This is a genomic window from Nocardia sp. NBC_01388, from assembly GCF_045040085.1.
Taxonomy (GTDB): domain Bacteria; phylum Actinomycetota; class Actinomycetes; order Mycobacteriales; family Mycobacteriaceae; genus Nocardia.
This window is the reverse complement of record NZ_CP109553.1, coordinates 7890910-8006252: the sequence shown is the minus strand read 5'-3', so window position 1 is coordinate 8006252 and position 115343 is coordinate 7890910. Positions and strand designations below refer to the sequence as shown.

General features: G+C 67.4%; 100 protein-coding genes and 1 riboswitch (2 of these 101 only partly in view). Of the genes, 52 read left to right on the top strand and 48 right to left on the bottom strand.

The features are described from left to right. Both OG716_RS37815 and OG716_RS37810 read left to right on the top strand, forming a co-directional pair. On the top strand, nucleotides 1-365 hold the 3' portion of the coding sequence (locus OG716_RS37815) for an MDR family MFS transporter (RefSeq protein ID WP_405140212.1). The gene continues 1264 nt to the left of window position 1, outside the view; 365 of the gene's 1629 nt are visible here — the last part of the coding sequence; its start codon lies off the left edge, out of view; its stop codon occupies nucleotides 363-365. A 160-nt stretch (nucleotides 366-525) separates the two neighbouring features. Further along, nucleotides 526-846, top strand: a complete 321-nt coding sequence (locus tag OG716_RS37810) for a hypothetical protein (protein ID WP_405135026.1) — start codon at nucleotides 526-528, stop codon at nucleotides 844-846. A 22-nt stretch (nucleotides 847-868) separates the two neighbouring features. Here OG716_RS37810 and OG716_RS37805 read toward each other — a convergent pair whose 3' ends face one another. Continuing rightward, entirely contained in the window at nucleotides 869-1645 is a 777-nt protein-coding gene (locus OG716_RS37805; RefSeq protein WP_405140210.1) for an SOS response-associated peptidase, read from the bottom strand. 147 nt (nucleotides 1646-1792) lie between these two features. On the opposite strand from OG716_RS37805, the gene OG716_RS37800 reads away from it, so the two are divergent. Further along, entirely contained in the window at nucleotides 1793-3301 is a 1509-nt protein-coding gene (locus OG716_RS37800; RefSeq protein ID WP_405135025.1) for an aldehyde dehydrogenase family protein, read from the top strand. A gap of 178 nt (nucleotides 3302-3479) precedes the next feature. Here OG716_RS37800 and OG716_RS37795 read toward each other — a convergent pair whose 3' ends face one another. Beyond that, nucleotides 3480-3779, bottom strand: a complete 300-nt coding sequence (locus OG716_RS37795; protein ID WP_405135024.1) for a hypothetical protein — start codon at nucleotides 3777-3779, stop codon at nucleotides 3480-3482. A 162-nt stretch (nucleotides 3780-3941) separates the two neighbouring features. Between OG716_RS37795 and aroA the strand changes: the two genes are divergently transcribed. From aroA to OG716_RS37775, 4 genes are all read left to right on the top strand, one after another. Continuing rightward, on the top strand, nucleotides 3942-5225 hold the full coding sequence (gene aroA, locus OG716_RS37790) for a 3-phosphoshikimate 1-carboxyvinyltransferase (protein ID WP_405135023.1): 1284 nt from the start codon (nucleotides 3942-3944) through the stop codon (nucleotides 5223-5225). Beyond that, on the top strand, nucleotides 5186-6235 hold the full coding sequence (rsgA, locus tag OG716_RS37785; protein ID WP_405135022.1) for a ribosome small subunit-dependent GTPase A: 1050 nt from the start codon (nucleotides 5186-5188) through the stop codon (nucleotides 6233-6235). Before aroA ends, rsgA begins: the two co-directional genes overlap by 40 nt. A 75-nt stretch (nucleotides 6236-6310) precedes the next feature. After that, entirely contained in the window at nucleotides 6311-6772 is a 462-nt protein-coding gene (locus tag OG716_RS37780) for a YbaB/EbfC family nucleoid-associated protein (protein WP_405135021.1), read from the top strand. Nucleotides 6773-6774: 2 nt separating this feature from the next. Then, a complete protein-coding gene (locus tag OG716_RS37775; protein WP_405135020.1) occupies nucleotides 6775-7308 on the top strand; it encodes a nitroreductase family deazaflavin-dependent oxidoreductase in 534 nt (177 codons plus the stop codon). A gap of 379 nt (nucleotides 7309-7687) precedes the next feature. Here the strand turns inward: OG716_RS37775 and OG716_RS37770 are convergent, their stop codons facing one another. Next, the gene (locus OG716_RS37770; protein WP_405135019.1) at nucleotides 7688-10342 is read right to left on the bottom strand and encodes an AAA family ATPase; all 2655 of its coding nucleotides are present in this window, start codon (nucleotides 10340-10342) and stop codon (nucleotides 7688-7690) included. A 466-nt stretch (nucleotides 10343-10808) separates the two neighbouring features. On the opposite strand from OG716_RS37770, the gene OG716_RS37765 reads away from it, so the two are divergent. Then, nucleotides 10809-11033 carry a hypothetical protein gene (locus OG716_RS37765; protein WP_405135018.1) on the top strand — a complete coding sequence of 75 codons (225 nt, stop codon included), beginning with the start codon at nucleotides 10809-10811 and terminating at the stop codon, nucleotides 11031-11033. 262 nt (nucleotides 11034-11295) lie between these two features. On the opposite strand, the gene secA is transcribed toward OG716_RS37765, so the two are convergent. Then, nucleotides 11296-14121, bottom strand: coding sequence for a preprotein translocase subunit SecA (gene secA, locus OG716_RS37760; protein WP_405135017.1), 2826 nt, complete (start codon nucleotides 14119-14121; stop codon nucleotides 11296-11298). 433 nt (nucleotides 14122-14554) lie between these two features. On the opposite strand from secA, the gene OG716_RS37755 reads away from it, so the two are divergent. The 6 genes from OG716_RS37755 (at nucleotide 14555) to bluB (ending at nucleotide 21878) form a co-directional block, all read left to right on the top strand. Then, nucleotides 14555-15970 (top strand): WS/DGAT/MGAT family O-acyltransferase, encoded by a 1416-nt coding sequence (locus OG716_RS37755; RefSeq protein ID WP_405135016.1) that lies wholly within the window; start codon nucleotides 14555-14557, stop codon nucleotides 15968-15970. A gap of 22 nt (nucleotides 15971-15992) precedes the next feature. After that, nucleotides 15993-16541, top strand: a complete 549-nt coding sequence (locus OG716_RS37750; protein WP_405140208.1) for a DUF6912 family protein — start codon at nucleotides 15993-15995, stop codon at nucleotides 16539-16541. Between the two features lie 235 nt (nucleotides 16542-16776). Beyond that, a complete protein-coding gene (locus OG716_RS37745; protein WP_405135015.1) occupies nucleotides 16777-17955 on the top strand; it encodes a ferredoxin reductase in 1179 nt (392 codons plus the stop codon). Between the two features lie 208 nt (nucleotides 17956-18163). Further along, the gene (locus tag OG716_RS37740) at nucleotides 18164-19573 is read left to right on the top strand and encodes a fatty acid desaturase family protein (protein WP_405135014.1); all 1410 of its coding nucleotides are present in this window, start codon (nucleotides 18164-18166) and stop codon (nucleotides 19571-19573) included. A gap of 95 nt (nucleotides 19574-19668) precedes the next feature. Next, nucleotides 19669-20916, top strand: a complete 1248-nt coding sequence (locus OG716_RS37735) for an acyl-CoA desaturase (protein WP_355118934.1) — start codon at nucleotides 19669-19671, stop codon at nucleotides 20914-20916. 335 nt (nucleotides 20917-21251) lie between these two features. Beyond that, nucleotides 21252-21878, top strand: a complete 627-nt coding sequence (bluB, locus tag OG716_RS37730; RefSeq protein WP_405140206.1) for a 5,6-dimethylbenzimidazole synthase — start codon at nucleotides 21252-21254, stop codon at nucleotides 21876-21878. Between the two features lie 79 nt (nucleotides 21879-21957). Here the strand turns inward: bluB and OG716_RS37725 are convergent, their stop codons facing one another. The 8 genes from OG716_RS37725 to OG716_RS37690 form a co-directional block, all read right to left on the bottom strand. Then, on the bottom strand, nucleotides 21958-22161 hold the full coding sequence (locus tag OG716_RS37725) for a hypothetical protein (RefSeq protein WP_405135013.1): 204 nt from the start codon (nucleotides 22159-22161) through the stop codon (nucleotides 21958-21960). A gap of 127 nt (nucleotides 22162-22288) precedes the next feature. Continuing rightward, nucleotides 22289-23581, bottom strand: a complete 1293-nt coding sequence (locus tag OG716_RS37720; protein WP_405135012.1) for an acetyl-CoA C-acyltransferase — start codon at nucleotides 23579-23581, stop codon at nucleotides 22289-22291. Between the two features lie 244 nt (nucleotides 23582-23825). Continuing rightward, the gene (hpf, locus tag OG716_RS37715; protein WP_405140204.1) at nucleotides 23826-24506 is read right to left on the bottom strand and encodes a ribosome hibernation-promoting factor, HPF/YfiA family; all 681 of its coding nucleotides are present in this window, start codon (nucleotides 24504-24506) and stop codon (nucleotides 23826-23828) included. Nucleotides 24507-24738: 232 nt separating this feature from the next. Next, complete coding sequence (locus tag OG716_RS37710) at nucleotides 24739-25383, bottom strand: ComF family protein (protein ID WP_405135011.1); 645 nt, start codon at nucleotides 25381-25383, stop codon at nucleotides 24739-24741. Nucleotides 25384-25398: 15 nt separating this feature from the next. Further along, nucleotides 25399-27309, bottom strand: coding sequence for an MtrAB system accessory lipoprotein LpqB (gene lpqB / locus OG716_RS37705; protein ID WP_405135010.1), 1911 nt, complete (start codon nucleotides 27307-27309; stop codon nucleotides 25399-25401). A gap of 425 nt (nucleotides 27310-27734) precedes the next feature. Further along, complete coding sequence (gene mtrB, locus OG716_RS37700) at nucleotides 27735-29699, bottom strand: MtrAB system histidine kinase MtrB (protein ID WP_405135009.1); 1965 nt, start codon at nucleotides 29697-29699, stop codon at nucleotides 27735-27737. Between the two features lie 41 nt (nucleotides 29700-29740). Further along, nucleotides 29741-30418: an MtrAB system response regulator MtrA gene (gene mtrA, locus OG716_RS37695; RefSeq protein WP_029931579.1), complete on the bottom strand. Its 678-nt coding sequence runs from the start codon at nucleotides 30416-30418 to the stop codon at nucleotides 29741-29743. A gap of 77 nt (nucleotides 30419-30495) precedes the next feature. Continuing rightward, entirely contained in the window at nucleotides 30496-31143 is a 648-nt protein-coding gene (locus OG716_RS37690; RefSeq protein ID WP_405135008.1) for a dTMP kinase, read from the bottom strand. A 107-nt stretch (nucleotides 31144-31250) separates the two neighbouring features. Between OG716_RS37690 and OG716_RS37685 the strand changes: the two genes are divergently transcribed. The 3 genes from OG716_RS37685 to OG716_RS37675 all read left to right on the top strand — a co-directional run bounded on the left by OG716_RS37685 (nucleotide 31251) and on the right by OG716_RS37675 (nucleotide 33235). Next, complete coding sequence (locus OG716_RS37685; RefSeq protein WP_405135007.1) at nucleotides 31251-32354, top strand: glycerophosphodiester phosphodiesterase; 1104 nt, start codon at nucleotides 31251-31253, stop codon at nucleotides 32352-32354. A gap of 71 nt (nucleotides 32355-32425) precedes the next feature. Then, nucleotides 32426-32695 (top strand): hypothetical protein, encoded by a 270-nt coding sequence (locus OG716_RS37680; protein WP_405135006.1) that lies wholly within the window; start codon nucleotides 32426-32428, stop codon nucleotides 32693-32695. Between the two features lie 210 nt (nucleotides 32696-32905). Beyond that, entirely contained in the window at nucleotides 32906-33235 is a 330-nt protein-coding gene (locus tag OG716_RS37675) for a hypothetical protein (protein ID WP_405135005.1), read from the top strand. Between the two features lie 112 nt (nucleotides 33236-33347). On the opposite strand, the gene ahcY is transcribed toward OG716_RS37675, so the two are convergent. The 4 genes from ahcY to OG716_RS37655 form a co-directional block, all read right to left on the bottom strand. Continuing rightward, nucleotides 33348-34823 carry an adenosylhomocysteinase gene (ahcY, locus tag OG716_RS37670; RefSeq protein WP_327141837.1) on the bottom strand — a complete coding sequence of 492 codons (1476 nt, stop codon included), beginning with the start codon at nucleotides 34821-34823 and terminating at the stop codon, nucleotides 33348-33350. Nucleotides 34824-34946: 123 nt separating this feature from the next. Then, nucleotides 34947-36041: an alkane 1-monooxygenase gene (locus tag OG716_RS37665; RefSeq protein ID WP_405135004.1), complete on the bottom strand. Its 1095-nt coding sequence runs from the start codon at nucleotides 36039-36041 to the stop codon at nucleotides 34947-34949. 260 nt (nucleotides 36042-36301) lie between these two features. Next, entirely contained in the window at nucleotides 36302-36994 is a 693-nt protein-coding gene (locus OG716_RS37660) for a response regulator (protein ID WP_405135003.1), read from the bottom strand. 6 nt (nucleotides 36995-37000) lie between these two features. Continuing rightward, on the bottom strand, nucleotides 37001-38626 hold the full coding sequence (locus tag OG716_RS37655) for an ATP-binding protein (RefSeq protein WP_405135002.1): 1626 nt from the start codon (nucleotides 38624-38626) through the stop codon (nucleotides 37001-37003). Between the two features lie 210 nt (nucleotides 38627-38836). Here OG716_RS37655 and OG716_RS37650 point away from each other — a divergent pair, with 210 nt between their 5' ends. Next, the gene (locus OG716_RS37650) at nucleotides 38837-40237 is read left to right on the top strand and encodes a cation:dicarboxylate symporter family transporter (RefSeq protein WP_405135001.1); all 1401 of its coding nucleotides are present in this window, start codon (nucleotides 38837-38839) and stop codon (nucleotides 40235-40237) included. Between the two features lie 87 nt (nucleotides 40238-40324). Here OG716_RS37650 and OG716_RS37645 read toward each other — a convergent pair whose 3' ends face one another. The 4 genes from OG716_RS37645 to cofD all read right to left on the bottom strand — a co-directional run bounded on the left by OG716_RS37645 (nucleotide 40325) and on the right by cofD (nucleotide 44114). Beyond that, complete coding sequence (locus OG716_RS37645; protein ID WP_405135000.1) at nucleotides 40325-40780, bottom strand: 6,7-dimethyl-8-ribityllumazine synthase; 456 nt, start codon at nucleotides 40778-40780, stop codon at nucleotides 40325-40327. Between the two features lie 79 nt (nucleotides 40781-40859). After that, nucleotides 40860-41024, bottom strand: a riboswitch (FMN riboswitch). Nucleotides 41025-41102: 78 nt separating this feature from the next. Then, nucleotides 41103-41621, bottom strand: coding sequence for an NUDIX hydrolase (locus tag OG716_RS37640; RefSeq protein ID WP_405134999.1), 519 nt, complete (start codon nucleotides 41619-41621; stop codon nucleotides 41103-41105). Between the two features lie 133 nt (nucleotides 41622-41754). Beyond that, nucleotides 41755-43113 (bottom strand): coenzyme F420-0:L-glutamate ligase, encoded by a 1359-nt coding sequence (locus OG716_RS37635; RefSeq protein ID WP_405140202.1) that lies wholly within the window; start codon nucleotides 43111-43113, stop codon nucleotides 41755-41757. Nucleotides 43114-43154: 41 nt separating this feature from the next. Continuing rightward, a complete protein-coding gene (gene cofD, locus OG716_RS37630; protein ID WP_405140200.1) occupies nucleotides 43155-44114 on the bottom strand; it encodes a 2-phospho-L-lactate transferase in 960 nt (319 codons plus the stop codon). A gap of 632 nt (nucleotides 44115-44746) precedes the next feature. Between cofD and OG716_RS37625 the strand changes: the two genes are divergently transcribed. Next, nucleotides 44747-44974 carry a WhiB family transcriptional regulator gene (locus OG716_RS37625; RefSeq protein ID WP_297616836.1) on the top strand — a complete coding sequence of 76 codons (228 nt, stop codon included), beginning with the start codon at nucleotides 44747-44749 and terminating at the stop codon, nucleotides 44972-44974. A 146-nt stretch (nucleotides 44975-45120) separates the two neighbouring features. Here the strand turns inward: OG716_RS37625 and OG716_RS37620 are convergent, their stop codons facing one another. Beyond that, on the bottom strand, nucleotides 45121-45603 hold the full coding sequence (locus OG716_RS37620) for a metallopeptidase family protein (protein WP_297616778.1): 483 nt from the start codon (nucleotides 45601-45603) through the stop codon (nucleotides 45121-45123). 153 nt (nucleotides 45604-45756) lie between these two features. Here OG716_RS37620 and OG716_RS37615 point away from each other — a divergent pair, with 153 nt between their 5' ends. The 5 genes from OG716_RS37615 to OG716_RS37595 all read left to right on the top strand — a co-directional run bounded on the left by OG716_RS37615 (nucleotide 45757) and on the right by OG716_RS37595 (nucleotide 51203). Continuing rightward, entirely contained in the window at nucleotides 45757-46137 is a 381-nt protein-coding gene (locus tag OG716_RS37615) for a DUF3499 domain-containing protein (protein ID WP_405140198.1), read from the top strand. 211 nt (nucleotides 46138-46348) lie between these two features. Further along, nucleotides 46349-47725, top strand: coding sequence for a phosphomannomutase/phosphoglucomutase (locus OG716_RS37610; RefSeq protein WP_405134998.1), 1377 nt, complete (start codon nucleotides 46349-46351; stop codon nucleotides 47723-47725). A 73-nt stretch (nucleotides 47726-47798) separates the two neighbouring features. Then, nucleotides 47799-48974 carry a tobH protein gene (locus OG716_RS37605; protein ID WP_405134997.1) on the top strand — a complete coding sequence of 392 codons (1176 nt, stop codon included), beginning with the start codon at nucleotides 47799-47801 and terminating at the stop codon, nucleotides 48972-48974. Next, complete coding sequence (gene manA / locus OG716_RS37600; protein WP_405134996.1) at nucleotides 48974-50209, top strand: mannose-6-phosphate isomerase, class I; 1236 nt, start codon at nucleotides 48974-48976, stop codon at nucleotides 50207-50209. Before OG716_RS37605 ends, manA begins: the two co-directional genes overlap by 1 nt. Before the next feature lie 73 nt (nucleotides 50210-50282). Next, a complete protein-coding gene (locus OG716_RS37595) occupies nucleotides 50283-51203 on the top strand; it encodes a cation diffusion facilitator family transporter (protein ID WP_355118978.1) in 921 nt (306 codons plus the stop codon). A gap of 15 nt (nucleotides 51204-51218) precedes the next feature. Here the strand turns inward: OG716_RS37595 and OG716_RS37590 are convergent, their stop codons facing one another. The 4 genes from OG716_RS37590 to OG716_RS37575 all read right to left on the bottom strand — a co-directional run bounded on the left by OG716_RS37590 (nucleotide 51219) and on the right by OG716_RS37575 (nucleotide 53983). Continuing rightward, the gene (locus OG716_RS37590) at nucleotides 51219-51602 is read right to left on the bottom strand and encodes a type II toxin-antitoxin system VapC family toxin (protein ID WP_405134995.1); all 384 of its coding nucleotides are present in this window, start codon (nucleotides 51600-51602) and stop codon (nucleotides 51219-51221) included. Continuing rightward, nucleotides 51589-51834 (bottom strand): type II toxin-antitoxin system Phd/YefM family antitoxin, encoded by a 246-nt coding sequence (locus tag OG716_RS37585; protein WP_297616757.1) that lies wholly within the window; start codon nucleotides 51832-51834, stop codon nucleotides 51589-51591. Before OG716_RS37585 ends, OG716_RS37590 begins: the two co-directional genes overlap by 14 nt. A 23-nt stretch (nucleotides 51835-51857) precedes the next feature. After that, nucleotides 51858-53333: a phytoene desaturase family protein gene (locus tag OG716_RS37580; RefSeq protein ID WP_405134994.1), complete on the bottom strand. Its 1476-nt coding sequence runs from the start codon at nucleotides 53331-53333 to the stop codon at nucleotides 51858-51860. 77 nt (nucleotides 53334-53410) lie between these two features. Then, complete coding sequence (locus OG716_RS37575; protein WP_405134993.1) at nucleotides 53411-53983, bottom strand: TetR/AcrR family transcriptional regulator; 573 nt, start codon at nucleotides 53981-53983, stop codon at nucleotides 53411-53413. A gap of 91 nt (nucleotides 53984-54074) precedes the next feature. Between OG716_RS37575 and OG716_RS37570 the strand changes: the two genes are divergently transcribed. Together OG716_RS37570 and OG716_RS37565 are read left to right on the top strand one after the other, a co-directional pair. Further along, entirely contained in the window at nucleotides 54075-54503 is a 429-nt protein-coding gene (locus OG716_RS37570; protein WP_405134992.1) for a DUF4267 domain-containing protein, read from the top strand. Nucleotides 54504-54559: 56 nt separating this feature from the next. Beyond that, nucleotides 54560-54775 (top strand): DUF4287 domain-containing protein, encoded by a 216-nt coding sequence (locus OG716_RS37565; RefSeq protein ID WP_405134991.1) that lies wholly within the window; start codon nucleotides 54560-54562, stop codon nucleotides 54773-54775. A gap of 4 nt (nucleotides 54776-54779) precedes the next feature. Here the strand turns inward: OG716_RS37565 and OG716_RS37560 are convergent, their stop codons facing one another. From OG716_RS37560 to rfbD, 4 genes are all read right to left on the bottom strand, one after another. Beyond that, complete coding sequence (locus OG716_RS37560; protein WP_405134990.1) at nucleotides 54780-55721, bottom strand: alpha/beta hydrolase; 942 nt, start codon at nucleotides 55719-55721, stop codon at nucleotides 54780-54782. 348 nt (nucleotides 55722-56069) lie between these two features. Then, nucleotides 56070-57161, bottom strand: a complete 1092-nt coding sequence (locus OG716_RS37555; protein ID WP_355118992.1) for an NDP-sugar synthase — start codon at nucleotides 57159-57161, stop codon at nucleotides 56070-56072. Nucleotides 57162-57183: 22 nt separating this feature from the next. Continuing rightward, nucleotides 57184-58101, bottom strand: a complete 918-nt coding sequence (locus OG716_RS37550) for a glycosyltransferase family 2 protein (RefSeq protein ID WP_405134989.1) — start codon at nucleotides 58099-58101, stop codon at nucleotides 57184-57186. 11 nt (nucleotides 58102-58112) lie between these two features. Further along, nucleotides 58113-59030, bottom strand: coding sequence for a dTDP-4-dehydrorhamnose reductase (gene rfbD, locus OG716_RS37545; protein WP_405140196.1), 918 nt, complete (start codon nucleotides 59028-59030; stop codon nucleotides 58113-58115). A gap of 341 nt (nucleotides 59031-59371) precedes the next feature. Between rfbD and OG716_RS37540 the strand changes: the two genes are divergently transcribed. The 3 genes from OG716_RS37540 to OG716_RS37530 all read left to right on the top strand — a co-directional run bounded on the left by OG716_RS37540 (nucleotide 59372) and on the right by OG716_RS37530 (nucleotide 62840). Then, nucleotides 59372-60739, top strand: a complete 1368-nt coding sequence (locus tag OG716_RS37540; RefSeq protein WP_405140194.1) for an LCP family protein — start codon at nucleotides 59372-59374, stop codon at nucleotides 60737-60739. Further along, complete coding sequence (locus OG716_RS37535) at nucleotides 60727-61443, top strand: TIGR03089 family protein (protein ID WP_405134988.1); 717 nt, start codon at nucleotides 60727-60729, stop codon at nucleotides 61441-61443. The genes OG716_RS37540 and OG716_RS37535 overlap by 13 nt, the downstream gene beginning before the upstream one ends. Before the next feature lie 101 nt (nucleotides 61444-61544). Further along, nucleotides 61545-62840: a cytochrome P450 gene (locus OG716_RS37530; RefSeq protein ID WP_405140192.1), complete on the top strand. Its 1296-nt coding sequence runs from the start codon at nucleotides 61545-61547 to the stop codon at nucleotides 62838-62840. A gap of 106 nt (nucleotides 62841-62946) precedes the next feature. On the opposite strand, the gene OG716_RS37525 is transcribed toward OG716_RS37530, so the two are convergent. Next, nucleotides 62947-64506: a carboxylesterase/lipase family protein gene (locus OG716_RS37525; RefSeq protein WP_405134987.1), complete on the bottom strand. Its 1560-nt coding sequence runs from the start codon at nucleotides 64504-64506 to the stop codon at nucleotides 62947-62949. Between the two features lie 116 nt (nucleotides 64507-64622). On the opposite strand from OG716_RS37525, the gene OG716_RS37520 reads away from it, so the two are divergent. After that, nucleotides 64623-64850 carry a zinc ribbon domain-containing protein gene (locus OG716_RS37520; protein WP_405134986.1) on the top strand — a complete coding sequence of 76 codons (228 nt, stop codon included), beginning with the start codon at nucleotides 64623-64625 and terminating at the stop codon, nucleotides 64848-64850. Between the two features lie 25 nt (nucleotides 64851-64875). Here OG716_RS37520 and OG716_RS37515 read toward each other — a convergent pair whose 3' ends face one another. Further along, nucleotides 64876-65184 carry a SelT/SelW/SelH family protein gene (locus OG716_RS37515; protein WP_405134985.1) on the bottom strand — a complete coding sequence of 103 codons (309 nt, stop codon included), beginning with the start codon at nucleotides 65182-65184 and terminating at the stop codon, nucleotides 64876-64878. Between the two features lie 200 nt (nucleotides 65185-65384). On the opposite strand from OG716_RS37515, the gene OG716_RS37510 reads away from it, so the two are divergent. From OG716_RS37510 to OG716_RS37480, 7 genes are all read left to right on the top strand, one after another. Continuing rightward, complete coding sequence (locus tag OG716_RS37510; RefSeq protein ID WP_405134984.1) at nucleotides 65385-68531, top strand: SWIM zinc finger family protein; 3147 nt, start codon at nucleotides 65385-65387, stop codon at nucleotides 68529-68531. Beyond that, entirely contained in the window at nucleotides 68528-69625 is a 1098-nt protein-coding gene (locus OG716_RS37505; RefSeq protein WP_405134983.1) for an AAA family ATPase, read from the top strand. The genes OG716_RS37510 and OG716_RS37505 overlap by 4 nt, the downstream gene beginning before the upstream one ends. Beyond that, a complete protein-coding gene (locus tag OG716_RS37500) occupies nucleotides 69625-71823 on the top strand; it encodes a DUF5682 family protein (protein ID WP_405134982.1) in 2199 nt (732 codons plus the stop codon). The genes OG716_RS37505 and OG716_RS37500 overlap by 1 nt, the downstream gene beginning before the upstream one ends. Nucleotides 71824-72031: 208 nt before the next feature. Beyond that, nucleotides 72032-73216 (top strand): VWA domain-containing protein, encoded by a 1185-nt coding sequence (locus tag OG716_RS37495; protein WP_405134981.1) that lies wholly within the window; start codon nucleotides 72032-72034, stop codon nucleotides 73214-73216. A 556-nt stretch (nucleotides 73217-73772) separates the two neighbouring features. After that, a complete protein-coding gene (locus OG716_RS37490) occupies nucleotides 73773-74444 on the top strand; it encodes a helix-turn-helix domain-containing protein (RefSeq protein ID WP_405134980.1) in 672 nt (223 codons plus the stop codon). 127 nt (nucleotides 74445-74571) lie between these two features. Further along, the gene (locus OG716_RS37485; RefSeq protein ID WP_405134979.1) at nucleotides 74572-75243 is read left to right on the top strand and encodes a hypothetical protein; all 672 of its coding nucleotides are present in this window, start codon (nucleotides 74572-74574) and stop codon (nucleotides 75241-75243) included. 274 nt (nucleotides 75244-75517) lie between these two features. Continuing rightward, entirely contained in the window at nucleotides 75518-76786 is a 1269-nt protein-coding gene (locus OG716_RS37480) for a protein kinase domain-containing protein (RefSeq protein ID WP_405134978.1), read from the top strand. Nucleotides 76787-76866: 80 nt separating this feature from the next. Here OG716_RS37480 and OG716_RS37475 read toward each other — a convergent pair whose 3' ends face one another. From OG716_RS37475 to OG716_RS37460, 4 genes are all read right to left on the bottom strand, one after another. After that, on the bottom strand, nucleotides 76867-79392 hold the full coding sequence (locus tag OG716_RS37475; RefSeq protein ID WP_405134977.1) for an ABC transporter permease: 2526 nt from the start codon (nucleotides 79390-79392) through the stop codon (nucleotides 76867-76869). Continuing rightward, entirely contained in the window at nucleotides 79392-80165 is a 774-nt protein-coding gene (locus OG716_RS37470) for an ABC transporter ATP-binding protein (protein WP_355119017.1), read from the bottom strand. The genes OG716_RS37475 and OG716_RS37470 overlap by 1 nt, the downstream gene beginning before the upstream one ends. Nucleotides 80166-80263: 98 nt before the next feature. After that, on the bottom strand, nucleotides 80264-81799 hold the full coding sequence (locus tag OG716_RS37465; protein ID WP_405134976.1) for a protein kinase domain-containing protein: 1536 nt from the start codon (nucleotides 81797-81799) through the stop codon (nucleotides 80264-80266). Nucleotides 81800-81985: 186 nt separating this feature from the next. Further along, complete coding sequence (locus OG716_RS37460; RefSeq protein ID WP_405134975.1) at nucleotides 81986-83926, bottom strand: protein kinase domain-containing protein; 1941 nt, start codon at nucleotides 83924-83926, stop codon at nucleotides 81986-81988. A gap of 205 nt (nucleotides 83927-84131) precedes the next feature. On the opposite strand from OG716_RS37460, the gene OG716_RS37455 reads away from it, so the two are divergent. From OG716_RS37455 to OG716_RS37440, 4 genes are all read left to right on the top strand, one after another. Next, entirely contained in the window at nucleotides 84132-84902 is a 771-nt protein-coding gene (locus OG716_RS37455) for a deoxyribonuclease IV (protein WP_405134974.1), read from the top strand. Between the two features lie 141 nt (nucleotides 84903-85043). Then, nucleotides 85044-85976, top strand: a complete 933-nt coding sequence (locus OG716_RS37450) for a TauD/TfdA dioxygenase family protein (RefSeq protein WP_405134973.1) — start codon at nucleotides 85044-85046, stop codon at nucleotides 85974-85976. A 155-nt stretch (nucleotides 85977-86131) separates the two neighbouring features. Beyond that, entirely contained in the window at nucleotides 86132-87343 is a 1212-nt protein-coding gene (locus tag OG716_RS37445) for a CaiB/BaiF CoA transferase family protein (protein ID WP_405134972.1), read from the top strand. A gap of 175 nt (nucleotides 87344-87518) precedes the next feature. Continuing rightward, a complete protein-coding gene (locus OG716_RS37440) occupies nucleotides 87519-88451 on the top strand; it encodes a hydroxymethylglutaryl-CoA lyase (RefSeq protein ID WP_405134971.1) in 933 nt (310 codons plus the stop codon). A 3-nt stretch (nucleotides 88452-88454) separates the two neighbouring features. Here the strand turns inward: OG716_RS37440 and OG716_RS37435 are convergent, their stop codons facing one another. Next, nucleotides 88455-88709 (bottom strand): hypothetical protein, encoded by a 255-nt coding sequence (locus OG716_RS37435; RefSeq protein WP_405134970.1) that lies wholly within the window; start codon nucleotides 88707-88709, stop codon nucleotides 88455-88457. Nucleotides 88710-89010: 301 nt separating this feature from the next. Between OG716_RS37435 and OG716_RS37430 the strand changes: the two genes are divergently transcribed. Beyond that, nucleotides 89011-89529 carry a hypothetical protein gene (locus tag OG716_RS37430; RefSeq protein ID WP_405134969.1) on the top strand — a complete coding sequence of 173 codons (519 nt, stop codon included), beginning with the start codon at nucleotides 89011-89013 and terminating at the stop codon, nucleotides 89527-89529. A gap of 297 nt (nucleotides 89530-89826) precedes the next feature. Here the strand turns inward: OG716_RS37430 and OG716_RS37425 are convergent, their stop codons facing one another. Together OG716_RS37425 and OG716_RS37420 are read right to left on the bottom strand one after the other, a co-directional pair. Continuing rightward, nucleotides 89827-90954 (bottom strand): acyl-CoA dehydrogenase family protein, encoded by a 1128-nt coding sequence (locus tag OG716_RS37425; RefSeq protein ID WP_405134968.1) that lies wholly within the window; start codon nucleotides 90952-90954, stop codon nucleotides 89827-89829. A gap of 9 nt (nucleotides 90955-90963) precedes the next feature. Then, nucleotides 90964-92133, bottom strand: coding sequence for an acyl-CoA dehydrogenase family protein (locus tag OG716_RS37420; protein ID WP_355119036.1), 1170 nt, complete (start codon nucleotides 92131-92133; stop codon nucleotides 90964-90966). Nucleotides 92134-92353: 220 nt separating this feature from the next. On the opposite strand from OG716_RS37420, the gene OG716_RS37415 reads away from it, so the two are divergent. Continuing rightward, nucleotides 92354-93211 (top strand): hypothetical protein, encoded by an 858-nt coding sequence (locus OG716_RS37415; RefSeq protein ID WP_405134967.1) that lies wholly within the window; start codon nucleotides 92354-92356, stop codon nucleotides 93209-93211. Nucleotides 93212-93363: 152 nt separating this feature from the next. Here the strand turns inward: OG716_RS37415 and OG716_RS37410 are convergent, their stop codons facing one another. Next, on the bottom strand, nucleotides 93364-95175 hold the full coding sequence (locus tag OG716_RS37410; protein WP_355119040.1) for a DEAD/DEAH box helicase: 1812 nt from the start codon (nucleotides 95173-95175) through the stop codon (nucleotides 93364-93366). A gap of 254 nt (nucleotides 95176-95429) precedes the next feature. On the opposite strand from OG716_RS37410, the gene OG716_RS37405 reads away from it, so the two are divergent. Both OG716_RS37405 and OG716_RS37400 read left to right on the top strand, forming a co-directional pair. Next, on the top strand, nucleotides 95430-96248 hold the full coding sequence (locus OG716_RS37405; protein WP_405140190.1) for a carbon-nitrogen hydrolase family protein: 819 nt from the start codon (nucleotides 95430-95432) through the stop codon (nucleotides 96246-96248). Nucleotides 96249-96590: 342 nt separating this feature from the next. Further along, nucleotides 96591-97232, top strand: coding sequence for a phosphoribosyltransferase (locus tag OG716_RS37400; RefSeq protein WP_405134966.1), 642 nt, complete (start codon nucleotides 96591-96593; stop codon nucleotides 97230-97232). An 83-nt stretch (nucleotides 97233-97315) separates the two neighbouring features. Here OG716_RS37400 and OG716_RS37395 read toward each other — a convergent pair whose 3' ends face one another. Further along, nucleotides 97316-97843 carry a gamma carbonic anhydrase family protein gene (locus OG716_RS37395; protein ID WP_405134965.1) on the bottom strand — a complete coding sequence of 176 codons (528 nt, stop codon included), beginning with the start codon at nucleotides 97841-97843 and terminating at the stop codon, nucleotides 97316-97318. Between the two features lie 40 nt (nucleotides 97844-97883). Continuing rightward, complete coding sequence (locus OG716_RS37390) at nucleotides 97884-98681, bottom strand: alpha/beta hydrolase (RefSeq protein WP_405134964.1); 798 nt, start codon at nucleotides 98679-98681, stop codon at nucleotides 97884-97886. 508 nt (nucleotides 98682-99189) lie between these two features. On the opposite strand from OG716_RS37390, the gene OG716_RS37385 reads away from it, so the two are divergent. Continuing rightward, nucleotides 99190-102591 carry an AAA domain-containing protein gene (locus OG716_RS37385; protein WP_405134963.1) on the top strand — a complete coding sequence of 1134 codons (3402 nt, stop codon included), beginning with the start codon at nucleotides 99190-99192 and terminating at the stop codon, nucleotides 102589-102591. A 26-nt stretch (nucleotides 102592-102617) separates the two neighbouring features. Here OG716_RS37385 and OG716_RS37380 read toward each other — a convergent pair whose 3' ends face one another. Beyond that, nucleotides 102618-103793, bottom strand: coding sequence for an amino acid deaminase/aldolase (locus tag OG716_RS37380; protein WP_405134962.1), 1176 nt, complete (start codon nucleotides 103791-103793; stop codon nucleotides 102618-102620). Nucleotides 103794-103884: 91 nt separating this feature from the next. Next, complete coding sequence (locus OG716_RS37375; protein ID WP_355119051.1) at nucleotides 103885-104367, bottom strand: TetR family transcriptional regulator; 483 nt, start codon at nucleotides 104365-104367, stop codon at nucleotides 103885-103887. Nucleotides 104368-104798: 431 nt separating this feature from the next. On the opposite strand from OG716_RS37375, the gene OG716_RS37370 reads away from it, so the two are divergent. After that, the gene (locus OG716_RS37370) at nucleotides 104799-105533 is read left to right on the top strand and encodes a tyrosine-protein phosphatase (protein WP_405134961.1); all 735 of its coding nucleotides are present in this window, start codon (nucleotides 104799-104801) and stop codon (nucleotides 105531-105533) included. 131 nt (nucleotides 105534-105664) lie between these two features. Here OG716_RS37370 and OG716_RS37365 read toward each other — a convergent pair whose 3' ends face one another. After that, nucleotides 105665-106903 carry a class I adenylate-forming enzyme family protein gene (locus OG716_RS37365; protein WP_405134960.1) on the bottom strand — a complete coding sequence of 413 codons (1239 nt, stop codon included), beginning with the start codon at nucleotides 106901-106903 and terminating at the stop codon, nucleotides 105665-105667. Between the two features lie 133 nt (nucleotides 106904-107036). Next, the gene (locus tag OG716_RS37360; RefSeq protein ID WP_405134959.1) at nucleotides 107037-107831 is read right to left on the bottom strand and encodes an enoyl-CoA hydratase/isomerase family protein; all 795 of its coding nucleotides are present in this window, start codon (nucleotides 107829-107831) and stop codon (nucleotides 107037-107039) included. 105 nt (nucleotides 107832-107936) lie between these two features. Here OG716_RS37360 and OG716_RS37355 point away from each other — a divergent pair, with 105 nt between their 5' ends. Continuing rightward, the gene (locus OG716_RS37355; protein WP_405134958.1) at nucleotides 107937-108962 is read left to right on the top strand and encodes a glutathione S-transferase family protein; all 1026 of its coding nucleotides are present in this window, start codon (nucleotides 107937-107939) and stop codon (nucleotides 108960-108962) included. Nucleotides 108963-109146: 184 nt separating this feature from the next. On the opposite strand, the gene OG716_RS37350 is transcribed toward OG716_RS37355, so the two are convergent. Both OG716_RS37350 and OG716_RS37345 read right to left on the bottom strand, forming a co-directional pair. Beyond that, nucleotides 109147-109566, bottom strand: coding sequence for a VOC family protein (locus tag OG716_RS37350; RefSeq protein WP_405134957.1), 420 nt, complete (start codon nucleotides 109564-109566; stop codon nucleotides 109147-109149). A gap of 12 nt (nucleotides 109567-109578) precedes the next feature. After that, complete coding sequence (locus OG716_RS37345; protein ID WP_405134956.1) at nucleotides 109579-110409, bottom strand: helix-turn-helix domain-containing protein; 831 nt, start codon at nucleotides 110407-110409, stop codon at nucleotides 109579-109581. A 225-nt stretch (nucleotides 110410-110634) separates the two neighbouring features. On the opposite strand from OG716_RS37345, the gene OG716_RS37340 reads away from it, so the two are divergent. The 3 genes from OG716_RS37340 to OG716_RS37330 all read left to right on the top strand — a co-directional run bounded on the left by OG716_RS37340 (nucleotide 110635) and on the right by OG716_RS37330 (nucleotide 113394). Further along, a complete protein-coding gene (locus OG716_RS37340; protein ID WP_405134955.1) occupies nucleotides 110635-111354 on the top strand; it encodes a hypothetical protein in 720 nt (239 codons plus the stop codon). Continuing rightward, nucleotides 111351-112295, top strand: coding sequence for an ABC transporter ATP-binding protein (locus OG716_RS37335; protein ID WP_405134954.1), 945 nt, complete (start codon nucleotides 111351-111353; stop codon nucleotides 112293-112295). The genes OG716_RS37340 and OG716_RS37335 overlap by 4 nt, the downstream gene beginning before the upstream one ends. Nucleotides 112296-112599: 304 nt before the next feature. Beyond that, the gene (locus OG716_RS37330) at nucleotides 112600-113394 is read left to right on the top strand and encodes an ABC transporter permease subunit (RefSeq protein WP_405134953.1); all 795 of its coding nucleotides are present in this window, start codon (nucleotides 112600-112602) and stop codon (nucleotides 113392-113394) included. A 119-nt stretch (nucleotides 113395-113513) separates the two neighbouring features. On the opposite strand, the gene OG716_RS37325 is transcribed toward OG716_RS37330, so the two are convergent. Next, nucleotides 113514-114053 carry a VOC family protein gene (locus OG716_RS37325; protein WP_355119071.1) on the bottom strand — a complete coding sequence of 180 codons (540 nt, stop codon included), beginning with the start codon at nucleotides 114051-114053 and terminating at the stop codon, nucleotides 113514-113516. A gap of 162 nt (nucleotides 114054-114215) precedes the next feature. On the opposite strand from OG716_RS37325, the gene OG716_RS37320 reads away from it, so the two are divergent. After that, nucleotides 114216-115343 carry the beginning of an ABC transporter ATP-binding protein gene (locus OG716_RS37320; protein WP_405134952.1) on the top strand. 2868 nt of this gene lie beyond the right edge of the window, so 1128 of the gene's 3996 nt are visible here — the first part of the coding sequence; the start codon lies at nucleotides 114216-114218; its stop codon lies off the right edge, out of view.

Here is a 115343-nt window from a genome sequence, read left to right as displayed (position 1 = left end):
TCAGCACCGAATTGCAGTCCGCCGCAACCACATCGTCGTACCAGCAGGCGATCGTGGAGGGCATGCAGAGCAGCAATCCGGCCGATCAGGCGCTGGCCAACGGTCTGGCCCATCACGATTCGGCCGCCGCGGCGAAGGTGCTCGACGACAGCTCGATCATCCAGAAGGTGAATCCGACGCTGGCGCATCCGCTCAAGGTCGGCTTCGCCAATGCCATGGACACCGTGTTCCTGGTGGCGGCCGCAGTCGCACTCATCGCGCTGATCCTGGTGATGTTCTGGAAGGAAGTGCCGCTGCGCACCTCCGGCGGTATCCAGGCCCGGCAGGAGAACATCGAAGAGGCCGCCGCAGCAGCGATCGGCTAGCAATATGGGCATCTGACCAGTGCTCTTGACACGCACAGGGTGGGCCGCGATCCCCGGATCGCGGCCCATTCTGTGCGTTACTTGTTCCAGTAGGTTTTGTCTTGTTTGTACGTTTCCCCCTCTCGCCAGGTTCGCCCGACCCGAGGATGTGATGCGTTTTATGTCTCCCCATCAGCGAATTCGAACCAGCGTCGTAGCCGTTTCCGGCGTACTGCTCGTAGCGCTGGCATCCGGCCCGCTGACCGCGGCCACCGCGACGGCCGCCCCCATCGTCGTCGCGCCGCAGAATCCGAACTACCCGCTCGGGCCCGATCCGGCGGCGCCCGGGGCGCCTGGGCAGCAGGCGCCGCAGAAGGACGAGAAGCCCGAGAAGGCCGGCAAACTCGGCGGCACCATGACGACGAAGATCATCGATCTGGCCACCGGCGCGTTCAAGTGCGGGCTGAATATCGCCCTGCCGTCGGTGAAATGCGATCTCTGACAGAGTGATTCGTGTGAGCCGGTCAGATCAGGCTGATCTGACCGGCTTGTTCGTCCACGGTGTCCAAAAGCTCCGGGCCGTTGTTGCGGACGCTGTTGACCAGTAGGGGCACCGGGCGGATCAGGATGTCCGAAACATCCTCGGGGCGCGGGGTTTCCAGCAGTTCCTCCGGGGCCGGATGGTCCGGGTCGAGCCAGGCGTCCCAGTGCGCGCGGGGCATGGGTAGCGGCATGCGGTCGTGCACCTTCGTCAGATCACCGACCGCATCGGTGGTCAGAATGGTGCAGGACAGCAGCGGTTTCGCCTCGTCGCCCAGGCTGCGGTCGCGCCAGACCGACCAGAGGCCGGCCATGTACAGGCGCTCACCGTCAGCCCTGGACATGAAGAACGGCTGTTTGACGGCCTTGCCGGAGCCGCCCGGTTCGGTCACCCACTCGTACCAGCCGTCCATCGGGACCAGGCAGCGGCGCTTCTTCACCGCATCGCGGAAGGACGCGGTGGTGGCGGCCTTGTCGGCGCGGGCATTGAACAGCGGTTTGCCCTTGGCCGGGATGCCGGGTTCGGCGGCCTTGCTCCAGGGCGGGATCAGACCCCAGCGCATGGCCCGGATACGCAGGGTCGCCGGGTCCTGCGGGTGGTCGCGGCCGTGCCGCTCCACCACCGTGAGCACCTGATTCGTGGGCGCCACGTTGTAGTTGGGGTCGAAGCCCTTGCCGGTGCCGGCACTCGTCTCGTCGAGAGCGTCGAGTTCGACGGCCAGCGTGGCGGGATTCGTCGTTGTCGCGTACCTACCGCACATGTGGACCATGCTGCCACCGGACACCGACGGATTCGAGTCTTCCCACACCTTTGAAACAGTCGCGAGTAAAGTGAGGGCAATTGACTTCACTTGGAACGTATGAGACGTTCGTCGCATCACACTCTCGTAAAGGGATCGCTGCCAATCATGTCTGTTACCGACACCGCCCCGATCGATCAGGACGCCGTGCTGACCTCCGTCAACCCCGCCACCGGCGAGGTCCTCGCCACTTACAAGATCGATGACGAGGCCGCGGTGCACGCCGCCGTCGCCAAGGCCCGTACCGCCGCCGCCACCTGGGGTGCGCTGAGCTACGCCGAGCGCAAGCGGCATCTGCTGCGCTGGAACAGCACGCTGGTCGCCAAATCCGACGAACTCTGCGCGCTCATCCACGCCGAGAACGGCAAGCCGCTCGACGACGCCTACCTCGAGCTCATGCTGGTGCTCGAGCACATCAAGTGGGCGGCCTCCAATGCCGAGAAGGTGCTCAAGCCCAAGAAGGTCGCACCGGGCGCGCTCATGTCGAACTTCTCCGCGCATGTGGAGCAGCGCCCGCTGGGCGTGGTCGGCATCATCGGCCCGTGGAACTACCCGATCTATACCCCCAACGGGTCCATTGCCTATGCGCTGGCCGCCGGTAATACGGTCGTGTTCAAGCCGAGCGAATTCTCCACGGGCATCGGCAATTTCGTCGCCGCCGCCTTCGCCGAGGCGAATCCGGACCTGCCGGACGGGGTCTTCGTCGCCATCAACGGCTTCGGCGCCACCGGTGCGGCGCTGGTGCGCGCGGGCGTGAACAAGCTGGCCTTCACCGGGTCCACCGCGACCGGTAAGAAGATCATGGCCTCCGCGGCCGATTCGCTCACCCCGGTACTGCTGGAGTGCGGCGGCAAGGATGCGGTGATCGTGGCCGCCGATGCCGATATCAAGGCCGCGGCCGACGCGGTCGCGTGGGGCGCCACCTCCAATTCCGGCCAGACCTGCGCCGGAGTGGAGCGGGTGTACGTCGACAAGTCGATCGCCGAACCGTTCATCGCCGAGGTCAAGCGGATCCTCACCGATATCAAGCCGGGCTCGGGCGACAAGGCCTCCTACGGGCCGATGACCATGCCCAGCCAGATCGATATCGTGCGGCGGCATATCGAGGATGCGCTGAAGAACGGCGGCAAGGCCGTGCTCGGCGGGCCCGAATCCATCAAGGGTCCGTTCATCGAGCCGGTCATCCTGGTCGACACCGACGAATCCTCGGATGCGGTGTGCGAGGAGACCTTCGGGCCGACGGTCACCATTCGCACCGTCAACGGCATCGACGAAGCGGTGGAGCTGACCAATAAGAGCAAGTACGGACTGGGGTCGGCGGTGTACTCGGCCAAGCACGGGCTGGAGATCGCGCGCCGCCTGAATGTCGGCTGCACCTCGGTGAATTCGGTGCTCAGCTACGCCGCCATCTCCGGACTGCCGTTCGGCGGCGTCGGCGATTCCGGCATCGGGCGCATCCACGGTGCGCCGGGGCTGCTGGAATTCTCGCGGCCGCATTCGATCGCGGTGCAGCGCTTCACGATTCCGGGTATGGCATTGCTGTCGTACTCGCGGACCGACAGCACCATGAAGCTGCTGCGCAAGATCGTGCCGTTCCTGCACGGGCGCAATAAGTAGAGAGTTCCCACTCCGGAGGGCGGAAGGTGTTTCAGGGGCTCCGCCCCTGAAAACCCCGAACCGCAGCGCGGCGACACTCGGTGCCCTCGCCCCTGAAACCCTGAATCGCAGTACGGCTTCGCGCTCGAAACGGCTTCCCAATGCTGGTTTCCCTTGTGGGGAACCGGCATTCGGCGTTTCAAGGAGTCGGCGGCAGGGCCGGGGGGACGAAGAATTCTTCGAGAGGGGTGGGGCCGGTGTAGCGGCGGCAGTTGCAGTTCGCCCACTCCTTGAGGCCGTGGCCGTTCTTGCGGAAGGTTTCGCCGTGGCAGCGGTTGCTCTCGCGATCGTGCACGGCGAGGTCGTGGCCGCAGCCGCAGAGGGCGGTGGCCGCTGCGAGTTGTTTGGGCTGCTTGCCGGAGCGGGAACCGAACCGGCCGAGCACCCAGCCGCCGCCGACCAGTGCGGCGCCGAGCGTGAGGCTGATGGGATCGATCACCCCACCAGTATACGTACTCATATACGTATATGGCTAGTCTGACGGGCAATCCAGGGTCCGGAACCACCGGTACGACGGGAAAATCGCGGAAATCCCGGGCCCGCACCGGACGAAAGGGGCGGGGAGCCCCGCAGGACGTCGATCGTTTGGGAAGATGGACCTGTGACTTTCTGGCCCGCGCCCCATGTCCGAACTCCCGTGCACGCGACCGTGACCCTGCCCGGGTCCAAATCCATTACCAACCGGGCGCTGATCCTCGCCGCACTGGCGGATCGGCCATCCACCCTCACCGGTGCGCTGCGCAGCCGCGACACCAACCTCATGATCGACGCGCTGCGGGCCATGGGCGTAGGCATCGAGGGTGATGCCGACACTCTCACCGTCACCCCGCCCGAGGAGTTCACCAGCGCCATGGTGGACTGCGGGCTCGCGGGCACCATCATGCGCTTCCTGCCGTCGGTTGCCGCCCTGGCCACCGGTGACGTCGCCTTCGACGGCGACGAACAGGCGCGGGTGCGGCCGCTGAACACCATTCTGGACGCACTGCGCGGCCTCGGCGTCGATATCGACGGTGACGCACTGCCTTTCGTGGTGCACGGGACTGGCAAACTGCGCGGCGGGCCGGTCACCATCGACGCCTCCGGATCGTCACAGTTCGTGTCCGGGCTGCTGCTGTCGGCGGCGCGGTTCGAACAGGGCATCACCGTGAATCACGATGGGGCGCGGCTGCCTTCGATGCCGCACATCGAGATGACCGTGCAGATGCTGCGCCAGGCCGATGTGCAGGTGGAGGCCCCCGCCGATCCGCGCAAGGCGCAGACCTGGACGGTATCGCCCGGGCCGATCCGCGCCGTGGACTGGGAGGTGGAGCCGGATCTGTCCAATGCCACACCGTTCCTGGCGGCGGCGGCCGTCACCGGCGGCACCGTGACCATTCCGCACTGGCCGCGCTACACCACGCAGCCGGGCGATGTGATCCGCGAGATCCTGGTGCGCATGGGCGCGGAATGCCGCAGCTTCGAGAATGTGCTCACCGTGCACGGACCGCAGCGCCTGGCCGGCATCGATATCGACCTGCACGATGTGGGTGAACTGACCCCGACCGTCGCGGCCCTTGCGGCCCTTGCGGATTCGCCGTCCCGGCTGCGCGGTATCGCACACCTGCGCGGGCACGAAACCGATCGGCTCGCCGCGCTGGCCGCCGAGATCAACCGGCTCGGCGGCAATGTCACCGAGACCGAGGACGGCCTGATCATCACGCCGGCGCCGCTGTCGGGCGGGCAGTGGCACTCCTACGCCGATCACCGAATGGCCACCGCCGGAGCGATTATCGGTCTCGTGGTGCCCGGCGTGGAGATCGAGGACATCGGCACCACCGCCAAGACGCTCCCGAATTTCGTTGGGCTGTGGGAAGACATGCTCAGCGAATCGGAGGCAGGGAACTGAAGCGCCGCGAGTACGACGAGTCCGACGTCCGGATCCGTCCGGGCAAGACCTCGCGTCCCCGCACCAAAACCCGTCCGCAGCATCTGGATGCGGAAGCCGCCATGGTCGTCTCGGTCGACCGGGGCCGGTGGGGTTGTGTTCTCGACGACGATCCGGAACACCGGATCGTCGCCATGCGCGCCCGCGAATTGGGCCGCACCCCCATTGTGGTCGGCGATCAGGTGGATCTGGTCGGCGATCTGTCCGGGAAGCCGGACAGCCTGGCGCGCATCGTGCGGGTCGCGGAACGGCGAACGGTCCTGCGCCGCACTGCCGATGACACCGATCCGTTCGAGCGCATCGTCGTCGCCAATGCCGGGCAGCTGTTCATCGTGGTCGCCCTGGCCGATCCGCCGCCGCGCACCGGTTTCGTGGAGCGCGCCATGGTAGCCGCGTATGTCGGTGGGCTGCAACCGATTCTGTGCCTGACCAAACATGACCTCGCCGCGGAATCCGAATTCGCCGCCACCTTCGAGGATTTGGACCTCACCATTGTGTACGGCGGCGTCGACGATCCGCTCGAACCGGTGCTGGAACTGTTGAACGGCCGCCTCACCGCCCTCATCGGACACTCCGGTGTGGGCAAGTCGACTTTGGTGAATCGCCTTGTCCCCGACGCAGATCGGGCCGTCGGCGTGGTATCCGGGGTGGGCAAGGGGCGGCACACCTCCACCCAGTCCGTGGCCCTGCCCCTGGTGGAGGGCGGCTGGGTGGTGGACACCCCCGGCGTCCGCTCCTTCGGGCTGGCGCACATCACGCCCGACGATGTCATCGGCGCCTTCTCCGATCTGGCCGACGCCATCGAGGACTGCCCACGCGGCTGCACCCATCTCGGCCCGCCCGCGGATCCCGAATGCGCACTTGACAATCTGCCGGGTAAGGAAGCCCGGGTGGCGGCGATCCGATTGCTACTCAATGCCCTCAATACCAACGACCCGTGGTTCAAGGGCGGCCAGACCACCACCATCTGAGTTCAGCCGCAACCCACATCTCTCAGCCCACATCTCTCGCAGCCCACTGAAATTCCCCACCCCCTAGGGAGTTCCATGATCTCGAGCAATGCCGATATCGCACTGACAGAACTGATGCTGCACGCCGCGCATATCGGGCAGCAGGTGACCCGGATCAGAGGACAGGGTGCGGCGGCGCAGGGACAGGTGCGCGCCGAGGTCGATGCCGACGGCACCCTCACCGGGCTGTCCATCGATGATGCGCTGCAGGGCACGGCGATGCAGGAGCTCGCACGCCTGGTGGTGGAGGCGCAGCGGGCCGCATGCGCTCAGGCGAGCGAAAGTGCCGCCGAGCTGCGGCGCACCTTCACCGACAATCCCTATGCCGCTTCGCTGCTGCACCAGGGCGCGGCGGCGGGCATGCGCGCCGCACAGTCGAAAACCCCACGTGCGCAACGTCCCTGTGCGTCCGAGTCCTATGACGAACCGCTGCCACCGGGCACGGTCGGACCCAGTGACTGGCTGGACGACTGGGATCTCCCGCAGCGGGCCTGGTGATCATGCGACAGCGTCGAAGGTCACGGCCGGTCCGGCGGGGCGGCGAGCACGCACGCTGGAATCCGCTGCCCGCACTCGGGCGGGCCATTGCCGCACGCCCGATCGTCATGCGCATGTCACCGGCGATCCTCGCGCTCGACCGGACCGTCCGCCGAATCACCCGCGGGCGCAAGGGCGTTCTCGATATCGCCGGACTGCCCTCCCTGGAGCTGACCGTGGTCGGCCGCCGCACCGGCCTGCCGCGCACCGTATCCCTGCTGTACGTCCCCTACCCGGACGACCGGAAACGGTTCCTGCTCATCGGATCCAATTGGGGACGGCCGGAACACCCCGCGTGGTCGGCGAACCTGAAGGCCGCCGAGCACGCCGAACTGCACGTCGACGGTGAACGTTTCACCGTGGCGGTGCGGTGGCTCACCGGAGCCGACCGGGAAAACGCCTGGGACCGCGCCGTCACGTTCTGGCGCGGCTACGCCATGGAGCAGCGCCTGGCCGGGGACCGGAAGTTCCGGCTGTTCGAACTGACCAGAATCTGAGCGGCATCCGGCCGTAGGGAGTGCTGGGGTGTGCGGGCGTGGTTCAGCCTGCCGAAGTGGAAGACCATGAGCGGAGCGAGTACTCGCCGCTCCTCGATGAGGATTTGGGGCCGGGTGCGCCGGTGACACCCGAGGTGCGGATCGGCCGCAATGACGACAGCCGGGAGTTGCCCGGATGCGTGCGCTGTGGGAAGCCCGCCGCCCTGTTTCTGCGCGCGGTGCGGCTTTCGGCGCGCGCCGTGCTCGGCGGTGGCATCGATGTCGACAAGCTCATTCGGGTGGACTCGTGCGGAAGCTGCGCCGGAAGCCGTGGCGGGGATGATCCTCGTCAACTCGGATCCACGCTACTGGGGCGAATCGATGCGGCTGGACTGACGGCTCAGTGCTGCCGGCTGATGCGCAGGCCGTTGTCGAAGTCGATATCGGCGAGTTCGGCTCTGCCGCCGAGGCCGAGCTTGCCGAAGGTCCGGGACAGGTGATGCCCGACGGTGCGCGGGCTGACGAACAGTTCGACGCCGATCTCGCGATTGGTCAGGCCCTGAGCGGCCAGGCGGGCGACGCGCAACTCCTGCGCCGTCAGCACCGAACCGGGCCCCGTCCCGGGTGTCAGCGTGGGCGCACGGCCGGTGAGATCGAGCTCCTGCTGCGCGCTCACGATCCACGGCACCGCGCCCATGCGTTCGAAAGACTCCAGGGCGGTACGCAATTGCTCGGCGGCATCACCGCGCCGCCGGGCCCGGCGCAACCACTTGCCGTAGAGCAGCCGGGTGCGGGCGTGGTTCAGATCGTGCCGCGTGCGGCGCACCGCCAGCGCACGGCGGAAATAGTGGTCGGCCCGCTCGTCCTCGCTCAGCAGCGCCCGGCAGGTGTAGGCCGCGGACATCGCCCAGTCGGCGCGGGAACGAATGGCCCAGGCGCGGATCGTCTCGTAATACTCCGCCGCTTCGCCGACCCGGCCGATCCGGCAGGCGGCCTCGACCATATCGGGGGCGGCGAGCCGGGCATAGGTCGGATGCCGGGCATCGTGCCCGGGCTGCGCCAGCGCCCGCAGCCGCAGATAGGCCGTCTCCGGATCACCGTTGCTCAGGGCATCGAAGCCGAGATGCCAATAGGACGAGGCGATGAGCGCATGCGCCCGATGCGGGCGAGCGAGCGCCAGCGCGCGCTCGATGCTGTCCCCGACAATATCGGAATCACCGCGCAGCGCAGCGATTTTCGCATTGAGGTTCCAGCAGTGCGCGAGCACATTGTCGGTGCCGACAGATCGGGCCAGCTCGAACGCATCGGCCAGCGTCGCCTCCGCGGCGGGCAGGCGGCCGTTCGCGAACTGCACGATCGCCAATTGCGGCAGCATGAAAACCGCGGCCGCGCGGGCGCCGGCATTCCGCAGCCGCGTGGTCGCCCGGGTGAAGGGCTCGAGCGCCCTATCCGCCAGCCCCCAGAGCAGAACCAGTGGCGCGGGCGGCAATTGACAGATGCTCAGCGACGGACCGGGCCCGAAATCGGCCGTATCGAAATGCATCGGCATCGGCACGGCGTCATCGTGACCGGCGGCCCAGCGCGCCTGCGCGGCCAGCGCCCGCAACTCGGCGGCGGTCCGGTCATCGACCACCGCGGCATCGTGCAGCAGCATCACATTGGCCCGATCCGGTTCGCCCGCGACAAATTCCAGGAGTCCGGCCAGTCCCCCGCCGGCAATGGCGGCCCGCTCCGTACCGATCCGCTCGACGGCCCGATCCAGCAGCCGGCGCGCCGACTCGATATCCCCGCCCGCCCAGGCCAATCGGGCGGCGGCCGCCATGCGCGCACCGGCATCGAGGGGATCGGGCGTGATCGCGGCGGCCCGGCGCAGCATGGCGGCGGCCGCGAGCGATCCGTCGCGGGTGTGCTCGGCGCGCTCGGTCAGGATCGCCGCCAGCTGTTCGTCCGCCGGATCCGTCGCGGCCGCCCGGTGCCAGGCACGCTGATCGATATCCTCGGGTCCGGTCAGCACCGCCGCCAGAGCCAGATGCGCCGACCGGCGCTGCGCCGGGGTCGCGGCGTCGTACACGGCCATGCACAGCAGGCGATTACGCATTTCGACCCGGCCGTCGCCGACCACCAGCAGTCCCACCGATTCCACCTGCTCCCAGGCGCTCGCCAGCTGCGCACCGCCGAGGTGCGCACCGCCGGTATGCCAGAGCGTGGCCGCCGCGGCCAGCACCACGCGGAGCACGCCGCGGTCCTCCGCCGCCACCAACCGCAGCAGCGTCCGCACCGCATCGGGCAGTGCGGCGATCCGATCGTGATAGGCGGCGGCCAGTCGCGGCCCCAGCGTCACGGGCCCGGCCGCGATACCGGCGAATTCCTCCGCCTGGACCGGCAATTCACGCAGGGCCAGCGGATTGCCGCCCGCCACCCGCAGCACCCGCGCCGTCCGCAATGCTCCGAGCACACCCCAGCGCTGTTCGAGCAGCCGGCGGGCGGCGGCATCGGACAGTCCGCCGACGCGCAACGTGGGCAGCCGGTCCCAGCCGGACTGCGCGGGATCGCCGGACAGGGCGCACAGCAGCACCACCGGTGTGGTGATCAGCCGCCGCATCGCGAACCGCAGGGCCCGGGTGGTCGCGGCATCCACCAGATGCGCGTCACCGACAACGAGCAGGACCGGCTGTTCCCCGGCCAGCGCCGCGAACAATGTGACCAGTGCGGCGCCGACAAGGAATCCGTCGACGGGATCGCTGCGGCTCTCGAACGCCTGCGCCAGCGCCTCGGCCTGCGGGGCCGGCAATGCGGTCAGGCGATCGGACAGCGGCAGCAGCAGTTCGTGCAGCGCCGCGAAATTCAGCTCTGATTCGGCGGGGTCGCCCTCACAGCCGTGTACGCGAAAATCCGCCGCCCCGGCGATCGTGTCCCGCAGTAGTGCCGATTTACCCGCACCCGGTTCCCCGTGCAACACAATGGCCGAACCGCGACCGGAGCGAGCCATAGCGAGCATTCGGCCCAACTGGACCTGTTCCTGCTCTCGCCCGTAGAGCCCCTCGATATCGCGCACAATGCACATTACATCAGCTAACAGACCGCAACCAAATCGCGAATCAGGACGTGCCGACTATCACCGGGTAATCACACATCAATAACAGACCGACTGGGAAAGCACGACCGATACAGTGACCGATTCAACGGCCGATGCCACCGATGTCCGCGCTGACTAGCATCCCCACCAGTAATAAGAGTGGCCGAGTCGGGGCGGCTCCTACAGGAGGGGCAGCAGTCACGCGCGGGAGCAGGGGAACACCCGTCACTCGCCGATAGTCCATCGGCATCATCACGAATACGTATTCGATCGATGCCACGCGCACCTATTGCGCGGGGCGAATTTCCGCTGTGCTCAATTCGAATTATCAAATCCCAGCAAATGGTTGAAACACCAATTTATTTGCCATCCCAGAACACCGAGTGATAAGTATTCCGAGTCAGCGAATTTCACCGCTGACTTTGTTTCATCACAAGGAGAATCAATGCGCAAGATGCGTGTGCTGGGTGTCGCCGTTGCCGCCACCGGTCTGCTGTTCGCCGGTACCGGTATCGCGATGGCCGATACCACCACCCCGCCGGCCACCACCGACCCGGCGACCCCGACCTCGCCGACCGGTTCGGCCTCCGGCTCCGCCAACCTGGTCACCGGCCTGGTGAAGCTGCTGACCAGCGGCAGCGGCACCACCACGCCGCCGGCCGCCAAGTAGGCAACACTCGCTTCGGTCCTGCGGGCGGACAGCTCGGGAAGATACCAGGAAGGGGTTGGCATCTTTTCAGCCATGGGAACCGAAGCGCCCCGATGATTTCGCCGGGGTGTGAATGACGGCGGTCCAACTCGGACTGTGCAGGGCTTCCAGCTGGCGCTGGGGAAACGAAGACGCCCCGGGTGATATTCACCCGGGGCGTCTTCTTGCTGTATCGAGCCGGACACCGGAGCCGCGGTCTCACCGGACCGCGGCGGTACCGGAATCAGCGGCGGCGCTTGGACTTCGGCGCCTTGTCCTGCTTGGACTGGCCGCGAGCGGCCTCGCGACGCTCGCGGCGGGTGCCGGAATCGCCGTTGCCGTACTCGTCCTCATCGCTGTGGGCGACCGCGCGGCCGTCCTCATCGGGACCGGAGTAGCTCAGCGCGCGGGGCGCCGAATCGCCGATGCCCTTGGCGCGCAACGCCGCCGGTGCACCATTGGCGGCCGGGACGGCCTCCTCGGTGGGCAGCGGGCGATTGCCGACGGGCGACTGCAGGCCCGCACCGACCGAAACCCCGGCCGGCTGCGGCTGCTGCACCTCGACCTGCAGGTTGAACAGGAAGCCGACCGACTCCTCCTTCAGGCCCTCCAGCATGGCGGCGAACATGTCGAAGCCCTCGCGCTGGTACTCGACCAGCGGGTCGCGCTGGGCCATGGCACGCAGGCCGATGCCCTCCTTGAGGTAATCCATCTCGTAGAGGTGCTCACGCCACTTGCGATCCAGCACCGACAGCAGGATCTGGCGTTCCAGATTGCGCATGCTGCCTTCGCCCGCGAGCGAATCGATCTCGTTCTCGCGGTTCTCGTAGGAGGTGTGCGCATCCTCCAGAACGGCCTCGAGCAGATCCTCGCGGGAGAGCTCGCCGACGTCGCCGCCCGCGGTCTCGCCGGTCAGCTCCTTGTAATCGATGCCGATGGGGTACAGCGTCTTCAACGCGGACCACAGCTTGGCGAGATCCCAGTCCTCCACATAGCCCTCGGCGGTGGCGCCGTTGACATAGGCGGTGATCACATCGGTGATCATCTCCTGGACCTGACCCTCCATATCCTCACCGTTGAGGATGCGGGCACGCTCGGCATAGATCACCGTGCGCTGCTGGTTCATGACCTCGTCGTACTTGAGGACGTTCTTGCGGATCTCGAAGTTCTGCTGCTCGACCTGGGTCTGCGCGGACTTGATCGCACGCGAGACCATCTTGGCCTCGATCGGCACATCGTCGGGCAGGTTCAGGCGGGTCATGATCGACTCGAGGGCCGCGCCGTTGAAGCGCCGCATGAGCTCATCACCCAGCGACAGGTAGAAGCGGGACTCGCCCGGGTCGCCCTGACGGCCGGAACGACCGCGCAACTGATTGTCGATACGCCGCGACTCGTGCCGCTCGGTGCCGAGCACGTACAGGCCGCCGGCCTCGATCACCGTCTCGGCGTCTTCGGCGGTCTGCTCCTTGACGCGCTCGAGTGCGGGCAGCCAGGCCGCCTCGTACTCCGCGGGAGTCTCGACCGGGTCCAGGCCCTGACGGCGCAGCAGAATGTCGGCGATGATGTCGGCATTGCCGCCGAGCACGATATCGGTACCACGACCGGCCATATTGGTGGCGACGGTGACCGCGCCGGGCCGACCGGCCTCGGCGATGATCTGCGCTTCCTGCTCGTGGAACTTGGCGTTCAGCACCGAATGCGGGATACCGCGCTTGGTGAGCTGCTTGGACAGGTACTCCGAGCGCTCGACCGAGGTGGTGCCGATCAGCACCGGCTGACCCTTCTCGTGCCGCTCGGAGATATCGTCGGCGACCGCGGAGTACTTGGCCTCTTCGGTCTTGTAGATGAGGTCGGACTGGTCGACGCGGACCATTTCCCGGTTGGTCGGGATCGGCACCACGCCCAGGCCGTAGGTCTGATGCAGCTCGGCCGCCTCGGTCTCGGCAGTACCGGTCATACCGGACAACTTGTCGTAGAGCCGGAAGTAGTTCTGCAGCGTGATGGTCGCCAGCGTCTGGTTCTCCGGCTGGATCTCCACGCCCTCTTTGGCCTCGATGGCCTGGTGCATGCCTTCGTTGTAGCGGCGCCCCACCAGGATTCGGCCGGTGAACTCGTCGACGATGATGACCTCACCGTCGCGGACGATGTAGTCCTTGTCCTTGTTGTACAACTCCTTGGCCTTGATGGAGTTGTTCAGGTAACTGACCAGGGGCGAGTTCGCGGCCTCGTACAGGTTGTCGATGCCGAGCTGATCCTCGACGAATTCGACGCCCGCCTCGTGCACGCCGATGGTGCGCTTCTTGATATCGACCTCGTAGTGCAGGTCCTTCTTCAGCAGCGGGGAGATGCGCGCGAACTCCGCGTACCACTTCGAGGAAGCGTCCGCCGGGCCCGAGATGATGAGCGGGGTGCGGGCCTCGTCGATGAGGATCGAGTCGACCTCGTCGACGATGGCGAAGCTGTGCCCGCGCTGCACCAGATCGTCCAGCGAGTGGGTCATATTGTCGCGCAGGTAGTCGAAGCCGAACTCGTTGTTCGTGCCGTAGGTGATATCCGCGTGGTACGCCACCTTGCGCTGGGCCGGGGTCATACCGCCGAGGATCACGTCGACCTCGAGGCCGAGGAAGCGGTGCACCCGGCCCATCCACTCGGAGTCGCGCTTGGCGAGGTAGTCGTTGACCGTGACCACGTGCACGCCCTCGCCGCCGATGGCATTGAGGTAGGCGGGCAGCACACAGGTCAGGGTCTTGCCCTCACCGGTCTTCATCTCGGACACATTGCCGATGTGCAGGGCGGCGCCACCCATGATCTGCACCTTGTAGTGCTTCTGGTTGAGCACCCGCCAGGACGCTTCCCGGGCGGTCGCGAAGGCCTCGAGGAGCAGCTCGTCGAGGGATTCCCCGTCGGCGTAGCGCTCCCGCAACTCACCGGTCTTGGCTTGCAACTCGGAGTCGGACAGCGCCGTGAACTCCTCGTCCAGGGCGATGACTTCATCCGCCAGGTTCGCAAGGCGCTTGACCGTGCGACCTTCACCAATCCGTAGCAACCTCGAAAGCGACAGCGCAGGCACGGGTCTTTTCAGTCCTCTGGTCGGTGGTCTTCGGTACGCCCCCCTAGGCGGGAAAGCAGTGCGCGTAGGACGCGCGCACTGCCATGGTAATGCGCGTATCTGAGGAGGGGCCGTGTGGACGTGTCCCAAACTGCCGGCGCCGCGGGACCACCGGAGCGATGCGAAGGCAAATAACCACCGATTGCTTTGTCGCGGAACTTGTTTCGGAGGACTGGCGTACGATGTACGAAGGCCAGGGGTGTGGCGGCTTGCGCCCACATCCCGGCCGGGGGCCGTCGACGACGACGCGAGTACAAGGGCAGTGGCGCCCGGATCGTTCCCCCAGGTCATCGGATTGCGATAGCTTGCCACTCAACCGGCGCGCGCCGCCGATGTCTCGGCGGGGGACACCATTGCGGGCGCAGGCAGGGATTCTCAGGGAGTAGCGGGCAGCGTGATCACGAGACTGACGCCGCAGGACACAGCGTTCTACCGGCTCGAATCGAGCAGCAACCCGATGCATATCGGTTCCCTCGCCATTCTGCGCAATTCGGTTCCGTCCGGAAATTCCGGCCATCCGCCGCTCGATTACGACGGTCTGGTGTCGCTGGTGGAATCGCGTTTGCCGATGGTTCCGCTCTATCGGCGCAAAGTACGCGAGATCCCGTTCACGCTGGGCCGCCCGGTGTGGGTGGACGATGCGCATTTCGACATCACCTATCACGTCCGCCGGTCCGCGCTGCCGGAACCGGGCACCGACGAACAGCTGCTGGACCTGGTCGCGCGGCTGGCTTCGCGCCCGCTCGACCCCACCCGGCCGCTATGGGAGATGTACCTCGTCGAGGGCCTCGCACAGGGCCGTTCGGCGCTGTTCACCAAGACGCATTCGGCGCTGGTGGACGGTGATTCCGCACTGGAAATCGGACATGTGATCCTGGACACCTCCCCCGCGCCCCGCGAGGTCGCCGACGATGCCTGGATCGCGCCTCGCGAACCCGCCGATCTGGAACTGCTCATCGGCGCGGTGCTGCACCTGGCCACCCAGCCGCGCGAGGCCCTCGAGGTCATGCGCCATCACGGCGCCGAGGCGTTCGCCGTGGTCGACGCCACCGGCAAGGCCGTGCAGAAGATGGTGTCCATGCTGCGGACGGCGGCGCTGGGCGCACCGGACAGCCCGCTGAACACCCGCACCTCCCGCAATCGCCGGGTGGAGGTGGTGCGCACCGATCTGGAGGACTACCGCAAGATCCGCAAGCGGTTCGACTGCTCCACCAATGACGTCATCCTCGCCGTGGTCACCGGGGCGCTGCGCAATTGGCTGCTCTCGCGCGGGCAGGTACTCACCGAGGCCGATGCGCTGCGAGCGGTCGTGCCCATGTCGGTGTACGCCGATGGGGCGGCGGCGAAACCGGCGGGCGAGGTCACCTCACTACTGGTGGATCTGCCGGTGGGCGAACCGAATCCGGTGATCAGGCTCTCGCACATCAAGCACGCCACCGAGGCGCACTCCCGGCATCAGCTGGGCGTGCAGGCCCGGACGCTCGTGCATATGGCCGGTTTCGCTCCGGCGAGCCTGCATGCCATGAGCGTACGGTCGGCGAGTACTTTTGCAGAGCACACGTTCAATCTGGTGATCACCAACGCGCCGGGTCCGCAGCAGCCCATGTACATCGGCGGCGCGCGGATGCTGGAGATGTACCCGGTGTCGCCACTGCTGCGCTTTCAGGCTTTGAGTATCGGGCTCACCTCCTATGACGGGCGGGTCTTCTACGGGCTCACCGCCGACCGCGACGCAATGGCCGATATCGCGGTGCTGACCGCTTCGGTGCACGAGTCGATGGAGGAGATGCTCGGTGCCTGCGTCCAGTGAGTCGTCCGGCGTGTCGAAGAAACTGCGGGTGTATGTACCGGCCACCGTGCCGATGCTGCGGGACCTGGTCGCGGACCGGGAGATCCGGGTCATCAACGACACCGCCTTCGCGGTGACTCCGGCGCTGCGCGAGGCGTACGCCTCCGGCGACGACGACGAACTGGCCGAGGTCGCCATGGGCGAAGCCGCCCGCGCCTCGTTGCGACTGCTGGCCGAGGATCAGGCCGCGGCCGACAATGACGGCGACTCGGCCGACGATTCCGATGCCACGCCCGCGCGCGGTCCCGTCTTCCGGCGCGCGGTCATCGCCGCCGATGTGGACGATGCCACGCTCCGGCCGGATCTGGACGATGCCGTGGTGCGGCTGTCGAGCGCCATTCCGTACGACCGCATCGCCTCGGTGCATGTGGATCTGGCCGAGGCCGAACCCGAGGTCGCCAAGGCGGTGGATGTCATCGATGCCGCCGATATGGGCGATCCGGATGCCGAATTCGTGCTCGGCGATGCCGAGGACCACCAATTGGCCTGGTACGCGGCACAGGAACTGCCCTTCCTGCTGGACCTGCTGTAACCCGCCGGAGCTCCCCGCCGAAAACATGCTCTGATGACGGATTGTTGTCGCCGACGGCACCGTAACCTACGATGCCGTAACCTTGCTGTGACACCGTGCGACGAGCAACTACGGCAAGCCGCACGACGCGAGCACCGGGCAGCGACGAAGCTGCGCCACGGAGCCTGTGACCCTTCGCGGGTCGCGCATGAACACCCTGCGCCACGAGCGCACGACGAACAGGAACGTCCGGAAAATGGCATCGAAGACTGGGGGATTCTCCGTGCGGGGACTCCGGGAATGGCTGGAGGCGCCTGTCGCCGAAGGCGCGACCGCGGGACGCACCAAGCTGAACGCCCTGCGCGGCGCGGCGGCGCGGATCACCACTCCCCTGCTGCCGGACGATTATCTGCACCTGGTGAATCCGCTGTGGTCGGCGCGCGAACTGCGCGGCCGGATCGTGGCGGTGCGCAAGGAGACCTCGGATTCGGTCACGCTGGTGATCAAGCCGGGCTGGGGTTTCGACTTCAAATTCTCCCCGGGGCAGTACATCGGCATCGGCGTACTGGTCGAGGGCCGCTGGCACTGGCGGTCGTATTCGCTGACCTGCCCGCCGGATTGGACCGGGGGCGGGCTGGGGGACGAGTCACAGCACAAGGCCAAGCGGCTCATCTCCATTGCGGTCAAGGCCATGCCGGAGGGTTTCCTCTCCAGCCATCTGGTCAACGGCGTCGCGGTGGGCAGTGTGGTGCGCCTGGCCGCACCGCAGGGCGGCTTCGTCCTCCCCGAGCCGCCGCCGGCGAAGGTGCTGTTCCTGACCGCGGGTTCGGGCATCACCCCGGTGATGGCCATGCTGCGCACCATGGACCGGCGCGGTGTGGTCCCGGATGTGGTGCATGTGCACTCCTCGCGCACCGCCGATGACGTCATGTTCGGCAATGAACTGCGCGAATTGCACGACAGGCACCCGAGTTTCACCGCCGATCTGCACTTCACCGGAGAGCACGGCAAGTTCGCACTGGCCGAGCTGGACGAGCGGGTGCCGGACTGGCGCGAGCGCGACACCTGGGCCTGCGGCCCGATCGGCATGCTCGACGAGATCGAAAAGCATTGGGCGGCGGCCGGAATCCTCGATCAGCTGCATGTGGAGCGCTTCGAGATCGAGCGCTCGGCCACCGGCGAGGGCGGCACCGTCACCTTCGCGCGCGGGGGCCGCAGCCTCGAGGTCGACGGGGCCACCACGCTGTTGCAGGCCGGCGAAAGTGCGGGCGTGCAGATGCCTTTCGGCTGCCGAATGGGCATTTGCCAGACCTGTGTGGTCACCGTCACAGAGGGTCACGTACGCGATCTTCGCAACGGCAATGAGCGCCGTGCGGGCGACAAAGTGCAGACCTGTATCTCGGCGGCCGCAGGCGATTGCACCCTCGATGTATGACGCACGCATCGTGTGAGACGTGATCGCTCGACAACAGCTACCCTCGACAACAGGCCCTCTTCTGACGCACCCCCCTCTGTTCGCGGCCCGTCTCGTTCTGGACTGAGCGGAGCGAAGCGGAGGAGCGGAGGGAGGGAAGAACGAGACTCCCGGGGCCGCGAACTCGCCCGGAGCGCAGCGCAGGGCAATTAGACACGGAGGATCGCCGGTGGCAATCACCGACATCAAGGCGTTCGCCCATCTCACCGAGGCGGATATCGAGACCCTGGGTCAGGAGCTCGACACCATTCGACGCGACGTGGAGCTGTCCCTCGGGGAACGCGACGCGAAGTACATTCGCCGCGTGATCCGCGCCCAGCGCTTGCTGGAGGCGGCGGGGCGCGCCACGCTGTTCGGCAGCCGCAATCGCTGGGCCTGGCTCGCGGGCACCGGTCTGCTCTCGGTCGCCAAGATCATCGAGAACATGGAACTCGGGCACAACATCAGCCACGGGCAATGGGATTGGATGAACGATCCGGAGATCCACTCCACCAGTTGGGAGTGGGATATGACGGGTGCGTCGTCCCAGTGGAAGCGGGCGCACAACTACTCGCACCACACCTATACCAACATCCTCGATATGGACGAGGATCTGGGTTTCGGCATTCTGCGCATGACGCGCGACGAAGAATGGAAGCCGATCAATCTCGCTCAGCCCGTGGCGAATCTGGTGCTGGCGGCATTGTTCGAGTGGGGCATCGCGCTGCATGATCTGGATGCCGCCAAGAAGCAGTTGGGGATTCCGGAGGACCAATGGTTCTCCGCGCCGACCAAGGACTTCATGCGCAAGGCCGGCAAGCAGGTCGTCAAGGATTTCGTGATCTACCCGGCGCTCACCGGTCCGGCCTGGAAGTCGACGCTGAAGGCGAATGCCACCGCCAACCTGATTCGCAATCTGTGGGCGTACGCGGTGATCTTCTGCGGCCACTTCCCGGACGGCGCACAGAAATTCACCGAAGAGCAGTTCGAGAACGAAACGCAGGGCGAGTGGTACCTGCGGCAGATGCTGGGCAGCGCCAATTTCGAGGCGGGCCCGGCCATGGCGCTGATGAGCGGCAATCTCAGCTTCCAGATCGAGCATCACCTGTTCCCGGACCTTCCGAGCAATCGGTACGCCCAGGTGTCGGTGAAGGTGAAGGAGCTGTGCGATAAGTACGACCTGCCGTACACCACCGGATCGATCGGTAAGCAATACCTGTTGGCGTTCCGCACGATTCACAAGCTGGCCCTGCCGGATCAATTCCTGAAGCGCACCTCCGACGATGCGCCGGAGACCTCTTCCGAACGCAAGTTCGCGGGCGTCACGCTACCCGCCATGCCGTCGCTGCCGGCCGGTAGTGAATGGCTGGCCGAGCACAATTGGGCGGGCGTGGACCCGGTGACGGGTGAGCGGCGCGGGCTGCGTTCGGCACTGCAGGAGGCGAAGGTGGCGCTCAAGGAGAAGGCCCTGCACGAGAAGGCCGTACTGCGTGAGGCCAAGGCCTCGCTCCAGGAAAAGGCAAGGCAGGAAAAGGATTTGCTGCAGACGAAGGCGGGCCGCGAGCGTCGGCTGTCGCGCATTCTGCGGCGCAGTCGCTAGCAGATGCACATGTCGAACGCAATGCGGCGTTCGACACGTTACGGATTCAACTGTTGGAAACCTACGGAGCCGTAACCTTCGGTACAGTAACTTGCATGGCGATCTCGGATGTCAAGGAATACGCACACCTCACCCCGGAGGATGTCGAGGCTATCGGCGCGGAGCTGGATGCCATCCGCCGCGAAATCGAATCTTCCCGGGGTGACAGCGATGCCCGCTACATCCGAAATGTGATTCGTTTACAGCGCGGCCTCGAAATCACCGGCCGCGGAGCGCTTTTCTTCAGCCTGTTCCCGCCCGCCTGGTTCGCGGGCGCGGCACTGCTCGGCACGGCCAAGATCATCGAGAATATGGAGATCGGCCACAACGTCATGCACGGGCAGTGGGACTGGATGAATGATCCGGAAATCCACTCCACCCAGTGGGAATGGGATAACGCCGGCCCGTCCGAGCACTGGAAGATCACGCACAACTTCCTGCACCACAAGTACACCAATGTGCTCGGTATGGACGACGATATCGGCTACGGCCTGCTGCGCGTCACCCGCGATCAGCGCTGGAGCCCGTTCTATCTCGGCCAGCCGCTGTACAACCTGCTGCTGCAGAGCTTCTTCGAATACGGCGTCGCCATCCAGCATTTGGAGCTCGGCAAGATCGCCAAGAAGAAGTGGGCCAAGGACAGCCCCGAATGGAAGCAGTTCGAAGCCGACCGCACCCTGGTGCTCAAGAAGATCGGTAAGCAGGCGGGCAAGGATTACCTGCTGTTCCCGCTGCTCACCGGTCCGGCCTTCTTCGGCACGCTGACCGCGAACCTGACCGCCAATGTGATCCGCAATGTGTGGACCAATGCGATCATCTTCTGCGGCCATTTCCCCGACGGCGCCGAGAAGTTCACCAAGGGCGATGTGCTCAATGAAACCCAGGGCGAGTGGTACCTGCGGCAGATGCTGGGCAGCGCCAATATCTCCGGCGGCAAGCTGCTGCACTTCATGAGCGGCAATCTCAGCCACCAGATCGAGCACCACCTGTTCCCGGATCTGCCGTCCAACCGGCTGAAGGACATCGCGGTGCGGGTGCGGGCCATGTGCGACAAGTACGACCTGCCGTACACCACCGGTTCGCTGCCGGTGCAGTACTTCAAGTCCTGGCGCACCATCATGAAGCTGTCGCTGCCGAACAAGTACCTGAGCCGCAGCACCGACGACGCTCCGGAAACCAAGTCGGAGAAGGTCTTCGGCGGCCAGGCCAGCATCGATCCGGCCACCGGCGCCCGCCGCGGTCTGCGCACCGCCCTCAAGGAGGGCCGTCGCCGCATCACCCGCCAGCCCGCCCTCGTCGGCTGAGCGACTGAACCACCCGAAGCGCCCCCGCTGATTCAGCGGGGGCGCTTCGGCGTACCGGGCAGCATCGAATTTCGAATTCGGAGTCGCCCCCCGTCATCCCGGCATGCTTCTGGCCGGGATCCACCGAAAACCGCTGGAGCGCACCCGGCATGGATCCCGGCCAGATGCGCGCCGGGATGACAGAGAGTGGCCGCGCTGGGATGACGGGGAGTGCGCTCGCCGGATGCCGGGAATCAACATCGCCTCGATAGGGCGGGCTGCCAGGCAGGGCCGCGGCGGGGCCTGGTTCACTGGACGCCGTGTGTGCTGAAGGCCCGATCGCCCCTGATGAATTTCTGAGCGTCTACGACGCCATCCGCCTGCGCCGCGATGTGCGCGCGGAGTTCACCGGAGAGGTCGTGGACGACACCACGTTGTTGCGCATTCTCGATGCCGCGCATCGGGCGCCCAGCGTCGGCAATTCGATGCCGTGGGATTTCATCGTCATTCGTGATCCGGCCACGCTGTCGAAGTTCGCCGATCATGTCGCCGGCAAGCGCCGCGAATTCCAGGACGCGCTGCCTTCGGACCGCTCCGAGACCTTCACTCCGATCAAGATCGAGGGCATTACCGAATCGGGCACCGGGATCGTGGTCACCCACAATCAGGCGCGCGGCGGCACCCATGTGCTGGGCCGGGCGACGGTCCCCGAAACCGGCATCTACTCCACCATTCTGGCGATCCAGAACCTCTGGCTGGCGGCCACCGCCGAGGGCGTCGGCGTCGGCTGGGTGAGCTTCTACGACACCCCCGTCCTGGCCGACCTGCTCGACCTCCCCGACCACATCAAACCGGTCGCCTGGCTCTGCGTCGGCCCCGTCGACGAATTCCAGCAGATCCCCGACCTTGAACGCTTCGGCTGGCGCACCCGCCGCCCCCTTGAAGACGCCATTCACTGGGAGCGCTTCACCTCTTCCGAATGACCGAAACCCCCACGCCGGCAATGGCATTCGGAGGTTTCGAGCGCGCGGCCGCGTGATCGCTACACCCGGCGGCCGAGTATCAGCGCGCGCCGGCGGCGTAGGCCGAGCCCGCGCCCACCGCGGCGCCGATGTCCGCGCCGGTACCGGCGGCGGCGCCCATGCTGCTCAAAGTCTGGACCGGGACGCCGGTCGTGGGATCACGCGGAATGTCGCTGACCGCAGCCGCGGATTGCGGCTGGTCGACGGCCGCTGCGCTCGCGGTGCCGGTGCCCGCGAGGATCACGCCGGCGGCGACGGGAAGAGCGATGACGCTGGTGTAGAGGGCCTTGCGGAGCGCCCCGGATCCGATATCGAAACGGCCGCCGCATGCTGATTCGCATGCAGCGGGCCGGAAAAACTGGATAGGGGGGCTAGACGCGCTCGAGGACTGCGGAGGCTCCGATGCCGCCTGCGGCGCAGATGCCGAGCAGGGCGGTGGACTTGCCGGTGCGGGCGAGTTCGTTGGCCATGGTGGTGACCATGCGGGCGCCGGTCGCGCCGAAGGGGTGGCCGAGGGAGACCGAGCCGCCGTGCACATTCAGAGTGGCGGGGTCGATGTCGCCTACGGCGGTGTCGCGGTCGAGGCGGGTCTTGGCCCAATCTGCACTGGCCAGGGCCGAGACGACGGACAGGGTCTGGGCGGCGAAGGCCTCGTGGATATCGACGAAATCGATGTCGGCCAGCGACAATCCGGCCTTGTCGAGGGCGCGGGGCATGGAGATGGCGGGGCCGATGAGGACCTGGTCCCGCGGGTCGACGCTGACAAAACTCCAGGAGCGGAAGGCCGCCAGGGGTTCGAAGCCGAGGGCGCGGGCCTTCTCCTCACTCATGAGCAGGACCGCCGAGCCGCCGTCGGTGAGCGGGCTGGCATTGCCGGCGGTGACGGTGCCGCCCTTGGCGAAAACCGGTGCGAGCGTGGACAGTTTCCCGACGCTGGTGCCGGGCCGCACCAGGCCGTCGCGATCGACGACCTTGCCCTCCGGGGTGGTCACCGAGAGCACTTCGCTGTCGAACCGCCCGGATTCGATGGCCGCGGCGGCGCGGTGATGCGAGCGGGCCGCGAACTCATCCTGTGCGGCACGCGAAATACCGTGGATGCGCGCCATTTTCTCGGCGGACTCACCCATGACCTCGCCGGTGGTCCGCTCCTCGATCTTCGGGCGGCGCGGCACCAGATCGATGAACGGCGCCAATTGCGCTGCGGCCGAGAGGTAGTCCTTCGCCTTCGGCTTACCCAGCGCCAGCGGCGCGGCGGCGTGCACGATCTTCTGCGGCAGCTTCACCTCGGCATTGCTGGTGGAGTCGCTGCCTCCGGCGATCATGATGTCGTATTCGCCGCGCTCGATGGCCGCGACGGCGGAGGTGATGGCCTGCAAACCGGACGCGCAGGCGCGAGTGACGGTGTAACCCTCACAGCCCGGGTCCAATTGGAGATCCAGCGCGATCTCACGCGCGATATTCGGTGCGCCACTGGGGAGAATCACCCCGCCCCACACGATGGCCTGCACCTCCCCCTTCGGCAGCCCGGTCCGCTCGAGCAGTCCGCGCACGGCGGTATCGGCGAGGTCGATGGAATCCATCCGCGTGTAATCACCGAACGCCCGCACGAACGGGGTCCGCACACCGGACACGATGACAGCACGGCGAGCACCTTTGGTAGCCACGGAAATTCCTTTCGAGAATGCCTGGCCACCAAACTTACCGTGAGGTAAGAAAGAAAGCGATACACGGTGTCTCAGGAACACCCACCGATCTCGGGCGTGAACGCAACCCACTGATCTCGGGAGATGAGGGTAACTCCGCTACCACCTCGAACCAGGCCACCTCACCGACCGGCGGCCCGGAACGATTCGTACGGGGCTCCCCACGACCGGCAAAAGTCGCGGGGAGGCGGAGCAGTATTGCCACTTATGCGAGACGGATGATGCCGTAGTCGAAGGCGTGGCGACGGTAGACGACCGACGGTCGGTCGGTCTCCTTGTCCTGGAACAGGAAGAAATCGTGACCGACGAGCTCCATCTGGTAGAGGGCGTCATCGATCGTCATGGGGATGGCGGGATGGGTCTTGGTGCGGACGACATGACCAGGTCCGGCGGTTTCGCCGTCCTGCTCCTCGGCCGCGTGATCATGTGCGCCGGATGACCCGTTCGGTGACATGAACAGCGAATCGTCGATCAGGCCGGCCGTCGCTTCGGACACCGAGATCGGTGTCTTGTCCCCATGATGTACGCGACGACGGTCCTTGAGCCGGCGCAACCGGCTCTCCAGCCGCTCCACCGCCAGTTCCAAGGCGGCGTAGAAGCTGTCCGCGCAGGCTTCGGCCCGGACGACCGGACCCTTGCCGCGAGCGGTGATCTCGATCCGCTGGCAGTTCTTGCGTTGACGACGGTTGCGTTCGTGCGTGAGTTCCACGTCGAACAGATAGATGGTGGGATCGAAGCGCTCCAGGCGAGAAAGCTTCTCCGACACGTGGTTTCGGAAATGTTCTGGAACGCCACCCTCGCCGAGGGTTCGTCCCTTGACCACGATTTCCGCCGCCTGGCCTAGCACGGTGGATTGATCGTCGGGGATGAATTCATCATCCAGCAGCACCGAGGTGTCTGCAGACTTCGCTGAAGGTCGTGAAGAAGTCGTCACGCGTACCTCCCGGATCTGGCCGCACAAACCGCTCGTGCGGCGGGATTGAAACGTGTGCCGATCGAAGAGATCGCTCGGCACTGATGTCCGAGGCGCCACCTCCAAACTCTTAGTCCGGGTGTCTGGAAACCGACGCTAATACGCCAGCGACCTGTCCGCCAGTGTTCACGCAAATTTCGAAGAATCAAGCGTGGCACGTAACCAGCGCGGCACGAACCGTCACTCGGGCACCGCGTAGCGCACGCACCGATTCGCACACCGTCGCCCCCGTGGTCAACACGTCATCAATAAGGACTACCTCGGCATTTGCCGGAAACAGGGCGGGTTCCGGGCAGCCCGGGGCCACGATGATCCGGCCGTGCAGATTGTGCTGGCGGTCGCTCCTGCCCAGACCCACCGAATCGCGCACACCAGGGCGCATGGCCAGTATTCGAACCAGCCGGCAATCGGGCAGCCAACTCGCCGCGACGCGCGCGGCACGCACTACCGGATCACCGCCGCGACGTCGCGCCGCCACTCTACGGCTGGGTGCGGGAACCAGAATCAGCGGCCGCGTGCCGTCCCGCAAATGATCCAGCCCCCTGGCCAGTGCCACCCCTATCGAGGGCGCCAGATCGGCGCGTCGCTGTTCCTTGGCGGCCAGCACCGCGCGCCGCGGCGCGCCCCGGTAGGGCGCGAGCGCCCAGCACGGCACCCCGGGATCGGCGCGCGGGCGCAGCCGAATCGGCGGACCGGACAGCGCATCGGCACAGTCGGCACACCAGCTGGTTCCGCTCACTCCGCATCCGCCGCAGACGCGCGGCAGGATCAGATCCAGCAGCTCCCCCATCGATCCAGTGTGCGCCTAGCCCGGCAGCACCGGCACCGCATTGCTCCCGAGACCGGGAACTTCGCGCCAGTAGTATTCGCCGCCTTCGGGATTGCGGGTCAGTTCCAGGACCGCGCGGGAGTCGGCGATGTACTCGTGGTCCGGCGAAACGCTGACGACCCGGACCGGCGGAGTGAGGTTCTGCGTGCTCTGCGGCTGGAAGCCGGAGCCGTCCACCAGGACGCCCGCAACAGGGTCCACATTGCCCTCTCGCGTGACAATGACACGCTCATCGCTCTGCCAGTCCACCGACACCGCGGCGGTGCTCAGACCGACCGCCAGGGGCAGTGGCGAGCTCAGTGAGAACTTGCCGCTGCCACCGGCCTGCGGGGCCACGACCACCACGTACACCTTGCCGTTGGCGATCAGTGCCGCCCGCGCTCCGGACGGTGAGATGCGCAGTTCGGTGATCGGCCCGCGCGGTGGCTGGGCGGAGTTCGAACTCGAATTGGCCGCCGCCGCCTGCAATTCGGAGATGTCCACATCCTGCACCGACACATTGCCGGTGCTGCGGTCGTGCACCGCCCGGATCACCCGGTCCCCGTCGACCACCGCCCACGCGGAGGTGCCGTCGGCGGGCCAGGACGGGCGGGTGAAGGTGCCGCCGGTGGCGACCGGGAAGCCCTGGCCGTCATAGGTGCCGATGATGAGCGTGCGCTCCGGCTCCGGCGCGGGACGGCCCGAGTTGGCGACCGCGGCGACCAGTTGCCCGTCCGGCGACAGCGCCACCGATTGCAGGGTGTGGGTGCTGCCGAAGAAGCCCGGGGCCGCGGTGATGCCGCTGTCGGTGACGGCCACCAGTGAGCCGTCGCGCACCGCGTGCAGTCCTGCCTTGTTCTGCGCGATGGCATCCGGGCTCATGGCTTCCACGTCGGACCGGTTCCAGCCGGTGGCGGCGTAGCGGTCGTCGAGCGGTTTGCCGTCGGCCAGCAGCATGTACGGTCCGAGGATTTCGGCGCCGGCGAGGGTGAGCACCACCTGGGTTGCCAAGAGCTCCTTGGCCTTCGGATCCAGTGCGGAGGCTCCCGCGAAGTCGATCTGGACGCCGCCCGCGCCGACGCCGACATTGTCGGTCTCGCCATTGGCCTTGGTGATCGGCCCGCGCAGCGTCACCCCGCCGGAGAGCGGATTGCGCACAGCGGAGGCCAGCGCCTGCTGGGTGCCCTCGCCGAGCAGGCCCAGTAGTCGTTGCGGCAGTTGATCCTTGCGCGCGGAGATCCAGCGCAGATCGGGGACCATGGCCATACCGGCCAGGTTGGGGAAGAACAGCGAATACCGCTTGTAGGACTTGGCGAACGCGGTCTGTTCGATGAGGACGCCGGCCGGCAGATCGTCGACCCGCCATTCACCGTCGACCTTCACCATTTCGACCTTGTTCTCCAGGGTGCCGTCGCTGGCGCGGTAGGCGCCGTCGGCGGCGAGCTCGCCGATCTTGCGAGCCCGGATCACGTAGGTCGCGGTATCGGCGGTGCGCGATTCCCGCAGCGTGTCCGGGCGATCGACGATGGTGGTGCCCGCCGCGTCGTCCCAGCGCACATTGGCGGCGGGCGAAAGGTACTGCCGCGCGGTCTGATGGCGATTGGTGGGATCAGAGGTCGCCTGCAGGAAATCGCGCAGCAGCTGATCCGGTTCGCGACCCGAAATGGGCGGCGTCGGACCGGAACTGCTGGGCTGATGGTCCAGCGTGCCCAATGCCTGCGGCGCCGACGAATCGGGGAGATTCGCACATGCCGTGAGGCCGACAAGACAGCCGAGAACCACGATCGCCCGGGCCAGCAGTCCCGCCTCTCCGAACCTTCTGCCGGACGTCGGGCGCGGCGAGACTCTCGTCGCGGACCGGCGGCTCGGAATCGGGCCCAGTCGTGAGGCGGCTGGGGAGTTACCCACATCTCGCGAAATCAGTGGGTACTCCTCCGCCTCTCCGAACCTTCTGCCGGACGTCGGGCGCGGCGAGACCACCGCCGCGGACCGGCGGCTCGGAATCAGGCCCAGTCGTGAGGCGGCTGGGGAGTTACCCACATCTCGCGAAATCAGTGGGTACTCCTCCGCCTCTCCGAGCCTTCTGCCGGACGTCGAGCGCGGCGAGACCACCGCCGCGGACCGGCGGCTCAGAATCAGGCCCAGTCGTGAGGCGGCTGGGGAGTTACCCACATCTCGCGAAATCAGTGGGTACTCCTCCGCCTCTCCGAACCTTTTGCCGGACGTCGGGCGCGGCGAGACCACCGCCGCGGACCGGCGGTTCGGAATCAGGCCCAGTCGTGAGGCGGCTGGGGAGTTACCCACATCTCGCGAAATCAGTGGGTTCCGTTTCCTCACGACCCTCCGTCCTGTGAATCGGTGCGCGCGGTGTGATCGGGATCTTCGGGATTCTCGGAATCCGGTGTGCTGGGCTCGGATTCGGAGGGCTGGGGATCCACGGTCGCCGACTTGTGACGGCCGGTGGGGGGATCCGCGACCGCGAGCTCGTACTCCGTGACGCCTGCGGGCGGATCGGCTACGGCCAGTTCGTACTCCGTCACGCCCGCGGGCGGGTCCGCGACGGCCAGTTCGTACTCCGTCACGCCCGCGGGCGGGTCCGCGACGGCGAGCTCGTACTCCGTCACCGCGGCAGGGGGTTCCGCGACGGCGAGTTCGTATTCGGCGGGGAGGGGATCGATTTCGGGCGTGCCGGAGTCGACGGTGCCGATATCGAGGGCGAGCTGTTCGGCGGTGACGCCGCCGCGAGTCTTGGGCGGTTCCAGGGGCAGTGGGCTCTGGCCGAGTTTGCGGGTGCGCACCAGCGGCAGGGTCAGCCGGAAGCTGGCGCCGACGCCGATCTCGCCCCAGGCCTCGAGTTTGCCCTCGTGCAGGTTCGCGTCCTCGACGCTGATGGACAGGCCCAAACCCGTTCCGCCGCTGCGCCGCATGCGCGAGGGGTCCGAACGCCAGAACCGGTTGAAGACCAGTTTCTCTTCACCGGGCCGCAGGCCCACACCCTGATCGCGCACGATGATGGCGACGGCATTGGCATCGGTGTCGCCGCGCATGCGCATGAGGACCGGTTTGCCCTCGCTGTGGTCGATGGCATTGGCGAGCAGATTGCGCAGCACCCGCTCGACGCGGCGCGGATCCACCTCGGCGACAAGGGGTTCCTCGGGCATATCGACTACCAGCTCGACGCCGGACTCCTTGGCCAGATGGCGCACGGTGGATACGGCCGCCCGCGCGCACATGCGCACATCGAGCGATTCCACCTGCAGCTCGGCCACACCCGCGTCGTGGCGGCTGATCTCGAGCAGATCGTTGAGCAGTCCCTCGAAGCGGTCGAGTTCGTTCACCAGCAGTTCGGCCGAGCGCGCCAGCGCCGGATCCAGGTCGTCGCTGGAACCGTGAATGAGATCGGCGGCCATGCGGACCGTGGTCAACGGCGTGCGCAGCTCATGGCTGACGTCGGAGGTGAAGCGGCGCTGCAGATTTCCGAACTCTTCGAGTTGGGTGATCTGGTTGGACAGACTCTCGGCCATCTCATTGAACGACATGGCCAGCCTGGCCATGTCGTCCTCACCGCGCACCAGCATGCGCTCTTTGAGTCGTCCGTCGGCGAAGCGCGAGGCGATGCGCGCCGCGGATCGAATGGGCAGCACCACCTGCCGGGTCACCAGGGCGGTGATGGCGGCGAGCAGCACCAGCAGCACGATGCCGCCGATGAGCATGGTGCCGCGCATAAGTCCCAGCGAGCGTTGCTCATTGGTGAGCGGGAAGATCAGATAGATCTCGAGCGTGGGTATGTCGGCGGCAGGGCTGCCGATGATCAGCGCCGAGCCGCGATAGCCGTCCGGATCGGACACCGTCGCGAACTGGTAGCTGACCTGGCGCTCCTGCACGAAATGCCGCAGCTCCGGCGGGATTTCCTGGATCGGCCCGGCATTGAGCTCGGATTGAGAGTCGCCGACCATGGCCAGCGCGGAGTCGTAACTGCCCGCGGCGCCGCCGGATTGGGAGCCGCCGCCCCCGGCCAGGGCGCGGCGGGCATCCTCCAGTCGAGCCAGCTGGGTGCTGGAATCGTGCACGCCCGTCAAGGTGGCCTGCACCGTATTACGGGCACGGCCCATCTCCTCGACGGCCGCATTGATCTTCGCGTCCAGGAGCCTGTCGGTGATCTGCGATGTGAGCACGACTCCGAGAATCGTGATCACGATCAACGACAGGGTCAGGGTGGACACGACAACGCGCAGTTGCAGAGAACCACGCCAGACGTGGCCCAGTCGCTCACCTACGGAGCGAAACCAGGCCACCATCACTGCCAGCGACCGCTGAAGGCGGTTTCTGGAGCCAGCGATCACGGCGGTCCGGCCTTGTAACCCACCCCGCGCACGGTGAGCACGATCTCCGGGTTCTCGGGATCCTTCTCCACCTTGGCGCGCAACCGCTGTACGTGCACATTGACCAGGCGGGTATCGGCGGCATGCCGGTAGCCCCAGACCTGTTCGAGGAGCACCTCACGGGTGAACACCTGGCGCGGCTTGCGAGCAAGTGCGACCAGCAGATCGAATTCCAAGGGAGTCAGCGAGATCTGCTGACCGCCGCGGGTCACCTTGTGCGCCGGCACGTCGATGACGATGTCCGCGATGGACAGCAATTCCTGTGGCTCTTCCTCGGTGCGGCGCAGGCGGGCCCGCACACGAGCAACGAGTTCTTTCGGCTTGAACGGCTTGACGATGTAATCGTCGGCGCCAGACTCCAACCCCAGGACGACGTCGACCGTATCGGTCTTCGCCGTCAGCATTACGATGGGCACTCCCGAATCGGCTCGCAGCACCCGGCAGACATCGATACCGTTCATGCCGGGCAGCATGAGATCCAGCAACACGAGATCCGGGCGCAGCTCCCGGACCGCGGTCAGCGCCTGCGTGCCGTCACCGACGACGTGAGGGTCGAATCCCTCACCCCGCAAGACGATCGTGAGCATCTCAGCGAGAGCCATATCGTCGTCGACGACCAGAATCTTGGGCTTCATAAGACTATGTTGTCACCTCTCCGGCTCCAATCAGGCCGCCACGCCAACACTCGTGACCTGTCGGCGCACATCCAACCCTATCCAGCAACGTATTCCGCGAGCCGCGCGGCAAGTGTTGCCGGATCGTCATCGCTCCGATGTACCCACCACGGTCCGTGCCAGTTGATTTCGGCTAGCTCACGGTAGACGGTTCCGGTGCGGCTTTGCAGACCGCCGTCTTTTTCGTACGCATCGAGTGCGCGAGACGAATCCGATTCGCCGCGCAGCCGGGCGCGTTCCTCCGCCACAGCAACTGGGACATCCAGGAGGATCTGCACATTTGGGACAGGCAGTTCGAAGCGGGCGAACTCCAATTCGGCTATCCAGGCCACGATTTCGCCGTGCGCATCCTGATGCAGCCGGGCCGCGGAGTAGGCGGCATTGGAGGCGACGTAGCGGTCCAATAGCACGATGTCGTTGTCCGCCAGCAATTTCGAGAGTTCGTCGCGGGCATCGGCCCGATCCAGTGCGAACAGCAGCGCCATGGCATTCACCGAGGCGGCCACATCGCCGTGCCCGCCGCGCAACGCCTCGGCGGCCAGATCCGCGTGCACGGAGACGCCGTAGCGCGGGAAGGCCAGGGTGGCGATGCGCAGGCCGCGGGCGCGCAAATCGGCGACGACGGCATCGGTCAGCGTGCGTTTACCCGCACCGTCGAGCCCTTCCACCGGAATCAGCGCACCCATGGTCGCGAGAGTACCGAATGCCCGCGGGTGCGGGCTCGGCCGGTGAGTGCGGCGCCACTCGATTCACCCAATTCGCATTAACCGAATGATTGCTATGCTCCGCGGCCATGACCTTCTTCGCACCGAGTTCGAAGCACGTCAGAAGGACTATCGCGGTCGCGGGAGTGGCGATTGCCGCCCTCGGATCGACCGCCTGCAGCAGTAATTCCGATACCGGCGACTCCACCTCGACGAGCGCGGGCCCGCATGCCGATGTGAAGCGCGCCTTCGATCTGCAGGCCCATCGCGGCGGCCGCGGATTGACCGCCGAGGAATCGCTGCCCGGGTTCGCCAAGTCCATCGAACTGGGCGTTTCCACCCTCGAACTCGATATCGTGCTGACGAAGGATCTGGTCCCGCTGGTCTGGCACGATCCGAAGATACTGCCGGAGAAGTGCACCGACACCGCACCCGCCTTTCCGGACGATCCGCGGTACCCGTACGTCGGCAAGGTGGTGCACGATCTGACCTTCGCCCAGCTGCACACCCTCGACTGCGGTAAGAAACTGGCGGATTTCCCCGAGGCGCAGGAACTTCCGGGCAACAAGATCGCCGAGCTGCCGGAGGTCTTCGATCTGGTGAAGAGCTATCCCGGCGCCTTCGGCACCCTGCGCTACAACATCGAGACCAAGATCGAGGCCGAGCACCCCGAACAGTCCGCCACGCCAGACGAATTCGTCGATGTCATTCTCGGCGCGATCCAGACGGCCGGGGCCACCGACAAGGTCGAGATCCAGAGCTTCGACTGGCGCAGCCTGCCCATCGTGAAGGCGAAGAATCCCACCATTCCGACCGTCGCCCTCTATGACGATTCCACCTTCAAGCCGGACAGCATGTGGCTCAGCCCGATTCGCTACCGGGATCACGCCGACGACCCGCTGTCCGCGATCAAGGCCCTCGGCGCGGACATCTCCTCCCCCAGCTACGTCAGCCCGTGGAACAGCGGGGCCAAAGCCGGCGACGCGGGCTTCACCCTGACAACCTCCGAGACCTATGTGGCCCGCGCGCACGCCCTCGGCATCAAGGTGGTCCCGTGGACGGTCAATGACACGCAGACCATCGCCCTGGTGCTCGATCAGGGCGTGGACGGCATCATCACCGACTATCCGGACCGGGCGCGTGAGGTCATGACCGAGAAGGGCTATCCGCTGCCTGTTTCGTTCCATAAGTGACGAAAACTGAAACAGGCATGATTCATCTCTTGTAGGGTCCGACGCACTGTCACCTGCAAGGAGCACACCTGATGAAAAACCCCCTCGCCCACGCCATCCCGCGCGCAGCCGTCGGCGCCTTCGCCATCACCGCCGCGATCGCCGCGGCCGGCACCGCCACCGCCGCCCCGGTCACCGTGGAGCCCGCCGCCCCCGTCGCCTCGCCCGCCGATTCCGGCTCCGGCGGCTCGGGTTCCAGCAATGTCGGCGGCACCGGATCGAGCGCGAGCGAGCTGATCAACGCGGCCCTGTGCACCCTCAAGGGCGGCAAGTGGGTCCCCCTGATCGACATCTGCCTCTAACAGTCCGATAGCGGTAAGCCCCACCGCTACTCCGGCCGCCGATCGCGCACCGCGCTCGGCGGCCTTTGCGATCCCCCGGCTGCTCCTGACACCCGGCGACACAGCCCGCCCGGCGCGCGAGCGCCCGCGAAATTGGGGGCGCAATTTGAAGTACTCGCGCCTCACAAAACTGTACAGTGCGACGCACCACTCCCCCTGCAAGGAGAGCACATGTCGAAAACCACTGTCACGCAGTATTTCTCCCGAATAGCCATCGCCGGATTCGCGCTGGCCGCCCTGTCCGGCGGTACCGCCCAGGCCGCGCCGCTCACTCTCCAACCGGCCGAGCCCGCAGCCCCCATCACGACCACCACCGATCCCGGTACCGGCTCGTCCTCCGGATCGCTGAGCCTCGGGCCGGGCACCACCGCCCAGGTCTCCGGGCAACCCGCGATGATCACGGTCTGCCCGGGCTTGTCCCTGCCCGCCACCGGGTCGCTCGGTGCGATACCCGGCAGCGCCGGGACCAGTCCCTGTCCCGGGCTTCCTGTTCCGCTCTAGCCGTGGCCGGAAAGCGGCGTAGTCGAAAAGCGCCGTAGTTCGAAAAGCACTGTCCCGCCGGTCCGTACGGACCGGCGGGACAGGTGTTCACGAGACCTGTACGGGCTCAGGCTCAGTAGCGGTAGTGCTCGGGCTTGTACGGGCCCTCGACATCCACGCCGAGGTACTCGGCCTGGTCCTTGGTGAGCTTGGTGAGGGTGCCGCCCAGGGCCTCGACGTGGATCTTGGCGACCTTCTCGTCCAGGTGCTTGGGGAGGCGGTAGACCTCGTTGTCGTACTCCTGCGGCTTGGTCCACAGCTCGAGCTGCGCGATGACCTGGTTGGAGAAGGAGTTGGACATGACGAACGAGGGGTGGCCGGTGGCATTGCCCAGGTTCAGCAGGCGGCCCTCGGACAGCACGATGATGCTGCGACCGGAATCGGGGAACGTCCACAGATCGACCTGAGGCTTGATGTTCAGGCGGTGCGCGCCCGAACGCTCCAGCGCGGCCATATCGATCTCATTGTCGAAGTGGCCGATATTGCCGAGGATGGCCTGACCCTTCATCGCCTTCATATGCTCGAGGGTGATGATGTCCTTGTTGCCGGTCGAGGTGACCACGATGTCGGCATCGCCGATGGCCTGCTCGACGGTCACCACGTCGAAGCCGTCCATGAGCGCCTGCAGCGCGTTGATCGGGTCGATCTCGGTGACCTGCACGCGCGCGCCCTGGCCCTTGAGCGATTCGGCGCAGCCCTTGCCGACGTCGCCGTAACCACAGATCAGCACCTTCTTGCCGCCGATGAGCACATCGGTGCCACGGTTGATGCCGTCGACCAGCGAGTGCCGGGTGCCGTACTTGTTGTCGAACTTCGACTTGGTGACCGAGTCGTTGACATTGATGGCCGGGAAGGGCAGCTCACCCGCGGCGGCGAACTGGTACAGCCGCAGCACACCGGTGGTGGTCTCCTCGGTGACGCCCTTGATGCTGTCGGCGACGACGCTCCACTTGGCCTTGTCGGCTTCGAGGCTGGCGCGCAACAGGTTCAGGAACACCTTGTACTCGGCCGAGTGGGTCTCGTCCTCGGGCGGCACGACGCCGGCCTTCTCGAACTGGGCGCCGCGCAGCACCAGCATGGTGGCGTCACCGCCGTCGTCGAGAATCATGTTCGCGGGCTCGCCGGGCCAGGTGAGCATCTGCTCGGCGGCCCACCAGTACTCCTCGAGGGTCTCGCCCTTCCACGCGAACACCGGGATGCCCTTGGGCTCGTCCTCGGTGCCGTTGGGGCCCACCACGATGGCCGCGGCGGCGTGATCCTGGGTGGAGAAGATATTGCAGGAGGCCCAGCGGACCTCGGCGCCGAGCGACACCAGGGTCTCGATCAGGACGGCGGTCTGCACGGTCATGTGCAGCGAGCCGGAGATGCGCGCACCGCGCAGCGGCTGCACGTCGTCGTACTCGCGACGCAGTGCCATCAGGCCCGGCATCTCGTGCTCGGCGAGCCGAATCTCCTTGCGGCCGAACTCGGCCAGCGAGAGGTCCGCCACCTTGTAGTCGATCCCGTTGCGGACGTCGGGGGTCATCATGCTGGTCACTGCGGTCGTCATCTGCCTCTCGTGCCTCTCCTGGTCGGCCTGTCTTCCGCAAGCAAGGCTAGTCGGTGCCGCGCGGAGGCGACACCGCGACGGCAGCCTCGCACCCCCTCGGTGCGAGAGCCGGGGGGTTGCCGCTCAGGCGGCGGCCGCCATCCCGTCGCCGTGCTGGGCCAGGATGCGGTCGCGTTTGCGCGGCTGGATATTGGCGCGGCTGATATCGCCGCTGTAGTGCGTCAGCAGCCGCTGATCCATCACGTAGCGCCACAGCGGCGGAAACAGCGCCAGCAGAATCATGGTGGCGTAACCGGCCGGGAGCTGCGGCGATTCCTGAGTGGAGCGCAGAGTCTGGTACCGGCGTCCAGGATTTGCGTGGTGGTCGCTGTGCCGCTGCAGATGGAACAGGAAAATATTGGTGACCAGGCGGTCGCTGTTCCAGCTGTCGCTCGGCGAGCACCGCGCCCACTTGCCATTGGGCCGCCGGCGCCGCAGCAGTCCGTAGTGCTCGACATAGTTGACCGTCTCCAGCAGCGCGGCGCCGATCACGGCCTGCAGCAGCAGATACGGCAGGATTCGCCAGCCGAACCCGCCGACCAGCGCGCCGAAGAGCACCACCGTCATGGCCCAGGCCTGCAGCACATGATTGTGAATGCTCCACCAGCCCTGCCCTTTTCGGCGCAGCCGGTCGCGCTCGAGCCCGATAGCCGAACGGAAGCCGCCGATCACACTGCGCGGCAGGAATTCCCACAGCGTCTCGCCCATGCGGGCACTGGCCGGATCCTCCGGGGTGGCGACGCGCACGTGATGACCGCGATTGTGCTCCACGAAGAAATGGCCGTACGCCGACTGTGCGAGAGCCACTTTCGACAGCCACCGCTCCATATGCTCGACCCGGTGCCCGAGCTCGTGCGCGGCATTGATACCGATTCCGCTGACAAACCCGAGAGTTGCCGCGAGCCCGAGCTTGTCGATGACCGACAGGTCGGTACCGGCCCACATGACGGCCGCGATATACAGGCCGATCAGCTGGACCGGAAGGAACAGATAGGTGCACCACCGGTAGTACCGGTCGTTGGAGAGTAGTTCGTAATCCTCATCCTTCGGATTGGTGCCGTCTTCCCCGACGACCCAGTCCAGGACGGGTATGACAATGAGAACAATGATCGGTCCGATCCACCAGAACACCTCGAAGCGGGTCCAGTAGACCAGCTGCGACGGCAACAATGCACTCATCGGGGCGATGAGCCCCAACACCCACAGGTGACGTTTGGGATCCGGCGAACCCGACCGTTTGCCGACCAATTGCAAGTTTGCCCCGCTAATTAGATAGCTCAGAACTTCGCAGGTAGATATGTACAGACTCTATCCCCGTTACAACAGCGGTTCGTCGCCAAAGGTGGCAACTGTTACACCATGAACAGAGGCCGAACAGGCATCTATCCATGTGATGGCGGTCACCGCACATCTCTGGCAAACCGGTGGTGAATCGGAACTCAGTGCAACCACAAATAACGCACCTGCGGTCGCCCGGTGCGACCGTAGTCCGTTCGCCGCCGCACCACGCCGTCTTCGGCGAGACGCTCCAGGTATCGCCACGCGGTAACCCGCGAAACGCCGACGACGCGCCCGACCTCTCCGGCGGACACGCCCTGGGATGCCGCGCGCACCGCACGCGAAACCTCCTCCATCGTCTGTGGCGCAATACCTTTCGGCGAGGTAGCCCGTTGATCGGGAGTCCGCAGCATGCCGAAGGCGCGGTCGATCTCCTGCTGCGAGATGGCCGCCTCGCCCGCCGGCAGCGCCGTCCGATATTCGAGATAGCGCTCGAGCTTCTCGCGGAATGCCGAAAAGGTGAACGGCTTCAGCAGATACAGCACCACTCCGTGCGCGACGGCGGCGCGGACCATGGCCAGATCGCGCGCGGACGTAACGGCGATGACATCCGGGCGCGGGCGCAGTCCGGCTAAAGCCGCTGCGACCGCAAGACCGCTCATATCCGGTAAACCGATATCCATCAGAACGAGGTCTACGGAGTCGTTATCTTTCTGTGACTTCGCGGCGGCGGCGAGCGCGTCGCGTCCGGTGTGCGCGACGCCCGCCACCTCGAAACCGGGCAGTCGGTCCACGTAGGAGCGGTGCGCCTCGGCGATTGCCGGATCATCCTCCACGATCAGGACTCTGATCACCGGTACCTACCCATCACCCGAACCCGCATCCGCACCCTCGTCCCGCCGTGCCCCGACCGGACACGGAAAGCGCACGATAACAGCCGCTTCGGGCTCCCGACTCGCCCGCAGCTCCCCGCCGTACCGGGTCACCAGCCGCCGCACCAGCGCCAGACCCAGGCCGTGATGGTCGGTCTTGGTGGAATAGCCACGCTCGGTCGCCCGGCTGAACAACTCCTCGGACATGCCCGGACCACTGTCCGCGACCCGGACGTACAGCTCGGCGTCATCGCGGCGGACAGTGACCTCCACCCAGGCGTCCTCGTCCCGCCCGACGGCATCGAGCGCGTTGTCGACGAGATTGCCGAGCAGGGTGACCATTTCGTGCGCGGTGAGCGGATCGGTGGAATCGAGCAGGGTGTCACCGGTGACGGTGAGCTCCACACCGTATTCGGCCGCCTGCTCCACCTTGCCCAGCAGCAGCGCGACCACGGCCGGTTCGGCGACCGCACCGGCCAGCCGGTCGATGAGCGCCTGCGACAGTTCCAGCTCCGCGGTGGCGAAGGCGACCGCCTCCCGGGACCGGCCCAGCTCCACCATGGTGATCACGGCGTGCAGGCGATTGGCGGCCTCGTGCGCCTGGGCGCGCAGGGCTTCGGCGAAACCGCGCACCGAATTCAATTCGCCCAGTACGTCCCGTAATTCGGTGTGGTCGCGGAGAGTGAGCACGGTGCCCATCCGGCGGCCGGCGTGTTCGACCAGATCCTGATTGACCACCAGCACCTGCTCCGGCGTCACATGCATCTCATCGCGCACCACCTCCGGCCCGAGCCGTTGCAATGAGATGGGCAGATCGGTCCGCAGCACCGGGCCGTCCGGCAGTCGCAGCAGCCGCCGCGCCTCGTCATTGACGACCTCGGCGCGCTCACCCGATTCATCGAAGACCAGCAGGCCCTCGTGCACGGAGTGCAGCACGGCATCGTGATGCTCGTACAGCGTGCGCATTTCGGCCGGAGCCAGACCCAGGGTCTGCCGCAACAGTCTGCGGCGCAACAGCAGTGCGCCCAGCAGCGCCAGCACCAGTCCGGCGGCGGCCACCATCAGGATCGCCGGTAGCTGCGCGCGCACCTGTGCGCCGATGTGCACGCGGGTGATTCCCGCCGAGACCAGCGCGACAATGTGGCCGTCGCCGTCCCGGACCGGAGTCACCGAGCGAATGGACGGGCCCAGCGTGCCGGCGAAGGTCTCGGTGAAGGTCTCCCCCGCCAGCGCACGATCGATGGTGCCGCTGAACGGTTTCCCGATGCGGTCCGGATCGGTGTGCGTATAGCGGGTGCGGTCGGGGGCCATGACCACGATGAAATCGACGCCGGTGCGCTGGCGAATGCTCTCGGTCACCGGTTGCAGCAGCGCCGTCGGATCGGGACTGCGCACCGCGGTCAGGGTCGCGGGCGAGCGGGCGACAGCCACCGCGATATCGATGACCTGCGCCCGGGTGGCGTCATCCTGGGCATGCCGGGTCTGCAGCACCGCCAGCGCGGTGCCGACCGCGATGACCACCGCCAGCACCGCCAATTGCACGGCGAACACCTGCCCTGCGACCGAGCGCCCGCGCCGGATCCGCGCCCCGCCATCCCTCCTGCGACCGATCACTGCGCCTCCGTGCCGTGAACAAAACTTACGCAACAGTGACCGGCGTCACTGCCCGGGCACATCATTCTTCACGAACCGGCGTGAGCGGGTTCACACCGACTGACCGTTCGTCACCCCGGCGCGCTTTTGGCCGGGATCCACACTCGCGACACGGCTACCCATTTCGGTGGATCCCGGCCAAGAGCATGCCGGGATGACGGAGAGGCTTCAATGAGTACAGCGACAAGAACACCGAACGCACGCCGCGACCGCACCCACTGGTTGTATCTGGCCGTCATCCTCGCGGTGCTGGCCGGCATTCTGGTCGGCTGGCTCGCACCGGGTTTCGGCAAATCGGTGGGCGAGCTCGGCACCCTGTTCGTGAATCTGATCAAGATGATGATCTCGCCGGTCATCTTCTGCACCATCGTGCTCGGCATCGGATCGGTGCGGGCGGCGGCCCGGGTCGGCAAGATCGGCGGCATGGCGATCGGGTACTTCCTGATCATGTCGACGGTGGCGCTGGCCATCGGCCTGGTGGTAGGCAATCTGCTGCATCCGGGCACCGGGCTCGATATCGCCGCGCACGCCAAGGAGTCCGTCCAGTACGCGAAGGATGCGCAAAGTGCCGGTGGCACCTGGACTTTCGTCAAGGACATCGTCCCGACCACGCTGGTCTCGGCGCTGACCGGCGGCAAGGTATTGCAGACGCTGTTCGTGGCACTGCTGGTCGGCTTCGGCATCCAGGCCATGGGCAGCACGGGTGAACCTCTGCTGCGCGGTGTGGCACTGCTGCAGAAGCTGGTGTTCCGCATCCTGACCATGATCCTGTGGCTGGCGCCGGTCGGCGCGTTCGGCGCCATCGCGAATGTGGTGGCGCGCACCGGACTCGACGCGGTGAAGCAGCTCGCACTGCTCATGGTGGCGTTCTATCTCACCTGCGCGGTCTTCGTCTTCGGCATCCTCGGCGCGCTGCTGCGCACGGTCGCCGGAGTGTCCATCTTCAAACTGGTGCGCTACCTGGCCCGCGAATACCTGCTGATCGTGGCGACCTCGTCCTCGGAGTCCGCGCTGCCGCGGCTCATCGCCAAGATGGAGCATCTGGGCGTGGAGCGCACCACGGTGGGAGTTGTTGTGCCGACCGGATATTCGTTCAATCTTGACGGCACCGCCATCTACCTGACCATGGCCACCCTGTTCGTCGCGGACGCCATGCACAAACCGCTGTCCTGGACCGAACAACTGGGTCTGCTCGTCTTCATGATCGTGGCGTCCAAGGGCGCGGCCGGTGTCACCGGTGCGGGCCTGGCCACGCTGGCCGGCGGGCTGCAGAGCCATCGCCCCGAACTGCTCGACGGCGTCGGCCTGATCGTCGGCATCGACCGCTTCATGTCGGAAGCCCGTGCGGTGACCAACTTCTCGGGCAATGCGGTGGCCACGGTGCTCATCGGGACGTGGACCAAGACCATCGAACCGGCCCGGATGCGCGCCGTGCTCGACCGGCAGCTGCCGTTCGACGAAACCGCCGTGGTGGACGACCATCCGGCGACCGCGGGAACCGAAACCCCTGCCGCCGCAACGACTGCCGACCCCACCGCCGCACCGGTCGAGAAGACCCCGATTCCGGCCTGAGCCACCTGAATCCGGACCCGCTGCGGCGTAATGCCCTTGCGCCGCAGCGGGTCCGCTGCTGTCGGCGCGGTACCGCGCCGATGCCGGTCAGCGCAGTACCGCGCCGATGCTCAGCGTGGCGGCAATGGCATTGGCCAGCTCCGCGCCCTTCACTTCGAAGTGCCGGGAGTAGTAGGTGAGATGTTCGGCGTGCTCGTGGAAGTGATGCGGGGTGAGCACCGCGGAGAACACCGGCACATCGGTGTCGAGTTGCACCCGCATGAGCGCGTCCACCACCGCCCCGGCCACGAAGTCGTGGCGGTAGATGCCGCCGTCGACCACGAGGGCGCAGGCGGCGATCGCGGCGTACTCGCCACTGGCCGCCAAACGCTTGGCCTGCAAGGGGATTTCGAAGGCGCCGGGCACTTCGATCACATCGACATCCGGATATCCGTGCTCGGCGAGACCCGCGCGGCAGGCGGCCACGGACTTGTTCACGATCTCCGCGTGCCAGCGCGCGGCGACCACGGCGATCCGACCGGCCGTCGAATTGATGGGTGACATGACTATCTCCTGTTCGCGTTGTCACCCAGGGCATGACGACGCGAACGCGCCGACCCGCGCGAGCGGAGCGGCGGAACCGTCGCGTTCTCTTTCATCCGGACTGTGACCGTCGGCTCCGGATTCACACCGGATCTGCTGACCCGAGCGGTCCGTGAACCGCTCGGCGCTCGCGGGCTCGTGCGTACCGGATAGGCCGGACGCCATGACCGCCGGTGGGGATTTCCACCCCGCCCTGAGAACGTCTTACGAATCGGACTCTAGGCGTTCGTCGGGGTGGAATCAATGTGAGCCGGCCCCGATATCCGGTGACCGGTCACCGCCGTCAGCGCAGCAGCACGTCCGCGTCGGCGGGCAATCCGCCCACCGGCCACCAGCGCAGATCGGTGGATTCCGAACTGCGCACGGGGACCGCGTCTTTCGGCGCCTTGATCTTGAACAGCAGATCCAGGTGCCGGGTCGGGATGCCCAGCGAGCAGGTGATCGGATGCGCCTGCGCGCCGTACAGCCCGGGTTCGAGGGTCAGGTCCGCGATCCCCGATTCCTCGGTGGCCTCCCGGAACGCGGCGGCCGCCACCGACTCGTCGGACTCCTCGCAGTGCCCGCCCAGCTGGATCCAGCGACCCACCCGCGGATGCAGCGTCAGCAGCACCTCGGACTCGTCGTGTGAGAGCACGATGGCCGAGGCGGTGATATGCCCCGGCGCATGCTCACGCAGGCAGCCGCGCGGCGCGGACCCCAGGAACGCGAGCATGGCCTCCCGCAGCGACTGATCCGGACCCGATGCCGGAGACCAGGTTTCGAGCAACTCCAGCGCCGACGCGTGCAATGACTGCGCGCTCACCAGCACCCTCCCGCTGCTGCACGCCCGGCCACCGCACCCCGCACAGCTGTTGTTCTACGGGCAGCCGTGGCATTTCGGCCTGCCGCGGTGCCGCAAGCGGGCCGACCGACGAGGCCGCGGGACATCACAGGGTTCACAGCTCCACCAGTCCGATGCCCGGCTCGCGGGGTTCGCGGGGTGCGAGTGGCTCGAGTGGGTGGCCGATCGCGATGGCTCCCAAGGGATTCCAGTCCTGCGGCAGGTCCAGCACCTCGCGGGTGATCTCGGGGGCGAAGATGGTGGAGCCGATCCAGCAGCTGCCCACGCCCTTGGTGGCGAGCGAGACCAGCAGGCCCTGCACGGCCGCACCGACCGCGACATTGAACATGGTGGATTCATTGGCGCGGCGGCGGGCGTCCGGATAGTCGTGTGCGCCGTCGGGCACACAGAACGGGATGATCACCTCGGGTGCGTCGAACAGGATGCGGCCGCGGCCGACCCGCTTGTCCGCACGCTCCTGCGACAGCCCGTCGGCGGACAGATCCGCATGCCACTTCTCGGCCATGGCCTCGAGCAGCTGGTTCCGCAGGCCGGGCTTGCGCAACCAGACAAACCGGACCGGACGGGTGTGGTGCGGGGCCGGCGCGGTCAGCGCCTCGCCCACGGCGGTCCGAATGAGGTCGGGATCGACCGGGGTCTCCGCGAATCGGCGCACCGAGCGGCGCATCAGCAGCGCCTGACCACGGCCGAGCTCGATGGCCTCCTCGGTGCCCAGCCAGAACAGATCGTCGACCCCGCGGCGCAGCAGATCCGTGGCGGAGGACCCGTCGTCGGCGTACTCCAGCCCGCGCACCACCGCGACCGGCACCGCGCCGAGCTTGCCTTTCACCAGATCCGCGGCGGCCGCCAGCTCATCGGCGATCGCGACGAGGGTGACGTGCAGCTCATTGCCCTGCCCGTCGATCGCGCCGTCGTAGTCGTGCAGCACCCGCAGCCCGGAAGAGCCGATGGCGGCGTCGATCTGGCCGTTGCGCCAGGCGCGCCCCATGGTGTCGGTGATGACCACGGCCACCTGCACGCCGAGGCGTTCGGCCAGCGCCGCGCGCAGGGCCTTCGCACTGGCATCGGGATCGACCGGCAGCAGCACCAATTCGCCCTGCTCGACATTCGACCCGTCCACCCCGGAGGCGGCCTGCACAATGCCCAGCCGGCTCTCGGTGATGAGGGTGCGGTTCTTGCGCGCCAGCACCCGCACGGCCTCCTGCAGCACCAGCTCGCGCCGGGCCGCGTCCCGCGCTTCCGGATCGGCCGGGGCCGCGACGATGCGCCCCTCCGCCTTGGACACGATCTTGCTGGTCACCACCAGCACATCGCCGTCCTGCAACCAGGGCGCCTGTGCCGCAATGTGTTCGGCGATATCGTCGCCGGGCCGGAATTCCGGCAGACCGAGGATCGGCCGAATGCTCAGCTCGCCGCCCGAGGCGTGGTCGGGCCGCGTCACCCGATCGGGCAGCGCGGCGTTCGGTTCGGTACTCACGAATTCACTCCCAGCACTCAAGGTTTCACGCCGGCGATGTCCAGGGCCTCCCGCACCATTTCGGCGGTGGCGGCGGGATCGGACATGAGCAGGGGCACACTGCGGACCTCGACGCCGGGGACGTCGGCGGTATCGGTGCTGTGCACCAGCCACCCGTCCAGAATGCCGGTGGCGGTGCGTGCGCCGTAGTAGTTGCCGACCGCTTCGGCGGTGGTTTCCACACCGATCACGGAGAGGCATTCATCGGCCATGCCGCGCAACGGCTTTCCACCGACCACCGGGGACAGGCCGATCACCTTGGCGTCGGTGGTGCGCAGCGCACTGCGAATTCCGGGCACCGCGAGGATGGATCCGACGCTCACAACAGGGTTGGAAGGGGCCAGCAGAACAGCGTCCGCGGCCGCTATGATTTCGGTCACACCGGGGGCGGGTTTTGCTTGGTCTGCCCCAATAGTCACGAATCCATGGGTCTCAACGTTCGCCCGGTAGCGCACCCACCACTCTTGAAAATGGATCGCGCGACGTTCGCCAGGGTTCTCCGGGTCCGCGATAACGACGTGCGTTTCAGACCTGTCGTCGGTGGCGGGCAGCAGCTTCACACCGGGTTGCCACCGGTTGCAGAGAGCCTCGGTCACCGCCGAAAGGGGGTAACCCTGACGCAACATTTCGGTACGAATCAGGTGGGTGGCGATATCGCGATCACCCAGGCCGAACCAATCGGGCTGAGCGTTGTATTTCGCCAGCTCCTCCTTGGCGTTCCAGGTCTCGTTCGCATGGCCCCAGCCGCGTTCGGTATCGATGCCGCCACCCAGCGTGTACATGCAGGTGTCCAAATCCGGGCAGATCCGTAGGCCGTGCATCCAGACGTCGTCGCCGACGTTCACAATGGCCGTTACTTCGGCGCCGGGGACCAGTTCGCGCACGCCCTGCAGGAACCGCGCGCCGCCCACTCCGCCGACCAATACCGCGATCCGCAGACCGGTGCCGGGGGCGGTGTCCGCTTGTTCTCGAGTCACATCCGCACAGCCTATGCGTTTCGGGTGCGAATTTGCCTCACTAGATATTTGCTGTGAATTTGCTGTTTGATCTGCGGATACCTTGCCGAAGCGGGTCGCAGATGGTAACGGAATAGCTTCGGCAGCTTGACCACCACCGCGCCCGGCGTGTCTAATCACAGGCATGTCATTCCGGGTCCGCGCGAGAGCTCAAGGCGCGGACGGCTTTTCGAACATGTGTTCGCATCATCGGAGTGGCGGACAGCTCGGGGATGGCCGCGGGACTACGTCGCGGTGTTGGGCCGTCGGTGGGATCGGTTCCGACGGATTAATCATTCTGCGCTAACACACAGTGAGGAGGCGGAGCGATGGCCGATGAGCTGGCCCCGTCGAATTTTCCAGGCGGTGTATCGCAAACCGATTCCACAGCTGGCGCAGCTCCTGATTTCTGCGCCGACACATGGAACGGACTCGAGGGGGGTGAACCGATGACGATACGGCCGGGGGGCGGTCAGTGGGCGCGGGCGCAATATCAGCCCGAACCACCACGCCTGAGCCTGATCGTCACGGGCACTGATGAAGCGTTCGACAGTTTTTCACGCGGCGGTCGCGCTATGACCGAAGCCGAGCAGTGGCAAGAACGGGCGCTCTGCGCTCAGACCGATCCGGAGGCGTTCTTCCCCGAGAAGGGCGGCTCCACCCGCGAGGCCAAGCGCATCTGCATGGGCTGCGAAGTCCGCGACGAATGCCTCGACTACGCCCTCGCCAACGATGAGCGCTTCGGCATCTGGGGCGGCCTCAGCGAACGCGAGCGCCGTCGCCTCAAGCGCGGCATCATCTGACGCTCCCCCGCCTCTCCGGAACTTCAGCGCCTGAGTGAGATCCGCCGGCCGTACCGTTCGCGTGCCGGCGGTCAGGCGCTGAAACAATTCCGGGGGTACCCCGGGAGTTACCCCGACCTCACGAAATCTGTTGTGGCGGTCGGGATTTACTCCTCGGGCTCGGGGTCGATCACATCCGGGTCGACTCCGAGGTAGGTGGCGATCTGCTGAACGAGAACTTCGCGCAGCAGGTCCACCAGATCGTCCGGATCACCGGCCCGCAGTTCCAGCGGTTTGCGGAACAGCACCACTCGGGCCCGGGTCGCCTGGCCGTAACGGTCCACCCCCGCCGGGATGAGGCGCGACAGGGGCACCGGGCCGTCGGCGACGACCTCGTCCGGCCAGGTCACCGAATCCGGGTGCAGCGGACGAATTTTCGGCACATCGTCCACCGCGATATCCAGCTTGGTGAGCTGATCGTGCCAGCGACTCTCGAGGGGCGCGAAGGCCTCCAGCACCAACCGGTCGAACTGCTGGCCGCGGGTGCGGCGGGCAGGCACCGTCGGCGGCAGCATCGGCCCGCGCACACCCCGCCCGCGACGGATGACCGACCGCGCGGTGGGCGGTCGCCTCTTACGTGAACGGGTCATGACACGAATCTAGCTCCAATCGATCGCCCGGCCTGCGTCGGCGCGTGTCGGGAGTGGAGCGCGCACGGTCCGGATCCGGGTGAGGACCGCCACGTTGAGCGTGTCTGTCCCCGTCGGAGCGCCCGGAGGGTTACCCTGCATGGCGTGATTCCCATGCGTCGTTGCTGCCGTCCAGGTTGCAAGAATCCGGCTGTTGCGACGCTCACCTATGTGTACTCGGACTCGATGGCGGTGGTCGGACCGCTCGTCACCGTCGCCGAACCGCACTCCTGGGATCTGTGCGAAACGCACGCCTCCCGGATCACCGCGCCGAAGGGGTGGGAACTCGTCAAGCACGAGGGCGGGTTTTCCAGCGGCACCCCCGACGACGACGATCTGACCGCACTGGCCGAGGCCGTCCGCGAAGCCGGATTACGCCGCCGCACACCGGAACCCGATCCGCGCGGCTACTCCGACTATCCGCCCTCCCAGCAGCGCCCCAATCGCACCGGCAGACGCGGTCACCTACGTGTCCTACCCGACCCGCCCAACTGAAGCTTGGGTCGATAGAGCCGAGATGGCGCATACAGAACCACTGATCTCGTTCGAACCGGGTGACTCCCGGGGTACCCCCGAAATCATTTCGGCACCCGACCGCCGGCACGCGTGCATGACCGGCGACGGATCTCAGCCGGGCGTTGGAGTTTCGGGGAGGCGGGGGAGCGTCGAATTCACGTCACGGAGCCCAACTACTAATGTGGTCGGCATGACAGAGCCACGCTCCGCCGAGTCCGTAAATGCAGTCATCAAGGCATATGACGTCCGCGGGGTGGTCGGCGAACAAATCGACGCGGCATTCGTCGCGGATGTGGCGTCCGCCTTCGCCCGGCTGATGCGCGCCGAGGGTGCGAAGCAGGTCGTGATCGGCCACGATATGCGTGACTCCTCCCCTGAACTGGCCGCCGCCTTCGCCGAGGGCGTGCTCGCGCAGGGCCTGGATGTGGTCCAGATCGGCCTCGCGTCCACCGACGGGCTGTACTTCGCCTCCGGCCATCTCGAATGCCCCGGCGCCATGTTCACCGCCTCGCACAATCCCGCGAAGTACAACGGCATCAAGATGTGCCGGGCCAAGGCGCTGCCGGTCGGCCAGGACACCGGGCTGCGCACCATCGCCGACGAGGTCATCGCCGGCGTCCCGGCCTACGACGGCCCGCGCGGCACCGCCACCGAACAGGATCTGCTCGCCGCCTACGCGGCCTATCTGCACAAGCTCGTCGATCTGAGCGATTCGCGCCCGCTGCGCATCGCCGTGGACGCGGGCAACGGCATGGGCGGCTTCACGGTGCCCGCCGTGCTGGGCACGCTGCCGCAGTACATCATCGAGCCGCTCTACTTCGAGCTCGACGGCAATTTCCCCAATCACGAAGCCAATCCCCTGGATCCGAAGAATCTGGTGGATCTGCAGGACTACGTCCGCAAGACCGGCGCCGATATCGGCCTGGCCTTCGACGGCGATGCCGACCGCTGCTTCGTGGTGGACGAGAAGGGCGACCCGGTATCGCCGTCCGCCATCACCGGCCTGGTGGCCGAGCGCGAACTGGCCAAGGAGCCGGGCGCGACCATCATCCACAATCTGATCACCTCGCACGCCGTGCCCGAGCTGGTAGCCGAACTCGGCGGCAATGCGGTGCGCACCCGGGTCGGCCACTCGTTCATCAAGCAGCAGATGGCCTCGACCGGTGCGATCTTCGGCGGCGAGCATTCCGCGCACTACTACTTCCGGGACTTCTGGGGCGCCGATTCCGGCATGCTGGCCGCCCTGCACGTGCTGGCCGTACTCGGTGCGAAGGACCGGCCCATGTCCGAACTCGCGTCCGCGTATGCAACGTATGCGGCCTCCGGAGAGATCAACTCCACAGTGGCTGATGCGAAGGAGCGGACCATGGCGGTTCTCGAAGCGTTCGGCGCGCGGGCCCAGTCGGTGGACCGGCTGGACGGCGTGACCGTGCAACTGCCCGACGGCGCCTGGTTCAATCTGCGTGCCTCCAATACCGAACCGCTGCTGCGGCTCAACGTCGAAGCACGATCGCAGGACGAAGTAGACCAACTCGTCACCGAGATCCTGAGCATCGTCCGCGCCTGACTGGAATAGTGGAATCACAGAGCTTGGATTCACCAGCGTCTGGTGACCCGATGAGGGGAGGTGGCAACGCCCGATGATCGCTGGGACACCTGTACTCGACCTCGATGACGTCGCCTCGCTGGAAGCGGCCGATGCCGGGGGGACCTTGCGCAGCGCCGCATCCGGCGGCGCGCTGGTACGCGCGACCGCCGCGGCATTGGCCGAAAACGCGCTGACCCGGCTGACGGATCTAAGACCGCGCAGCCTGGTCATGCTCTCCGGCAGCGGGCGCGCCGCCCGCGCCGCCGCACTGCTGGTAGCCGCCCTCGGGGATCGGACGAGTATGCCGCTGGTGGCGGTCACCTCGATTCCGCCCTGGGTCGGCCCGCTGGATGTGGTGCTGGTGGCGGGCGATGACGCCGGTGATCCGCGCCTGGCCGAGGCCATCGATTTCGCGGTGCGCCGGGGTGCGGAGGTCGTGGTCGCCGCACCCGACGAGGGACCGCTGCGCGCCGCCGCCGCCGGCCGCGCGACCATGTTGCCACCGCGGATCCGGGTGCTCGACCACAATCGGCTGCTGCGCTATCTGGCCGTCGGCATCGCAGTGGTGGCCGCGGTCGACCCCAATCGCACCGGGCCGCTGCTCCCGGAATTGGACGCGCTCGCCGATCTGCTCGATGCGGAGGCGCTGCGGGACGGTCCGCAGCACGAGGCGTTCCACAATCCGGCCAAGACCCTCGCCACCCGTATGCAGCAGCGCAAACGCATGGTGCTGTCGGGCGATTCGCCCGCCGCCGCGATTCTGGCCGAACACGGCTCCGAAGTGCTGCTGGCCGCCGCCGGGCAGATCACCGCCGCTGCCAACCTTGCGGAAACCGTTGCGGCGCATGGTCGACTGGTGGAAGCTGCAGGCGTGTCCGTACCCGGTTTCGATCCGCTCTTCCATGACGAGCAATTGGACGGCCCGGCCCCGGTGGAGCAGGTGCGGATCTTCGTACTGAGCGCCGACCAGGACCAGGTCGCCGCACGGCGCCGACTCGCGGTCTTCGGCTCCGACGCCGGGCTGGTCGATGTCGACCTGGTGAACGTGGATGCGGAAGCCGCCGCCGTGCATGCGCTCGAAGCCGGTCAGCCGGTGCCGCCCGCGCGCGGTGGTGAGCTGGAACAGCTTGCGGTGCTGTCGCTTCGGCTGGAGATGTCGGCCGCGTATCTGCGACTACTCTCGCGTCCGGCCTCGACCCAGGGACGCTATGACGGGGGACGTTACTAGTGCACGAACTCGTTGGTGCGCTGCGCTCCTACGCCTGGGGCTCGCGCACCGCGCTAGCTCAGCTGTGCGGACGACCGGTTCCTTCCGCGCATCCGGAGGCCGAACTCTGGTTCGGCGCGCACCCCGCCGATCCCGCACAGGTGCGGATCAACGGCCACAGTCAATCGCTGCTGGAGGTGGTCAGCGCCGACCCGCAGCGCGAACTCGGTTCGGTCGCGGGCGAATTCGACGGCCGGCTGCCGTTCCTGCTGAAAATCCTCGCCGCCGAGGAACCGCTGTCGCTGCAGGCGCACCCCAGTCTCGAACAGGCGCGCAACGGGTTCCAGCGCGAGAACCACGCCGGCATCTCCCTCGACTCCCCCATGCGCAACTACCGGGACGAGAACCACAAACCCGAACTCGTGGTGGCGCTGGACCGGTTCGAAGCCCTCGCGGGCTTCCGCGATCCGATGCGCACCGTGCGGCTGCTGCGGGCGCTGGAGGTGCCGGAGCTGGAGCCGTTTGCGGGACTGCTGGCCGCACAACCGGATTCGGCCGGGCTGCGCACCCTGTTCACCACCTGGATCGCACTGCCGCAGGCCAGCCTGAGCATGCTGCTGCCCAAGGTGCTGGACGGCTGCGTGCACTACCTGTCCGAACGCGATGCCGGTGCCAATGGTTCGCGCCGGGAATTCACCGCCGAGGTGCGGACCCTGCTGGAACTGGCGGAGGCCTATCCCGGTGATGCCGGGACACTCGCCGCGCTGCTGCTGAACCGGATCACCCTGGAGCCCGGTGAGGCCTTGTTCCTGGCCGCCGGGAACCTGCACGCGTATCTGCGCGGCGTCGGCGTGGAGATCATGGCCAATTCCGACAATGTGCTGCGCGGCGGGCTCACGCCCAAGCACGTGGATGTGCCGGAACTGCTGCGGGTGCTGGATTTCGAACCCCTGGATCTGCCGATCATCGAGCCGGAGCTGCTGGGTGAGGGTGTTTTCCAGTACCACACGCCCGCACCCGAATTCGCGCTCAGCCGCTATGAGCTGACACCCGGGTCGGAGCCGATTCCGGTGCCGCGCTCCGGTCCCGGCATCGTGCTGTGCACGCACGGCACGGTGCTGCTGTTCCTGGGCGGGCAGAAGCTGCGGGTCGAATGCGGCCATGCGGCCTGGATTTCCGCGGCCGACGGCGATATTCGCGCGCAGGCCATCGGGGATGCGGCGCAGCTGTTCTGCGCGACGGTCGACGAGGACTGAACTCCGTCTGGGTAGGCTGTCCCACCAAGCACGTTTTACGACAAAACGGACAACGGTTCGGAGGGGCGGCACATTGTCAGCGGGTGGCGGTAAGAAGGCGATCCTGGCGGCGCTCAGCGCCAATGCCGGTATAGCGGTGGCGAAGTTCATCGGCGCGGCCATTACCGGATCGGCGTCCATGCTGGCCGAGGCCGTGCACTCGGTGGCGGACACCTCCAATCAGGGTCTGCTGCTGCTGGGTCAGCGCCGGGCCGCACAGCAGGCCGATCAGCTGCACCCGTTCGGCTACGGCCGCAATCGCTACTTCTACTCGTTCGTGGTCGCGCTGGTGATCTTCGCGCTCGGCTCGGTGTACGCCATCTACGAGGGCATCCACAAGATCGAGCATCCGGAGAAGCTGACCAACCCGTGGGTGGCGGTCGGCATTCTCGGTGTCGCGATCCTGCTGGAGGGCTACAGCTTCACCACCGCCATGCGAGAGTCCAAGCCGCTCAAGGGCGATGCGAGCTGGTGGCGGTTCATCCGCAACTCCCGCAATCCGGAACTGCCGGTGGTGCTGCTGGAGGACTCCGGCGCACTCATCGGCCTGATCTTCGCCTTCGTCGCCATCAGCCTGACCGAGCTCACCGGCGAACCGGTGTGGGACGGCATCGGCACCCTGGCCATCGGCATCCTGCTCGGCGTCATCGCCGTCATCCTGATCATCGAGATGCAGAGCCTGCTCATCGGTGAGGGCGCCACCCCGGAAGAGGATCGCGCCATTCGCGCCCAGCTCGTCGATGATCAGCGCATCGACAGTCTCATCCATCTGCGCACCCAGTATCTCGGCCCCGAGGAGATGCTGGTGGCCGCCAAGATCGCCATCGTCCCCGGGCTCGAGATCGCCGATATCGCGGCCGCCATCGACGATGCGGAAGCGCGTGTGCGCGCGGCGGTTCCGGCCGCCCGCGTCATCTACCTGGAGCCGGACCTCTACCGCACCCAGCCCGCCTAGGCCCAGCCGAGTCGATCACTGGGTGGAATCGACGACGAAGCTTCGATTCAGACCGAGCAGCACACGGTCCGCGGTGAGCAATCGCAGCATCTCGACCTGTGCCTGCGCGATGATCAGTCGATCGAATGGGTCGTGCCGCACAAGTTCTGGAAATTCGCGAATCCCCTCGGCGTGCTCGCCGGTGACGTCGAGAACGGCCAGGCCCTGTGTACCGATTAACTCGGTGAAGTCGGCCGGGATCTTCAGTTTGCCGAGCATCGCTTTGATGGTCAGCTCCCAAATCGTCGCCGCGGAGACGTACACCTCGGTAGCCGAACTGATCATTCGCCGGGCATGCTCGCCCAGCCGCGGATTGTCGTCGAGCAACCACAGTGCCGTCTGACTATCAAGCAGAAGCATCGGCATCATCCCCATAGAACATCCGCTGAATGTCGGGATCGATGCCGAATGCGCTGTCGTCGTACGCTAATTGGCCCTTGAGACCGCCGAAGGTGACCGGTGTCCCCCCATGTGGAACCAGATCGGCGATGGGCTTGCCCGCCTTGGAAATCACTATGCGTTCCCCCTTTGCCACACGTTCGAGAAGCCGGGATAGGTGTGTCTTGGCCTCATGAATATTTACCTGTGTCATCACCCAAGGATAGTGGACTAAGTCTAGTCCAGTCCACTGCCACCCGGGTGCGATCCGAGCAGTTCCAGCGGGTCGGTGTGGACGCCGAATTCGCGGCGCAGGGCGTGGCGGGCGGCGTAGTAGCCGTTCATGCCGTGCACGCCGGGGCCGGGCGGGGTGGCGGAGGAGCAGAGGTAGACGCCGGGGATCGGGGTGCGGTACGGGTTCCAGCGCGCGGCGGGGCGGAAGACGGTCTGGCGCAGGGTCATCGCACCCGCGGAGATATCACCGCCGATGTAGTTGGCATTGTGCGCGGGCATGGTCGCGGCGGTCTGCACGTGGGTGGCGAGAACCAGATCGCGGAAGCCGGGGGCGAAACGTTCCACCTGCGCGGTGATCGCCTCGGTCATATCCCGGGTGGAACCGTTCGGGACGTGGGCGTAGGTGTAGAAGGTGTGCTGCCCGGCGGGCGCCCGGGTGGGGTCGACCACGCCGGGTTGAATGGCGAGCACGTACGGACGGTCCGCGTGTTGTCCCGCGGCCACGGCCTTTTCGGCGGCGACCGCCTCGGCGCGGGCGCCGACCAGATGCAGGGTGCCCGCACGCTCACAGCCGCGCGCCTGCCACGGCACCGGCCCGGAGAGCGCGAAATCGACCTTGCAGGCCGCACCGCCGTAGCGGAAGTTCGCCAGCGCCCGGGAGTACCGGCCCGGCAGGCGGTCGGCGGCGATGCGCTGTAGTTCGGCGGGGGCGAGATCGAGCAGAACGGCTCGCACATCACCGAATTCGTCGATGGAGTCGATCCGATGCCCGGTGCTGATGCGTCCGCCGTGCCTGCGCAGATCGGCGGCGAGCGCATCGCTGATGGCCTGACTGCCGCCTTTCGGGACAGGCCAGCCGCGCACATGCGCGAGCGTGCCGAGCAGCATGGCGACCCCGGCGCCCGGAATCCCGCGCGGTGGCCGAATGGCATGTGCCGCAATGCCGGTCAGCAGCGCCGGTGCGAGCTCCTCGCGAAAACGCAGATTCCACAGCGGTGTCGACTGTTCGGCGAGGCGGCGGGCGAAGCGCACCCCCACCATCGGGTCGAGCGGTGGGTGCCGCAGATCCGACATTCCGAGGGCGACCAGATCTTCCCAGTCCCGCACCAGCGGTCCGAAGAGCCGCCGCCAGGACCCGCCGTCGCGACCGAGCCCGGCCGCGGTCTGCTCGAGATCACGCCACGCCAGTCCGGCCCGCCCGCCGTCGAGCGGATGCGCATAGGAGACCTGCGGCGCAAGCAGTTCCACCCCGTGTGCGGCCAGATCGAAGGCGCGGAAGAACGGTGACGCCACCGCCATGGGATGTGCGCCCGCGCACAGATCGTGCCGGAACCCCGGCAGCGTGACCTCCCCGGTCCGGCAGCCGCCGCCGATCGCGTCCGAGGCCTCGTAGACCTGCACCTCGAGCCCCGCCCGGGCCAGGATCACCGCCGCCGCAAGCCCATTGGGCCCCGATCCGACCACCACCGCGTCAGCCATGATCACAGCCTAGGCGCGGCCGCCGGGCGACGGCCCGATCGTGACGAAGCCCGCGGCCGGCTCAGTCCGCCAGGTGCTCAGTGCGCCCACTGGTCGATGAGAATGTCCAGTCGCTGACTGCGAAAGTCGGGCCGCAGGCGGCCGCCTCGATCCAGGGTGGCCAGACCGTGCAGGGCGCTCCACGCCACCTCGGTGAAGGTCTCGACATCGTGCGGCGGGGCGAAGGGGGCGAAGGTGAGAGCCAGTTCCTTGAAGGCGTCCTTGAGCGGCTGCCCGGCCTCGTCACCGAATTTCAGGTTGGTGCGCAGCAGGAACATGGCGTCGTAGAGCGCGGCATTGTCGCGGGCGAAGGCGAGATAGCCCTCCGCGACCGCGGTGAGGGCGGCCAGCGGGGTGGCGGCGGCCTCCCGGACCGCCCTGGTGATCACGGCGAATTCACCGATGCCCTGTTCGGCGACCGCGGTCACGATGGCGTCCCGGCCGGAGAAGTGGCCGTAGAGCACGGGCTGGCTGTATTCGATGGCATCGGCCAGGCGGCGAATGGTCACCGCCTCCCAGCCCTCGGTTTCGGCCAGTTCGCGGGCGGCATCGATGATGCGCTGATGGCGGTCGGCGCGTTCGCGTTCCTTACGGGTCTGTATGGCGCTCATGAACAAATACTAGCATCGCTAGACAAACTACCCATGCATGTTCTAGCGTTGTCTACATCAGTTAGCAGCGCTAGATTTTGGAGCACAGATCATGACTCGGAACCGCATCGCCACCGCCCTGTCCCTCATCGGCGCGGCCTTCATCCTCTACATCGGCATCAGCTACCTCCTCACGCCGCAGACCATCGCCACCGGCTTCGGCCTCCCGGAATGGCCGCACGGCGATGCCGCGGCGTTCATGAATCTCAAGGGCATTCGCGATACCGTCTCCGGCATCCTCATCCTCGCCCTGCTGGCGGCCCGCCAGCGCTTCGCCCTGGGCATCACCATGCTGGTCGTCGCCCTCACCCCGATCGGCGACATGATCACCGTGCTGAGCTACCACGGTTCCACCGCAACCGCTTTCGGCGTGCACGGCCTCACCGCCGCGCTGGTACTGCTCACCGGAGTCCTGCTGCTCCGCGAGCGTCGCACCGCCACCCTCACGGCGGCGAGTGTGAGCCCCGTCACGGTGGGATGAATTCGGCGAACCGAGATCGTCTACTCCGATAACACCGCACACGAAGGAGCGACACCATGGCGACCACGCCCCACGGCCCGGCCTCGTACTTCCCCTCCATCGAAGCGAAGTACGGCCGCCCCGTCGAAGAATGGTTCGCCCTGCTCCGCGCGACCGGAAGCGCCTCCAACAAAGACCTGGTGAATCTGCTGAAGACCGAGCACAACATGGGTCACGGCCACGCCAACGCCCTGGTTCAGTACAACCTGAACCCGGAGAAGTGGGCCGTCTGAACGATCAGTCCAGCAGGGTCGCGAGGAACCCGATCCGAACCGCCAGCGCCCGCCGGGCCGCTGGCGTTTTCGCGCCCACCGCGTCGTAGTTGTGCGGCAGTCCCGGCCAAAGATGCGCTTCCACATGGGTTCCCGCCGTCACCAACCGGCGCGCATAGTCGAGGGTTTCGTCGCGGAAGATATCGAGATCTCCGACCTCGATGAAAGCTCTTGGTAACTCGGCCAATTCGGCCGCCCGCGCCGGAGCCGCGTACGCGGGCACCGCATCGGTGCCCGCGAGCTCACCGAGCCGGGCGCGCCACGCGGTGCGATTGAATTCGTAGGTCCAGGTGCTGAAGGGCGCAATCGCCGGATCGGACACGGTATTCCGATCGTCCAGCATCGGGCAGATCAGCAATTGCAGGGCCAGCGCGGGCCCGCTGCGATCCCGCGCCAGCAATGCGGCACCCGCGGCGATACCGCCACCGGCACAGTCGCCCCCGATCCCGATCTGCTCGGGATCGATGCCCAATTCGCCGGCGTGCTCGGCCAACCAGCCCAGAACGGCGTAGGTGTCCTGCACATCCGCCGGATGCGGATGCTCGGGCGCGAGCCGATAGTCGACGGCCACGATCTGAATTCCGGCCTCCGCCGCGTAGTACCGGCACAGCCGGTCGTACCCGTCGAGCGTCCCGGAAATCCCGCCGCCCCCATGCACATACAGCAGCGCCCCCGTCGACACCTCGCCCGCACCGCGGTACACCCGCACCGCAATCTCGTAGCCATCCTCGGCGACCACCGTGCGCTCCAGCACGGTGATCTCCGCCCCGTCCGGTGTGACCACCCCATGCGTCAACCCGTTGATCATGGCCCGTATCTGCAGATATTCCCCCGCATCCACGGCCGGCGACCTGGTCGCCCATCCCTTGACCGCCGCTGCGACTTCCGGATCAGGCCACAATGTCATGACCCCAGTGTTATCACCGCAACACTCCAGACAACATCCGCCCCACCCTTTACGGCGCGCCGCCCCACTAGACCGGCCGAGCATTATCGGCCCGCAGCGCACTCTCCCGGCTGTGTCACCGGCACGATCGCGGACCGTGGCCGACAGGTGATCGTCTGCCACGGCCGACGGCGCGGAGTCAGGTCGCCACTGACCTTCCGAGCGGATCGCCGTCGCACAGAGTGCTCACGGCCCTCGGTATGGGCAGAGTGCTCACGGCCCTCGGTATGGGCCACGCTTCGGCCGCGCAGTACCGCGGACGCGAATCGGCCGCTCTCAACGGAGAGCGGCCGATTGGCGGTGTGCTGTTTATACGTCGGTGGAGAAGCGGATGCCGCCGTCGGGGATGTCCACGCCGGGCCAGACCCGGGCGCCGCGCAGCAGCTCGCAGCGCGCGCCGATGCTGGCGCCGTCGCCGATCACGCCGTCACGCACGAGGGCGCGGGGACCGATGCGGGCGCCGAAGCCGACGATCGAACGTTCCACGGTGGCACCGGCTTCCACGCGGGCGCCGTCGAAAAGGATGGCACCGTCGAGGCGAGCGCCCGCCCCGACCTCGGCGCCGCGGCCGACCACAGTGCCGCCGATGAGCAGCGCGCCGGGAGCCACACCCGCGCTGGGGTGCACGAGGGATTCGCCGCGCTGCCCGTGCAGCGCGGGCGAGGGGGCGATGCCGCGCACGAGATCGGCAGAGCCGCGGACGAAGTCCTCGGGGGTGCCCATATCGCGCCAGTACGCGGTATCCACGTGGCCCTGGATATGCGCGCCCTCGGTGAGCAGCGCCGGGAAGACCTCGCGTTCGACCGAGACCGGGCGGCCCGCCGGAATCTTCTCGATGTATTCGCGGCGGAAGACGTAGCAACCGGCATTGATCTGATCGGTCGGCGGGTCCTGGGTCTTCTCCAGGAACGCGGTGACCCGCCCGGTCTCGTCGGTGGGCACGCAGCCGAAGGCCCGCGGATCGCCGACCCGCACCAGGTGCAGGGTGACGTCGGCATTGCTGGCGTGATGGGTTTCCAGCACGCCGTTGAGGTCGGTGCCGCCGAGCACATCGCCGTTGAACACCATGACGGTGTCGGCCCGCAGTTTCGGCAGCACATTGCGAATACCGCCGCCGGTGCCCAGCGCCTCGGTCTCGGTCACGTACTCGAGGTCGAGCCCGAGCTCGGAACCGTCACCGAAGTGATCCTCGAACACCTCCGCCTTGTAGGAGGTGCCGAGGACGACGTGTGTGATGCCGGCCGCGGCGATGCGGGCCAGCAGATGCTGCAGGAACGGCAGACCGGCCGTCGGCAACATCGGTTTGGGAGCGGACAGGGTCAGTGGCCGCAGGCGGGTGCCCTGGCCTCCGACCAGGATTACCGCATCCGTCGACCCGGCAGTACTGCCGCTGTTCGCCATTCTCTCCCCTGTTGTCGGGTGGTCAGTTGGTCGCGCCCGCGTTCTCGGCTTGCAGAGCATCGCGTTCGCGCAGTGCGGATCGAACCGCAAGCCTGCAGCGGATCGCAAGTCCGGCCTTCAGCGCGACCCGCAGCGGAGCCTGCCACCAGTGTGGATGCCGATCTGCCTGGAACCGGTAGGCGCTGGCGTGGTGGGCCGGCAGCATGGTCTCCGGATGGCGTCCGGCGGCATGCCCCTTGGCGTGCGTGACCTCCGCGGACGGCACGAAAACATTGTGCCAGCCCGCCTTGCCCATGCGATCACCGAAGTCCACATCCTCCATGTACATGAAGTACCGGGAGTCGAATCCGTCGATGGCGTCGAAGGCGGCGCGGCGTACCAGCAGACAGGAACCCGACAGCCAGCCGACGGTGCGCTCGGAGATCTGCTCGTTCTCCTGCCGGTACCGCCGGGTCCAGGGGTTGCCGGGCCAGACCGTGCCGAGGATGGCGTGCCCGGCGCCGTCGGCCAGGCCGGGCACCGAACGCGCGGACGGGTAGAGGCTGCCGTCCGGTTCCAGCACCTTGGGGCCCAGGGCGCCGGCGCGGGGCCAGCGGCGGGCGGCGGCCAGGAGTTCATCGATCGAATCGGTACCCCAGCGGATATCGGGGTTGACGATGATGATGAATTCGATGTCCGGGTCGATTTCGGTGACAGCGCGATTGATGGCGCCGCCGTAGCCGATATTGCCGCCGGTGCGCAGCAGCCGGACATTGGCGTTGGCTTCGGCGACCAGCTCCGGCACGCCGTCCACCGAGCCGTTGTCGGCGAGGATGACCTGCGGCTTCTCGCCGGTCGCGGTGGCTAGCGTGCTGATGAAGTGTTCGAGGTGTTCACCGGGCGAGTAGGTCACCGTGACGACGGCCAGTGACGGTCGTCCGACAGAATCCGAGGGGCTCACGGGCGCTCAGCCTAGTCGGAGATGGAAGTGAGTGCGTCGTCCAGCGCCCGCTCCCATTCCCGCAGGGGGCTGAGCCCGGCCGATACCCACGTTTTGCCCGAAAGGACCGAATATGCCGGGCGCGGAGCGGGTCTCGGGAAGTCCACGGTGCCGCAGGGCAGTACGCGCTCCGGATCGGCGCCGATGCCGGCGAATACGGCACGCGCCAGCTCGAACCAGCTGGCCTGTCCCGCATTGGTGGCGTGCAGAATTCGCGGGATCGCGCGCCGCCCAGCTAGCTCCAGGGAGTCCGGCCACGTCGAATCCGGCAGCCGCCCAGCCAGCTCCAGCAGCCCCGCGGCCAGATCCGGTGCGTACGTGGGCGATCCGATCTGGTCCGCGACCACCGTGACGGTGTCCCGTTCGCGCTCGAGCCTGCGCATGGTCGCGACGAAGTCGGAACCCTCGCCGGTGTAGACCCAGGCGGTGCGGACGATCCGCGAATCCGGAGCAAGATCGAGTACGGCCTGTTCACCAGCTAATTTGGAGCGACCGTAAACGGTGGTGGGACCGGCGAGATCATTCGGCTCGTACGGACGGTCGGCAGTGCCCGGAAAAATGTAATCGGTGGAGACGTGCACCAGGTCCGCGCCGATCGCGGCACAGACCGCGGCGAGCACGGCAGGACCACTCGCATTCACCGCGAATGCCGCGTCCACGTCGGTCTCGGCCTGATCCACCGCGGTGTAGGCCGCGCAGTTGAGCACCACATCACCCGGATTCAGCACGGCGCGAACCGCTTCCAGATCGGTGATGTCGAGCTCGTCGCGGCCGTAGCCGCGGGCGCCGGGCGCCAGGCGCAGCAGCGCCCGGCCCAACTGTCCCCGCGCACCCGTCACCACGAGCCGCTCGGAGACGGGATCCAGGGAGGCAGAAGTCACGGCGGTCAGTGTGGCATGCCGGACAGTGGTCCCGCACCTCCGTCTCCACCTGCGGTAATGCCCTGCCCACCGGCAATGCGGCACGACTCACTGAGTGTCGGCTACACGGACATGTCCGGCCGCGCGTCTAGCCTGCCTATGGGGGTATTCCAACGACGCCACCCCGATTGCGGGGTGTGGTCGGCCGAACACTGGAGAGGAAGCAGGGGTTGCCGGACAGCACACGAGCATCCGCACCGCTATCTTCGCGCCGCCCGGCGGCGCGGGGGTCGTGGGCGGCGCGGCACCGCGCGAATCCGCTGCGCGCGTTCGCGGCCGCGGCGGCGGCGCTGGTGCTGGTGGTGACCGGGATGGGCTGGCACAGCGTGGATCAGCTGGTGTCGAGCATCGAGCGGATCAGCGATCTGGGCCTGGGTGGGGGCTCGGACGGTGCGGTGGACATTCTCATGGTCGGCATCGACGCCCGCACCGACGCGCACGGCAATCCGCTCTCCGCGGACGAGCGGGCCATGCTGCACGCGGGTGATGAGGTTGGCCTCAATACCGACACCATCGTCTTGATCCGAGTGCCCAACAATGGCCAATCGGCAACGGCCATCTCGATTCCCCGCGATTCCTATGTGGACATTCCCGGCCTGGGCATGGGCAAGATCAACTCCGCCTTCGGCGTCACGAAATTCACCGAGCAGCAGAAGCTCATCGACAAGGGCGTCGATCCCGCCGAGGCGGAGACCCGCTCCACCCTCGCCGGACGACAGGCGCTGATCAAAGCGGTCGCCAACCTGACCGGTATCACCGTCGATCACTACGCCGAGGTCGGTCTGCTCGGTTTCGTCCTGCTCACCGATGCCGTCGGCGGAGTCGATGTCTGCCTGAACGCTCCTGTGTACGAGCCGATGTCCGGCGCCGACTTCCCGGCGGGACCGCAGAAGCTCAATGGCCCGGAGGCTTTGAGCTTCGTGCGCCAGCGGCACGAACTGCCGCGCGGCGATCTCGATCGCATCGTGCGCCAGCAGGTGTACATGGCGCAGCTGGTGCATCAGGTGCTCAGCGCCAAGGTGCTCACCAATCCCGGCCGGCTGAAGGATCTCAGTGATGCGGTGGGCCGCACCATCGTGCTCGACGACGGCTGGGATGTGCTGTCGTTTCTGCACGAGCTGCAGGACCTGTCCGCGGGGCAGGTGAAGTTCGAGACCATTCCGGTCAAGGATCTGAACGGCTGGACCGAGAACGGCGAATCGGTGGTGCGCGTCGATCCGGTCGCGGTGCAGAAGTATGTCGCCAAGACCATCGACGGTGATCCGCCGGAGACGACGGGCGGTGTCGATCCGTCGACTGTCACCGTCGATCTCTACAACGCCAGCGGTACCGGCGGGCTGGCCGGGCAGGTCGGGCAGGCGCTGGCGGGCAAGGGTTTCCACACCGGCACGGTGGACAATTGGATCGGCGGGCCGGTGCAGAGCAGCCGGGTGCTGGCGGGCAGCAGCAGCGATGCGAACGCGCGCGCGGTGGCCGGGGTGCTGGGCGGACTCCCGGTCATCAAGCAGGACGGTATGGCGGAGGGGGCGGTTCGGGTGGTGCTGGCCGGTGACTACGCTGGTCCCGGTTCGGCGACCGGCGGCCAGCTGGACTTCACGAGCACCTCGAGCACCATGACGCCGGTCCCGCCGGCTCCACCCATCGATGCCGGTAAGAACGGACCGAAATGCGTGAACTGACCGAGACCCTCACCGAAGCGGTACTCGACCCCATCCTCGCCCGCGATCCCGCGGGCCCGCGCATCACCTATTACGACGACGCCACCGGCGCCCGGATCGAGCTCTCGGGGCTGACGCTGGCCAACTGGGCGGCCAAGACCGCCAATATGATTCGCGACGAATTCGGCCTCTCCCGCGGTTCGCGGGTGGCAGTGCTGCTGCCCGCGCACTGGCAGACCGCCGCGGTCCTGCTCGGCTGCTGGTGGGCCGGTGTCGAGGTGGTGCTGCACGCAGACCCGGACGCCGAGCTGGCGCTGGTGACCGCCGATCGCATCGACGAGGCGGGCGATATTCCGGAGGTGGCCGCGCTGTCCCTGGATCCGATGGGCCTGCCGGTGCGCGAATTGCCGATCGGCGTCACCGATTACGCGACCGCGGTGCGGGTGCACGGCGATCAGTTCCGCCCGAGCGGCATCGGCTGCGCACTGGATGGAATGTCGGTGTCGGAGGTATTCGAGGAGGCGCGGAAGTCGGCCTCCCGTCAGGGTTTCACCGCCGAAGACCGGGTGCTGTCGAGTACCTCGTGGGAAACCCCGGCCGAATTGATCGACGGACTGGTCGCCGTATTGGCCTCGGGCGCATCGCTGGTACAGGTCGCCCACCCCGACCCGGCCACCCGCGAGCGCCGCATCGCCTCGGAAAAAGTGACCGCCCAGCGTTCCTGACTCCTGCCACGGTAGGAGCCGCAGCTCCCCCTTCGGGACCTTTTTCACCACAGCGGATTTCCGTACGGTGGAACTACCCGACAGCAAGGGAGTCAGCGATGATGAGCCCGCGGTACTGGTTTCGATGGATCGTGGAGCAGGGCACGCCGCGGTATGTAATACGCGTGCAGGCCCGGCGCGGTGATCCGTTCGCGCGACTGGTCGGCAGCGCCGACGGGCTACGGGATCCGTACCCGTACCTCGAGGAGCTGCGAGGACGCGGACGGCTGGTGCGCAGTCCGATCGCCTGGGCCACCGCGGACTACGAGCTGAGCCGGGCCATTCTGCGGGACAATCGGTTCGGCATCTTCGGCGCACAGGGCTTCGAGATGCCGTCGGCGGCGCGGCGGCGGATCGACGCGGCTCCGCTGCCGGCGAATCCGGTGCAGCCGCCGTCCATGCTGGTGCTCGATCCGCCGGAGCACACCCGCATGCGCAAATCGGTCTCGGCCGCGTTCACCCCGCGGGCCATCGGCCGATTGCGCGATCGGGTGGAATCGGTGACCGCCGAATTGCTCGAGGCGCTGCCCGCCGACGGTTCCGCCGATCTGATCGAGAACTACGCCGCGCAGGTGCCGATCGCCATCATCGCCGAAATGCTGGGCTTCCCACGCGAATCCAGTGCGCAGTTCCTGCAGTGGGGTGATGCGGCGAGCCCGCTGCTGGACTTCGGCATCTCCTGGCGCACCTGGCGGCACGCCGCGACCGCCATGTTCGATATGGACGAATATTTGGATCGGCACCTCGCCCAGCTGCGCCGGGAACCGGGCGATGACATCCTGAGCAGTCTTGTCTCCGCGGGCGATCTCGACAACGAGGAGCTCAAGGCCACCGCGAGCCTGCTCATGGGCGCCGGCTTCGAGACCACCGTGAACCTCATCGGCAATGGTGTGGTGCAACTGCTGGCGCATCCGGAACAACTGGCACGGCTGCGCGCGGAACCGGACCTGTGGCCGCAAGCGGTCGAAGAGGTGCTGCGCTTCGACGCGCCGGTGCAGATCACCGCGCGCACCGCCCTGTGCGATATCGAGATCGCCGGTGTCACCCTGCGCAAGGGCAGCGTGGTCGTCACCTCGCTGGCGGGCGCCAACCGTGATCCCAAGATGTTCGAGAATCCGGATCGCTTCGATATCACGCGCCCGAATGCCAAGGACCACTTGAGCTTTTCCAGCGGTATCCACACCTGCCTGGGCGCGAGCCTGGCACGCATGGAAGCCACCTACGCGCTGCGCGCGCTCTTCGACCGCTTCCCGGAAATGTCACTGGCGGGCGCCCCGGAGCGGCGGCCGCTGTTCACCCTGCACGGCTATTCGCGGATGCCCGCGAATCTCGGGAAGCGGGCGACCGCAGCGGTCTGAGCAGCTGGTCACCTGAATCCACTGCACAGCAGCGGAATTCACTTGGACAGGTGGGATTCACTGCGGCGGTGCGGGATCCACTGCGGTGGTGGATCCCGCACCGCTCTCAGTAGAAGCCGACGACCTGGTCGCCCCAGACCGAATTGCGGTCGCGGTCGGGATCGTCGACGATGCGGTCGGCATTGTCGATGACCAGCGTATTGCGCGTGGCCGCCGTATAGGGCGGCCAATGCTTGGACCCGTCCAGCGCCGCGGGCACCCCGTGCGCGCCGAATGCCGTCCAGCGCCGGATCATTCGGCCCGAGACCTCCTGCGCGACCTTGCGCCCGCCGAGCCAGAACGTCGGATCGTGTTCGAAGGAACCGAAATTGCCGAAGACATAGGGCAGTTCGGTGGCGTGACCGGCGCCCACCCGGGCCGCTTTCAACATCGGGGTGGCGTGGTCGAAGCGGTACACCCAGGTCGGTGAATGCGCGGAGTGCGCCTCCGCCACCCAGCGCGCGGGCATGCGGAAGGCGGCATCGGTCGACATGGTCAGCGCCCCGCGCGGGGTGCTGACGGTATAGGCGGAGGCGATCTCGGCGATCCGCTCCGGCGACAGTCCGGGATGCTCGGCGGCCACCCCGAACAGCATGGCGTTCACCGCCTCGGGCGTGACCGGCATGATGGGCGAGCGGAACAGCCGGAACATCGACGCCTCGTCCTTATTGGTGCCGATGATCAACGGCACCCGGTGCGAGCGGCCCTGCTGGAAACGTTCGGACGGATAGCCGGGCAGCACCTCGCCGTCCACCACCGGCACCGCGGCCAGGCGGCCCGGTTCCTTGGACGGCACCTCGTCGAAGAGAATGCCCGCCGCGCTGACGATCTGCTCGATGGGCAGGTGCAGCAGTTCCACGGCCCGCTCCGGCGGCAATTCCAGCAGCTCGAGGTAGCGCCGGGCCACCCCGGCGGCCCGCTCCGGGCCGAAAACCGTAGTGGCGGGCGGTGATTGGGCAATGGCCCGATGGAACAGCCCGGCCGAGAGCGGTGCGGTCAGCAGCGCGGTCACGCAGCCCGCGCCGGAGGATTCGCCGAAGAGGGTCACACTGCCCGGATCGCCGCCGAAGGCCGCGATATTGTCGCGCACCCATTCCAGGGCGAGGATCTGATCGCGCAGGCCCAGATTGGTGGTGAACTCCGAGCCCAGCGCGGACAGATCCAGGAAGCCGAGCGCGCCGAGCCGGTAGTTCACGCTGACCACGATCAGATCGCCGACCTCGGCCAGTCGCCGCCCGTCGTAGATGGCCTGCGCCGCGGTGCCCAGGCAGAACGCGCCGCCGTGCAGCCACACCATGACCGGCCGGGGTTCCTCGCTGGGGGTGGCCGGCGCCCACACATTGAGCCAGAGACAGTCCTCGCCCATATGCAGTCCGGAATCGACCGGTACGAAGCCCGCGCTCTGCGGTGCGATATCGCCGAATTCGAGGCAATCGCGCACCCCCTCCCAGCGTTCGGCCGGTTGCGGGGGCCGGAACCGGTTCGGACCGGCCGTGCTCGCGGCGTACGGAACACCGCGCCAGACGTCGATCGAGCCCTGCCGGCGACCACGGACGTCGCCGTATTCGGTGCGTGCGATCGGTTGGGTGCCCTCGTCCGGCAATGTGTCGAATACCTGAGTGCTCACAGGCCCGCCTCCTCGTACTCCGTAAATCGAGGGTACTGGGTGCGGCGATACAGGCGGCGGTACCCGTGATCATGCGCGGCGTCGCAGGTCCGGGGCGGGTGGTCTACCCTGGGCCGGTGCCGAGCTATGCGTACCGTTGCCGCAGTTGCGGCGATACCTTCGAGATGTCCCGCCCGATGGCGCAGGCGTCGGATCCGGCCGACTGCCCGCAGGGGCACGCGGACACCGTCAAATTGCTGACCACGTTCGGAACCGTGAGCCGCGGTGGGGGCGGTGGCGCGCCGAGCGCACCGGCCGTGCCGTCGGGTGGCGGCGGTTGCTGTGGCGGCGGGGGCTGCTGCTGATTCGCACCGATTCGGACCGGCTGAACTAGTCGGTCGATTCGGGCTGCGGCTGCGCCTGCTCCGAACTCTTGTCCGAGTGGCCCAGCGAGCGATCGGGGGCGACCCGGTCCCGCACGCGCTGCTTGAGCACGGGGATTTCGGGAAAACCGCCGTCCGCCTTGCGATCCCAGATCTGCTCGCCGTCCACGGTGATACGGAAGACGCCACCCTCGCCGGGGATCAGCGCCACCTCGGACAGGTCGGTCGCGAAGGTGGTCAGCAACTCCTGAGCCATCCAGCTCGCGCGCAGCAGCCAGCGGCACTGAGTGCAGTATTCGATCGCCACACGGGACATACCCGGCACCCTACCGTGATCGTGCGCGGGCATCGGCGGGCAGCCATTCACCCGGGCCGAATTCAGTATCCATACAGCGAATTCCACAGTGCTGCCGGGTTTTTCGCATTTGGGAACAGCCACGTCCCGGCAAATCGCGTCCTCTCGTACTTGTCGGTGCCCTGCGATAGAAATAGGGGGAACGAACGAAGGGGGCATTGATGACCACCGCCTGGACCGCCGAGCAGATCGCGGCGCTGGCTCCGGATGCCGCATCGCTCACCGCCGCACGCAAGCTGCGCGGCAAGTGGAGCGGTGGCGGGCAGCACGACACCGCCCTGTGGGGACTGTGCCAGGGCAGTGGCAGCCGCCCGTATCAGACCGTCATCGATACTTCAGGGCCCGCATACAAATGCTCGTGCCCGAGTCGTAAATTCCCGTGCAAACACGCATTGTCGCTATTGCTTTCCTGGTCTGCGGGCGAAATCGCCGCTACCGACATCATTGCCGATTTCGCGGGCGAATGGCTGGCCGGTCGCGCCGCTCGGGAAGCGAAGAAGTCCGCACCCGAATCGAATTCGCCGCACTCCGGGAAATCCGCCACGGCCGATCAGCGCCAGGCCCGTGTCACCGCCGGTCTCGCCGATCTCGATACCTGGCTGACCGATCAGGTGCGCACCGGCCTGGCCCAGGCCGATCGCTCGCTGACCGCCTTCGAAACCGTGGCGGCCCGCATGGTCGATGCCCAGGCGCCCGGTGTGGCCACCACGCTGCGCCAGCTGCCCCGTGCTGCGGCCCGCTCCGAATGGCCCCAGCTCCTGCTGCGTGAATACGCCCGCCTGCACCTGCTCGCCACCGCGCACCGCCGCCTCGAAACCCTCTCCCCCGCACTGCAAGCCAGCGTCCGCACCCACATCGGCTACCCCACCCCGGTGGAAGCTGTCCGCGCCGAACCAGCTGTCCGCGACTACTGGATGGTCGTAGGCCAGCGCACCACCTCCGAAGACGGCCTCTACACCCGCCGAGTCTGGTTGCGCGGCCGCACCTCCGCCCGCTGGGCCCTGCTCGTAGACCACCACTACGGCAGCCCCAGCTTCCCCCAGGACACCCCCCTCCCCGGCTTCCAAGTCGACGCCGACATCCGCTACTACCCCGCCTCCACCCCCCTCCGCGCCCTCTGGGGCCCCCGCCACGCCCACCCCGAACCCTTCACCACAATCCCGTTTCCCGTCCGCACCGGGAATCACAGCGCCACTGCGGAACTCGGCACAGCAAAAACGCGGGCAGGCGGACGAGCTGACGCCTCACCGATCGACGCCCGCACGACGACGCCCCTCAGCGCGGGCACTGCGAATGCCGATGGAAGGGCCGCCGAACCGCAGGAGGTCGGTCTCGCGACCGCCGGGGCTGCGGTCGCGCGCGCGGCCACTCTCCAGCCGGAAGCTGCACCGGCAGTGCACAATCCAGCGCCGGCAGCGGCCGGGCGGCCGGGCGGAATTGCCGCTGCGCTGCAAGAGCAGGCGCGGGCAGTGGGGGCGGATCCGTTTTTGCGGGCTTGGCCGGTGGTGTTGGCGGAGGTGGTACCGGTACGGGACGAAAGTGGGTGGTATCTGGCGGAAGCCGATTCGACGGCGGTGCCGATTGCGGTTGCGGACGGGGAGCCGTGGCGGCTGTTGGGGTTGTCGGGTGGGCATCCGGTGACTGTGGTCGGGGAGTGGACTGCGGACGGGCTGGTGCCGGTTGCGGCGCTGCTGGACGGGGATGTGGTGGACATCGGTGTGGCGGAGGGGACCACATACGGTGTGCCGGGCGGGGGGACGCGGTCCGATGCGGGGAGCACGGGAGTGGTGTCGGCCGCACTGGTCGGGACGGCTCGGCGGGCGGTGGATCGGGCCGGGCTGGCCGCGCCGGTGGCCGCGGCGGCCGCGCGACTGGCGGGTGATCCGGCGGCCGATCTGCTCGAAACCGTTGCGCTGCAGGATTGTTTCGCACGTGGTGGGGTCGGCGCCGGGTCGGTGGAGTTGCCCGGAGTCGCGGCGGACGATGAGCGCTCGCGGTTGCCGGTGGCCGCCGCGGCGCGGCTGGCGGAACTGCTCGCCGATAGTTCGCCGTTCCTGGACGAGTGGCTCGCGGCGGCCGGGGAACGGGACTTCCGGGCTCCGGACGCGCTGGCGAGCGTGCTGCTCGAGCGTGCGAAAGGGCTTGCGGCGCATCGGGAACCGCTGCTGCGACTGGCCGGTGCGCGGGGACGCTGGCTGGCCGCCCAGCACCCGGGTTGGCGCACACTGGTGCGGGCTGCGGTGGAGGATGAGACGGTGTGGTCGCACGGCCGCACCGCGGAACGGCGAATGTGGCTGGTGCAGTTGCGCCGTCGCGATCCGGGGGCCGCCCTGGCGGCGCTCACCGGTTCGTGGGGCACGGAATCCGGGCCCGGCAAATCGGAGCTGCTGGCGGTGCTCGCCGATGGACTCTCGCTCGCGGATGAGGCGCTGCTCGAATCCGCGCTGGACGATCGCCGGGCCGAGGTGCGCCGCACGGCGGCGGATCTGCTGGGCCGACTGCCCGATTCGGCCTTCGCGCAGCGCATGGCCGAGCGCGCAGGCGCCTGGTTGACCTTCGGTAAGCGGCTGCGGCGACCGGAACTCACCACCACCGGTCCGGGTGTACTCGACGATGCCGCCCGCCGCGACGGCATCGGAGATGCCTTCGGCTACACCGCCTATTCCGCCACCGCCCATCGCGCCGACGGCGCACCCGATCTGGCCGCCGAATGGCTGCACCGCGTGGTGGCCGCCACCCCGCTGCGGCACTGGGAGCGGGTCCTCGGCCCGCCCGAACAGGCGGTGCGCACGGCCATGACCGAGACCATGCGCGGCGCCATGTTCGCGGGCTGGTCGGATGCCGCACTGGCACAGCGGGATTCGACCTGGGCGCAGGCGTTGTTCGCGGCCTTCGCCGCACAGGAGGCGGGCGAGTCCGACAGCGAGAAGCTGCGCGAACTCTTCGCCCTGCAACCGCTCGACGATCAGATCCGGCATCTGCGCCGGCTGGACAGCAGCTGGCTCGCCGAAATCGAATCCCTGCTGCGCGCCATGCCGGCGCCCTGGCCCGGCCCGCTGGCCGAACATGTGCTGCGCCTGCTGCTGGACCGCGCGCAACTGTGCGCCGACCGCCCGGGCGCGCCCAGCCTGGTCCCGGGTTCCTACCGCACCCTGTTCCGCGCCGCCTCCTCGCACTTCCCGGTGACCGCCGCCGACATGGTGACCGGTATCGCCCGCAAATGCGGAGATCCCTACTGGGAGCAGGCCTTCGACCAACTCGCCCACGACCTCATTCACCGTAAGACAATGCTCGAGGAGCTGATGTGAGCACGATTCAGGAGCAGGACGCCCTGCTGCGCCCGCACGCCGAACAGGCTTTCGCCGATGAACTGGCCGCACTGGCGAAAACCGATGATCGCCCGCGCCCGCCCTCCTGGCAGCTGTCGCCCTGGGCGGTGGTCACCTATCTGCTGGGTGGCACCCTGTCCGACGGCACCGTGATCAGCCCCAAATATGTGGGCCCGCGCCGCCTCATGGAGGTCGCGGTCGCCACCCTTGCCACCGATCGGGCGCTGCTGCTGCTCGGTGTGCCCGGTACCGCGAAAACCTGGGTGTCCGAACATCTTGCGGCCGCCGTCTCCGGCAGGTCGACGCTGCTGGTGCAGGGCACCTCCGGCACCGCGGAGGAGGCCATCCGCTACGGCTGGAACTACGCGCGCCTGCTGGCCGAGGGTCCGAGCGAGGCCGCACTGGTGCCCTCTCCGATCATGACCGCCATGCGCGCCGGTTCCATCGCCCGGCTGGAGGAGCTCACCCGCATTCCCTCGGATGTGCAGGATGCGCTCATCACCGTGCTCTCGGAGAAGACGCTGCCCGTCCCGGAGCTGGGTACGGAAGTGCAGGCGGCCAAGGGTTTCAATGTGATCGCCACCGCCAACGACCGCGACCGCGGCGTCAACGAACTCTCGTCCGCGCTGCGGCGGCGCTTCAATACCGTGATCCTGCCGCTGCCCGCCGATGAGGACGAGGAGGTCTCCATCGTCACCCGCCGGGTCGAACAGCTCGGTGTCGCACTGGAATTGCCCGCCGTGCCCGCCGCCGCCGAAGAGGTGCGGCGCGTGGTGCGGGTCTTCCGCGAATTGCGCTCGGGTATGACCGCGGACGGCCGCACCAAGCTGAAGTCGCCGTCCGGCACGCTCTCCACGGCCGAGGCGATCTCGGTGATCACCAATGGTCTGGCCCTGGCCGCACATTTCGGTGACGGTGTGCTCCGGCCTTCCGATATCGCGGGTGCGGTGCTGGGCGCGATCATCAAGGATCCGGTCGCCGATGCCGTGGTGTGGACCGAATACCTGGAAGCCGTGGTGCGCCAGCGTCCCGACTGGGCCGACTTCTACCGGGCCTGCCGCGAGGTGAGCTGATGACCACCGTGTCCACCACTGTGACGGCGGAGACCCGGATCTTCGGCATTCGCCACCACGGCCCCGGTTCGGCGCGTTCCCTGCGCCTGGCCCTCGAAAAGTTCTCTCCCGACGCCATTCTCATCGAAGGACCGGCGGATGCCGATCCGCTGCTCGGTTATATCGCCGCCGAGGGTATGGAACCTCCGGTCGCCCTGCTCGGCTACCAGCCGGATGAGCCCGCCAAGGCCGCGCTGTGGCCCTTCGCGGTGTTCTCGCCGGAGTGGCAGGCCATGCGATACGGCTCCGAAAACGACGTGTCCGTGGGCTTTTTCGACCTGCCCGCCGCCATGACGCTCGCTCTCGACGACGAGCCCGGTGATCGCAGCGATCCACTGTCGGATCTCGCCGAGGCCGGCGGTTACGACGATGCCGAGCGCTGGTGGGATGCGATTGTCGAATCCTCCTCGGACGCCGATATTTTCGATGCGGTGAACGAGGCCATGACGGCCCTGCGCGAAACCGCCGAGATCGACGAGCACACGCTGTGCCGGGAGGCGCATATGCGGCAGGTCATGCGAAAGGTGCTGAAGGACGGCGCACAGCGGCTCGCCATCGTCTGCGGCGCCTGGCACGGTCCGGCGCTGTCCGGCAAGCTCGGCCCGGCCGTCGCGGATGCGCGGATCCTGAAGGGGCTGCCCAAGGGCAAGGCGACGCTGACCTGGGTGCCGTGGACGCATTCGCGCCTGTCGACGGCCTCCGGATACGGCGCGGGCATTACCTCGCCGGGCTGGTACCACCACCTGTTCACCCAGACCGAGCAGCCGATCGCGCGCTGGCTCACCAGGGTGGCGGGCATGCTGCGCCGGCACGATCTGCCGGTGTCGAGTGCGCACATCATCGAATCGGTGCGGCTGGCAGAGGCTCTCGCGACCCTGCGCGGGCGTCCGCTCGCGGGCCTGTCCGAGGTGACCGAGGCGACGCGGGCGGTGCTGTGCGACGGTGACGAGACCCTGCTGCGGCTGGTCAGCACCGAAATGGTGGTCGGCGAGGCGCTGGGGGCGGTGCCGGACGGTACGCCGACGGTACCGCTGGAGGCCGATCTACGCGCCCAGGCGAAGACCCTGCGCCTGAAGCAGCAGGCCCTCGAGCGCACGGTGGATCTGGACCTGCGCACCGAGAACGGGATGGCGAAATCCCGGCTGCTGCACCGGCTCCGGCTGCTCGGCATCGGCTGGGGCCGGCTCACCGACAGCCAGGTGCGCAATACCGGCACGTTCCGGGAGACCTGGACCCTGCGGTGGCGGCCGGAGCTGGCCATCGCGGTGGTGGAGGCGGCGCGCTGGGGCACCACCCTGCGCATTGCCTCCGAGGCCAAGATCCTCGATGCGGTGGCCGCACCGGATGCCACCGTGGGCACGGTCTCGGCGGCGCTGGAGTCGGCGCTGCTGGCCGATCTCGGCGGGGCCACCGAGGGCCTGATCATCCGGCTGGAATCGGTTGCGGCACTGGACCATGACGTCACGCGTCTGCTGGCGGCACTGCCGGGCCTGCTGCGCACCCTGCGCTACGGCGATGTGCGCGGCACCGATACCGACGCCCTGACCCGGGTGGCCGACGGCCTGCTGGTGCGCGTGTGCGCCGGTCTCCCCAGTGCCGTCACCGGGCTCGACGGTGATGCCGCCGGCGAACTGCGCGCCCTCATCGATGCGGTGCACCTGACGCTCTCCGCGCGTGACAGCGAATGGGCCACCAGCACTTGGCTTTCCGCCCTGCGCGCCATCGCCGATCGCGACGATGTCAACGGCGCCCTGGTGGGCCGCGCGGTCCGGCTGCTCTGTGACGCCGAACTCATCGACGCCGCCGAATCGGCCCGCCGACTATCGGCCGCACTCTCGGTGGGCCACAGCGCAATCGACAAGGCGGCCTGGATCGACGGCTTCCTGGGCGGCCGTGGCCTCCTGCTCGTCCACGACCGAAACATGCTGAGCCTCATCGACACCTGGCTCTGCGACCTCGACGAAGACCAATTCACAGCCACCCTCCCCCTCCTCCGCCGCACCTTCGGCGCCTTCGACACCGGCGAACGCCAAGCCATCGGCCACGCCGTCCGCCACGGCGCACCCACAATATCGAGCACCATCACCACCGAATACGACACCGCCCGAGGCGAACTCGCCCTTACGGCCGCAGCCGAAATCCTCGGATTAGCCCGATGATCCAGCCACAGAGCAGGAACCACCACGGCCACGGCCACCCTCGTCATTCCCGCGTGCTTTTGGTGGGAATCCACCGGAATCAATTGAGTAACCCTGGATCCCGGCCACAAGCACGCCGGGATGACCGGGTGGGGCCGCCGGAGATGAGTCAGCCGCTGTGCGGGTCGGCCGAGGGCGGATACAGGTCGCGAGATTTGGGAGGAATGGCATGAGCGAGGTCAATGCCCCGCAGAATTCGAACGAAGCACAGTCGCGGCGTTGGCGATTGGTGCTGGGAGGTGCTGCCGAAGCCGGGCTGGGCGGGCTCGGCGGGGCCGAGGATGTGGCCATGGATCGGGCGCTGGGGGCGCTCTATGACACTGATGCCCGGGGTGTGGCGAGCGGGCGGCGCAGTGGCGGGCTCGGGGGTTCCGCGCCGCAGGTGGCGCGGTGGCTGGGTGATATACGGCGGTATTTCCCCTCGACCGTGGTGGAGGTGATGCAGCGGGATGCGGTGGACCGGCTGAATCTGACCGAATTGCTTTTGGAGCCCGAGCTTTTGGAGGCGGTGGAGCCGGATGTGCATCTGGTCGGCACCCTGCTGAGCCTGAATCGGGTGATGCCCGAGACCACCAAGGCCACCGCGCGCATGGTGGTGGGGAAGGTGGTGCGGGAGATCGAGCGGCGGCTGGCCGCGCAGACCATTGCGGCGGTCGGCGGCGCGCTGAATCGGGCGGCCCGGGTATCGCGGCCCAAGCTGCGGGATATCGACTGGGACCGCACCATTCGCAAGAATCTGGCCAACTATCTGCCCGAACACCGCACAGTGGTCCCGGAACGCCTGGTCGGCTACGGCCGCAAGGCGCAGGCGGTGCGCCGCGATGTGGTGCTGGCCATCGACCAATCCGGATCCATGGCCTCGAGCGTGGTCTACGCCTCGGTATTCGGCGCGGTGCTGGCCTCCATGCGCTCGCTGAAAACCTCACTCGTGGTGTTCGACACCGCCGTCGTGGATCTCACCGACAAGCTGGCCGATCCGGTGGACGTCCTGTTCGGCACCCAGCTCGGCGGCGGCACCGATATCAATCGCGCCATCGCCTATTCGCAATCGCTCATCACCCGCCCCGAGGCCAGCCTCTTCGTCCTGATCTCCGACCTCTACGAGGGCGGCGTCCGCGCCGAAATGCTCCGCCGCATTCGCACTATGAAGGAGTCCGGCGTCCAGGTGGTAGTCCTACTGGCCCTCTCCGACGAGGGCGCCCCCGCCTACGATCACGACAACGCCGCCGCCCTCACCGCCCTCGGCGTCCCCGCCTTCGCCTGCACCCCCGACCGCTTCCCCGACCTACTGGCCGTAGCCCTCGACCGCGGCGACGTCCAAGCCTGGGCCAACCTCAACGCGGGCAAGCCGTAGACCGTCAGATCGAAATCCCCAAAGTTCGCGACCTGCCAATTCCGGACTGCGGCTCATCAGCTACACCAACCGGTTGGCAACTCCCGAGGCGTGAACCGAAATGGACAGTGCGACAGTTGTTTCCCACCGAACCACCGGTTATTCCTTGGCAAGAAGTTCGACCAGCTTCTCCAATGAGGTTATATAAGTCCGTTTGCCGTCTGTACGTTCGACCGAATTCAGTTCCCTCCGGGCGGACTCCATCAACGCGTTGCCCATCTCCGGTGAGCGTGGCCTGGTCATCTAGGTCCAGGACGCGGGCAATGCGTTGGTAGCCGATGGTATTCACCGGACCAGAAGCGAAAGCCCTTGGTGCACTGTCGATCCTGAGCCCGGACCGGGCATTGACCGTGCGGCAACTGTGCTGTGTGACCGGGCTGCCGGAAACCTCGTCTACCAGGCGGTACCGGTGGACGAGCAGGATATGACGATCCGCGCGGTGGGCTGCGGATTGCATTTCGTGTCGACGATGCCGATGCACTTTACAGATTAGGTCCAAAATGGGACATTATCTGTCATGACCGAAAGTGACTTCGTCAGCCTCGAAGTAGCGGCGGCACTGCTAGGTATTTCAATTCGGCATGTCCGTCGCCTCGTGAATTCTGGAAGCCTGACCCAAGTCGCCCGCGGAGTGCTCGAGCGAGACTCGGTGGATCGCTACCTGAGTTCGCAGCGCCAAGGTCGAACTCGCTCGTGGGCGGAGCATACGGCATGGGGGGCGATCGCAGTCCTCGCCGGCGAAGAGGCTGACTGGCTCGGCCCTACCCAGACCTCGCGTATCCGACGTACGCTCCGGGAACTAGCAGACCCGGGTGACCTGGTTTCGCGGGTCCGCGACCGTGCGCACGTGCAAACATTCGCGGCTCACCGTGCCGCGTTGCCCCGGCTTCGTGCAATCGTCCTGCGCCCCAATATGAATGCCCTCGGCGTCGTCGACAGCGAAGAAAGCCAGATCGACGGCTACATCGCCGCATCAGATCTCGACAACGCGATTCGGACTCTCGGTCTCCGCACCACGTCCTCCGGTGCCATCACCCTGCGTGTTACCGGCTTCGACTTCGACCAAGTCCGCCAGATCGTTTCCACAAGCGCCGTCGTCGCGGCGCTCGACGCCGCGACCGTACTCGATCCCCGCATTCGGGGGGTTGGACAGCGCGCTCTCGCTGAGATGCTGGAGGCATACCGATGAGCGATCAACCACAGCGACCGACGATCGACATCGTTTCCTTACCCGGCGGCTGGCCACACCGTGGCCCAATGTTGCCGAACTGGCCACCGCACTACCGCGTGACAACTGGACTCTGGTCGGCGGGCTCATGACCCAGCTGCACACAATCCACTACGGAATCGGCGTCGTTCGCCCGACTAACGACGTGGATATAGTGCTGCACATCGAGACCCAGCGTGGAATTCCGGCCGCCGCGGCGACCGCCCTCGAAAGCCTCGGGTATCGACTACAGCCGTCTATCGACCCACGCAACAACACAGCGCACCGTTTCGTTCGCGGAACGACAAAGGTCGACCTCGTCGCTGGCGTCCCGACCGAGGATCACGTCGATGTCTTGATCTCCGATCATCCGGCACCCAGGGTTGTCGAACGACTCCGCGGCCGTGAAATGGTCCGCATCGAAGGTGGCACCCAAGCGCTGCGCCGAACCATCAACGCACGCATCGAGATAGAAGCGGGGGTAGTCGCAGAGATCTCCGTGCCGCGCCCATTCGGTGCCGTGATTCTCAAGACAGCGGCTTACACGACGGATTCCCGAGATCGGGACCGGCACCTTTACGACGCCGCCGCACTGCTGGCGTGCATCGAGGATCCGTTCGCGGAACGCGCAGACTTCACGGGCTCCGACCGGCGTCGAATCTCCATGCTGGCCACCCAACTCGTACCCGAACATTCCGCGTGGCGCGCGCTGTCGCGCCAACACCGGACTCAGAGTGAGACCGCCTTGGCGATCTTGGCCCACCAGACACCGGGGCATTGATCGAATCCGGACACCCCGTATCGGCCGATCCAGTTGGGCCTCCAGTGGCCCGGCCGAGCACCATGCCATCCGCAGACCGCATCCCGAACGACAACCTGTCTGGTGCGAAGAAACAGGTGAGGCTCGGCAATTCGCCGGGCCTCGCCTGTTTGTCTGTGGAGCGGAAGACGGAAGAACCGGGTAGCAGGGCCGCGAACCCGCCGGAGCGGAGCGGAGGCAAAACAAACCCAGCTAAGCTACCTGCGGATCTGACTCGTGGAACGGGGGCCGTACTGTGCGCACCGGTGATGTATTCGCGGGGTTCGTCGTCGAACGCGAGCTCGGCCGCGGCGGTATGGGGTCGGTGTATCTGGCCCGGCATCCCCGCCTGCCGCGCAAGACCGCGCTGAAGCTGCTGAATCAGGAGATGTTCAGCGATACCGAGATCCGCGCCCGGTTCATCCGGGAGGCGGATCTGGTGGCGCAGCTCGATCATCCGAATATCGTCACGGTCTACGACCGCGGCACCGAGGACGAGCAGCTGTGGATCTCCATGCAGTTCGTGGACGGTGTGAACGCCTCCACCGTCAAGGCGGGCACGCTGCCGCCGCTGCGCGCCGCGCAGATCATTTCCGAGACCGCCAAGGCTCTCGATTACGCGCACGGGCGCGGCGTGCTGCACCGGGATGTGAAGCCGGCGAATATCCTGCTGGCCCGGTCCTCGAGCAAGGCAGGGGGCGGAGAGCGGGTCTACCTCACCGATTTCGGCATTGCCCGGCTGCGGGACGATACCGGCCATCTGACCCAGACCGGCACGGTGACCGCGACCCTGGCCTACGCCTCCCCCGAACAGCTGACCGGCTCGGTCATCGACGGCCGCTCCGATCAGTACGCGCTGGCCTGCACGCTGTTCCAATTGCTCACCGGCGTGGTGCCGTTCGAGGGCACCAGCCCGGCCGCGGTGATTCGCGGCCATCTGCAGCTGCCGCCGCCCCCGGCGAGCCCACTGCGCACGGAGCTACCCCGGACCATCGACCCGGTGCTCGCGCGGGCCCTGTCCAAGCGCCCGCAGGACCGCTACCGCTCCTGCGCCGAATTCGCCGCCGCCGTCGAGCAGGCCCTGCGCCCGGTCGTGCCCCCGCGCCCGCCGACCCCGGCGCATCCGCAGCCGATTGTCGTCGCGCCCAGGCAGCCGACCCCGGCCCGTCCGCAACCGGTGATTCCGACTCCGGCCACCCCGCGCCCGCAGGTGGGGCCGCTCTCCGGACCGGCGTACCAGAATCCGGTATCGGGTCCGGCGTACCAGAATCCCGTGCAGAACTCCGGTCCGGCGTATCAGAATCAGGCGCCCGCCTATCAGAATCCGGCCCCGGTGTACCAGAATCCGTCCAGCGGCCCGGCCTATGCCAATCAGTCGACGAATTATTCGTCCGGCCCGGTGCAGCAGCCGACATACTCTGCGCCCGAGAGCAGTTCGTTCCCGGTCGGCTGGATGATCGCGGGTGTCACCGCGATTCTGCTGATCGTCATCGTGGTGGTCGTCACCATCCTGTACTACCGCTGACGTTCCCCGACAATAGGATTCGGCCGGTCACCCCGAGGTGACCGGCCGAATTCTTTGCTACCCAGTGGCTTCCGCCACGCCTACATATCGGCGATGGCCGCCAGCGGTGGCGTCCGCGCGGCGCGGATGGCGGGCCACAGCGCCGCGAGCACGCCGACCACGGCGGAGCTCACCATCATGATCACGATCTGCCCCCACGGCACCGCGATCTGCTGCAGGCCGAGATCCCTCAGCGTGCGCAGGAATCCGGCGCCGAGCCCGAGCCCGAGCACCACGCCGATCACCGCACCGAAGATCGCTATCAGCATGGATTCCAGATAGATGGTGCGCCGCACCTGCGGTCGCTGCATACCGACGGCACGCAGCATGCCGATCTCCCGGCGGCGTTCCACCACCGACAGCGCCAGCGTATTGACGATGCCGAGAATCGCGATCACCACCGCCAGCGCCAGCAGCCCGTACAGGATTGCCAGCATGGTGTTGATCTGCTTGCCCTGCGCACCCTTGAAATCATTGCGGTCCTGCACCTGAACCACGGCCCACTGATCGACGGCCTTCTCCAGGTTGGAGCGCATGACCGACAGGTCCGCTCCCGGCTGCGCGGTGATCAGCACAATGAAGTTGGTGCGGAAGCTGACCGGCATGACCTGGTCGTACAGCGCCATCGGCGCGACCATCGTGCCGAGCAGCTGGGTGTCCTTGTAGATGCCTTCGACGACAACCTGGTACTTCTTATTGTCCAGACTGGTCACATCGACGGTCTGGCCGGCATGCCAATTATGGTCGCCCGCTTCGGTTTCCGACACCATGATGCCGTTGTCGCCGAGCTGGTCGGTGCCCTGCTTCAGGTCGTAGCCGAGCACCTTGTTCAGCGGCCCCTCGGGCACGGTGCCGAGCAGCTGATCACTGCCGACCTTGAGCGCCACACCGTGGAACTGCACCACATCCTGCACACCCGGAATGGCTTGCACCGCAGGCCCGGCCGCCAGTGGAACACCGACCAGACTGTTGGCCGGTCCCTGCAGAATGAAGTCGGCCTTGACGCCCTTGTCCACCAGATCACTGATGCTGGCCTTGGACGAGGAGCCGAGCATGCCGATGGCGGTCACCAGCATGAGCCCCAGGGTGAGCGCGAAGGCGGTGGCCGCGGTGCGGCGCGGATTGCGCAGCGCATTGTTGCGCGCCATCACGCCGACCGGACCGAAGGGCCGCACCAGCACCGCGAGCACCCGCACCACCGGCTGCGACAGCGCCGGGGAGGCCAGCAGCACCGCGAAAATCAGTGCCAGCGCGCCGATTCCGACGGTGAGGGCGGCATTGCCGCCGGCATTGCGCGAACCGAGATAGACCAGGATCGCACCGGCGACGCCCAGCACCGCACCGCTGATGGCGCGCACCCGGCTGGACTCGGTTCCCGAACCGAGTTCGGCGCGCATGGCCTCGACCGGCGGAATGGTCGCCGCGCGGCGCGCGGGTGCGTAGGCACTGAACACGGTCACCAGCGTGCCGACGCCGAGCGCCACCAGAACGGTGCGCGGCTGCAGCGACATCGTTCCGGTCGGCAGGCCCAGGTTGAAGGCATTGAGCAGCGCCGAGAGCCCGAGGGCGAGCCCCACTCCGGCCGCGAGACCCAGTGCGCTGCCGAGCAATCCGATGATCAGCGCCTCACCGACCACGGAGCGGCCCACCTGCTGGCGGCTCGCGCCGATCGCCCGCAGCAGCGCCAGCTCCCGCAGGCGCTGCGCGACCAGCATGGAGAAGGTGTTGTAGATGATGAAGGTGCCGACGATCAGCGCGATGGCGCCGAAGGCGAGCAGGAAGTAATTGATGAACTTGAGCGCGTCGCCGATCTGCTTCTTCATATCGGCGCGGACCTGATCGCCGTCCTGCACCTTGTAATCGGGGAAGACCTTGGCGATCTGATCGCGCAGCGCATCCGGCTGCACACCGGGTTTGGCGGCGATATCGACGAACGCGACATGCTCACCGTCGGTGAACAATTGCTTGGCCTGCGCATCGTCGAAGTACAGATTGATGAATCCGCCGGTATTGCCCGGCAGATCGTAGATGCCCGACACCGTGACGTCGATATTGCCCTTGGACGGGACCAGCACCTTGGTCTGATCACCGACGTGCAGCCCCGCGAGATCGGCGCCGCCCCGGTTGATGGAGATCTCCCCGTCCTTGGTGGGCGGTCCGCCGGCACTGTACTTGTCGGGCGCGGCGACGGATTTGCCCGGCGGCAGGTACGAGGTGCCGGAAGTCGGTGCGCCGCCGGTCTGTACGGCCTTACCGTCCTCGAGCAGCACCACCGGCCCGTTCACGCCGGGCGCGACCGCGCGCACATCGTTCATGCCCGCGATCTTGTCGACCGTCTCGTTCGGAATGCCCAGGGACTGCCGCTCTTTCGGGCTCACCCGGACATCGACGCCCTTGGCCTGATTGGCGAAGATATCGTCGAAGGTGTGCTGCAGGCTGTCGGTGAAGACGAAAGACCCTGCGATGAAGGCGGTTCCGAGCACCACCGACAGCAGGGTGAGCACCAGCCGCACCTTGTGCGCGGCGAGGTTGCGCAAGGCAACCTTGCGCATGGGACTTCCGGACATCAGACGGTCTCCAGCGACTTCATCTTGTCGAGCACGGAATCGGCAGTGGGCGAACGCAATTCGTCGACCAGGCGACCGTCGGCCAGGAAGACCACGCGATCGGCATAGGACGCGGCGCGCGGATCGTGCGTCACGATCACCACGGTCTGCCCGAATTCGTCGACGGCCGCGCGCAGAATCGACAGCACCTCACCGGAAGATCTGGAGTCCAGGTTGCCGGTCGGCTCGTCACCGAAGATGATGTCCGGCTTGCCCGCCAGCGCCCGCGCGCATGCGACGCGCTGCTGCTGGCCGCCGGAGAGTTCGCTGGGCCGGTGGGTGAGGCGATCATTGAGGCCGAGCCGCTTGAGCACGGTCGAGAGCCATTCCTCATCGGCCTTGCGGCCCGCGATATCGAGCGGCAGCGTGATGTTCTCCAGCGCCGTGAGGGTCGGCACGAGATTGAAGGCTTGGAAGACGAATCCGATTCGGTCGCGGCGCAACTGCGTCATGCCCTTGTCGGACAGCTCGGTGAGATTGGTATCGCCGATGTGCACCGCGCCCGCGGTGGCCTCGTCCAGACCGGCGAGGCAGTGCATGAGGGTGGACTTGCCGGAACCCGACGGCCCCATGATGGCGGTGAACTCGCCCCTCTTGAACTCGGCCGTCACCCCGTCTAGAGCTCGAACCTGGGTGTCGCCCGAGCCGTAGATCTTCACCAGATCGGTCGCGCGGGCGGCGACCGTGTCAGCGCCCGCGTCGAGGCCGACGGTATCGGAGACATTCGAAGTCATGACGTCCAGTGTGTCGAGGTTCCGCGCCGGACGCCATCCGGGATCGCCCGGAGAGCCGCACCCTCATGGATTCCTTAGATCATCCCGAGGGCTGATGATCACCGCATAGGTGCGACCTCACCGGTGGGCACCGGTGCGGAAGTGGTCGGATCTTCCGTCGGGTCATAGGTCTGCTCATCGGTCACACCGGGCGCGGGCAGGTGGGTGGTGATCACCGCGGGCGGCGCCGAGGGCATCTGCCGATTGGCGTAGGCGATGCAGCCGGCGACCGCGACCACCGGGACCACCACGAGCAAGACCAGACCCAGCAAGCAGCCGCGAAGCTTCGACCTGCGCTTACGCGGTTTGGCCGGCGGCTTACCGCTGAACACCGTGCGCGCTCCCGGCGGCTTCCCGCCGCGCACCGGCCCACCCGGCGCGGTCAGCCCCCGGGTGGGCGTCACCGACGCACCGCTCGGAAACTGCCTGGCCGCAGGCTGACCCGTGAACGGCGCGGACATGGCCGCCGTCCGAGGCGGCGTCACCCCTCCGGCGTACGGGGTCTGCCCGCCCACCGCCTGACCGTATTGGAGCGCGGGGTTCGCCGTGTGTGAGCCCGACCCAGCCACCGGCTGACCGGAGACAGGCGCACCCGATCCGGGCCGAGGCGCGAATTGCCTTGCCGGCGAGCCGGGTACCTCCCGGGCCTGGGGCGCTCCCGACCAGCCCTGACCAGCCGGTGATTGGGCCGCGAATTGGCCGCGGCCCGATCCGTTTCCGGCGGGAGCCGCATTCGGCGGGAGTTGACGGGCGGGCGCGTAACCGGCCGGAGTGGTCAGCGCCTGCTGCGCCGCGACTGCGAAGGCGGTGCAGGAAGCGAAGCGATCCGAAGGTTCCTTGGCCATGGCGCGGGCCATGACCGCGTCCAAGGCCTGGGGTAGCCCCGGGCGCAGCCGGCTGACCAGGGGCGGCGGCTGGTTGAGATGACCCTGCATGATCGCGACCGGATGTTCGGCGGCGAACGGAATATCGCCCGTGAGCAGGCGAAACAGCGTGCAGGCCAGGGAGTACTGGTCACACCGGTGATCGAGCGGTTTGCCGATCAGCTGTTCCGGGGCCGCATAGGCGAGCGTGGCCGTGAAGGAACCGGTCTGGGTGAGCCTGGTGGAATCCTCGCGCAGGCGGGCAATGCCGAAGTCCGCCAGGAAGACCCGCTCCTCGCCCTCATCGCGTTCGAGCAGGATATTGGCGGGCTTCACATCCCGGTGCAGCACACCCTTGCGGTGCGCGAAATCCAGCGCCTTGGCGGTATCGGCGATGATCCGGATCGCCTGCTGCGGCGGCAATTCCGCGGAATTCAGGGTCGAGGCGTCCACACCGTCGATATAGCGCATGGAGATCCACAGCCGGTCGCCCTCGACGCCGCGGTCGTAGATCGGGACGATGTGCGGATGCTCGAGCCGCGTGATCAGATCGGCCTCGCGCTCGAAGCGCGCGCGAACCTCGTTGTCGCCGAACAACTCCCGATTGAGCAGCTTGAGCGCGGTCCGCCGCGGCAACCGCGGATGCTGCGCGAGGTACACCGACCCCATCCCGCCGCGACCGAGCTCCCGTTCGATCAGGTAACCCGCGAACGTCTCTCCGCTGCGCAGCACCGTGTTATTTTGCCTTCGCTTCGCTACGGCGGGTTCGCGGCCCCCTTGGTCTCGTTCTTCCCTCCCTCCGCTCCTCCGCTTCGCTCCCACGCTCCACTCAGTCCAGAACGAGACGGGCCACGAACCGGCCCGTTACAGGGCGAGCCGCGAAACTCGCCATTGGAACCGAAGGTTGCGAACTCGACCCTAGTTCAAAGGTGCGGAGCGCCACCAGGTCAGTAGGGCGTCCATGGCGCCCGCGACACCGTCGGTGTACATGAGGTACTGGGTGCGGTTGTTGTCACCGGTGAAGATGGTGACCATGCGGGGGCGGGAACCGGTGAACTGGTAGTTGGTGTAGGTCTTGCCGCCGCTGGCATCGGAGGAGGTCTTATCCGGCTTCAGGCCGCTGACCACCGATTTCACCTTGTCCGCCGACGAGTAGGCGTAGATCCGGTAGAACGGATCGTCATTGTTCCCGCCGCCGAAGCAGCGCCACTGCGCCGCCCAATCACCGAAATCGGGTTCGCCGTCGGACTTGTCCGGCGGGCTCTTCGGATCGGCCACCCAGCAGCTCGCACCGTTGTAGCCGGTGTCACCGGCGGCGGTGGCCGGGACCAGACGTGAGAACTGGGCGCTGATGCCGGCCACATCGGCCGAAGTACCGGAGGAGGCGGCGGACGTGGAAGGGTGGGCGGAGGTGGAAGCGTAGGTCGAGGTGGTCGGGGCCTTCGCGGCGGTGGTCGTCGTACCGCCGGCCTTGTTGCTGCCGCCGCTGAGCGCGACCAGCACCACGACGGCCGCGATGGCGAGCACCACGACACCGATGATCGCGCCGATGATCAGTCCGGTATTGGACTTCTTCGGCGGCTGCGACTGGGGCGGGCCCATCGGAGGGCGCATATTCGGGGGCGGCCCGGCCGGATTGGCATGGTTCCCGGACTGATTCGCGTAATTACCCGACTGATTGGCGTAGTTGCCCGACTGATTCGTGTAGTTGTACGTCGGCGGGCCGGTGTACTGATTCGTCGGCCGCGCACCGGAGTTGTACAGCTGCTGCGGCGGCGGTGTAGCCGTATTCACCTGTGCCGAATACTGATTCGGCGTCACCGTCGGCGCCGAACCCGAGATGTTCGGCCGCGGGCCGCCCGTCTGCATCGGCCCGCCGGCGGGCTGCATATGCCCGCCGGAGGTCTGCGCCGGCGCCCCGTTCAGGAACCCGCCGGTCGGCTGCGCGATCGTCGGGCTCGCGCCCATGATCAGCTGCGGCGGCGCGGTGCGCGGATTCACCAGCGGCACGGCCGGAGCGCTGGGCGCGGTCAGTGCGCGCCGGGCGGCGGCGGCGAAATCGGCACAGCTGGGGAAGCGGTCCTCCGGCCGCTTGGCCATGGCCTTGGCCATCACCAGATCCAGCGCATGCGGCAGACCGGGCCGCAGCCCGCTCAGCGGCGGCGGCGGTTGCTGCAGATGCCCCTGGATGACGGCGGCCGGATTGGTCGCCGAGAACGGACCGGACCCGGTCAGCAGCCAGAACAGCGTGCAGGCCAGCGAATACTGGTCGGAGCTGCCGTCCAGCGGCGAACCGGTGAGCTGTTCCGGCGAGGCGTAGGCCAGGGTCGCGGTGAAGGTGCCGGTCTGGGTGAGGTTCTGGCCGTGATCATCACGCAGGCGCGCGATGCCGAAGTCGGTGAGGTAGACCCGCTCGCCCTTACCGCCGGTGGATCGCGCCAGCAGAATATTCGCCGGCTTCACATCGCGGTGCAGCACCTCGTTGCGGTGCGCGTAGTCCAGCGCGTCCCCGGTCTCGGCGACGATCTGCACGGCCCGCTCGGGCGGCAGCGTCTGCGGAGTCACCCCGGAGGCGTCGACGCCGTCGACGTACTGCATGGAGATCCACAGCTGACCGTCTTCGAGCCCGCGGTCGTAGACGGTGACGATATTGTGGTGATCGAGCTGGGCGACCAGATCGGCCTCGCGCTCGAAACGCGCGCGAACCTCCTTGTCGAACACCATCTCCCGGTTCAGCAGCTTGAGTGCCGTGAGCCGGGGCAGACGGGGATGCTTGGCCAGATATACCGAGCCCATTCCCCCGCGCCCCAGCTGCCGCTCGATAATGTAGCCCGCGAAGACATCCCCGTTGGACAGCATGATCCGCTCCCACTTCCTACCTCGCGCGCCGGGACCCACCAGCGCGTGACGTACCGCAATAGATCGGCGTGATCGTGCTCGGGCCGATCCGAAATCACCGAAACCATAGCGCAATCGAGTTCTACTGAACTATCTCCGCGGCGCGCGGTAGTGCAACAGTGGTGAGCACAATCTCTTGTCGGGGGGCGGCGATACGCTGGCTGCCATGCGCATAGGAGCACACGTCCGGCTCGACAGCGATCCCATCGGTTTCGGGGAGAAGCTGGGCGCCGACGTCATCCAGATGTTCGTGGTCGATCCGCAGAGTTGGGACAAACCCCAGCCGCACCCCCGGGCCGAGGAGATCAAGGCCAGCCCCATCGATCTGGTGGTGCACTCCTCGTACCAGATCAATGTGGCCAGCCTGAACAACCGGCTGCGCATGCCCTCACGCAATGCGGTGGCACAGCAGGCGAAGGCCGCGGCCGAGCTGGGCGCGTTCGGGCTGGTGGTGCACGGTGGGCATGTCCGCTCCGATGCGGAGACCATCGACGGAATCCTCAACTGGCGCAAACTCTTCGAGCGCCAGCAGGACAAGGGCGGCTTCGCGGTGCCGATTCTGATCGAGAACACCGCGGGCGGAAATCACGCCATGGCACGGCATTTCGACGATATCGGGCGGCTGTGGGACGCCGTCGGCGACTTCGGGGCCGGTTTCTGCCTGGACACCTGCCACGCCTGGGCGGGCGGTGAGGAACTGCTCGGCATTGTGGATCGGATCAAGGCCATTACCGGGCGCATCGATCTGGTGCATCTGAACTCCTCCCGCGACACCTTCGATTCGGGCGCGGACCGGCATGCGAATCTGGCCGACGGCACCATCGATCCGCAATTGCTGGTCGAGGTGTGCAAGGCGGTGGACGCGCCGATCATTCTGGAGACTCCCGCCGACGGGGTGGCCGAGGACCTGGCGTACCTGCGCGAGCAGGTGGGTTAGGCCGAGCGCGGCGGCCGGATCCGGCATACCGCTGCGGTTAGGCGGGGTAACGGCTTTCGATCCGGCTGCGCGTAAACCTGTTTCGGCGACGGGGCCGGTGGTGTGCTCGAACGAAGCAATCGTTCGAGCGAAAGGCCCAGTATGTCCGTCGATTACGCCACCACCGCCACCGTGGTGAAGCTCGGCAGCAAGATCGGTGCGCGCATCGACGGCGTCCGTCTCGGAGGCGAGCTGGATTCCGAGACCGTGCAGGTCATTCAGAACGCACTGCACGAGCACAAGGTCATCTTCTTCCGCGGCCAGGAGCATCTGACCGAGGACGGCCAGCACGAGTTCGCACAGCTACTGGGCGCGCCCACCACCCCGCACCCGACCGTCACCTCGAAGGGCGTCAAATCGCTGCCCATCGATTCGGAGTACGGCCGCGCCAATAGCTGGCACACCGATGTCACCTTCGTGGACCGCATTCCGAAGGCGTCCATCCTGCGCGCGGTACACCTGCCCGGCTACGGCGGCTCCACCACCTGGGCCTCCACCGTCGCCGCCTACGAATCGCTGCCCGCGCCGCTCAAGGCGCTGGTCGAGAACCTGCGCGCCCGGCACACCAATGCCTACGACTACGCCGCCGACCGCAGCGATTCGCACGCCCCCAATGATCAGGGCAAGGCCTACCGCGCCGAATTCGAGTCCACCTACTACGAGACCGAGCACCCGGTGGTGCGCGTGCATCCGGTCACCGGTGAGCGCGCCCTGCTGCTCGGCCACTTCGTCAAGAACTTCGCCGGCCTCACCACCGCCGAATCCCAGGCCCTCTTCCAGCTCCTGCAGGCCCGAGTCACCAAGCTGGAGAACACCACCCGCTGGAACTGGCAGCTCGGCGACGTAGCCATCTGGGACAACCGCGCCACCCAGCACTACGCCATCGACGACTACGACAGCCGGCCCCGCCGCCTGACCCGCATCACCCTGGCCGGCGACATCCCCGTCGACATCCACGGCAACCCCAGCACCATCATCACCGGCAATGCCGAGCACTATTCCATCGTCGAAAAGGTCGCCCCCCGCGCCGCCTGACAAAACCCGCTTCCGGCCGGTGCGACAGACACCCTCAACATCTCGACTGTCGCACCGGCCTTTTCGCGCTCTCTCGTACGCGGCGTGCCCGTGTGCAGGTGCAGGCGGGGTGCGCGGCCGGGGAGCAGGGGTTGGGGTGGGGCAGAATTGCGGGTATGGAGATTCGGCCGCTCGATGGGGTGCGGGTTCTGGAGTTGGGGAATTATGTCGCCGCGCCTACGGCTGGGCGGATTCTCGGGGACTTCGGGGCGGAGGTCATCAAGGTCGAGCGGCCGAAAACTGGGGATGAGCTGCGGAATTGGCGGCTGTACGGCGGGGATACATCCATGCTGTACCGGACGGTGAATCGGAACAAGAAGTCGATCGTGCTGGATCTGCGGACCGAGGCGGGGCGCGCGATCGTGCTGGATCTGGTCAAGCAGTGCGATGTGCTGCTGGAGAACTTCCGGCCGGGAATGCTGGAGAAGTGGGGGCTCGGGCCGGAGGCGCTGAACGCGGCGAATCCGGATCTGGTGATCACCCGCATCTCCGCGTACGGGCAGACCGGCCCGCTGTCGCAGCGTCCCGGATTCGCGGCGGTGGCCGAGGCGGTCGGCGGGCTGCGTGAACTCGTGGGGGATCCGGATCGGCCGCCGGTGCGGGTGGGCGTCTCCATCGGGGATTCCATCGCGGGTATCTACGCGGCCTTCGGAACCGTCATGGCGCTGTTCCAGCGCGAGCGCGCCACCGATCGAGTTCCCTTGGACCAGCGCATTATCGATGTGGCGCTGAACGAGTCGATCCTGTCCGTCATGGAATCGCTGGTTCCGGACTATCTCGCCTACGGCATCAATCGCGAGCGGGTCGGCGGGCGCATGGAGGGCATCGCCCCCAGCAACGCGTACCCGTGCCGTGACGGCAACAGCATTATTATCGGCGGCAATGGTGATGCCATCTTCCAGCGCTATATGCGGGTGATCGAACGGCCCGATCTGGCGGCCGACCCCGAGCTGCAAGACAATGCGGGCCGCTGGCGCAATCGCGATCGGCTGGATGCCGATATCGCCGACTGGACGCGGCTGCGCACCCGGGACGAGGCGCTGCAATTGCTGGAGGCCGCCGCCATCCCGTGCGGGCCCATCTACACCGCCGCCGATATCGTCGCCGACGAGCAGTACCTGGCGCGCAATATGATTCAGCACTTCCCGGTCGATGTGGGCGAGCCCGAGCCCAAACAGGTCGGCTTCACCGGCATCGTCCCGGTGATCGGCGGCCGGTCGCTGCCCATCCGCAATGTCGGCCCCGATCTGGGCGAGCACACCCACGAGGTGCTGTCCGGCCTGCTCGGCATGTCCGGCATCGACATCGACGCACTGGAAGGCCGATGAGCAATGTGATCACGCCGGAAGCTCAATCCCGGACCACTACCCGAGCTCGCTCTCGCACCGACGCCCGAGCCCATGACTGGACCACCGCCGGAGCTCGCTCCCCAGGCCACACCGAAGCTCACTCCGGGTGCGGCCTCGGAGCCGGCCGCACTCTGACAGATCGGAAGGGGCTGTGATGACTGCGATGCTGCGGGACGTGACCCTGCGCGACGGCTTGCAGCTCACCGGGAAGATGCTGCCGACCGAGCGCAAGGTCGAGATCGTGCGCGAACTGCTGGCGCTGGGGGTGCCGGAGCTGGAGATCGGCTCCATGGCGCGGCCGGATCTGGTGCCGCCCATGGCCAATACGCTCGAACTGGTGGCCGCGCTGACTCCCGAGGAGCTGCGGCGCTGCTGGGTGTGGGTGGCCACCCCGCGTCATGTGGAGAAGGCCGCGGCGGCGGGCGTGCGGAATTTCCAGTACTGCTTCTCGGTATCGGATGCGCACAACAAGGCCAATATCGGCCGCACCACCGAGGACAGCCTGACCGCCATGCCCGCCGCCATCGGTTTCGCGCAGGCGGTGGGCGGGCGCATTCAGCTCTGCCTGGCAACAACTTTCACCTGCCCGTTCGAGGGGCCGATCGATCCGCAGCGGGTACTGGCCATCGCCCGCGATCCGCGCACCGAGGGCGCCGCCGATATAGTGCTGGCCGACACCCTCGGCCAGGCGCATCCGGGTCAGGTATCAGCGCTGGTGACAGCCGTTGTGGCCGAAGGTCGCTGGGGCACGGCGGAGCACCGGATCGTCTTCCACGGTCACGACACCTGGGGCATGGGCGTGGCGAATTCGCTGGCCGCGCTGACCGCCGGTGCGAATGTGGTCGACGGATCGCTCGGCGGATTGGGCGGTTGTCCGTTCGCCCCCGGCGCGTCCGGAAATACCTCCAGTGAGGATCTGCTGTTCGCCACTCGCCCGGAATGGTTCACACCGGATGCACTGGCCACATTGGTGCCGATTTCCGAACGCCTGCTGGCCGAACTCGGGGAACCGAATCGGTCGCGCACAGTCGAGGGCAGCCGCTCCGAAGCAGTCGCTTTCGAATGGGTTATTCGCAGGAGGCCCTGAGGCTCAGCGATTGTCGTGGGACATACCGTCCGCACGCAGCTTGAGCAGAATCAGGCCCGCCGTGCAGGCGAGAATCAAACCGGCGACCGCGATTTCGACACGTAGACCAGCGATCCCGAGTACGGCACCGGTGACTCCGCCCAGGAAGATCAACCAGGCGGCAGTGCGGGCCAGAATTGCCGACGACCGCAGCGACTGCGTCGCCGGCTCCCCGGACTGCGCGACGGCGCGCAGTGGGGATGTCGAGAATGCACCCATCATCCACTCCTCGATGACGCCCACCGAGTTCGGCGAACAACAGCGCGTCTCTCGGCAAATTTCGGGCGTCTCACGTGTAACTTTGGACACACATTACGGCTCGGCAACAAAATGTCCACGCGACACGTGCGCGCAACACGCGCACTTTACTGATTCGATATCTGAATTACTGCTGTTTGAGATGTAATTGTGCCTTGCGGAATCCGCTGTGCCGCTCCAGATCCAACCGGCCGCCCGCCTGGCCCCGCGCCCCCTCCTCCGTTAGGGTGAGCCCACTCGAGACGAAACAGGAGTGCCCTTAATGGACGGCAGCAACGCCGGCGCGGACAAGCGCGGCGACACTCCGCGGCGGCGGATACCCGCCCCCGTGGCCGGTGCCGCAGCCGCCGTCGGTGCGGTGTCGCTCGGCCTGGTACTGATCGGCGCGTGCGGCCTGGGCAACCAGGACGTGTACGTCGCGCCCCCCGCGTTGAACGCGGATCTGCAAGCCGCACCGGAGACTTCGCGATCCGGCACCACCACTCCCGTGGTGATCATCCCGCCCTCCCCCACCTGGCGAGTGGCCACCGAGCAGTCCCCCCGGCACTCCGCCCCGCCGTCCGTGACCACCGACCCGGACGACCCGGGCGCCGACCCGTCGGCCCCCAGCACCTCCCGCACCACGACCACCCGGTCCACGACCACCACCACGCGCCGGACCACGACCACCACCGAACCCGCCGCTCCCACAACGGAATCCACGCGGGGCACCACCGAACCCGCCATCGCGGCCGTGCCCACCACCGACCGCCCCGACGATCAGGCCTCCGGCGGCCAGTAGCGGAATCAGTCACCCCCTCACCCCGGCGCGGTCACCCCCTCACCCCGGCGCGGTCACCCCCTCACCCCGGCGCGGTCACCCCCTCACCCCGGCGCGGTCACCCCCTCACCCCGGCGCGGTCACCCCGTCATCCCGGCGCGCTTTTGGCCGGGATTCACCAGACCTGTTGGCACGCTTCCGGTGTGGATCCCGGCCAAAAACATGCCGGGATGACGGGAGCGCCTCACACATACGCTCCGGAAATAGCTCGCGCCCCATCCCAGAGCTGGGGCGGGGCGCGAAACTTGTTGGTACGGCTCAGAACTCGACAAGGGTGTAGTCGGCTACGCGGGCGGTGAGCACGCGCAGGTGTTCCAGATCGCCGCCCAGGGTGCGGGCGATGGCGGTGAGGCGGGCCACGTAGTGGCTCACCGGGTACTCGGTGGTGATACCGATACCGCCGTGCATCTGGATCGCCTCCTGGCCGATATGGCGGGCCGACCGGCCGACCTGCAGCCGGGCGCGGGCGGCGACCACCGGATCGGTGACATCGTCCACCAGCGCGGCACTGGCGTACAGGCTCATACTGCGCGCCAGTTCCAGGGAGACATACATATTCGCCGCACGCTGGCTGAGGGTCTGGAACTTCGACAGCGTGACGCCGAACTGCTTGCGGGTCTTCAGATATTCGGTGGTGAGGCGCAGCGCCTCCTCCATCGCGCCGAGCGATTCGGCACAGAGCGCGGCCTGCGCCTGCGCGGTCACCACGGCAACGGCGGCCGCGGCGTCGGCATTCTCGCCGAGCAGTTCCGCAGCGGCGGAGGTCAATTCGACCTGCGCGCCGCGGCGTCCGTCGAAGGTGCGGAACGGCTTGCGCACCACACCTTCCGCATCGGCCGCGACCAAGAAGAGCCCGAGCCCGCCACCGGGCAGCTGCGCGCTGACCACGAACTCGTCGGCGCAATCACCGTGCGGGACCGGATTCTTCACGCCGGTCAGCGCGTAACCGCCACCCTGCGGAACCGCCGTGGTGGCGAGTTCCGCTGCGGGCCAGCGGGTTCCGGGCTCCTCGTTCGCGAAGGCCAGCAGCCTGGTACCGGCCACCAGTTCGGGCAGCACCCGCTGCTTCTGCGCGGCGGTGCCGGCGGCCACGAGCAGCCCGCCCGGCACCAGTACGGCATCCAGAATCGGTTCGGGCGCCAGGCGGCGGCCGACCTCCTCCAGTACGACCATGACCTCCACGGGCCCGGCGCCGACGCCGCCGTCCTCCTCACTGAAGGCCAGTCCCAGCACGCCGAGTTCGGCGAGCTGATTCCAGACATCGCGATTCCAGCCGAGTTCGGTATCGGTGACCTTCAGCCGGGTCTCCGGGTCGTAGGCACGGCCGAGCAGATCGCGGACCGTGTCCCGCAGCATGACCTGTTCATCGGTGAGTTCGAAATCCATGGCGGCAGCTCACAATCCGAGGATGGTGGAGGCGATGATGGTGCGCTGCACCTCGCTCGAGCCTCCGTAAATGGTGGTCTTGCGGTAATTCAGATAGGCGGGGCCACTGCGCTGCGCCCAATCCGGCGAGGCGATGTCCTCGGCCTGCACCGGCAGGGCGTCCGGACCCGCGACGTCCAGCAGCAGTTCGGTGGCCGCCTGCTGCAGCTCCGAACCCTTCAGCTTCAGCACCGAGGAGGCCGGATTCGGCTTACCGTCGTTCGGCTGCGACACCACCCGCGCGAGGGTGAGCTCCAGTGCCAGCAGCTCGTTCTCCAGCTCCGCGATGCGCGCCGCGAACACCGGATCCTCCAGCAGCGTGCCCGCGCCCGACCTGGTCTGCGCCGCATACTCTTTCGCCACACCGAGCTTGACCTTGGTGCGACCGACACCGGTGATACCGGTGCGCTCGTTGCCGAGCAGGAACTTGGCGTAGGTCCAGCCCATGTTCTCCTCGCCGACCAGCTGATCGGCGGGCACCCGGACGTTCTCGAAGAAGACCTCGTTGACCTCGTGATGCCCGTCGATGAGCTTGATCGGGCGCACGGTCACACCGGGCGACTTCACATCGAAGAGCAGCATCGAGATGCCGGCCTGCTTCTTGACGGTCGGATCGGTGCGCACCAGGCAGAAGATCCAGTCGGCGTACTGCGCCAGCGTGGTCCAGATCTTCTGGCCGTTGACGATGTAGGAGTCGCCGTCGCGGACCGCGGTGGTACGCAGCGAGGCCAGGTCCGAGCCCGCGTCCGGCTCGGAAAAGCCCTGGCACCACCAGATGTCGAGATTCGCGGTCGGCGGCAGGAAGCGCGCCTTGAGCTCCTCGGAGCCGAACTGCGCGATCACGGGGCCGATCATCTGGGCATTGAAGGTGAGCGGCTCCACGACGGACGCCAGCTGCATCTCGTCTTCCCAGATGTGCAGCTGCATGGGTGTCCAGTCACGGCCACCCCACTGGGCGGGCCACTTGGGCGTGGCGTAGCCGTGCGCGTTGAGGATCTGGTGCGTGGTGACGATGTCCTCGCGGGAGAGTTCGCGGCCGTACTTCACGCGGTCGCGGATCTCCGCCGGGATCTCGGTCCGGTAGAACTCGCGCAGTTCGTCCCGGAATTTCACCTCGTCAGGTGACAGGGCAAGTTTCATCGCATCTCCCAGCGTCGCTGTCTTATCGACTCCAAACCTACCCCCCGGTAATACGAGACCTGTCGGCTGGATCACAGTGACGCGCCGCCTCGCCCGACGGCTCACAGCGAGAGCTGGTACGTTGCCGAGAAGATCCGGCGTGCTCGTGCCGCATTTCACGGCGAAAGCAACAGCCGGACATCGATTCCGGTATCCGAGAGAGTTCGCAGGAGCAGCACGAGTGAACGGCAGGACCCTTTCCCGGCGGGCCGCATCGGCCGCGGCCATCGCCGCCACGGCGGTTCTCGGCGCGACCGGCGCGGCCGGCGCGGAGCCCGCCGCATCCCCGATCGATACCGCGATCGCGCATCTCACGGATGCGGCCGGGCCGGATCAAGACGCCCTGGCCGCGGTGAACACCACCGCCAAGGCCGCTGAGCTGATCTCCGCCGCCAAGCTGGCCAATATCGCCTTCGCGCCCTTCGGCTATCAGGCGCCCACCCTCGGCTGCGGTTTCAATATGCCGTTCACCATGACGGTCGCCTCGGCCGAATCCGGTGAGTCCGGTCCCGACCGCGGCATCGCCGGCCCGCCCGGGACACTGCGCTTCCAGGCCACCCCCGGCACCGTCGGCATGCCGCTGGCCTCCGGGCTGAGTGTTGCCTGGCTGAATGTGGCCAATGGCCGCAGCGGCATCAACGCGCTCGACGATCAGACCGATTACAACCTGCCGGCGCTGTCCAAGACCATCGACTCCGGACCGGGCACCGTCATCGCCTCGCTGTGGGGCAGCGTCGACTACCCCGGCTCGCGCTGCGTGGTACTGCCCACCGTGGGCCTGTTCACCGTCGCCGACCTGCCCAAGGATCCGCCGGCGGCGAGCGTGCCGACCACGCAGCCGAATGCGGTAGCGCCGCAACCCGGTGCGGCGGCTCCCCAGCCGGGGACCGGCCAGCCCGCGACCACCGCGCCGAGCGCTCCGGCCGCCCAGCCGAATATGCCCGACGTCCCCGCCGATGTTCCGGCCACACAGCCGAATCCCCCGGCCACCCAACCCAATTCCCCGGCCGTGGTCGGATCCAGCAGCGATACCAACTGACCTGAAAAGCAGACTCGCGCCCAGGCTCGGAAGCCTGGGCGCGAGTGTTCAGCCCGGATCACGCGCCGAGCGCGGCCGGAACACGTTCACGCCCTGATCCACTCACCCGCGCCGGTGCGCAGGTGCGGCGGAAACGGCAGGGCGCGCGGCGATTACGAGCGGGGCTTGCGGCGGGTGGCGTCCGGGCGCTTGAACTCACGGTCCACCGGGCGGCGCGGGGCGCGGCTCATGGCACGCGGCCCGGGCGCACCCGAATCCAGCTGGAGCTGAATGAGCTGACCGCTGATTCTCGTGCGGCTCAAGGCATTCAGGGTCTCCTGCGAGAGATCGGCAGGCAGCTCGACCAGGCTGTGGTCGGGGCGAATGCTGATATGACCGAAGTCGCTGCGGCGCAGGCCGCCCTCATTGGCAATGGCACCCACGATCGCGCCGGGAGCCACCTTGTGGCGCTTACCGACCTCGATGCGATAGGTGACCAGCTCCGCGCCGGTATTGCGGTGCAGGCTGGGCCCGCCCTCACGGGGACGGCGCTCACGCGGCTCGCGATCGTTGAACGAACGCTCACCACGCTCGGCCCGCTCGCGGCGCGGGGCCGGCTCCGGATCGGGCTCCATGAAGAAGTTGTTGCCGTCGTACGAGCCGATCGCCAGCGCGGCCGCGATATCCACCAGCGGGATATTGTGCTCGCGCTCGTAATCCTCGATCAGCTTGCGGAACAGCGGCAGGTTCGACGAGGCGAGATTCTCGGTGATGGTGTCACCGAACTTCGTGACACGCTGCGCGTTCACGTCGTCCACACTCGGCAGCTGCATCTCGGTGATCGGCTGGCGGGTGGCACGCTCGATCGCGTCCAGTAAACGCCGCTCGCGCGGGGCGACGAACAGCAGCGCCTCACCGGAGCGGCCCGCGCGGCCGGTGCGGCCGATGCGGTGCACATACGACTCGGTGTCGTGCGGAATGTCGTAGTTGACGACATGCGAAATGCGGTCCACGTCCAGGCCGCGCGCGGCGACATCGGTGGCGACCAGGATGTCGATCTGGCCGTTCTTGAGCTGGCCGATGGTGCGCTCACGCTGGGTCTGCGCGATATCGCCATTGATGGCGGCGGCGGAATACCCACGGGCACGCAGCTTTTCGGCGAGCTCCTCGGTGGCCTGCTTGGTGCGCACGAAGATGATGATGGCCTCGAAGGCCTCGACCTCGAGGATGCGGGTCAGCGCGTCCAGCTTGCGCTGGTACGACACCGAGACATACCGCTGACTGATGGTGGGGCTGGTCGAGGTCTTGGTCTTGACCGTGATCTCGACCGGATCGTGCAGGTACTGCTTGGAGATCTTGCGGATCACCGGCGGCATGGTCGCCGAGAACAGCGCGACCTGCTTCGTGTCGGGCGTGTCGCGCAGGATGCGCTCCACGTCCTCCTGGAAGCCCATCTTCAGCATCTCATCGGCCTCGTCGAGGACCAGGTACTGCAACTCCGTCAGATCGAGGGTGCCGCGCTCCAGGTGGTCGATGACGCGGCCCGGCGTGCCGACCACGACATGCGCGCCACGGCGCAGTCCGGACAGCTGCACGGCATAGTTCTGGCCGCCGTAGATGGGCAGTACGTTCAGACCCGGAATATGGGTGGCGTACCGGCCGAAGGCCTCCGCGACCTGTATGGCCAGTTCGCGCGTCGGCGCCAGCACCAGCGCCTTGGGCGCCTTGCCGGCCATGTTCAGACCCATCAGGATCGGGATGGCGAAGGCTGCGGTCTTACCGGTGCCGGTCTGCGCGAGACCCACCACGTCCTTGCCGGCCAGCAGCGGCGGAATCGTCGCAGCCTGAATAGGCGACGGCGATTCGTAGCCGACATCGGCGATGGCCCGCAATACGCGGTCATCGATACCGAGATCAGCGAAGGACGGGCCGTTCGCGTCCCTCTCGTCGTCAGTGGGAACGCTGTCGGCCGGTGAGGTACTCATTGACCAGGAGTTTACTGCCTTGCCCTGGTCGGTCCGACCATCGGGTGAATAGGCTGGAACTCGTGCAACCGGACAACCCGCCCTCGGCGCTCGCCGCGACCCCCGTTCTTCCGGCATCCGGGCTCGGCCAGGCCGAACCCGTCCCGGTCCGCAATTACGTAACCGGCACGGCCGCAACGACAGAACCAGGCAGTTCGGGGGCAACGACGATCACCGTTCACGAACCTGCCGCCGAGCCGGAACTCGCCGTCGGCGTGGCGGACGGCGGGGTCGTCGACATCGCCGTCGTGCAGTTCTCGCCCGGCACCGACACCGTGGCCAATCTCACGACACTGCGCGAAGAGGTACGGGCCGCGGCGGCGCTCGGGGCACAGGTGGTGATCGCCCCCGAGTACGCCATGTTCTCGGTGCTGCACCTGGACGAACGCGCCATTCCCGCCGCCGAACCCCTCACCGGGCCGTTCGTGAACGGATTGCGCGGAATCGCAGCCGAATTCGGGGTGCACCTGGTGGCCGGTGTGATCGAAACGCCCGGCGGCGACCGGCCCGCCGACCGCGTCTACAACACCCTCGTCGCGGCGTCCCCGGATGCCGAATTCGCGGCGGTCTATCGCAAAGTTCATCTCTACGACGCCTTCGCCTCCCGCGAATCCGATGTGGTGCTGTCCGGACCGCTCGACCAATCCCCGGCCTTCACGGTCAACGGGGTGGTCTTCGGTATGCAGACCTGCTTCGACCTGCGCTTCCCCGAAGGCATTCGGCGCATCGCGGCTGCCGGAGCGCACGTCCTGCTGCTGCCCGCGCAATGGATTCCGGGCCCCGGCAAGGTCGATCAGTGGACCACCCTGCTGCGGGCCCGGGCCATCGAGAACACCATCTACGTCGCCGCCGCCGACCAGGCCGCACCCCGCGGGTCCGGCGCCTCCATGGTCATCGCCCCCACCGGCGCCATCCTCGGCGAACTCGGCGACCAGCCCGGCATAGCCACCGCCCGCATCGACCTCGAGCACCTCCACGAAGTCCGCACCACCAACCCGAGCCTCTCGCTCCGCCGGTACACCATCAGCGAATAGCCCACCCATCGACCAGGACTGATGGCGGCGACGGCTCGCACAATGCCGCCACCAATTCCTGATGACCGGGATCGCCCGGTTCACGCTCGCGACACGCGGATCTGTGCCAGCCTTCGGCGGGCCTTGCCCGGCTCACGATCACAGGTCACGAACCAGCGCCACCCTCGGCTGACGCGGCCCTGCCCGGCTCACGATCACGGGTCACGAACCAGCGCCACTCTCGGCTGACGCGGCCTTGCCCGGCTCACGATCACGGGTCACGAACCAGCGCCACCCACCATTGAGGTGGCATTTGTCCTGTTCGGTGAGGCAGTGCCGGGGTGCGAACTAGACTGGGCAGCAATGATCTATCCCGATCGGGGGGCTGCAGGCCGGGCGCTGGGTGAGGTGCTCGGGTACCTGCGCGGGGCGGATCCGCTGGTGCTGGGACTGCCTCGGGGCGGGGTGCCGGTGGCGGTGGCGATTCGGGAGGTGATCGGCGGGGATCTCGATGTGCTGCTGGTGCGCAAGCTCGGGGTGCCGTGGCAGCCGGAGCTGGCCATGGGGGCCATCGGGGAGGACGGGGTGCGGGTGCTCAATGTCGACGTGGTGCAGCACACCGGTGTCACACCGGAGCAGTTCGCCGATATCGAAGACCTGGAGCGGGTCGAACTCGAGCGGCGCCGCCAGGTGCTGCGCGCCGAAGCCCCCATTCCGCTGAAGGACCGCACCGTGGTGATCGCCGATGACGGCATGGCCACCGGCGCGACCGTCGCCGTCGCCTGCGAAGTCGCCCGCATGCACGAGCCACGCCGCGTGGTGGTCGCGGTGCCCGTCTCCTCCGCCGAAGCGCTGCACCGTATTCGGGCCCTCGCCGACGAAGTCGTCTGCCCCCTCGTCCCCCGCTCCCTGGGCGGAGTCGGCGCCGTCTACCGCGACTTCCACCAGCTCACCGACGACGAAGTCGTCCACCTCCTGCACCCCGCCACGCCACCCCAGAACTGACCGTTCGCCGAGCGGGCTCTCACGGTGGCGACCCACCCCGCACAACGCCACCACCAGAGCCCGCTCGGCGAAAGCAGCCCGCGTCACTGAACTTCGGTGATGCCCTTGCGGTGTCGTTGAGCCAACTCGGCGTAGTAAGAGGGGTTGATTTTCACCCACATCTCGGCGGGTGTGCCCTCGATGGGACGCTTGACCTGAGCGGGGGATCCGGCGGCGAGTACGCCGTCCGGGATCTGTGCGCCCGGCGGGACCAGCGAGTGGGCGGCAATCATGGTGCCGCTGCCGATCTTCGCCATATCCAGGACCGTACTGCCGTTGCCCACAATGGATTCCGCGCCGAGCGTCGCACCGTGGAATACCACCGCGTGCGCGATGGTCGAGCCCGCGCCGATCTCGACCGGAACGTCCTCCGGTACGTGAATCACCGCATTGTCCTGCACATTCGCGCGCTCGCGAATAATGATCGGGGCCAGATCCGCACGCAGCACCGCGCCGTACCAGATCGACGCTCCCGCCTCGACCCGCACATCCCCGATGAGCGTCGCGGTGGCCGCGATGAACGCCGTCGGATCGACCGTGGGCCGCTTGCCTTCGAATTCATAAAGTGGCACGCCCTACACCGTAAGCGCCGCCCGCCCCGGCGGATCGAGATCACCGGCCGGCAACCGCACGAATCCACTCGGCGATATCCGCAGTGACCTCGGCCTGCACCGGCTCGTGCAACAAATCGTGCCCCGCGTTCTCATACTCCCGAAACCCGGCCGCCACCCGCCCCGCCCACTCCCGCACCGGCCCCACCGGAGTCCGCCGATCATCCACCCCGTGCACACACAACACCGGAATCCCCTCCGGCAGAACCGGTTCGCGCCCGCCCTCGACGCCGCGGCCCGGCGCCGTCGAAATACTTTCGCCGCGTGCGGGATTCGACGCGTCTCCATGAATGGCCGATGGCTGCGGGCGCGTACCGGCCACGCTGCCACCGGATCGTGCGGCAGCGGGACCGAAACCACCGGGCGCCGTGGCCGCGGTACCGCGGGCCGACTTCGGGGGTTGGCCTGCGAGAACAGCTTTGGGGGTGCCGCAGAGGATCAGGCCTGTGCAGGGCGGGGTGGGGTCGGCGATGATTGCCGCCAGAGCGGTGGCCGCACCCAGGGAGTGGCCCATGAGAAAGAGCGGGGGCGGAGAAGGGACGAGAGCGACGAAGGTCAGTGCGTCAGCCGCCAGTTCGGGGAGAGTGCCGGGGCGCTCGGGATCACCTTCGCTGAGGCCGTGGCCGGACGTGTCGAGGGTCCAGAGTTCGATCCCGGCGGGAGCGAGGGCTCGGGCGAACCGATGATAGTGGCCGCTGTGCTGGCCGGTCCCGGGCAGCAGCACGAGGGTCGCCGCCGGGCGAGCGAACGACCAGCGGCGGTAGTGCAGCCGCCCGCGGGCGCCCTCGAAATACGGCATCCGGCGATTATCGCAAGTCCCGGAAGACCACGGATCGGCGCAGCGCAACGCAGTTCAGCGACACGGCACGAACGCCGGCGGCGGCGGAACGGAGCCAGTTCAGCGCCATCGCACGAGCGGCGGAGGGCAATGTAGTTCGTGGCGTCACACGAACGCCGGAGCGGTGTCTCCAAGGTGGTGAATACGCGCACTGCGATCGGGCGAATCGTCGCGGTGTGCGGCGCGGGTGGAGATTCGGCGGGTGTGTCGACACGCCGGTTCGGGGGTAGGGGGTTCCGGGCTCCGAGCGGAGCGCGCGGGATCGGGGCGGGCGAGTCGCGTTGTGTCCCAACATCGCCCGCAGAGCTGGGGTGACGTGCGGGTGGGGTGGGGTGTGCGGGGGCGGCGCGCGAAGGTGACCTGGCGACACACCTCCGTACAGCGAGTCACTACGCTGTTGCGCGACTCGGCACGCAATGGCGCGCGTCCGGGTCGCGGGTGTCGGCGGAGAGACACAGGAGGGCCGCGATTGATTCTGTTCGGTGATCGTGTCGTGTGCAGCACCGGTGACCTGGTGTCGGCGGCGCGTTGTGAGTTCGCGCTACTGCGCGCGGTCGACGCCGAACTGGGGCTGGTGACGTCGATCGAATACCCGGCGCCCGGTGTACTGGCGCATGCCTGTGATCCGGCGGTGGAGTATCGGCTCGCGGACCTGCGCGACCGGTTCGGCACGGGCGTGGTGCGGGTGCGGGTGCGGGATCGGGCCGATCCGGCGGCGACCACCGCGGCGCTGCACGCCGCGCACGAGCAGACCTTCACCGCCCTGCGCGCGAATGCCGACGCGGTCGCGGGAGCCGTCGCCTTCGACGGAGTCTTCGCCACCCGCTGCGATTTCCTGGTGCGCGACAATGCCCCCGACACCCACGACTACCTGCCCGCCGCCGTCGCCACCCGGCACACCCGCCTGCCCGCGCTGCTCACCCTGGCCGCGATCGCGGATGCGCTGCGCGACAATGGCTTCCGGCCCGCCACCCACGCCAGGCTATGGCTGGACGGTATCGCGACCACACATTCGCTCGCCGATATCGCCGTCGTCCACCGGGCCCGCCGCGACCGCCTGAACCACATTCTGGAAGCCAAGCTCGGTGAGCTGCTGCCCGTGCAGTGGGGCGACCGCCGCTTCCTCGCCTGCGGCCACTGCCGTGCCTGTACCGCCGAACTGGAATCGCGCCGCGATCTGCTGCTGGTCGCCGGTATGCGCGCCACCACCCGCGCCCAGCTCCGGGACGCCGGCATCACCACCGTGGACCGCCTGGCCGCCGCCGATGCCACCGTGTCCGGTGTTCCCACACCGGCTTTCACCGCCCTGCGCCGGCAGGCCGAACTGCAGCTGGAGCGCGAGCACACCGGCCATCCCGCGCACACCCTCATCGATGCCGGCGCGCTGGCCGCCCTCCCCCAGCCCAGCCGCGGCGATCTGTTCGTCGGTGTCAGCGCACCCGGCCGGATCGAGGTGTGGTCGAACTGGTCCGCAGATGGCGTGCACGCCTTCACCATTCGAGGTGAGTGTACGAGCGCCACCGGCGATAGCGCTGCGGCACAGGATGTCCCGTCCTGGGACGACGATGCCGACGCCCTGCTGGACTTCCTCACCGAACGCCAGTGGGAACATCCCGATCTGCGCATCCACCACTACCGCGGCGAATTGCGACCCCTGCTCAGCGCGATCGGCGAACGCTACCCCGACGGCGAAGACGTAGTGGCCGAACTACTTCCGGCCCTGGTCGACCTCTACCCCATCGTGCGCGCCGCCATGATCGTCGGCGAACGCTCCTACGACGTCCGCCAGCTCCCCCCGAACCGCGCCGCCGGTATGGACACTGTCACCGCGGGTGATCCGGACACGCCGTACGCGAGCTACCTCGAAGGCCGGGCGAACACCCTCGCAGACCACACCGCGCATGGACCGGCCGACGCGGATACCGGCCCGGGAGCTGTGCTGCGACTGCGGAATTGGCTGGCGGAGCTGGCGCAGGAGCACGGCGTGCAGCCCGCGCGGCGAATGTCGTACGACTACTGGGAGACCGGCCCCGACGAGGTGGAGGCGGCGCTGCGGGAGTTCGCCGACACCGGCTATCGCGATGGGCGAGAACGCACTTCGGCGCAGGTGACGGCGGCGTTCACCGCGGCCGCGCTGGGTTATCACCGCCGGGAGCGGCAGCCGCTGCGGTGGGCACACGATGATCGCCTCGATCACCCGGTCGAGGAGTGGGCGGATGCCGCGGGCGTCCTGGTCGCCGACTGGGGCACGGTGGATACCGACTGGCACAGCACCGGTCAGCGCCCCATGCGCCGATACCTCACACTCACCGGCAGACTCGGCACCGGTAATGCGCCGCCGCCGGGCACCCGGGTACTCACGCTGTACGACCGTCCCGTCTCCGGTATGACCGCCATGCCGGGTCGTCGCGCCGCCGCGCACGCCACCGTACTCGGCTGCTCCCTGGACACCAATTTCGAGGACGTGGTCCGAGTGGTGGAGCTGCTGCCCGAGACCTGTGAGCCCTACGATCAGCTGCCCACCGCCATCGTGCCCTGCCCGCCCGGCCGGAACGAGCACCTGGAGGAGAACCTCGAGGATATTGCGCACCAGTTGCTGGTGACGCTGCCCGAGGTACCCGAGACCGCGGTCTTCGACCTGCTCGGCGGCCGCCCGCCACGACTGCGCGAGGGCAAGGCGCTGCCGGAGGTGTTCGGTGACCATGCCGCCGCGGTCACGGCCGCCATTCTCGAATTGCAGAATTCGTATGTGGCGGTGCAGGGCCCGCCCGGCACCGGCAAGACCGATACCACCGCCCGCGTGGTGGAAAGGCTGGTGACGCGGTATCGGTGGCGGGTCGGGGTGGTCGCGCGCTCGCACCGCGCGGTCGAACACGTACTGGATGCCGTAGTGCAGGCTGGCGTGCTCCCGGAGCTGGTCGCCAAGGCCGATACCCAATCGGTGGCGCCGGAGTGGCTGCCCATCGACGCCACGAAGTACGGCCGCTTCCTCGACAATGCCGTCAATGGTGGTGTGGTGGGCGGACTTCCGAACGATTTCGCCGATCCGGAACGAATCCCCCGAGACAGCCTGGATCTGCTGGTGATCGCCGATGCCGGGAAATTCCCGCTGGCCGATGCCGTCGCGGTCGCCGTCTGCGCCCGGAACCTGCTGCTGATAGGCGATCCCGCACCGGGCGCCGGGCAGGGCATGCATCCGGCGCCGGTCGACGATTCGGCGCTGGGCCGGCTGGTCGGCGCGCACCGGACCCTGCCCGCCGTCTTCGGCTACTTCCTGGACCGCACCTGGCGCATGCATCCGCGCATGTGCGGCCCGGTCTCGCGGCTGCGCTACGACAATCGCCTGCGCTCCAATGAAACCGTCACGCTGGCAAGAGATCTCGAAGGCATCGCTCCCGGCGTGCGCACCGTGACCGTCGAACATCACGGCAACAGCACCGAATCCGCCGAAGAGGCCCGCGAAATCGTCCGCCAGGTCCGCAGTCTGCTCGGCCTGCCGTGGCAGACCGGCGCGGTCACCCGGCCCCTGCATCCGCACGACATTCTGGTGGTCGCCCCGTATCACGCCCAGGTCGCGCGCATCCGAACTCTATTGTCCCGCGCCAGGATCGAAGACGTTCTGGTCGGCACGGCCGATCATTTCCAGGGACGCGAGGCCGCCGTCGTCCTGGTCTCGATGACCACCTCGGCCCCCAAGGATGCCCCGCACGGTATCGGCACTCTGCTCTCGCGGCACTGGCTGACCAGCGCCATCTCCCGCGCCATGTGGTCGGCGGTAATCGTCCGCTCACCGCTGCTCACCGAGTATCTGCCCACGACAACAGCGGAACTCTCCGACCTGGCCGCGGTCCTGCAACTCGACCGCGTCTGAACCGAAAGCAGTTCCCCCGCAGGCGATCAGCCGAAGTTCTGACCTTCACCGCGATAGGTCGGCACTTCGATGCGGGTGCCGCCGGCATCGACGAGGTTCACCTGATTGAAGCGCTCGCAGAGCTCTCCTGCCTTGGCGTGCCGGAACCAGACACGGTCGCCGATGGCGAGCCCTTCGGCTCCGGTGAGCGGAGTCTGCACTTCGCCCGCCCCCTCGGTACCGATCAGGCTCAATCCCTTGGGCCACACCGGTTTCGGCACGCGGGAGGCGCCGGTGGGACCGGAGGCGATATAGCCGCCGGAGAAGACGGTGGCGATGCCCGCGGCGGGGTGGCGCAGCACCGGCATGGCGAAATACATTGCCGGGCGCGGAGCCAGATTGCGATAGCCGTCGAAGAGCGTGGGCAGATAGAGCCCGGACCCGGCGGTCACCTCGGTGACATTCGAATCGGAAATGCTGACCTCGATGGAGCCGGTGCCGCCGCTGTTGACGATCTCCAGCTCACCGACCTCATTGCGCACCGCGTCCAGCACCTGCCGGCGGCGCCGCCCGATTTCGAAGGCGGACGCCTTCTTCACCAGTCGCACAGCGGGATTCGTATCCGGCAGCCCGGCGATCTGCGCCTCATAGGTCATCACGCCGACCACACGGAAACCGCGGCGGCGGGCCGTACCGGCCAGCCGCCCGGCCTGTTCGGGCGTGCGAATGGGCGAGCGGCGCACACCCAGATGCAGCGGCCCGATCCGCAGCGAGGCGTCCACGTCGATACACACACGGGGAGAGACCTTTTCGCCGACAGCGGCGCGAATCAGATCGAGCTGATCGACATCGTCGATCATGAGGGTGATGGAATCAAGCAGCACCGGATCGGCGGCCAGCTTGGCCAGCGACCCGCGATCGGTGGCCGGATAACCCAGCAGGATGTCGCGGGCCCCGAGCCCGGCCAGCCAGAGCGCCTCCGCGAGCGAGTAGCCCATGATGCCGGCGAAACCGCCGGACTTGGTCAGGTCGCTGCCGAGGACCTCCTGGAGTACGGCGCGGCAGCGGACGGATTTACTGGCCACCCGCACGGGGACCCCGCGCGCACGGCGAACCAGATCGACGGCATTGGCGCGCAGCGCGGCCAGGTCGAGGGCGGCCAGCGGCGGATCCAGTTCGGCGGTGGCCGCGTGCAGGCCGGAAATCGGCGACGTTTCGGTCACCAGTTCATTCGACCACGAAACTGGTCATGCGTCCAGCAATTGGGCGAACGCACAGGAACTTCGAACACACAGGAACTTCCAACAGGGCCCGTCAGAGGTCGACGGCCTTGGTCGACAGGTAGGACACCAGATCGTCCAGCACAACCAGCGATATCTCGTCATCGCAGTCGGCCAGCCAGCGCAACACCATCCCCTGGATGACAGCCACCAGATAGGCGGCGATCGCATCCACCGGCTCCAGCCACTGCGTGCCGGAACGCTTGGAACACATCTCGAGGAACTCGGTGACGTCCGCATCGAGCCCGCGGAACATGGCCGAGGCCTGCAGATCGGGCACACAGACGCCCCCGCCGCCTTCCCAGCGGCGGCGCAGAATGACCAGCGTGGACTCGTAGGCACGAATCTGCCGCTCGGGCGAGGATTTCAACATCGGCCACAGCGCGCTCACGCCCGCATGCAGCAGCACTCGTAACGCGCGACTACCGGTGATATCGAGCGATGCCGCCGCCTTCTCGATGGCCTCTGCCATGGCCGGACGCAATCCGACCTGGACGATTTCTCCACTAGCGCTCAACTACAACTCCCTATAGCGAAAGAACTCACACAACTAGGTTGCGGAGCTCGCTCAACGGGTTTGCAGATCAGCACTGACCCCCGAGCATGACCCGGCGTACCCGTTCAACAGGTATCAACGATACGTCGTTTTCTGGGTGCATGACCAGCTTTGATAGCCAATTTCGTACCGGGAGAATGTTTCGTTACCTAATCGGAACTCGCTCGCGATCGAATAGGAATCGCTGAATTCCCGAAACGCCCCGGTAAATCGGACATTGGAACCGAACGGTATTTTACGGACTTCGGTTCGCTCAAAGATACCGACTGTGCCAGAGCCCACAGGGCCGAACCGCAGGTCGTCTGCGCAACGCGCCGGTCACGACACGGAATTCACGTCCGGTGAGCGGCCAGGACACCTCCCGTTCGGACGCCCACCGATAGCCTGTCGGGGTGACTTCAGCGCGGCACGATCCGTTCCTGCTCACCGGCACCTTCAACTTCCGCGATGTGGGCGGGGCCCGCACCACGGCCGGCAACCACATCCGCAGTGGAGTACTGCTGCGCTCGGCCCAGCTCAGCCGGCTCGACGCGGAAGGGCATGCCCGCATGCTCGAACTCGGCGTCACCGATGTGCACGATCTGCGCGGGCACGCCGAAATCGACTACATCGGCCATGACGTGCTCCCGGACCAGGTGCGCCTGCATGTGACGCCCTTCGACTCGCACATCGGCGAAACCCCCCCGAACGAAGCCCGCAATCCGGCCACCGCCGGCCTGCACATGGTCGAGGTCTACCGGCTCTTCCCCGCCATGCCCGAGGCGCACACCGCCATCAAGGCCCTGGCCGACTCCGTGCTCACCGGCACCGCGCTAGTGCACTGTGCCGCGGGCAAGGATCGCACCGGCTGGTCCGTCGCCACCCTGCTGCGCGCCGTCGACGTCGTCGAGGAGGACGTCTACGCCGACTACCTGCTCAGCAATGACGCCGTCCCCACCCTGCGCGCCTTCATGGCCATGGAATCGGACGAGGAGATCTCCGACGACCTGCTCGGCGTGCGCGCCGACTACCTCGACACCGCCACCAGCGCCATGAACGATATGCACGGCGACCTGGACGGCTACCTGTCCCACATCGGCATCACCGCCGACCAGCGCACCGCCCTCCGCACCCGCTTCATCGAATGAGCTACTGACCCAAGATATTTCGGCGCCACCCGTCGTATCGGCATGCTTTCGGCCAGGATCCACACTCATTGTGCATGCGCGGCCAGCGTGGATCCCGGCCGAAAGCGCGCCGGGATGACGAAGGCCTGCCGCTAGTCGGACGGCGCGCGGCGGACGAGGCCGTCCGGGTCGATGCTGACGTGGTTGCCGGTGTGGAACCACGGGCCGGTGAAGCGGGATTGGGTGGTTTGCGGGTCGTTCCAGTAGCGGGGGGCGACATTCGGGCCGCGGCAGAGCAATTCGCCGCGGCCGGTGTCGGCGCGGGGGCCCCAGAGGGCGAGTTCGGTTCCGCCGAAGGCGAATCCGAGCACATCGCGGGCGGCGGTGCCGTCATCGCGGGCCAGGCCGATACCGCTGGTCTCGGTGGCGCCCCAGACCGACCACTGGCGGGCCTCGGGGAAGATCTCGCGGAGCGTGGCGGCCACCGAATCCGAGGCGGCGGGATCGGCGGCGGCGAGTTCGGCGCGATGCCCGGCGCTGCAGACCTGGCGCACGTGATCCAGGCGCAGACCCGCAAGTTCCGGCAGCAGGCCCGCAAAGATTCTGGGAGTGGCAGAAACCATGTCTATTCGTTCCGCGACAAGGGTTTCCGCGACGGCCGCCCGGTCCGGGACCAGGACCACCGTGCCGCCCACCGCGAAGGTCGGCAGCAGCTGATCCACCACACCGCTGGCATGCGCCAGCGGCAGCAGCACCAGATTGCGCAAGCCCTCGGTCGGCAGATCCAGCGCGCCGACCACGGATCGAATTGCGGAGAGCAGGTTTTCGTTCGTCAGCTCCACCCCGCGCGGGCCGGTCTCGGCGCCCGGGCTGGTGTAGCAGAGCAGGGCCAGCTCACCGAGGGACGCACCGTCGTCGATGAATGCGGCGCCATCGGGCAGCGCCTCCAGATAACCGGCCGCGCTACCGCCGCCGTCCAGGATGTAATCGGCGGCGGCATCGCGAATCACGCGCTCCGCCACCGCATCCGGGAGCCCGTCGTGCACCAGTACCGGCACCGCGCCGGACAGCAGCGCGCCCAGGAAGGCCTGCACCCAGCGCACCCCCACCGGCATTCGTACTGCGACCCGGTCGCCGTAACCGATTCCGTGCTCCTGCAATCCTCCTGCTATCCGGGAGGCGGAGTACCAGAGTTCGCGATAGGTGAGGCGGGGGCCGCCGATCTCGACCACCGCCTCCCGGGCGGCGAAGGTATGCACCTGAATGTCCAGCAGTTCGGTGAGCGCCGGAGTCAGGTTCCCGTATCGCAGCACGCCATCGGCGCCGCGAGCAAGAGGGTTGGCGCACCAGGCATTTCGCGAGTGCGGGTATTCGACCAGTAACTGCGACATCCGTCCCTCCGAGCGCCTCGAGCCTGCAGGCACCAGTGACTATATGATGCACATCACATGTTTGGGCGGATTGTCGGCAAACGTAGTCGAGCCGTCACGACCCGGAAACGAATCCGGCGGTACGGCAAACGGTTCAGCGACCGGTGTAGGTGGCCTTTCCGGGGCCGGCCTCGAGGAAGCTCCGCACCGCGTTCTGCAGGTCCTCGGTGGCGAAGAGCTGGCCCGATACCTGCGGCGTCACCGAATCCGCATGCGCCACACCACCGGAACGCCAGGCCTCGATGATCTCCTTGGTCGCGGCGTGCGCACGGGTCGGCCCATCGGCGAGTCGCGCCAGCAGTGCGCGCGCGGCCGTGTCGACGTCCTCGTGCACGGCATTGACCACACCCCAGTCGGCCATGGTCGCCGCGTCGTACAGGTCACCGGTCATGACGAATTCGCGGGCGCGACCGGAACCGGCGCGCTCGGCCAGCCGCTGCGGGCCGCCCATGGACGGGGTCAGACCGACCACCGTCTCCACCAGACCGAACTTCGCCCGGGGCGCGGCCAGAATGATGTCGCAGGCCAGCGCGATCTCGAAGGCCGCGGTCAGGGTCAGGCCGTGCGCGGCGAAGATGACCGGGCAGGGCAGCGACTCCAGCGGATGGATAATGCGCGCGAACAGCGTCTGCCACAGGTGCGCGCCCTCCGCCATCGACAGTCCGTCGAAGACGTGTACATCCACACCACCGGACACCAGCTTGCCCTCGGCGCGCAGCAGCACCGCGCGCGGCGGCTCGGCGGCCAGCTCCTCGATATCGGCGGCGATCGCCTCGAACAGCGCCTTGTCGAAGAGGTTCAGCGGCGGGTTGGCGATGGTGAGAATCGCGGCCTGCGCACCCCCCTCGGTGACGATGCGTTCCAGGCGGGTGGGCTTCATGTCGGTCATCAACTGAATGTATGCGCAGTCACTTCCCTGGAACAGACCGGGCTCGCCGCCGACGCGCGCCGTCGGCCACCGTCGCGACGGCATCCGATCTGCGAGACTGGCCGGGTGACCACGTCGAAATCGGAGCCAGGCAGCTACGTCGAACCCGGCGAGTTCAAGCGCGATACGAACTACATCACCACGCGTATCACCGCCGACGGGCGCGACGGATATCCGGTCGAACCCGGCCGCTACCGGCTGATCGCGGCGCGCGCCTGCCCCTGGGCCAATCGCACCATCATCGTGCGCCGGCTGCTGGGGCTGGAATCGGCGCTGTCCCTGGGACTGTGCGGGCCCACGCACGATAAGCGCAGCTGGACCTTCGATCTGGATCCCGGTGAGGTGGATCCGGTGCTGGGGATTCACTTCCTGCGCGATGCCTATCTGGCGCGGTATCCCGACTATCCGCGCGGCATCACCGTGCCCGCCGTGGTGGATGTGTCGACCGGGCAGGTCGCCACCAACGACTACGCGCAGATGACCCTCGACTTCTCCACCGAGTGGGCCGAATACCACCGGCCCGGCGCACCCGCGCTGTATCCCGAGGATCTGCGCGAAGAGATCGACGTGGTCAACAAGCGCGTCTACACCGAGGTCAACAATGGCGTCTACCGCTGCGGATTCGCCGGTGACCAGGACGCCTACGACGCCGCCTACGACCGGCTCTTCACCGCCCTGGACTGGCTCACCGAACGACTCTCGACGCAGCGATATCTGGTGGGCGACACCATCACCGAGGCGGATGTGCGGCTGTTCACCACACTGGTCCGCTTCGATCCGGTCTACCACGGCCACTTCAAATGCAATCGGGAGAAGCTCACCGAACTCCCGGTGCTGTGGTCCTACGCCCGCGACCTCTACCAGACACCGGGCTTCGGCGACACGGTCGACTTCACGCAGATCAAGCAGCACTACTACATCGTCCACACGGACATCAACCCCACACAGATCGTCCCCAAGGGCCCCGACCTGGCCAACTGGCTGACCCCGCACGGCCGGGAAGCCCTGGGCGGCAAGCCCTTCGGCGACGGCACCCCGCCTCCCCCGCCACTCCTGACCGAGCGTGTCCCCACCGCACACACCCCGGGCTGACCCGCGCAGGACCCCGTCATCCCGGCATGCGTTTGGCCGGGATCCACATCCTCAGCGCCCCAACAGCTTCCGGCGCTATCGGGTGCGAGCGGGGGCGAGCGGGGGCGAGCGGGGGCGAGCGGGGGCGAGCGGGGGCGAGCGGGGGCGAGCGGGGGCGAGCGGGGGCGAGCGGGGGCGAGCGGGTTCAGTGCGACTGGGCGCCCCGGTAGGTGCCGAAGCTCCAGTAGACGCCCTCGGGGTCGCGGCAGGTGAAACCACGGGATTCGTAATCGGTTTCGTCGGTGAGGTCCTTGGTGATCTCGGCGCCTGCCGCCTTGACGCGGGCATAGACGGTATCCGGATCATCGAGGGCGATGTAGACCGAGCCCGCGCCCGGCGGCTGGCAGGCCAGCGCCATGTTCTCGCGGACGGAACCGAGCATGACGGCGCCGCCACCGGGCCAGGCCAGCTCGGCGTGATCGACGACGTCGCCTTCGCCGTAGCTGGCGGTGGTTTCGAAGCCGAAGGCGTGCTCCAGGAAGGTGATGGCGGCACGGGCGTCGCGGTAGACCAGGGTCGGCCACACAACGGTCGCGGTCTTTACTGAGGATGTCGTATCTGTCATGGGATCAGCCTCCTACCTGGGGGGCTGTTGGTCTTGGACGAATGGGAACTCCTCGCGTTCCCGCCACACCGACGGCGGGAGACCGGCCAGTTCCCGCCATTCGCGGGCCATATGCGCCTGGTCGTAGTAGCCGCAGAGCGCCGCGGTCTCGGCCAGCGACGGGGGTTCGGGGCGGCACAGCGTGGCATGGGAACGTTCGAAACGGGCGATGCGCGCGACATCCTTCGGGCTCACCCCGAGTTCGGCGGTGAAGCGATTGACGAGATGCCTGCGGCTCCAACCTATTTCGTCGGCGACCGCGGCTACCCGGACCGTGGTTTCGGGACCGGAGAGCAGATCCCAGGCGTGTGTGAGCTCCGGATCCCACGACACCGGCAGCAACTGCCGCAGCAGAATCTCATCCAGCACAGTGAAACGCTCGGGCCAGCTAGGAGCCGACCCGAGCCGCTCGCGCAACTCCCCGGCCCGCGGACCCAGTACGTCCGCCAGATCGACGATCCAAGAACCCAGCGCTGCGGCCGGAGCCCCGAACAACGCCCGGCATCCCTGCGGCGTCAAGGCCAGCTGCACGCCGTACTGATAACCGTTGTGCGCGATCACGCACGGGCGAGTGGTCAGCCCGCTCGCCAACATCTCCCATGTCCCACCCGCCTGGTCCGGATGACAGGAGACCTCCACCTCGATCGGCTCATCGATGGTGATGATCACCGTCAGCACCGAACCGGGCATGCCCACATGCGTTCCCGGCGCAAAGCCACGCAGCAAATAGCCCTCGTAACCGAGGACGTACGGACGCAACCGCGGATCGGGTATCCCGCTCGCGCCTTCCGATACACCGGCCACAATTCACGGTAGGCCCCCGCGCCTCCTACCGTCGACTCACGCGACAACTGATTTCGCAACCTTCGGGGTAACTTCGGGGGGACGTCCAGAGCTTGGGGACGGCACCCCACCGCAGCCCGGGCGCGAGACCGTCGGGGTGCCTGAGCGACCGGCAGAAGGCGCGGAGGGGCGGGACAGTGCAATAGAGTCTGCAGCGGAGGACCGCGCGAAGTAAGGGGTGTGTCGATGTTCAAGGCCGGGTTCGAGAAAGCGGTCGTCTCGCTCCTCGACAATGGGGCGCAGGTGCAGGGGCCCGCTGTCACGAAATATGTGCAGCGGCTGCGGGACACCCATCCCGGTGAATCCCCCGCCGAGATCGTGACGCGCATCGAGAAGCTCTATCTGAACACCGTGACCGGCAGCGGCACCGCGGTCGGCGCGACCGCCGCGATTCCGGGGGTCGGCACCGCCGCCTCGCTCGCGGCCATGAGCGCCGAGACCGCGTTCTTCCTGGAGGCGTCGGCGGTGTACACGCTCGCCGTCGCGGCCGTGCACGGCGTCGCCCCCGAGGATCGGGAACGCCGCCGCGCCCTGGTGCTGGCGGTGGTACTCGGCGAGACCGGTATGGAGATCGTGCAGAAGAGTGTCGCCGGCTCCGCCAAGAACTGGGGCGGCCTGCTGGCCACCGGCAAGATCCCCGGCATCGGCGCGCTGAACGACACGCTGCTCAAACGATTTTTGACCCGCTTCCTCGCCAAGCGCAGCGCGCTCATGGTCGGCAAGATCATTCCGGCCGGTATCGGCGCGGCCATCGGCGGATTCGGCAATCGGGCGCTGGGCCACCGCCTGATCGACAACGCCCGCAATGCCTTCGGCGCACCGCCACAGACCTGGCCGCGACCGCTGGTGATCGATGCCGACCCGCTGCCCGCCGTGGAAGCCGCACCCCGGATTCCGAAGCAGTGACCCAGGCCCGACCGCTCGCCTTCGCCGCCGCCGGGCTGAGCAAGACCTTCGATACCTGCACCGCGGTTGATGACGTGAGCTTCGTGGTGCCCGCCGGCAAGGTGGCCGCCCTGGTCGGCCCGCCCGGCGCGGGCAAGACCACCGTGCTGCTCATGCTGCTCGGCCAGCTGACGCCCAGCTCCGGCACCGCGCGCGTCGGCGGGCCGGAGTCCGGTGCCGGACGCGGACGGCAGTCGGTGGGCGCGGTGCTGTCGCCCCGCGGCCTGCACCCGGCGCGCACCGTGCGCGGGCAATTGCGCGTATTCGCTGCTGCCGCAGGCGCTTCCGCGGCCCGCGTGCACGAACTGCTCGCGCTGACCCGGCTCGATTCGGTGGCGGACGAACGCATCGGAAACCTGCCGGTCGGGGCGCAGACCCGTACCGCGCTGGCCATCGCCCTGCTCGGCAATCCGCCACTGCTGATTCTCGACGACCCCGCCGACGGCCTCGACCCCGGCGAAAACGCCTGGCTCACCGAGTATCTGAACGCGCACACCCGCCGCGGCGGCACCGTCCTGCTGACCTCCCGCACGCTGAGCGCGGCCCTGCCCATCGCGGACGAGCTGATCGTCCTCGATGCCGGCAAGGTCACCTACCAGGGCAGCCCCGCCCGGCTGCGCCGCAGCCACCCGGATCGCCTGCTGGTCAAGGCCTCCAGCCCGATCGCCCTGGCCACCACCCTGGCCGCCCAGGGCTTCACCGACGCCGTCATGCGCCCCGACGGCCGCCTCGCCGTCGCCGAAGCCTCACTGACACAACTCGAATCGGCCGCCGCCACCGCCCGCGTCCAACTCACCGAAATCACCCCCGAACACATCCACCCCGACCAGGTCCTGGCCGCGCTCACCCGCCCGACCACCACGCCCTACCCCGCACCGGCCATGTACGGAATGCCGCGTTGAGCGCACTCCAGCACAACCCCGGATCACCCGGCGGCGGAACGGCTGTCGTCCGGGCGGGGTCCATGCCGCATGCCCCCGGACAACGGAATGCATTGCGGCACTCCCGGACTCGCGGAGCACCGCCGCTTCGGGCTTCCGCCCCCCTGTGGATCGTTCGAACTGCTCGGCCTCCGGCCGCGACCAGTGGCGGTCGGCAGAGTCCGGCTGATGCGGGGGGAATCTCATATGCCACTGTCATCGCGATTCCTGTCCTCGGCGGCATGAGTACCGCGGCGGCTGATGGTTTACGACGAAAGGACCTTCGATGATTCTGACCGCTGTGCCGGATTCCGTGCTGCGGGCGGCGAATTCGGAGGTGCGCAAGGTGACCTCGCTGCGGTCGAGCCGGATGCTCGCCGCAGTGGCGGCCGGGGTCGGGGTGGTGACGTTCGCGGTGCTGGGGATGGTTTTCCAGGAGGCCGATTCCAGCCATAAGCACACGTTCATCGGCGCGGTCGGGCCGGCGGCGGTCGCGGCCGCCGGGGCACTGCTGCTGGCGGTCGTGCTGTCGGCGGTGTTCGGAGCGCTGTCGTCGGGGTCGGAGTATCGGTACGGGACATTGGCGGTGAACGCGCAGTTCACGCCGGACCGGAATCTGCTGCTGGGCTCGAAACTTGCGGTGACAGCCGGGTTTTCGCTGGCGGTCGTGCTGGTGCTGGAGGTGCTCGGCGGGGCTGTGCTGACACTGTTCGGGCGCGATCGCGTACAGCTCGGCGGTGCGCTGTTCGCCGTTCTGGGCGGAGTGGCGCTGGCCGCCGTGTGCTGGTCCGTGATCGGCGCGGCGCTCGGATTCGTCTTCCGTTCGCCGACACAGGCAATGGCGGCGATGCTCGCGACGGCCGTGCTCGAACCGCTGGTATGGCTGACCGCCCGGGCCGTGGGGTTCGCGGGCTTCGCGACGCTGCTGCCCATTTCGGCCACCGTGGGCACCGTGACCGACGGCAGCTATGCCAAGAGCGACTTCATCGCCCCGACCCCGGCAGCCATTGCGGTACTGATCCTTTGGACCGCGGGCGCGGTCGCGGCCGCGTGGTGGATCCTCACCACCCGCGACCTCTGACCCACTCGACCCGGTCCGCTCTGCTCGACCCAGTCAGCCACGCCCACTCGGTCAGCCCTGCCCACTCGGTCAGCCCTGCCCACTCGGTCAGCGCTGCCCACTCGGTCAGCGCTGCCGACTCAGTCAGCAGGGCGGTCCGCGAAGAGCCGACGCCAGACCTCGTGATCGGTACGCGGACCGCCGGGGGTATCCGCGCCGTACTTCGCGATCAGGCCGGGTAGGTCGAGCGGGGTGGTGGGCGCGGCCATATTCGTCAGCTCCTCCTCGACCGCGGCATCCGGAACCAGCCAGCAGACCTCGAATTCGATGCCGTCCGGATCGGCGGCATAGAGCGCCTTGGTGGAGCCGTGATCGGAGGCCCCGCGCAGCACGCCCGCCGTGGTCAGCGCATCACGCATGCGCTGCAATTCGGCGAGCGTATTCACCTCCCAGGCCAGGTGATACAGCCCGATACGCCCGGTGCGGTGCTCGACCGACGGGTCCGGGGACTGGAACAGGCCCAGATCATGATCATTGGCCGACCCCTCCGCCTGCAGGAACACCGCGCCCGGAAAACCGCCGGGCAGCCGGCGGAAACCCAGTACCTCGCCGTAGAAGGCCGCCGAGCGCTCCACATCGGAGACGAACAGAACAGCATGGTTGAGACGCTGGATCGGCATGAGTGCGGCTCCAATTCGAGTTGTCGTGGTGCCCTCCAGCGGACCATGCCCACACCACCGGGCACAAGCCAACATCCCACTTCGCACCCCGGCGCGCGAGATGTGTCGGTGGTCGGGAACAAACTGGGGGGAGGGTCGTCGTTACGGGTTCAGGTGAGCGCGATGAAGGTGGATGAGGCCGGGGTGGAGAAAACAGGGGCGGACCAGGCGAGATCGGCACAGTCGGAGGCAGGCGCCCCCGGCTGGCTGCGACGGCTCTGGGAGCGATGCCGGCAACACCCGTGGTTGCTCGCCGGGATCGGCGCGGCCGTGCTGGTGGGCGCGACGGTGGAGGTCATCGGGCCGCTGCTGGCCAAGCGCGCACTCGACGGAGCCACTGCCGGGAACAGCGGAATCATCACCGCCATGGCCTGGCTGCTGGGCATGCTGGCCGTGGGCCGGTTCCTCGCCTCCTACGGGCGGCGCATGTCGGCCGGGCGGCTCGCCCTCGATGTGCAGCACGAACTGCGCGTGGATCTGCTTGCGGCGCTGCAGCGTTTGGACGGCCGCGGGCAGGACGCACTGCGCACCGGCCAGGTCGTCTCCCGATCGATCAGTGATCTCACCCTCGTACAGGGCCTGATCGCCATGGGACCGTGGTCCGCGGTGGCGGCCCTGCAATTCGTGCTCGCCGCGGCCATCATGCTGTGGCTCTCCCCGCTGCTGGCCCTGACGGCACTGCTGGTGGTTCCGGCGCTGGCGGTGGTCGTCTACCGGGTACGGCCGCGGCTGTACGCGGCCACCTGGTCGGCGCAGCAGCGTGCCGCCGATGTGGCCCAGCATGTGGAGGAGACCGTCACCGGCGTGCGCGTGGTGAAGGGCTTCGGGCAGGAAGCCCGCATGGTGGATCTGCTGGAGCGGCAGGGCAGACGGCTCTATGCCGAGCGCATGCGCGCCGCCCGCATCGACGCCCGATTCGGGCCGACGCTCTCGGCCATCCCGCAGGCCGGGCTGGTCGCGGTGATCGCGGCGGGCGGTGTGCTGGCCCTGCACGGCGCCATCGGGCTCGGGACCTTCCTGGCCTTCACCGCCTATGTCTCGACCATGACCAATGCCACCCGCACGGTCTCCATGGTGGTGGTGATGGCGCAGCTGACCCGGGCCGCGGCCGAACGTGTGCACCAGGTGATCGACAGCGCGCCCGAACAAACCGATCCCGCGCATCCGGTGGCGCTGCCGGACGGACCGCTCGGCATCGAAATCTCCGACCTGACCTTCGGATTCGACCCGGAACGCCCCATTCTGGACGAT

Coding starts and splice junctions, on each gene's coding strand:
- OG716_RS37625 (WP_297616836.1), top strand. CDS start 44,747: ATGACCGAAGCCGAGCAGTGGCAAGAACGGGCGCTCTGCGCTCAGACC.
- OG716_RS37645 (WP_405135000.1), bottom strand. CDS start 40,780: ATGTCACCCATCAATTCGACGGCCGGTCGGATCGCCGTGGTCGCCGCG.
- OG716_RS37620 (WP_297616778.1), bottom strand. CDS start 45,603: ATGACCCGTTCACGTAAGAGGCGACCGCCCACCGCGCGGTCGGTCATC.
- OG716_RS37330 (WP_405134953.1), top strand. CDS start 112,600: ATGATTCTGACCGCTGTGCCGGATTCCGTGCTGCGGGCGGCGAATTCG.
- OG716_RS37510 (WP_405134984.1), top strand. CDS start 65,385: ATGACCACCGCCTGGACCGCCGAGCAGATCGCGGCGCTGGCTCCGGAT.
- OG716_RS37780 (WP_405135021.1), top strand. CDS start 6,311: ATGATCTCGAGCAATGCCGATATCGCACTGACAGAACTGATGCTGCAC.
- OG716_RS37515 (WP_405134985.1), bottom strand. CDS start 65,184: ATGTCCCGTGTGGCGATCGAATACTGCACTCAGTGCCGCTGGCTGCTG.
- OG716_RS37360 (WP_405134959.1), bottom strand. CDS start 107,831: ATGACCGACATGAAGCCCACCCGCCTGGAACGCATCGTCACCGAGGGG.
- OG716_RS37570 (WP_405134992.1), top strand. CDS start 54,075: ATGACTCGGAACCGCATCGCCACCGCCCTGTCCCTCATCGGCGCGGCC.
- OG716_RS37580 (WP_405134994.1), bottom strand. CDS start 53,333: ATGGCTGACGCGGTGGTGGTCGGATCGGGGCCCAATGGGCTTGCGGCG.
- OG716_RS37680 (WP_405135006.1), top strand. CDS start 32,426: ATGAAAAACCCCCTCGCCCACGCCATCCCGCGCGCAGCCGTCGGCGCC.
- OG716_RS37400 (WP_405134966.1), top strand. CDS start 96,591: ATGATCTATCCCGATCGGGGGGCTGCAGGCCGGGCGCTGGGTGAGGTG.
- OG716_RS37575 (WP_405134993.1), bottom strand. CDS start 53,983: ATGAGCGCCATACAGACCCGTAAGGAACGCGAACGCGCCGACCGCCAT.
- OG716_RS37765 (WP_405135018.1), top strand. CDS start 10,809: ATGCGCAAGATGCGTGTGCTGGGTGTCGCCGTTGCCGCCACCGGTCTG.
- OG716_RS37605 (WP_405134997.1), top strand. CDS start 47,799: ATGATCGCTGGGACACCTGTACTCGACCTCGATGACGTCGCCTCGCTG.
- OG716_RS37800 (WP_405135025.1), top strand. CDS start 1,793: ATGTCTGTTACCGACACCGCCCCGATCGATCAGGACGCCGTGCTGACC.
- OG716_RS37615 (WP_405140198.1), top strand. CDS start 45,757: ATGCGTCGTTGCTGCCGTCCAGGTTGCAAGAATCCGGCTGTTGCGACG.
- OG716_RS37535 (WP_405134988.1), top strand. CDS start 60,727: ATGCGTGAACTGACCGAGACCCTCACCGAAGCGGTACTCGACCCCATC.
- OG716_RS37485 (WP_405134979.1), top strand. CDS start 74,572: ATGACCCAGCTGCACACAATCCACTACGGAATCGGCGTCGTTCGCCCG.
- OG716_RS37665 (WP_405135004.1), bottom strand. CDS start 36,041: ATGAGTGCATTGTTGCCGTCGCAGCTGGTCTACTGGACCCGCTTCGAG.
- OG716_RS37805 (WP_405140210.1), bottom strand. CDS start 1,645: ATGTGCGGTAGGTACGCGACAACGACGAATCCCGCCACGCTGGCCGTC.
- OG716_RS37490 (WP_405134980.1), top strand. CDS start 73,773: ATGACCGAAAGTGACTTCGTCAGCCTCGAAGTAGCGGCGGCACTGCTA.
- OG716_RS37425 (WP_405134968.1), bottom strand. CDS start 90,954: ATGGATTTCGAACTCACCGATGAACAGGTCATGCTGCGGGACACGGTC.
- OG716_RS37690 (WP_405135008.1), bottom strand. CDS start 31,143: ATGGGTGCGCTGATTCCGGTGGAAGGGCTCGACGGTGCGGGTAAACGC.
- OG716_RS37365 (WP_405134960.1), bottom strand. CDS start 106,903: ATGTCGCAGTTACTGGTCGAATACCCGCACTCGCGAAATGCCTGGTGC.
- OG716_RS37810 (WP_405135026.1), top strand. CDS start 526: ATGTCTCCCCATCAGCGAATTCGAACCAGCGTCGTAGCCGTTTCCGGC.
- OG716_RS37430 (WP_405134969.1), top strand. CDS start 89,011: ATGGACGGCAGCAACGCCGGCGCGGACAAGCGCGGCGACACTCCGCGG.
- OG716_RS37530 (WP_405140192.1), top strand. CDS start 61,545: ATGAGCCCGCGGTACTGGTTTCGATGGATCGTGGAGCAGGGCACGCCG.
- OG716_RS37775 (WP_405135020.1), top strand. CDS start 6,775: ATGCGACAGCGTCGAAGGTCACGGCCGGTCCGGCGGGGCGGCGAGCAC.
- OG716_RS37555 (WP_355118992.1), bottom strand. CDS start 57,161: ATGGCGAACAGCGGCAGTACTGCCGGGTCGACGGATGCGGTAATCCTG.
- OG716_RS37420 (WP_355119036.1), bottom strand. CDS start 92,133: ATGAAACTTGCCCTGTCACCTGACGAGGTGAAATTCCGGGACGAACTG.
- OG716_RS37495 (WP_405134981.1), top strand. CDS start 72,032: ATGAGCGAGGTCAATGCCCCGCAGAATTCGAACGAAGCACAGTCGCGG.
- OG716_RS37325 (WP_355119071.1), bottom strand. CDS start 114,053: ATGCCGATCCAGCGTCTCAACCATGCTGTTCTGTTCGTCTCCGATGTG.
- OG716_RS37735 (WP_355118934.1), top strand. CDS start 19,669: ATGGCGATCTCGGATGTCAAGGAATACGCACACCTCACCCCGGAGGAT.
- OG716_RS37410 (WP_355119040.1), bottom strand. CDS start 95,175: ATGAGTACCTCACCGGCCGACAGCGTTCCCACTGACGACGAGAGGGAC.
- OG716_RS37585 (WP_297616757.1), bottom strand. CDS start 51,834: ATGACACAGGTAAATATTCATGAGGCCAAGACACACCTATCCCGGCTT.
- mtrA (WP_029931579.1), bottom strand. CDS start 30,418: ATGAAGCCCAAGATTCTGGTCGTCGACGACGATATGGCTCTCGCTGAG.
- OG716_RS37455 (WP_405134974.1), top strand. CDS start 84,132: ATGCGCATAGGAGCACACGTCCGGCTCGACAGCGATCCCATCGGTTTC.
- OG716_RS37435 (WP_405134970.1), bottom strand. CDS start 88,709: ATGGGTGCATTCTCGACATCCCCACTGCGCGCCGTCGCGCAGTCCGGG.
- OG716_RS37540 (WP_405140194.1), top strand. CDS start 59,372: ATGGGCTGGCACAGCGTGGATCAGCTGGTGTCGAGCATCGAGCGGATC.
- OG716_RS37685 (WP_405135007.1), top strand. CDS start 31,251: ATGACCTTCTTCGCACCGAGTTCGAAGCACGTCAGAAGGACTATCGCG.
- OG716_RS37560 (WP_405134990.1), bottom strand. CDS start 55,721: ATGACATTGTGGCCTGATCCGGAAGTCGCAGCGGCGGTCAAGGGATGG.
- OG716_RS37590 (WP_405134995.1), bottom strand. CDS start 51,602: ATGCTTCTGCTTGATAGTCAGACGGCACTGTGGTTGCTCGACGACAAT.
- OG716_RS37445 (WP_405134972.1), top strand. CDS start 86,132: ATGGAGATTCGGCCGCTCGATGGGGTGCGGGTTCTGGAGTTGGGGAAT.
- OG716_RS37565 (WP_405134991.1), top strand. CDS start 54,560: ATGGCGACCACGCCCCACGGCCCGGCCTCGTACTTCCCCTCCATCGAA.
- OG716_RS37675 (WP_405135005.1), top strand. CDS start 32,906: ATGTCGAAAACCACTGTCACGCAGTATTTCTCCCGAATAGCCATCGCC.
- OG716_RS37650 (WP_405135001.1), top strand. CDS start 38,837: ATGAGTACAGCGACAAGAACACCGAACGCACGCCGCGACCGCACCCAC.
- OG716_RS37610 (WP_405134998.1), top strand. CDS start 46,349: ATGACAGAGCCACGCTCCGCCGAGTCCGTAAATGCAGTCATCAAGGCA.
- mtrB (WP_405135009.1), bottom strand. CDS start 29,699: ATGGTGGCCTGGTTTCGCTCCGTAGGTGAGCGACTGGGCCACGTCTGG.
- OG716_RS37350 (WP_405134957.1), bottom strand. CDS start 109,566: ATGACAGATACGACATCCTCAGTAAAGACCGCGACCGTTGTGTGGCCG.
- ahcY (WP_327141837.1), bottom strand. CDS start 34,823: ATGACGACCGCAGTGACCAGCATGATGACCCCCGACGTCCGCAACGGG.
- OG716_RS37745 (WP_405135015.1), top strand. CDS start 16,777: ATGGCATCGAAGACTGGGGGATTCTCCGTGCGGGGACTCCGGGAATGG.
- OG716_RS37340 (WP_405134955.1), top strand. CDS start 110,635: ATGTTCAAGGCCGGGTTCGAGAAAGCGGTCGTCTCGCTCCTCGACAAT.
- OG716_RS37500 (WP_405134982.1), top strand. CDS start 69,625: ATGACCACCGTGTCCACCACTGTGACGGCGGAGACCCGGATCTTCGGC.
- OG716_RS37460 (WP_405134975.1), bottom strand. CDS start 83,926: ATGCTGTCCAACGGGGATGTCTTCGCGGGCTACATTATCGAGCGGCAG.
- OG716_RS37710 (WP_405135011.1), bottom strand. CDS start 25,383: ATGGGGGAGCTGCTGGATCTGATCCTGCCGCGCGTCTGCGGCGGATGC.
- OG716_RS37450 (WP_405134973.1), top strand. CDS start 85,044: ATGTCCGTCGATTACGCCACCACCGCCACCGTGGTGAAGCTCGGCAGC.
- OG716_RS37440 (WP_405134971.1), top strand. CDS start 87,519: ATGACTGCGATGCTGCGGGACGTGACCCTGCGCGACGGCTTGCAGCTC.
- OG716_RS37390 (WP_405134964.1), bottom strand. CDS start 98,681: ATGCCGTATTTCGAGGGCGCCCGCGGGCGGCTGCACTACCGCCGCTGG.
- OG716_RS37470 (WP_355119017.1), bottom strand. CDS start 80,165: ATGACTTCGAATGTCTCCGATACCGTCGGCCTCGACGCGGGCGCTGAC.
- OG716_RS37475 (WP_405134977.1), bottom strand. CDS start 79,392: ATGTCCGGAAGTCCCATGCGCAAGGTTGCCTTGCGCAACCTCGCCGCG.